The sequence below is a fragment of the Saccharopolyspora galaxeae genome (assembly GCF_016526145.1).
Classification (GTDB): domain Bacteria; phylum Actinomycetota; class Actinomycetes; order Mycobacteriales; family Pseudonocardiaceae; genus Saccharopolyspora_C; species Saccharopolyspora_C galaxeae.
On the sequence record NZ_JADDUE010000017.1, the window covers coordinates 1 to 98,761 of the forward strand.

The following is a 98,761-nucleotide window of genomic DNA, read 5'->3' on the forward strand; positions in this document are numbered from 1 at the left end:
AAACCCAACGCCGCAACGCCTTCGACCCCTGGCTACACACCTACAACCACCACCGCGCCCACACCTCCCTCAACGGCCACACACCAGCCCAACGCATTCACAACCTCACAGGGCAATACAGGTAGCGGAACCTCAGCGGCCTTCTCGCCAGGCTCTGAGGAATTCGGCGCGCGGCGATCCCTACGATTTGCGTGGACGACCGGGACGAGCGGGAGGAACTGGCCATGGCTGAGGGCGTGCTGATCGGCATCGACATCGGGACCTCGAGTTCCAAAGGGGTGCTGGTCAGCACCGACGGGCGGATCCTGGCCCGGGCGACCAGGCCGCACGAGACCTCCTACCCGCATCCCGGCTGGGTCGAGCACGACGCGGAATCGGTGTGGTGGGCCGATTTCCGGGCGATCGTTGGCGAGCTGGTGCCCGCCGCGGAAGGCCGCAGCATCGAAGGACTCGGCGTCAGCGGGATCGGGCCGGTGCTGCTGCCCGCCGACGGGGACGGGAATCCGCTGCGCCAAGCGATCCTCTACGGCGTGGACACCCGGGCGACCGCCGAGATCGCCGAACTCACCGAGGAGTTCGGGGCCGACGAGATCCTGCGCCGGGGCGGGTCCGCGCTGACCAGCCAGGCCGTGGGGCCGAAGATCCGGTGGCTGGCCAAGAACGAGCCGGAGGTCTACGCGCGCACCGAGAAGCTGCTGATGTGCAGCTCCTACCTGGTGCACCGGCTCACCGGGCGGTACGTGCTCGACCACCACTCGGCCAGCCAGTGCGACCCGCTCTACGACTTGGGCGAACGCGCCTGGTCGAAGGAGTGGGCGCAGCGCGTCGCGCCGGACCTGCCGCTGCCGGAGCTGGCCTGGCCCACCGAGGTCGTCGGGCGCGTCGGCGCGGCGGCCGCCGCCGAGACGGGGCTACCGGAAGGGCTGCCGGTCACCGCCGGAACCATCGACGCGTGGGCGGAGGCCACCAGCGCGGGCGTGCGCGAGCCCGGTGACGTGATGCTGATGTACGGGACCACGATGTTCTTCGTGCAGGTGCTCACCGACCCGCGGCCGCACCCGGCGTTGTGGGGCACCTGCGGAGTTTTCCCGGGCACCTACACGCTGGCGGCGGGCATGGCGACCTCCGGTGCGGTGACCGATTGGTTGCGGCGGTTCGTGGACGGGGACTTCGGGGAGCTGGTGCAACAGGCGTCCGGCGCGCCCGCGGGGAGCCGGGGGCTGCTGCTGTTGCCGTACTTCGCCGGTGAGCGGACGCCGATCTTCGACCCGGACGCGCGGGGCGTGCTGATGGGGCTCACCACCAGCCACGGGCGTGCCGAGGTGTACCGGGCGGCGCTGGAAGGAATCGGGTACGGCGTGCGGCACAACCTCGAGGCGATGGCCGATGCCGGTGGCCGCGCCGGGCGACTGGTCGCGGTCGGCGGCGGTACGCAGGGCGGGCTGTGGACGCAGATCGTCTCCGACATCTCCGGGCAGGAGCAGCAGATTCCGAGCGAGACCGTGGGCGCGGCGTTCGGCGATGCGCTGATGGCCGGGGTCGGCACGGGCACGGCGGTCAACGAGCGGGAGTGGAACCCAGTGGCGCGCACCGTCCTTCCCGACCCCTCCGCAACCGAGCGCTACGACGCCTTCTACCGCCACTACCTGGACCTCTACAAGTCCACTGTGGACACCCAGCACTTCCTGGCCGACCAGCAGCGCGCCGCCGACTGAGCGCGCCCGGCCCGGACCGGCGACTCGCTCCGGCGTCGAGTTCGCCGCCGGCCCGGTGAAACTCGGCGTGCACGCGGAACCGCGCCCCGGGTGCACGCCGAGGCCACGTTCGCGCGAGCGGCCTCCCCGCTGATCGTTCAGCTCGCGGCCGGCCGGAAGCCGTGATCGGCGAGGAAGCGTGCCGTGACCCGTGCCAGCTCCGCCACGTCCGGCTGGGTCAATCCGAGCGTCGACTCGACGCGGCGAGCTTCGGCGACCGGCAAGTCCTGCGCGGTGAGGAAGGTCAGCGCTTCGGCGCTGATCCCGGTCCAGCGGTCGAGACCGGCCTGCAGGCTCATCGCGGCCAGCGGGATCGGCACGCGCAGCCGCGGCGTGGCGACACCCAGCTCGTCCGCGACGATCCGCAGCAGATCGGCCAGCGGCGGGGTGTCGTGCAGCAGCCAGTACTGCCCGCCGGCCGTCTCCGCGAGTTCCGGCGCACCGGCCAGGAACTTCGCGAGGTGGTCCACCGCGACCAGCGGCAACCGGTGATCACGCACGCCCGGCACGATCGGGAGCCGTCCGCGGTGCAGCGCCTGGACGAGGTCCGGCCAGCCCCAGAACTGGGAGGTCTGCCCGGTGCGCGAATCCCCGGTCACCGAAGCCGGATGCACCCTGGTCAACGGGACGCCCGTCGCTTCGGCGATGTCGCGGACGCGCGCATCGGCCGTGAGTTTGGAGTCGTGGTACCGGCTGGTGGCGAGCTTGCTCGAGCGCCGGTGCTGAAACCCGCTGACCAGCACCAGCCGATCGAGGCTCGAGCCGGAGGCGGCCAGTTCGGCGACGCGTTCGGAGCCGCGCACGTTGACCTGCCGAGCCTGCTCGGCAGGCAGCCCGAAAGACATCGCTGCGCCCAGGTGGAAAACCTGGCTCGCAGTGCGGGCGAGCGCGAGGTCAGCGGGGTCCATCCCGAGATCATCACGGGTCAGATCTCCGGCCAGCCCGTGCAGCAGGTCGCTCCGGCCGCCCCGCGCTTCCACCCATTCCCGCAGTTCCGCCAACCTGTGGCGCCCGTCCGGGTTGTCGCGCAGCAACACCGCCACCCGTCGGCCGCCGCCGGTCAGCTCGGGCAACAGCCAGCGGCCGATGAACCCGGTGCCGCCGGTGACGAAGGCGTCGATTCGCTTCATCACCGACCCTCCGCCGCGAGCAGAGCTGCGATGCGGTCCGCGACCTGCCGTAGCGGCGCCACGTCCCGGCGAGTCCGCGCCAGCAGCAGTGCACCCTCCAAAGAGGACAGTACGAGCACCGCCAGCTCCTCGGCCGCCGCGGTGTCCTCGCCGGATCGCACGAGATGATCGCGGATCGACGCGAGCCACCGGTCGTAGCCCGCCCCGCACGCCGTGCGAACCGACTCGCTGTCCGCGTCGGCATCGAGCGCGACGGTTGCGATCGGACAGCCGTCGAGGAAGTCCGAATCGGCCAATCGCGCCGCGAGCAGAGCTGCGAACTCCCGCACGGCCTGCGCCGGATCCGGCGTGCGCGCCAGGATCTCGTCGATGACCCGGCACAGTTCGTCCGCGCCCTGCCCGACCGCCTCGGCCGCCAACTGGTTCTTGCCGCCGGGGAAGTGGAAGTAGAGCGATCCCTTCGGGGCTCCCGCCTCGGCCAGGACCTGGTTGACCCCGGTCGCGTGGAAGCCCTGCCTGCCGAACAGTTCGCGTGCCGTCACCAGCACCCGGGCTCGAGTCTCGCCGCGCGTCGCCATGGGCAAAACTATAGAGACTGGTCTAGTAATTGCCAATGGTGATCGCGACGGACCCAATCGCGACGGGCTCCGCGGGGACGCGGCATCGTGCCGCGCCGGTGAAGCGGTCGTCCAGCTCGGTGTCGGACCAGGCTCGCCGTGTTCAGTTGTCGGTTTGTTCGGTGGGTACCAGGCCGTCCTCCTCCCTGCGGATCGTGTTGAGCTCGCTGCTGCCGTTGCCCGCGTTCTCCGCGAGCGGCTGCACGGCGCCGCGGAACGACTCGAGCGCGTCGAGTTCGCGGCGGCGGGCGGAGACGAACCGCTGCAGGTGGGTGCTGGAGAGGTTCACCGCCTCGACCGCGCCGGAGGCCGCGCGCTGCGCGCGGACCGCCTGCGCGCGGACCTGATCGATGTCCTCGGCGATGGTGCGTTCGGTCGCCGCGAACAGCGCCGCCGAGGCCAGCACGGCGAAACCGGTCGGCCCGCACAGGAAGACCCGCTTGTCCAGCAGCCACGACAGCAGGCTCGGATCGTTGTCCAGCGCGGTGACCACCGCCGCGTCCGACGGTACGAACATGATCGTGCCGTAGATCGCGTCCGCCCAGCGCTGGTAGCCCTTCCCGGACAACTCGGTGGCGCGGGACCGGATGTTGCGCACGTGCACCCGCAGCGCATCGCTGCGCTCCTGCGGATCGTCGGTGTCCATCGCCTCGGCCCACACCGCGAGGCTGGCCTTCGCGTCCACCGGGACCTGCCGCCCGCCGCCGACGGTGAGCACCATGTCCGGCCGCGCGGAGCCGCCGCCGGCGAGGTCGGTCTGCACGCTGAAGTGGATCCCTTCCCGCAGTCCCAGCGACTTCGCCGTCTCGACCAGCACCTGCTCGCCCAGCTCGCCGCGGCCGGAGATGGACGCGAACGCCACCTCGTAGCGCCGCAGCGCCGCCTGCTGCTCGACCGCGCGGGCGCGTTCCGCCTCCACCATGCGCATCGCCTCGTCCGCGCGGCGCGCGGAATCGGTGTAGAGCCGCCAGATCAGCAGCAGAGCCGCCGCGCACAGCAGCATCAGCACGATGACGACGGCGATCAGCACGCCGGTGCCCATCTCGAACTCCTCTCGGCTTGCAGGTGCCACCGATCATTCCGCACCGCACCGACGATCCGGGCGAGATCGTCCGCGGCATTCCGTGATCGGCCGGTCGCACCCGGTTTCACCTGCGGCGCAACGGAATCCGACACGCCGGGGAGTGTCGGGCGCCGCTGCGGCCGACACGCCGAAGCGCCCTGGGGGGTCGACGCGGCTGTCGGTGGACGCCGCTAACTTGACCTCCATGCGGCTGCTGCACACCTCCGACTGGCACGTGGGACGCACGTTCCACGGCCGCGACCTGCTCGCCGAGCAGGAAACGGTGCTGTCCGGGCTCGCCGACCTGGTCGCGGACGAGCACGTCGACGTCGTGGTCGTGGCCGGCGACCTCTACGACCGCGCGGTGCCCTCCGGTGAAGCCGTGGAGACCTGCGTGCGGGTCCTCGGCCGGTTGCGGGCGGCGGGCGCGCAGCTGGTGGTCACCCCGGGCAACCACGACTCCGCCGCCCGCGTCGGGGCGTTCGCCGAGTTCGCGGCGGCCGGGGGGCTGCACCTGCGCACCCGCATCTCCGAACTGCACCAGCCGGTGCTGATCGACGACGAGCACGGTCCGGTCGCCTGCTACGGAATCCCTTACCTGGAACCGGATCCGGCCAAGCAGGCCCTGAACGCCACGGCCGGAGTCGCGGGCGCCTCCGAGGTCGCCGCGCGCGGGCACACCGCCGTGCTCACCGAGGCGATGAACCGCATCCGCGCCGACCTGGCCACCAGAGCGGGCGGAACGCGTTCGGTGGTGCTCGCGCACGGCTTCGTCACCGGCGGCGACGCCAGCGACTCCGAACGCACCATCGCCGTCGGGGGTGTCGAACAGGTTCCGGGCTCGGTCTTCGACGGCGTCGACTACGTCGCGCTGGGCCACCTGCACGGGCCGCAGCGACTGGCCGAGCACCTGCGGTATTCCGGCAGCCCGCTGGCCTACTCGTTCTCCGAGGCGCGGCAACGGAAATCGGTGTGGCTGGTGGACCTGGACGCACCTGGCCTGTCCAATGTGCAGCGCAGGGAGCTGCCGGTGCCGCGCGAGCTGGGCACCGCCGAAGGCACGTTGGAACAGCTGCTCACCGACCCGGAACACGCCGAGCTGGCGGACCGCTTCCTGTCCGTGACGCTGACCGACGAGGTCCGGCCGGTGGACGCGATGCGCAGGCTGCAGGAACGCTTCCCGCACGCGGTTCACCTGGAATGGAAACCCGCGGGCGGGCGCGCGACCGCCGAACTGCACTACTCCGAGGCGGTGCGCGGACGCGACGACGTGGCACTGGCGGACGGCTTCGTCGCCGACTGCCGCGGAGCCGAACCCTCCACGGGCGAACGCTCGCTGCTGGCCGAAGCGCTGCGCGCGGTGGATGTCGCGGAGGTGCGGGAATGAGGCTGCACCGGCTGGAAGTCTCCGCGTTCGGCCCGTACCGCGGCACCGAACGGGTCGACTTCGACGCGCTCGGCGCGGACGGGCTGTTCCTGCTGCACGGCGACACCGGCGCGGGCAAGACGAGCCTGCTGGACGCGGTCGCGTTCGCGCTCTACGGCTCGGTGCCCGGCGTGCGCGACGAAGCCAAGCGGCTGCGCTGCGACACCGCCCCGGACAACCTGGCGACCTCGATCGAGCTGGAGCTGACCGTGCAGGGCCACCGGCTGCGGATCCAGCGCAGCCCCCAGTACGAGCAGCGCAAACAACGCGGCGAGGGCTACACCACCCGGCAGGCCAAAGCTTCGCTGACCTGGCTCGGCGACGTTCCCGGCGGGCAGCCGGCCGAAGGGCTCACCCGCATCCCGGACGTCAACCAGACCGTGCAGCGCCTGCTCGGGATGACCGTGCACCAGTTCACGAAGGTGGTGATGCTGCCGCAGGGCGAGTTCGCGAACTTCCTGCGCGCCGAGAACGCCGAGCGGGAACAGCTGCTGGAGAAGCTGTTCGGCACCGAGCGCTTCGCCGCGGTGGAGCAGTGGTTCGTGCAACGCAGGCGCGAACGGGGCCGTGTGCTGGAGGCGCACAACCAGCAGGCGCGGGAGGTGCTGGCGCGGGTCGCCCAGGTCGTAGGACAGGACCCGGAGGACGGCGACGACCAGCGGATCTGGTTGGAGGGCTGGGAGAAGCAGCTGACCGCCGAACTCGACGAGGCCCGCCGCAACCGCACCGAGCTGGCTCGGCAGCGCGACTCCGCCGAGCAGACGCTGACCGCGCGCCGGGAACTGGCCGACAAAGTGCGCCGAGTGCGCAACGCGCGCGCGGAACTGGACGCGCTGGAGCAGCAGCGCGCTGAGCACGATCAGTGGCGCCGCGAGAAGGACGCCGCTGAGCGGGCGTTGTCGGTGCTCACCGCGCGCCGCGCCGTCGCCGGCGCGGAGACCGAGTTGCGGCAGTCCGCCGAAGAAGTGCAGGCGGCCGCGGACCGCTGCAGCGGCGTGGACACCGCCGCGGAGCTGGACCAACTGCGCTCTTCGGCGGCCGCGCAGCGGGAACGGGCCGGTGCGCTGGCAGAGCTCCTTCCCGAGGCGCAGCAACAGGAAACCGACCAGGCGAAGATCGGCGAGCTCGGCCGCGGCATCGAGTCCGACGAGCAGGCGGCCCAGGAGCTCGCCGACCAGCGCGCTGCGTTGCCGGAACGGATCACCGCGGCACGGCAGCGGCTCGACGAGGCCAAGCAGGCCGAAGCCCGCCGCGAGTCCGCGGAGGCGAAGGTCGAGGAACTGGCCGAACTTCTGAGCACGGCCCGCGAATTGCCCGCTGCGCAGCGGAATCAGGAGCAGTCGGCGCAATCCGCGCGGCGCGCCTTGGACGAGCACCAGCAGGCGCGGGACCTGCTGCTGGACCTGCGGGAACGGCGGCTGGCAGGGATGGCCGCGGAGCTCGCGGACGGCTTGGAAACCGGGCAGCCGTGCCCGGTGTGCGGTTCAGCGCAACATCCGGCGCCGCGCGAAGCCGTCGCCGACCCGGTCGGCGCCGATGACGAGGAACGGGCCCAGCACGCCGAGCAGCAGGCCCAGTCCCGCCGGGAAACCGCGGCGAAAGCCGAGGCCGACGCGCGCCAGTACTTCGACCGGCTGCGGGAACGGGTAGGCGAGCGCACCGAAGCGGAACTGGCCGCGGAGTCCGCCGCAGCGGCCGAAGACCGTGATGCGGTGCGCAAACTCGCCGATCAAGCAGCGGCACGCGCCGACGACCTCGCCGAGCTGGAGGGCTCGGCGGAACGGCTCACCGCGCGGCGCTCCGAACTCGACGCGAAGATCGCCGCGGCGCGCTCCGAACTCGCCGCTCTCCAGGACACAGTGGACAGACGTGCGGCCAGGCTGGACGAGGCACGCGGCGAGCACGCGGGCATCGCCGAGCACCGCGAGCACCTGCTCGACCACGCCGGACGCCTCGAGCGGCTGGTCACGGCCCGCATCGCCCGCGACGAAGCCGAGATCCGCCTCGAGCGGCAACGCGCAGCGCTGGCCGAAGCCGCCACCGAGGCGGGTTTCGGCGGCGTCGACGAAGCCCTCGCGGCCGAGCGCGACGAAGCGCGCCGCGGCGAGCTGGCCGAGGGACTGGCCGAAGCCGAGCGGCGCCGCGCCGCCGCCCAATCGGCGCTGAGCAGCGAAGAACTCTTCGGCGTCGACGCGGGTACCGAGGTCGGCCTGGAAGCCGCTGCCGAAGCCGCCACCACCGCCCGCGAGGCCGCCGAACGCGCCATGGCGACCGAGCAACGCCTGGACCAGCGCCACCGCGACCTCACCGACCTGGCGAAACGGTTGCGGAAGGCGTGGGACGAGCTCGGTCCCGCGAAGGCCGAGTACGACGAGCTGGACGCGCTCACCGACGTTGTCAACGGCCGCGGGCAGAACGCGCGGAAGATGTCGCTGCGCTCGTACGTGCTGGCCGCGCGGCTGGAGGAGGTCGCGATCGCGGGCACCCGCCGGCTGCAGCGGATGAGCGGTGGGCGTTACTCGTTCGTGCACTCCGACGCAGCCGGAGCGCGCGGCACGCGCGGCGGGCTCGGGCTCGACGTGCTCGACGACTACTCCGGGCGGACGCGGTCGGCGAAGACGCTCTCCGGCGGGGAGTCGTTCATGGCTTCGCTTTCGCTGGCGCTGGGCCTGGCCGACGTCGTCGCCGGTGAGTCGGGCGGGGCGCTGCTGGACACCCTGTTCATCGACGAAGGTTTCGGCACGCTCGACGCGAACACCCTTGATCTCGTGATGGACACGCTGGACGAGCTGCGCGCCGGCGGGCGGGTGATCGGCTTGGTCTCGCACGTGGACGAGATGCGGCAACGGATCGGGATGCGGCTGCGCATCCGCAAGTCGCGGGAGGGATCGACGATCGAACTCGATGCTTGACCCGCGGAGCGCTCAGGTAGGTGGCTGGTTCGCCAGCCACAGCAGCATCCCGGCGTACGAACGCCACGGGTGCCAGCGCTGCGCGCGTGTTCGCAGCGCGCCGGGCCGGTCGGGCAGGCCGAGTGCGGCGGCGCCGCGGCGCATCGCGAGATCACCGTCGAGCAGCACGTCCGCAGCCCCGAGCACGCGCAGCGCCACGTAGTTCGCCGTCCACGGGCCGATGCCCGGGAAAGTTCGCAGCTGCGTGCTGAGCTCGTCGGCGTCCCGGCCGGGATCGACCAGCAGCGAGCCGTCCGCCAACGCCTCGCAGACGAGCCGCAACGCCTCGGTGCGCCGCTTCGGCCCGGTGAGCACTCCGGTGACTCCGGACGCGATCGCGGCGGGTGTGGGAAACAGCCTCGTGATCGCGCCGTCCGCGCAGGTCAACGGCTCCCCGAGGGCTTCGGTGAGCCGTTGCGCCGCGGTACGCGCGGCGGCCACGGACACCTGCTGCCCGAGGACGGCCCGCACCACGATCTCCGCGCCGTCCACGCTTCCGGGGACCCGGACGCCGGGGTGCTTGCGCAACATCGGAGCGAGTGCCGGGTCGCCGTCGAGGACTTCGGCCACCGCGGCCGGATCGGAGTCGAGATCGAGCAGCCTGCGCGAGTGCGCGATCGCGCTGTCCCGGTCGCGCTGGTCGGCGAGCCGCAGTGTCGCGGCGACGTGGTCTCGCCGAGGCCGCAGCGTCACCGTCCCCGCACCGTGCGCAAGTCGCAGCGCACGGGAGTAGTGCTCGGCCCCGGCGTCCTCCACGCCGCCGACCGCGCGGGCGCGCAGGAACCCGAACAGGGCCGCTGCGTCGAGCGGAGGGCGGAACGGCAGGCGAACGTTCAGCTCGTCGTCGGTCGAGGTCGGGCAGGGCTCGGTCGGCACGGCGTCGATTCTGGCAAGGCCACCGACATGCCGTGGCACGCGAACGCTCGGCGCGGAGTAGGTGACACCGGCTCGATTGATCCCTAATGTCGGCTTCATGGCAAATTCCACGACCGCACGCGGTTTCAAGATCGCCGGTGGGGTGGCGGCGGCGATGCTGGCGCTGACCGTCACCGCGGGCTGCAACGACCCCGCCCCGCCGCCACAACAGCAGCAAGAGCAGCAGGACGGCGACCAGCAAGACGACCAGCAGGACGGTGACGAGCAGGAGCAGGACGACTGACTCCCCCGCGAGCCGATGCGTCGGAGTGAACGGACCGCTGGTCCGAACGAATCGGGCGAAGAGTCCGTTCACTCCGATCGCTGCGCACGTCAGGAGGGGTGGGCGGAGATCGTGCCCGTACCACCTAGACTCACGGCCCGTGAGTCTCACCCTCGGAATCGTCGGGCTGCCCAACGTCGGCAAGTCCACCCTGTTCAACGCGCTGACCAGCAACGACGCGCTCGCCGCGAACTACCCGTTCGCGACCATCGAGCCGAACGTGGGCGTGGTGCCGTTGCCCGACGGCCGCCTCGGCGAACTCGCCGGGATGTTCTCCTCCGAGAAGGTGGTGCCCGCCACCGTCTCGTTCGTGGACATCGCGGGCATCGTCAAGGGCGCGTCCGAAGGCCAGGGGCTGGGCAACAAGTTCCTCGCGAACATCCGCGAGGCGGACGCGATCTGCCAGGTCATCCGCGTCTTCGACGACAGCGACGTGGTGCACGTGGACGGCGACGTGAACCCGGCCGATGACATCGAAACGATCAACACCGAGCTGATCCTCGCCGATATCCAGACGCTGGAGAAGGCGCTGCCCCGGCTGGAGAAGGAAGCCCGCACCCGCAAGGACAAGCGCCCCGCGCTGGATGCGGTGTACGAGGCCAAGGAGATCCTCGACGGTGGCACCACCCTGTTCGCCGCGAACAAGGGCACCGAGGTGCCCGAGCTGCGCGAGCTGAACCTGCTCACCACCAAGCCCTTCCTGTACGTGTTCAACGCCGATGAGGGCGTGCTGGCCGACGAGCAGCGCAAGCAGCAGTTGCGCGACCTGGTGGCGCCCGCCGACGCGGTGTTCCTGGACGCCAAGGTCGAATCCGAACTGATCGAACTGGACGAGGAATCCGCCCGCGAGCTGCTGGAGTCCGTCGGGCAGCCGGAGCCGGGCCTGAATGCGCTGGCCCACGCCGGGTTCCACACCTTGGGCCTGCAGACTTATCTGACCGCCGGGCCGAAGGAGGCCCGCGCCTGGACGATTCCGCAGGGCGCCACCGCTCCGCAGGCGGCCGGGGTGATCCACACCGATTTCGAACGCGGTTTCATCAAGGCCGAGATCGTGTCCTACCCGGACCTGATCGAGGCCGGTTCCATGCAGGCGGCCCGCTCGGCGGGCAAGGTCCGGATGGAAGGCAAGGAGTACATCATGTCCGACGGCGACGTGGTGGAGTTCCGCTTCAACGTGTAGCGAAATATCGGCGAGCTTATACCGCTCCTGGTGAACAGAGTCAAACTCGCTGTTCAGTAAATGGGAGCCCGCTCTGACGTGCCCGGTATGTCATGGCGGGTTCCTGTTTTTGCTCGGGATGGTGCTGACTTGGTGATGAGTTCGCAAGCTAGATCAAGTCCTCAAAGGACGTTCCAGTAGCCCGGCATCCAACGCTGTGGCGGCCGGGGCGACTACGGCCTTTGGCGCTTGGAGTGCTCCCGTAGCTGCCGCTTCGAGTCCTCAAGGTCGAAGCGGCCTTGCCCGCCTGGCGTGTAGAACTCCGGCTCCAAGATTCCGGCCTGCACGTACCGCGCCACGGAGCGGCGCGAGATACCTAGCTCATCCGCGAGTTGGCTGGACGTGAGCAGCTTTGGCCTGGGCACGGCCCGAAAGTGGCACGAATGGCGCAACTTGTCTCAGTTGCTGACTCAGATGCGCTATGGTGGCCCATATCGCTCAGTTGTCCCAGTTTCCCATGGTCGTGATCGACGGCTGGGAATGGTGGGCGTGTCCCGCCAAGGGCGCGGACTGCGGACGGTCCCTCGTGGACTTCGGGTCATGGGGCCTGGATGCCCTCGAACTCCATGTGCAGCGAGAGCACCCCGAATGGTGGTGGGCACAGCAGCGTGTCTCTGTGGCTGCCCGTCCCCGTAACCAGCTTCGAGACAGTGCCCATTCCGTGGAGGCGCACAACAGCGAACGAGCAAGCTAAAGCCGCATAGCGCACCGATACACATCACTCGGCTGACCGGGTGTTGCGTAGTTCTACGCTCCCTGCCACATACCGGGTTCGATACAGTCTCCCCTGATCAACGCGCAGTGATCAGGGGAGGAAGCGCGTGAACGTCCGTGTCGATCCGGAGACGCTAGCTGCCCTGGCCGGTGAACTCGAACAGTCCAGCAGCAAGCTTGCCCACGCACAGCTCGCGCCAGAAGCCGATGCAGGTCCGTCCGGTCCGGCCGTGAACGAGACCCTGGCTGAACTCATGCGCGCCGCCGCAGGTCTTGCCGAAGAAACCGCCAAGACCGCCGATGCGCTGCACTCCGGCAAGGCGGTCTACCTCGACACTGATGCGGCCAACGCAGACCAGATCAACCAGATCCGTCCGCGCTGAGCACCGGGGAGCGCAGTACACATGCCGCTAAATATCTTCGTGTCCGGTAACCCTGGGTCGGTCCGGGCAACAGCCGAAGCAGTCCGTCAGCTCGCAACCGGGGTTGAAGACAACGCGACCGGTTGGCACCAGGCCCGCAGTCGCTCAGAAGCCGATTGGGAAGGGCAAGCGGGCGATGGCTTCCGAGCGAAAGCAGGAACCACAGCCCGAGACGCTGACGCTCTCGATCAGTTGTTCCTTGGCATCAATCGGGCGCTGACCGCGTTTGCGGACGATTTGACGACCGTCAAGGCGCGTATGGACCAAGCGCGACAGGTTGGAACCGGCGGCGGCCTGAAGATGATGGGAAGCACGCTCATCCTCGAACCTGGTCCGATGCCGTTGCCTCCAGAAGAGAACAAGCGCCAGCAAGCCGCGTTTAAAGAAGCTCGCGAAACCATCGAGCAAGCGCGGCGCATGGAGAAAACAGCCCACGAACGTCTGAATGCGGCGCTGAAAACCAACGCTGACGGACTCGGACACATCAGCAGTGCCGGGACTTGGGCACAGGCTGCCGCAGCGGCAACTAGCCCTGCCGCTACGGCGCTAGCCAAGGCGGCAACAGTGATGGACGATCGCGCGGTCAATGCGACTAAAGGGATGTTCGAGAAGGCGGCTACGACGGGTCCTGCCGCTGTTGGTGGCTTGTGGGGTTCGATGACCAGTGCCCAACGCGCCGACCTGATGGACCGATACCCGCACATGGTCGGCAACACCAACGGCATTCCCTCAGCCACGCGCGATGTTGCCAACCGCTCCATCCTCGCATCACAGCGCCAAGCGATCTCTGGAAAGATCAGCGCGCTTCGGAACGAGATGCGTGAAGATTTTGAACGTCATGGGCACAGCGACACGGCAAAGGGTAAGCAGATCAACGAGCTGAGTGACGCACTCAGCGGTATCGATTCCTTGCAGGGCAAGCTGGGCACCTCAGCCGATGCAAGCAATTACTACTTGCTCGGTATCGACTCGACAGCCGAACATCGCGGACAAGCCATCATCGCCAACGGTAACCCGGACCACGCTGACAATACGATGACCCTTGTTCCAGGTACATTCAGCGATCTCGGCGACGCCACCGACTACGTCGAACAGAACGACAAGGTGTTGGACCGAGCCAACGAGCTGTCGGGTGGCAAGAACGCTGCGATCACCTGGGCAGACTACGAGTCTCCCAACCACTTGTTGCCCAATGCAGCGTTCAGCGGCTACGCGGAGAATGCGCATGGCGATCTCTCGAATTTCCAAGAGGGCCTTCGAGTCACCCACGAAGGCGAGACACCTTCACACAACACGTTGGTTGGCCACAGCTACGGTTCAACGGTGGCCGGGGAGGCTGCGGCGAACGGCGGGTCGCACGCAGATGACGTCGTGTTCCTCGGTAGTCCCGGTGTCGGTGTCGACGACGCCAGCGAGCTAGGAGTACCCAGCGACCACGTATGGGCAGCGAAGTCGGAAAGCGACGTCATCGACTGGACTCCGTCCACGAACCCTATCGACTGGGGACCAACTGTTTTCGGTGGTACCGACCATGCACGTTACGGCGTCGACCCCACCGACCCGACTTTCGGTGGACAGGTGATGCCGACAGATCCGAACGGCGGGCATGGCGACTACTGGGACAAGGCGCCTTCGCGTGAGAGCATGGCGCGGATCATGACGGGCACGAACGGCGGAGGAGCAGCAGCACCGTGATGCCGACAGAGAACCAAGCCGATCAAGGCATCAAATACAAACCGCTACGGATCACGGGCATCGTAGTCGGTGGGCTAATCATGGCGCTCAGCTTGGTCGGCTGGTTCCCCTACCTCGGTGCGTCGCTGACCGGATTCGATCCTGGTGACTCCGGCCCCGGCGTGACAAACCAACAGCTCATCGGCATGTTTTTCGCGCTATGGATTGCGCCGTGGCTGGTCGGGTTGGTGCTTGTTCTGGTCGCCATCACTGGATGGCTCCGCCGCACGCTCTGGAGCCTACTCGGGCTGACAGGTATCATGCTCGCTGTCTCGCTAGCCACTTACATAATCGGGTCCGCCTGACATCACCCGGTTCGACCTTCTGTGGAGGTGCGATTCAGGTAGGCGGCAACTTTGTTCCTTGGAACAAGGTTTGCTGAATGGGAGCCCACATGTCGACCGTGCGGTAAAGAGGGTGGCGCATAGTGGATAAGATCAATCGCTGGACTGTGTCGCATCCTTTCATTTCCGCGGTTGCCCTTGCCTTGGTTGTCGCACTGGCAACGCTGCTGATTAGTGTCTTATTTCGTCCGGAAGGAGTTGCTTACGGAATCAGCAAGCTCTGGCTGTCCCCATTGCTCGCTTTGGTCGGTTATTTGTTCTTGTTTCTCCCCATGGCGAAAGCGCACAAAAAAGAAGTAGATCAGAGTGGGTCTTAGTGTTAGCGGGAGGCGGGTGGCTGGTTCACTCGCCTCCCCCTGACGGGTAGCGGCGGGACGCCGGGCGTGCGGCCATCGGCCGGTCCCGGCCCCCTGCGGCCACAGGTGGAAGGCGGGCGGCGGGGGACTGCGGAGGGGTCGCTACAAGCGAAAGCCGCCGTCGATGCGCCCTGACTGGATGCCGGTGCCGTTGACGAAGCCAGTGTTGACGTTGTGCACCGGGTCGCGGAGTCCTGCCCGGATGAGGTCGACCGGGACTTCGGCGATCTCGCGGCCTTCGTTGTCGGCCCGATTGGTGATCGCTTTGCGGTCGGTCCCGCTGAGATGATCGAGGTTGGTGGTCATGCGTTCGGCAGGCGGGCAGGTCTCCGGGGTGCGGGCAGCGGGCAGCCTTGTATGGAGGTCTCGGTGGACCCAAGCGCTCGTCAGTCGTACGTGAGGACGCCGAAAACGGCCGCCGAACGCTGACAAGTTGCAGACGACGTCTGACGAGGTCAGAGCCGGTACGCGGGGATCGCCGCAGGTGGCCAAGTCGGTAGCACCCGTGTCGCTTCAGCGAGTGAGGCCGCTGGAGTTTCGCGGCGGCGCGTGTCGCGGCAATTCGGTTTCGCGGCGGAGATCGGGTGCGACCGGTTCATTGTCGATCGGTTGACCCCCGATCGGGGTCGCGAACCGCGTCGAGGAGCAAATTCCCGGGGAATATCGCCGGCATTTCGGCTCGTTCGAGTGAAATGTTCGGCCCGGCCGGTCGCGCAGCGCGCGCATCGGGGGCTGCGCACCAGGAACCTAATACCCGCGTGATTCGCACCGCGTTACCGGCCGATTTATGTTGGGCGCATGCAGCTCATCACGTCCATCTGCGGAGACTGCAACGGCAAGGGTTGCGGTAACTGCGGGGGCACCGGCACGATCACCATTCTGGAAGACTAATCCGCGAATCCGCGCAGAAACCCGGCGTGGAGTTCCGGGTGAACTGCGGGAGGCGGTGATCAACCGCACCGCGCGGGGCTGTCACTCGGCATCGCGGTCGATCCGATCGACGCGCCACAGCGATCCGGCGGCGAGCGCGGGCCCGAGCCGGCGCTACCGGGGCGGCGTCCGCCCGCGCGCCCGGACTGCGGAATCATGCGGCGCATGCAGTCCCATCGAACCCTGCTCGACCTGGACCGGGAACACGTTTGGCATCCCTACGGCGCGATGCCCGCGACGACCGAGCCGCTGCTGGTGGACTCCGCGGAAGGTGTGCGGTTGCGGCTGGCCGAACCGGTCGACGGGGTCGGCGAACTCATCGACGGCATGTCGTCGTGGTGGGCCGCGATCCACGGCTACCGGCACCCGGTGCTCGACGATGCGGTGCGCGGGCAGCTCGACCGGATGAGCCACGTGATGTTCGGCGGCCTCACCCACGAACCCGCGGTCGAACTGGCCGAACGGCTGGTCCGGATCACCCCGGAACCGCTGCGGCACGTGTTCCTGGCCGACTCCGGCTCGGTGTCGGTGGAAGTCGCGATCAAGATGTGCCTGCAGTACCAGCGCTCCACGGGGCGCGCGCACAAGCGGCGGCTGCTGACCTGGCGCGGGGGGTACCACGGTGACACCTGGCACCCCATGTCGGTGTGCGACCCGGAAGGCGGGATGCACCACCTGTGGGGCTCCGCGCTGCCGCCGCAGATCTTCGCGGAAGCACCGCCCGCGGAATTCGACCAGGCCTACGCCGACCACCTCGCCGAGCAGTTCGCCCGGCACGCCGAAGACGTCGCCGCAGTGATCGTGGAACCCATGGTGCAGGGTGCAGGAGGAATGCGGTTCCACTCCCCGGAGTACCTGCGCGTGCTGCGGGAACTCGCCGACGAGCACGACGTACTGCTGATCTTCGACGAGATCGCCACCGGGTTCGGGCGCACCGGCGAGCTCTTCGCCGCCGACCACGCCGGGGTCAGCCCGGACGTGCTGTGCCTGGGCAAAGCGCTCACCGGTGGGTACCTGACGATGGCCGGAACGCTGTGCACGCCGCGCATCGCCGAAGGGATCTCCGGCGGGTCCGTTCCGGTTCTGGCGCACGGGCCGACGTTCATGGGCAACCCGCTGGCCGCCGCGGTGGCCCGGGCATCGACCGATCTGCTGCTCGGGCAGGACTGGAAGGCCCAGGTGAAACGCATCGAGCGCGGGCTCACCAGCGGACTCGCTCCCGCCTGGGACCTGCCGGGAGTGGTCGACGTCCGGGTGCTCGGAGCGATCGGAGTCGTCGAGCTCGATCACGACGTGGACATGTCCGCCGCAAGCAGCGCGGCGATTCGCAGCGGGGTGTGGCTGCGGCCGTTCCGGAAGCTGATCTACACGATGCCGCCGTACGTGACCGGGGACGACGACCTCGCCGCTATCTGCGCGGCGGTGCTCGCCGCGGTTCGGGAGGGCTGAAAATGTTCCTGGTCGTTACCGGAACCGGCACGGAGATCGGCAAGACCGCGGTCACCGCCGCGGTCGCCGCGCTCGCGCCGGGGAGCACAGCAGTGGTCAAACCCGCGCAGACCGGGGTCGAACCCGGCGAAGACGGTGATCTCGCGCAGGTGCGAGCGTTGGCGGGGCCGGTCACCACCGTCGAACTCGGCCGGTACCCGGAACCGCTGGCTCCGGCGACGGCGTCGCGGCGGGCCGGTGCGGAGCCAGTGCGGACCAGCGCCGTCGCGGATGCAGCGCGGGAACTCGCCGGCACGCACGACCTCGTGCTCATCGAAGGCGCAGGCGGACTGCTGGTCCGGTTCGACGACGAAGGCGGCACGATCGCCGACATCGCCTGCGAACTGGAAGCTCCGGTACTGATCGTGACGCACGCCGGCCTCGGGGCGTTGAACGTCGCCGCGCTCACCGCGGAGGCGTTGCGCACGCGCGGGTTGCGCTGCTCCGGTGTGGTGATCGGCGATTGGCCGCGTGAGCCGGACTTGGCCACGCGGTGCAACCTCGCCGATCTGCCGGAAGTCAGCGCGGCACCGTTGGCCGGGGCGTTGCCGCACGGCGCGACGGCTTCAGCCGCGTTCCGCGACATCGCGCGGACCTCGCTCGCTCCCGAACTCGGCGGCACGTTCGACGCCGAAGCGTTCCGGCGAGCGCACATCAGCTGAAGAACCACCGCCATCCGGCGGCGCTGCTAGCGTGCCGAGCATGCCGCTCGAGGAATCTGTACTGGTCATCGGTGCCGGCGTGGCCGGGTTGAGCACTGCGGTCACGCTCGCGGAAACCGGAACCCCGGTGCGCATTCGCACGTCGGAACACCCGCGCGCGACGACCTCCGCAGCCGCAGGTGCGATGTGGGGTCCGGCGCTGCTGCAACCTGCCGACCGGGTGCTGGGCTGGGTAACCACCTCGTACCACCGGTTCGTCGAACTCGCCGCGGACCCGGCGACCGGCGTGCACCTCGAGTACGGGCGGATGGCCGCGCGCTTCGACCTGGGAGACCAGGTGCCACCGGAGGCGGAACTGCTGCCGGATCTGCGCCGCTGCCGGCCCGACGAACTACCGGAAGGTTTCGTCAGCGGCTACCGCGGGACCGTTCCGCTGATCGACATGCCGCGCTACCTGGACCACCTCACCGAACGTTTCCGCGCGGCCGGCGGGGAATTGCTGCACAGCCCGGTGTCCTCGCTGGCGGAAGCGGCCGAGGAAGCGAGCGTCGTGGTCAACTGCACGGGAGTCGGCGCGCACGAACTCATCGGTGACCCCGGTGTCCGCCCGGTGCGCGGTCAGCAGGTCGTGGTCCGCAATCCCGGGATCGACGAGTACTTCGTGGAAATCGGACCGGGCGAGGAGCCCGTCGCTGTCATGCCGCACGGCGGCCACGTCGTGCTCGGCAGCACCGCCGTGGAACACGACTGGTCCCGGACCGCCGAGGGCGGGACGACCGACGGCATTCTTCGCCGTTGTGCGCGAGTTGACCCGCTGCTGTCCGGGGCCGTCGTGTTGGAGGAGAAGGTCGGGCTGCGTCCCGGCAGGGACGCGGTTCGGGTCGAGGTGGAGCGATTCGGTGGTGCGAAGATCGTGCACAACTACGGGCACGGCAGCTGCGGGGTGGCGCTGTCCTGGGGCTGCGCCACCGAAGCAGCCGAACTCGCGCGCGGTTGACGAAGCTCAGGTTTGGGAGAGCGCGTCGACGACGCCGTCGATCTCCTCGGCCATGGACACGTCCTTGGCGGTGATGCCGCCTTCGGAATGCGTGCTGCAGTAGAACGTCACCTTGCGCCACCGCACGTCGAAGTCGGGGTGGTGGCTCTCGTTCTCGGCGATCTCCGCGATCCGGTTCACGCCCTGGATGGCCTGCGGGAAGCTGTCGAACTCGACGGTCCGGGACAGCCGGGTGCCGTCCTGCTCCCACTCCGGCAGGCTTCGCAGCGCCTCGGAAACCTGCGTGTCGTTCAATAGTCCGGTCATGCCCACATGGTGGTACTTGATCGCGCCGGATGCGACCTTCGGGCATCCGTTGGCGTGGTCGGCACGTAGACTGCTCGCGCCACGGGAGTCCAGCGCGCTGGGCTGAGAGGAGGGGCGCTTCCCCTCGACCGTCCGCACCTGAACCGGATCATGCCGGCGCAGGGAGGTACCGCGATCCGCTCGACGTCGCGTGGCCGATATCGGCTCGCCGTTCGGGAGGATCGTTGCCCCGCTTATCACTGTCCCCTTCCTCGCAGCACCGCTCGTTGCGATGGACCGCGTTGGTCCGGTGGGTCGCGGCGGTCGCCGTGATCACGTTGACCGCCGGATGTTCGCTCCTGGTCGGCCAGGAGCCCGCGCAGCGCACGGTGACCTTGGTCGCGCACGACTCGTTCGTGGTGGATCCCCGGCTGCTGGCGGAATTCGAGCAGCGTTCCGGAATCCACGTCGAAGTCCGCACCAGCGGCGACGCAGGTGAGCTCGCCAACAAGCTGGTGCTGTCCAAGGCAGCGCCGCTCGGGGACGTCGCCTACGGCGTGGACTCGACCTTCGCGTCCCGCACGCTGCGGGAAGGCGTGTTCGCGCCGTACCGGGCCGCCGATGCCGACCAGGGACCGCATCGCTACGCCCAGGACCGGCAAAACCGCCTCACCGCGGTGGATGTGGCGGACGTGTGCGTGAACATCGACACCGAGTGGTTCGCCGCGCACCGGATGCCGGAGCCCGCGACGCTGCGAGACCTCACCGAACCGCGCTACCGCGGCCTGTTAGCCGTTCCGGATCCGACGACGTCCTCGCCCGGCTTGGCCTTCCTGCTCGGGACGGTCGCTGCGTTCGGCGACCCGGGATGGCAGCAGTACTGGCGGGAACTCGCGGCGAACGACGTCAAACTCTCCTCCGGTTGGGAGGAGGCCTACAACCAGGACTTCTCCGCTGCCGCCGAACACGGGCCGCGCCCCATCGTGCTGTCCTACGCCTCGTCGCCGGCCGCGGAGGTCGGCGACGACGGCAAGCCGCGCACCAAGGCGCTGCTGGACACCTGCTACCGGCAGGTCGAGTACGCGGGCGTGCTGGCCGGGGCGAAGGACCCGCAGGGCGCTGGTCAGTTGGTTGACTTCCTGCTGTCGCGGGAGTTCCAGCGCCAAGCGCCGGAACAGATGTACGTCTACCCGGCGGTGGACGGGGTGCCGCTGCCACCGAACTGGTCAGCCAGCGCACCGCTGCCGCCGCGACCGGCCGAGCTGCCCGCGTCCGAAGTGGAGCGGAATCGGGACCGCTGGGTCCAGCAGTGGCGAACCTTGGTTCGCGGATGAGCCCGCACAACCGGCTGGCGGTCCCGGCAGCCGCGAGCGTCGTGCTCGGATTCCTCGGGCTGTTCTTCGCATGGCCGGTGGCAGCGATCATCGGAATGGGGCTGCACGGGAACGTCGGCGAGGTGCTGGCGGAGGCGTCGACCTGGCGGTTGGTGGCGTTCACGCTCGGACAGGCAGCGGCGTCCACAGCGGTGGCGCTGATCGCGGGCCTGCCGTTGGCGTACGTGCTGGCTCGTTCGTTGATCCCGGGCCGTGCGGTGCTGCGTGCGGTCGTGACGGTGCCGTTCGTATTGCCGACGATCGTGGTCGGCATGGCCTTTCGCGCGCTGTTCGACGTCGATTCCGGTGCGGTTCTGCCGATCGTGCTCGCCAACGCCTTCTTCAACGTCGCGGTCGTGGCGCGCACGGTGAGCGGGTTGTGGACCCACCTCGACCGTCGGGCCGAAGACGCGGCCCGATCGCTGGGAGCGTCGAAGCTGCGGGCGTTCACCTCGGTCACGTTGCCCGCGCTGCTGCCTGCGCTGGGGTCCGCGGCCGCCGTGGTTTTCCTCTTCTGCGCCACGAGTTTCGGTGTGGTGCTGGTGCTGGGCGGCGGGCAGTACCGGACCTTGGAGACCGAGATATACCTGCGCACGGTGCAGTTGCTGGACCTGCCGGGTGCGGCGGCGCTGTCGCTGTTGCAGCTGGCGGCGGTCGTGACGGCGTTGCTAGCGGCCTCGTTCGCGCGGCGCCGCAGGGAAACCGCGTTGCGCCTGCGGTCCGCAGCGGGCACTGCGCGCCGTCCGCAAGGCGCGCAGTGGCTCGTGGTGGGGGCGGCGGGCCTGGTGGTTTGCGGATTGCTGGCGCCGATCGCCGGCTTGCTGGTGCGCTCGGTGTCCACAAGGGATGGTTGGGGCCTGGCGGGATATCGGGCGCTGCTGGGCACCGGGCAGCAGGGGACGTTGGAGGTCACCGGCCTCGAGGCCGGGTTGAACTCGGTGCGCACGGCCGTGGACGCGACCTGGATGGCGTTGCTGCTCGGATTGCTGGCGTCGTTCGTGCTGGTCGCCGTGCGGCGGCGCGCGCTCGCCGAGTCCCTTGACGTGGTGCTGATGGTGCCGCTCGGAGTCTCCGCGGTGACCGTCGGTTTCGGATACCTGATCACGCTGCACCTGTTGCCCGGCGACCTGCGGACTTCGCCGCTGCTGGTGCCGTTCGCGCAAGCTCTCGTGGTGACGCCGCTGGTGATCCGCATGGTGTTGCCGGTGCTGCGGTCCATCGACGACCGGCTTCGGCAGGCGGCGGCGACGCTCGGGGCCGGGCCTTGGCGGGTGCACCGGGAGGTGGACGTGCCGTTGGCGGCGCGGTCCGTGCTGGGCGCGGCCGGGTTCGGATTCGTGGTCGCACTCGGCGAGTTCGGGGCGACCAGCTTTCTCACCCGGCCGGACGCGCCGACGTTGCCGGTCGCGATCGGGCGGCTGCTGGGCAGGCCGGGCGAGCTGAACACGCAGATGGCGTACGCGGCGTGCACCTTGCTCATGATCGTCACCGTGCTGGCGGTCGTACTCGTCGAACGGTTGCGGATCCGCACCGACGCGGTGGAGGAATTCTGATGGGGCTGGAACTGCGCGGTCTCACCGTGCGTTTCGGGGCGGTAGAAGCGGTGCGCGATGTTTCCCTGGCGTTGCGCGACGGGGAAGTGCTGGCATTGCTCGGTCCGTCCGGTTGTGGCAAGTCGACGTTGTTGCGGGCCGTCGCCGGGCTGGAGGAGCCGGCTGCCGGCCAGATCCGGTGGGACGGCCGGGATCTCGCCAGGGTGCCGGTGCACCGGCGCGGGTTCGGCCTGGTCTTCCAGGACGGGCAGTTGTTCCCGCACCGCGACGTCGCCGGCAACGTGGGCTTTGCGTTGCGGATGCGCGGCGTCGCGCGGGCCGAACGCGGCGCGCGAGTGGCCGAGCTGCTGGAACTCGTCGGGCTCGCCGGTTGCGAAGGCCGCCGCGTCACCGAGCTCTCCGGTGGAGAGGCGCAGCGGGTCGCGCTGGCCCGCGCGTTGGCCGCCGACCCCGAGCTGTTGTTGCTGGACGAGCCCCTGTCGGCACTGGACCGGATGTTGCGCGAACGGCTCGCCGTCGACCTCGCCGCGCTGCTCGGCAGGGAAACCTCGACGGGACTGGTCGTCACGCACGATCACGACGAGGCGTTCACGCTCGCCGACCGGGTAGCGGTCATGATCCGCGGCACGATCACCCAGGTGGACACGCCGGACCTGCTGTGGCGGCGACCGGTCAGTATCGAAGTCGCGGAGTTCCTGGGCTGTTGCAACTTTCTTTCCGCGCGCGTCCGGGACGGTGTGGCGTCGTGCGCGTTGGGGTCGGTGGCAGTGCGGGCGGACGACGGCGAAGTGCAGTTGGGGCTGCGTGCGACCGGGGTGCGTGCGCGGCGACCGGTGGACGACCGAGACCGGGACGTCGCGGTGACCGGGACCGTGCGGGAACGGGTGTACCGGCGCGATCATTTCCGGCTCGCCGTGTCGGTCCCGGAGGTCGGTCAGGTGGAGGCAGTCGCGCAAACCGCCGAGGCACCGGCTGTGGGCGAGCGGGCCGGATTGGTGCTCGATTCCGAGGGCGTGGCCGTCGTCGGGTGATGGGTGGGTGCCCGACCGGGCTCGCTCACCGCCTGGGCCGTTCCATGAAGTCGGAGTTCGGTTCGTCGAACCCGAATCGCCGGTACAGCTCGTGCGCATCCGAGGTGTGCAGCATCCACCGGAAGTTCCCGCCCGGACCGTCTTCGACCATCGTCCGCACGAGCCCAGCACCGATGCCGTGCCCGCGCGCTTCTGCCAGTACGAACACGTCCGCCAGGTATGCGCTGAGCACTCCATCGGAGAAGGCTCGGGCGAACCCGAGCAGCCGGCCGCTCGGGCGCTCGTACGCGGCGACGACGCGCCACGCGCCGTCCAGCTGGCGATCGAACTGCTCGCGGGTGCGGTTGTTGCCCCAGTACGCCTCGGTCGTGAGGAAGTTCCACACCGCGTCCCGGTCGACCCGCCGCAGGTCATCGTCGAACTCGTAGTCCATTGCGGCAGCGTAGGTCGCGATCGGCCGTCGGCGCGTCGGCTTTTACCGTGCGTCGGTGGCGACCAGCCGTACGACCTTCGCCAGCCCTTCGGCAACAGTAGCCACACCGTCCGTGCCAGGCCGGTGTCCCGCGCGACCGGAAGAACCCGTCGCCTGGCGAACGCGACGAGCGCGGCAGCCGGCTTCCGGAGCGGGGACAGCGGTGCGGCAGGATGTCGCCACGTGTCGACGATGCGGAGCAAGGGGTCGGTCGATGCCCCGCCGAGGACAGTGGCAGCGGCCTTGCGGCACACCCGCACGGCCGAGGACGGCCTGCGTGCGCTGGGCGTCCGGGGGCGGGTGAGCACGACGGCCGCCGAGCTCCTCGTTCCCGGCGATGATCTGTCGTTCCGGCTCGCGGTCGGTTGGCCGAGCCTGCGCAGCAGGGTCGTGCGGGCGGCTGCCGACGAACTGGATTCCGTGCTCATCGCTGGTCCTCTCCGGGAGATGCGGCACGACAGCGTGCTCGCCGAGATCGGGGGGTCGGGCGGCGGTCGATCCACGTCGTTGACCGACTGCCTGCGGTGGAAGAGCCCGTTGGGGGTGTTGGGACGGACGGTCGACGTGCTGGTGGGCCGCCGGGTAGCGCAAGCAGTGCTGGCGTACCGCTTCCGCGCTGTCCGCGAGCTCGCCGAGTCGTGGGCGCAGCGGCCGATCGTGGTCGGCACCGCGCTGGTGCACGACGGGCGGCTTCTGGTGCAGCAACGGCGTTACCCGGCCCGCGACGCCGGACGTTGGGAACTGCCGGGTGGCCGGGTCGAACCGGGGGAAGGCGAACGCGACGCGGTCATCCGGGAATGCGAAGAGGAACTCGGCATCGGCGTGGTCCCGACCGGCCGGGTGGGCACCGACGTTCCGCTGCACAACGGGATGTTGCTGCGCGTGCACACTGCCGAGCCCGCGGACCCGACCGCCGAACCCCGGGCCGTGGAACACCGGGAGGTGCGTTGGGCATCCGCCGCCGAGCTTGCCGCGCTGGACTGGCTGGAAGCTGACCGCGTCTTGCTGCACTCCCTGCGGGAGCTGTTGGCCTGACAGCCGCGGCGCGTGCTGCGGTACTCGGCCGCGCAAGATCGGTTCGGGCCTGCTGCTCTGTGCGTTGCGCCCGAAGTCGGCTCTGTCTGTTGTGCCTGGAAGTCGGCTCTGTCTGTTGTGCCTGGAAATCGGCGATGGCCGTCGAAAGCCTGTTCATGAGATCCAGACTGGCGCCGCCGATCAGCGCTTCGCCACCATCCGAGCCCCATTGCACTCGAACTGGTGAACGAAGCGGGCGGACCGATGCCGATGTCGGCCCGCCCGCTTTCGCGTCATCGCAGCCCGGCGACTCGCAACGCAGCATCGAGCCTGCTGCTGGCCCGTTCCGCGGCCTGCCGCGCGCCCTTCTCGCGGACCCGCTCGAGTTCGCCGGGGTCGTCGAGCAACTCTCGCGCGCGCTCGCGCACCGGCCGCAGTTCCTCGAGCACGGCCTCCGCCGCCGCATCCTTGAGCTGCGCGTACGTCGTCGCCGTCCGAGCCGCGGCGTAAGGGCTGACGCCGGTGCAGACCGCCAAGATCTCGATCAGGTTCGCCAACCCCGGCCGCTGCTCCGGCTCGTACCGCACGTCGCGCAGGTCGTCGGTCTTCGCCCGGTTGATCTTGCGCTGCACCACGTCCGGCTCGTCCAGCACGAACACGACACCGTTCTGCTGCTGCGCCGACTTGGCCATCTTGCGGCCGGGATCCGCAAGATCCCGCACGCCGGCAGCCGCCCGGGGCACCGCGGCCGCGGGCACCGTGAACACCTCCCCGTAGGAGGCGTTGAACCGGCGGGCCAGCGTCCTCGCCAGCTCGACGTGCTGGTTCTGGTCGTTGCCCACCGGTACCTCGGAAGCGCCCTGCAGCAGGATGTCCGCGGCCATCAGCACCGGGTAGGTCAGCAGCCCGAGCCGTGCGGAGTCCTGCTCGGCCGCCTTCTCCTTGAACTGGATCATCCGTGCGGCCTCGCCGTAGCCGCAGGTGCACTCCAGCACCCAGTTCAGCGCTCCCAGCTCGCCGACCAGGTCGGACTGCACGAACACCGACCCCGGATCGATCCCGGCGGCCAGCAGCACCGCGAGGTTCTCGCGGGTGAGCGCGCGCAGCCGTTCCGGCCGGTACGGCAGCGTCATGGCGTGCAGGTCGGAGACGAAGTAGAGGTCGTCCGGCTCGCTTTCGGCGGCCCACCGGCGGATCGCGCCGAGGTGGTTGCCCAAGTGGATGTGGCCGGACGGGGTGATGCCGGACAAGCGGGTCACGATCTCTCCCGATGGTCGGGGCTGCCACCCGGGTCCGCCGCACCGCGCCGGTCGCCTGGTGGCGACCGATGCGCGTGCTGACTTCAGTGCACGACGAGCCGGGGCCGCCCTTCGGCGGCCCACCAGTTGCCCACGCGTGCGCAGGCAGCGCAAACCCGAGCGTCTGCATGGCCTGCTTCTGCATGGCGCATGCATACGCGGATGCGGCCGGTACGCGACATTTCGTGCACGTGCGGCACGTTACCAGAAAGGTATCGGCAACGGCCGTCGGGAAGGACTATCGTGGAATCATGTTCGTCGTATTGCTGAACTACACCGCTCCGCAAGCCGACATCGACGGCGCTTTGGTGGATCACTACGAGTGGGTTTCACGGCATTACGAGGCCGGAGACTTCATCGCCACCGGGCACCGGACCCCCGAACCCGGTATGCCGCTGACCGGCGGTGTGCTCATCGCACGTGCGATGTCCCGCGGCAGGCTGGAGGCCATACTCGCCACGGACCCCTTCGAGCTGCGCAAACTCGCCAGGCACGAGGTGATCGAGTTCCAGTCCTACCGGACCGTGCCGGAGATGGCGAAGTTCGCCGACCAGTTCGCTCCGGCGGCCGAATAACGGATTTCGCAGGCAGCCACCGCGGTCCGCGCCGCGGCGGCGGGTCAATCTGACTTTTTCTTATCCTTTGACTGTTTCTTTGCCTTTTTCTGGGCCTTCTTGACCTCGGCTGCCTTTGCATCCTTGAGTGCTTCTCGCAATACCACGATCGGGCACTGCTTGCACGGCGGTTGCGAATGGCAGCATTTCCGCTTGACCTTGATCGTTTTCTTGCCCACGTCTGGTCTTTCCCCTGCCTGTGACCACCCGGCAGCCGGATCGGACGGCGTCAGCGTAGGTGCCGCCGGTCGGCCGGTGCGAACTTGATGTCGGCCGGGGGACTGTTGCTCTCGACACCTGCCGCCCGTTCGCGTCGGCAGGTGCCCTACGCTGGGTGTGGCCGCTAGTCGACAGCGCGCCGGGCCTTGCACCAGCGCCGAGCGCCTTCGGCCGCGTTCCGCCGAGCGGAGCCGGCCGCCCCGGCCCGAGCCCGGTGACGTGCGCGTGCGCAGCGGCGGCACAGCAGCCGCGGCAACGAGGTCGACGCGGCTGCGACTGCCCGACCCAGATCCTTGCCGAATCAGGAGAGCTCGCGTGCCCGCCACCAGCGTCGCCGAACCGAACCAGCAGGTCCGCACCGATCTGCGCAACATCGCGATCGTCGCGCACGTCGACCACGGCAAGACCACCTTGGTGGACGCCATGCTGCGCCAGTCCGGTGCGTTCACCGAGCGCGCCGAGCTGGTCGACCGGGTGATGGACTCCAACGACCTGGAACGCGAGAAGGGCATCACCATTCTCGCGAAGAACACGTCCCTGCGGCGCACGACCGAGGACGGCCCGGTCACGATCAACGTGGTCGACACCCCGGGGCACGCCGACTTCGGCGGTGAGGTCGAACGCGGGCTGTCCATGGTCGACGGCGTGGTCCTGCTCGTCGACGCGAGCGAAGGCCCGCTGCCGCAGACCCGCTTCGTGCTGCGCAAGACGCTGGCGGCGAAGCTGCCGGTGATCCTGGTGGTGAACAAGGTCGACCGCCCGGACGCGCGCTGCTCCGAGGTCGTCGAGGAAGTCCACGACCTGCTGCTGGAACTGGCCTCCGAGCTCGACGACGGCGAGGGCGCCGTCGACATGGACGCGATCCTCGACCTGCCGGTGATCTACGCGTCGGCGCGCGCAGGCCGGGCGAGCCGCACCGCGCCGGTGGATGGTGAGCTGCCCGCCGACGAGAACCTCGACTCGCTGTTCGACACGCTGATGTCGCACGTGCCCGCGCCGATCGGCGACGTCGAAGCTCCGCTGCGGGCGCTGGTGACCAACCTCGACGCCTCCTCCTTCCTGGGGCGCATCGCGCTGTGCCGCATCCACGCGGGCACCTTGCGCAAGGGCGAAACGGTCGGCTGGTGCCGCGAGGACGGCACGGTGCAGAAGGTCCGGATCACCGAACTGCTGGTCACCCAGAACCTGGACCGGGTCCCGGCGACCGAGGCGTACGCGGGCGACCTGGTGGCGATCGCAGGCATCCCGGACATCACCATCGGCGACACCCTCGCCGCTCCCGACGACCCGCAGCCGCTGCCGCGGATCACCGTGGACGACCCGGCCATCTCGATGACCTTCGGCGTGAACACGTCCCCGCTGACCGGCCGCAACGGCGGAACCAAGGTCACTGCGCGGCAGGTCAAGAGCCGGCTGGACGCGGAGCTGATCGGCAACGTCAGCATGAACGTGGTGCCGACCGAGCGCCCGGACACCTGGGAGGTGCAGGGCCGCGGCGAGCTCGCGCTGGCGGTGCTGGTGGAGAACATGCGCCGGGAGGGCTTCGAGCTCACCGTCGGCAAACCGCAGGTGGTCACCAAGACCATCGACGGCCAGCTGTGCGAGCCGTTCGAGCGGCTGACCATCGACGCTCCCGAGGAGTACATGGGCGCGCTCACCCAGCTGCTGGCCGCGCGCAAGGGCCGGATGGAGACCGTGGACGGCCACGGCACCGGCCGGATCAAGCTGGACTACGTGATCCCGGCCCGCGGGCTGATCGGTTTCCGCACCGACTTCCTCACCGAGACCCGCGGCACCGGCATCGCGAACCACGTCTTCGAGGGCTACTTCCCGTGGGTGGGCGAGTTGCGCACGCGCAACAGCGGCTCGCTGGTCGCGGACCGCTCCGGGCCGGTGACCACCTACGCGATGCTGCAGCTCGCGGACCGCGGCACGTTCTTCGTGGAGCCGGGTGCCGAGGTGTACGAGGGCATGGTCGTGGGGGAGAACCCGCGCGCCGAGGACCTCGACATCAACGTCACCAAGGAGAAGAAGCTCACGAACATGCGCTCGGCCGCGGGTGAGGAGCTGGAGCGGCTGGCCCGCCCGCGCACGCTGGGCCTGGAAGAGGCGCTGGAGTTCTGCTCCGCCGACGAGTGCGTCGAGGTCGGTCCGTCGGCGGTCCGGGTCCGCAAGGTGGTGCTGGACGCCACCACCCGCGGCCGCGAGCGTTCGCGCGCGAAGGCGCGGGACCAGGGCTGAGCCGCGGGGAATCCCGGCTGCGAGGCTGAACGGACGCCCAGCGGTCCCACCCCGGTGTCGAATGAGGTGCGGACGCGCGGAACCATGAGTCTTTCCGCGCGTCCCCCGATGGGGCGCATCGCGCCGCCCGCGAGACGGCCTGGGGAACGAGGGGAGGTTCGGCAGCGTGCACCAGGGTCGACGGCCGCGCACCGTGATCTGTCTGCTGGTTGCGATCGGGAGCATGGTGGCGGCTTGCACCAACGCACCACCGCCGCCGCTGGTCGAACCGCCCGCGCCGGGTCCGCCGCCTGCGCGGCAGCCGATGCCGACGGAGGTGGTCGTCGGGGTGGATTCGCTCGAGGGCGGCTTCAACCCGCACGCGCTGGCCGACCTGTCGCCGACCAGTTCGGCGTTGTCCAGCCTGATGCTGCCGTCGGTGTTCCGGCCGGCCGCGGACGGCAGCAGGCGGCTCGACAGCACGCTGATGGAGTCGGCCGAGGTCGTTCCGGGCGCGGACAAGTTCACGGTGCGCTACCGCATCCGCAAGGAAGCCGCCTGGTCCGACGGTGCGCCGATCGCGGCTGAGGACTTCTTGTACCTGTGGGAGCAGTTGCGCTCCCAGCCCGGGGTGTCCGACCCGGCCGGTTACCAGTTGATCGACGATGTCGCCTCGCGCGACGGCGGCAAGACCGTGGACGTGAGCTTCGAGCGCCCGTACCCGGGCTGGCAGAGCCTGTTCACGAACCTGCTGCCCGCGCATCTGCTGCGGGACGCGCCGCGCGGCTGGGCGACCGCGCTGGACAGCGGTTACCCCGCCTCCGGTGGTCCGTTCGCGATCAAGCAGGTGGACAAGCAGCGCGGTGAGATCATCCTGGAGCGCAACGACCGCTTCTGGGGCCCGCCCGCGGTTTCCGACCGGATCGTGCTGCGCGCCAGCGATCAGGCCGCTCAGGTCGCCGCGCTGCGCAGCGGGGACAGCCACTTGGCGGTGTTCGGCGCGGATGCGGCGACGATGGCCTCGCTGCGTGAAATGGGTTCGTCGGTGCAGGTCAGCACGGTTCCCCGGCCGGCGACTATGCAGGTGCTGCTGCGGCCGACGAGCGCGCAGCTGGCGGATGAGCGCGTGCGGAACGGGGTGCTCGCGGGCCTGGACCGGCAGGCGCTGATCGATGTGGGAACCGGCGGCGGTCCTGGTGACCAGTTGCCGGCGCACGCGCAGGTGCTGGCCCCGTCGGAACCGGGCTACAAGCCGACCGAGCCGCCGGGCGCGTTCGCCGACCGCCCGGATCCGGAGCGGCTGCAGCAGTCGTTGACCGATGCCGGGTACGAGCACGTCGCGGGCGCGTGGATGAAGGACGGCCGGCCGCTGAACCTGGTGATCGCCGCGCCGTTCGAGCACGAGCAGTACATCAAGATCGCCGAGGCGGCGGCCGCGCAGCTGCGTGCGCAGGACGTGCAGGCGACCGTGGTCACCCCGACCGGCGACCAGCTGTTCGGCGAGATGCTGCCGAAGAACCCGCTGTCCGCGGAGCCGGGGGCGAGCCAGGTGGACATGGCGGTTGCTCCGCGTCCGGCCGATGGTGATCCGGCGGCGATGATGGCCGCCTCCTACGGCTGCCCGGGCGTCGACTCGGACGAGCAGCCGTTCCCGTTCAACCCGACCGGGTTCTGCGATCCGTTGCTGCAGCCGACGATCGAGGCGGCGCTCAGCGGTGCGATGCCGTTCCCGGAGGCTTCGGCGAAGGTCGAGTCGGTGCTGTGGTCGCGGGCGGTGGCGTTGCCGCTGTACCAGCAGGCGCAGGTCCTGGTGTCCGGCCGGGAAGTGCGCGGGGTGCAGCAGGGCAACGGGCTGGCCGGGCCGTTCTCCACCGCCGCGCAGTGGCGGGGAACGCCCAGCGAGAACGACGGCTATTAATATCAAGTGATCTCGCCGCCTGATCGAATGAAGTTGATCGAAGGTGATTGACAATCGCCGGGCGGCGTTCGACCAGCGCGCCGGGCCGTTTAGGCTGGCGCCGTGACGCTGACGGCTCCACCCGGGTTGTTGCTGGTACACGCGCATCCGGACGACGAGACCCTCTGGACCGGCGGGACGATCGCTCGCTACGCGGCGCGCGGGGTGCAGGTCACCGTGGTGACTTGCACGCTCGGGGAAGAGGGCGAGGTCATTCCGGAGAGCTTGCGCGGGCTGGCCTCCGATCGGGCGGACCAGCTCGGCGGCTACCGCGTCGGCGAGCTGCGGGCGGCCTGCGCGGCGCTGCGGGTGGCCGACCACCGGTTCCTCGGCGGGATAGGGCGTTGGCGGGACTCCGGGATGCTGTGGGAGGAACCGGGCCGGGCCGGCGCGCTGCCCGCTGCGCATCCGCGGGCGTTCGCGGCCGGTGATCGCGATGCGCAGGCCGGCTCGCTGGCCGAGATCCTCCGCGAAGTCCGGCCCCAAGTCGTGGCCACCTACGCCGCAGACGGCGGCTACGGGCACCCCGATCACGTCCGCGCGCACGAGATCACCATGGCCGCTGCCGAGCAGGTACCGGACGTGCTGCGGGTGTTCCACGCGGTGCCATCGCGCGGCTGCCTCGAGGCCGGGTTGAAGGCGTTGGCCGATGTCGAGGCGTTGCCGTTCGAGCGCCCGTCGGTCGACGAACTTCCCAGCGTTGTGGACGAGTCGATCAGCACCGTGATCGACATCGAGGACCAGCTCGCTGCCAAGATCCGCGCGTTGCGCGCGCACCGCACGCAGGTCGAGCTGTGGCTGGACGAGTGGGACAGCGGCGCGGGCGTGGGCGCCTACGCGCTGTCGAACGGGGTCGCGCAGCCGCTTTCCAGCACCGAGCACTACGTGCTGGCCACCGGTGATCCGCAGGGCAGCGAGCGGGACCTGTTCGGCGGGCTCGGCGTCAGCGGAGCGGAACCGGTGGAGTCGCGGTGACGCTCTTCGACCGGGTGCTGTTCGGGTTCCTGCTGCTGGACACGGTGCTGTTGGCGCTGGTGGAGCTGTTCTACCTGCCGTCCTGGATCGGCGAGGTGCAGTTCCCGATCACCACGGCGGTGGCCGCGGTGACGACTCCGCTGCTGGTCGCGGCTTGCGGCCGGCTCGCACCGCGCCGGAGCGTCGCGGGCGCGCCGCTGGTGCTGTGGTTCGCCACGATCTTCGTGTTCGGGCTGTTCGGGCCGGGCGGTGACGTGATGCTGCTCGGCGATGACTGGCGGACGTTGCTGCTGGTCTTCTCGGGCACGCTGCCCTCGGCGCTGATGCTCGGCATCGTGCTCGGCAAGCAGGCCGCCGGGCGATGAAGGTGGCCAGGTGGTGAAGGCCGCTGCGCGGGTGTGTCGAACAGCACTCGCGGGCATGCCACTGCGGTGAATCCGCGCGCTCGCGACGCGTCCGCGCGGTGCGGAGCCCCTGTTTTCACCAGCGACGACGGCCTGCCGCGAGGCGTGTGACGGGCCGCCGCACCCGCCTGCGGACGCGCGATCTTGCGACGTTTACCGCCTAGTACTCCCCGTCGTATGGTCGAAAACGGTGCCCGCGCTGTGGGACCGCTTAGTCTCCCGAACCGGGCACGGGGGATACTGTCAGCAGCCGGGTGGGAACGTCTGGCCCGGATCGGAACAAGCAGGAGAGCAACCGTGACCTACGTGATCGCCGAGCCCTGCGTCGACGTGCTCGACAAGGGCTGCATCGAAGAATGCCCGGTCGACTGCATCTACGAGGGCGGACGGATGCTCTACATCCACCCCGATGAGTGCGTCGACTGCGGTGCTTGCGAACCGGTTTGCCCGGTGGAGGCCATCTACTACGAGGACGACGTGCCGGACGAGTGGGGTGCTTACACCAAGGCCAACGTCGACTTCTTCGACGAGCTCGGTTCGCCCGGCGGTGCCGCCAAGGTCGGCAAGATCAACAAGGACGTCGAGCCGGTCACCAGCCTGCCCCCGCAGGGAGAATGACCGCCGAGCCGACTCCGGCGGGCGGGCCGCCGCACCAGCGCGGCCCGGAGCTGCCGGACTTCCCATGGGATTCGCTCGCCGCGGCCACCGCGCGCGCCAAGGCGCACGCCGGTGGCCTGGTGGACCTGTCGGTGGGCACGCCGGTCGATCCGGTGCCGGAGCCGCTGCGCGCGGCGCTGGCCTCGGTTTCCGATGTCCCCGGCTACCCGGCCACGCACGGGACGCCGGAGCTGCGCCGCGCGGCCGCGGCGGCGCTGTCCCGGCGGCACGGCGTGACCGTTCCCGAGGAAGCGGTGCTGCCGACGATCGGCTCGAAGGAGCTGGTCGCCTGGTTGCCCACGCTGCTGGGCGTGCGGCCGGGCGAGATCGTGGCGATCCCGGACCTGGCCTACCCGACCTACGAGGTCGGGGCCAGGATCGCCGGTGCCGAAGTGGTCCGGCTGGCTCCGGGACAGGCGCCGCCCGAGGGCACTTCGCTGCTGTGGCTGAACTCCCCGTCGAACCCGACCGGCCGGGTGCTCGACGCCGCCGCGCTGGCGGAGTCGGTGCGCGCGGCCCGCGCGGTCGGCGCCGTGGTGGCTTCCGACGAGTGCTACCTGGCGCTGGGCTGGGAGGCCGAGCCGGTTTCGGTGCTGCACCCGTCGGTGTGCGCGGAGTTCACCGGCGTGCTCGCGGTGCACTCGCTGTCGAAGTCGTCGAACCTGGCCGGTTACCGCGCCGGGTTCATCACCGGTGACCCGGGGTTGGTCGGCCGGCTACTGGAGCTGCGCAAGCACGCAGGCATGATCATGCCGCGCCCGGTGCAGCAGGCGGTGACCGCGGCGCTCGACGACGACGAACACGTGCGTGCGCAGCGGGAGCGCTACGCGCACCGCCGCGCGGTGCTGCGCCCGGCGTTGGAGAAGGCCGGATTCGAGATCGAACTTTCCCAGGCCGGTCTGTACCTGTGGGCGAGCCGCGGCGCGGACGCTTGGGAAACGGTGGACTGGCTCGCCGAGCGCGGGATCCTGGTCGCTCCCGGTACCTTCTACGGCCCTGGTGGGCAGCGGCACGTGCGGATCGGCCTGACGGCCACGGACGAGCGCGTGCAGGCCGCGGCGGATCGCCTCGCCGCGGGCTGAGACGCGCTCACACCTTCGCGGCCGCGGCGCGCAGGTCGCGCCACGCCGCCCACCACTTTTCGCGTTGGGCGAAGCGTCGGGCGTTCTCCCGCTCCACGAGCCGTCCGGCCACGAACGTCACCGCCGGGTCGACCTGCTCGCCGAGTCCCGCGAGCAGGTCGCGCACCCGCTGCTGGGCCACGCAGGCGTCCTGGTGCGCACCGAGCACGTCCTGGAAGTCCTTCGCCGCGCTGAGCAGCTTCTTCATCTGCTTGCCCAGCACCGGCTCGGCCAGCTCGGCGGTGTAGCGCAGGCGCTTGCCGAGGATCCGCAGCTCGTGCAGCCGTTCGTCGCTCGGTTCCCGCCCGGCCGCATCGACGGCACGCCGCAGCTTGCGGTACTGCTCGGCGACCAGGGCGCGGAGTTCGCGCCGTCCGTGCGCGCCGGTTCCCGCGGTCGGCAGCGGCGCTCGCACGGCCTCGCGCAGCGCGTTGACCAGTGCTTCGTAGCGGTCGCCATCGAGCACCGCGAGCATCTCGAACCGCGCCCCGCCGTGCTCGACCTCCAGCCCGGAGATGAGCCGGGCCGCGGCGGACAGCTCGGCGGTGTCCAGTTCGGCGGCGTCCTGACGCAGCCGCTCCAGCAGCACGTCCAGATCGCGGACCGGACCCAGCGCCCGGCCGAGCGCGCCGAGTTCCGCGCGCAACGGCTCCGACCAGCTCGTGTCCAGGAACGGTCGGGCCGACCGCAGCACCGCGCGCATCCGCCGCACCGACACCCGCATCTGGTGCAGTTCTTCGGGATCTTCGCCGAGCCGGGTGCCGGGGTCGTGCGCCAGCAACCCGCGCAGCCGCGTGTGGAGCGCGGCGCGAACGTGCTCGGCGACGGGTGCGTCCCGCCCTGCCACCGCGGGTTCGGGCGGCAGGGCCGGGGAGGTGCGGTTCATACCACCAGTGTCGGCCATTCCGACGCGGTGTTCGCCGTGATTTCGGCGAGCGGGCGGGCTCAGTCGTTCGCGTGCAGCGCCGCGTTCAGCTCGACCTTGCCGCCGGAACGCGGCCGCACCTCGACCGCACCGGTGGTGGAGTTGCGCAGGAACAGCAGGCCGTCGGAGCCGGACAGCTCGGTGGCCTTGGTCAGCGTCCCGTCCGGCAGGCTGATCTTGGTGGCGGCGGTGACGTAGAGGCCGGCCTCGACGACGCAGTCGTCCCCGAGCGAGATCCCCACCCCGCCGTTGGCGCCGATCAGGCAGCGCTCGCCGACCGAGATGACCTCCTTGCCACCGCCGGAGAGGGTGCCCATCACCGAGGCGCCGCCACCGAGGTCGGAGCCGTCGCCGACGACCACGCCGGCCGAGACCCGGCCTTCGATCATCGAGGCGCCGAGGGTGCCCGCGTTGTAGTTGACGAAGCCCTCGTGCATCACGGTCGTGCCGCTGGCCAGGTGCGCGCCGAGCCGGACCCGGTCGGCATCGCCGATGCGCACCCCGGACGGGGCCACGTAGTCGATCATGCGCGGGAACTTGTCGACGCTGTGCACGGTGACCTGGCCGCGCGAGCGCAGCCGCAGCCGGGTCTGCTCGAAGCCTTCGACGGGGCAGGGGCCGTGGTTGGTCCACACCACGTTGGACAGCAACCCGAAGATGCCGTCCATGCTCTGCCCGTGCGGCCGGACCAGGCGGTGCGACAGCAGGTGCAGCCGCAGGTAGATGTCGTGCGCGTCGATCGGGGCGTCGGCGAGCCGGGAGATCTCGGTGCGAACCGCGACGACCTCGACTTGGCGGGCGTCGTCCCGGCCGGTCAGCGCAGCGCCGGCTGCTCCGAGCGCCTCGGCCGTCTCCGCCGGATCCAGCTCGGTGCTGCCTGCCTCGCCGGTCGAGCCGAGCTTGACGATGGGGAACCAGGTGTCGAGCACGGTTCCGTCGTCGGTCACGGTGGCCAGGCCGACGCCGTGCGCGCCGGTGTTCTGCGGGTCGGGGGTCTCGGTGCCGCTCATGCCGGAAACGGTAATCGGCGGCGGCCCCAGGTGCCGCCCAGGGGTGAGGTCTTCCGCGCTCATCGATACCGAGAGTGATCGAGTGATTTCCCGGCGCAGCAACGGAAAACCGATGCGCCGCACGTCCTCTATGGACTCCGCGGAGTGGTCGGTGTCACGCGTTCCCTGCCGGTAACCTGCCAGCGTGACCGACTCCCTGGATCTGAGCGCCGAACCGGTCGAGCTGACCGCCGCGCTGGTCGACATCCCCAGCGTCTCCGGCGAGGAGCGCGCCATCGCCGATGCCGTGCAGCGCGCGCTGCAAGCGCAGGCCCCGCACCTGGAAGTGGTGCGCAGCGGAGAGGCCGTGCTCGCGCGCACCGACCTCGGCAGGGCGTCGCGGATCGTGCTGGCCGGGCACCTGGACACCGTGCCGATCAACGACAACCTGCCGCTGCACCGCACCGGTTCGGGCGCGGACGAGGTGCTGCACGGCTGCGGCGCGGTGGACATGAAGGGCGGCGACGCGGTGCTGCTGCACCTGGCCGCGCAGCTGACCGCGCCGCGGTACGACCTGACCTTCGTGTTCTACGACTGCGAAGAGGTCGCCGCCGAGCGCAACGGGCTCAACCGCATCGAACGCGACCTGCCGGAGTGGCTGGCCGGGGACCTCGCCATCGTCGGCGAGCCGTCGAACGCCGGCATCGAAGCCGGTTGCCAGGGAACGCTGCGCGTGGAGGTCCGCACCAGCGGCACTCGCGCGCACGCCGCGCGCGCCTGGATGGGAGACAACGCCATCCACGCGGCGGAGCCGATCCTGCGGCGGTTGCTGGACTACACGCCGCGGGAGCCGGTCATCGACGGGCTGCAGTACCACGAGGGCCTGCAGGCCGTGCGCATCGAAGGCGGCGTCGCGGGCAACGTCGTGCCGGACTCCTGCGTGGTCGCGGTGAACCACCGCTTCGCCCCGGACAAGTCGCTGGCCGAAGCCGAAGCGCACGTCCGCGAGGTCTTCGCCGGGTTCGACGTGACCGTGGTCGACGCCTCCGGCGGGGCGCTGCCCGGGCTGAACTCCCCGGCCGCGGCCGAGCTGGTCGAAGCCGCGGGCGGGCAGCCGATCGCCAAGCTGGGCTGGACCGACGTGGCCCGCTTCGCCGCGCGCGGACTCCCCGCGGTGAACTTCGGGCCGGGGTCGCCGACGCTGGCGCACACCCAGCAGGAGCACGTCCCGGCTGCCGACGTCCGGCATTGCGCGGACGTGCTCACCCGGTTCTTGAGCTGAGCAGTGTCAGGAGTCGCCGACGCGGCCGTCGTGCACGTGCGGCAAGCCCTCCACGTCAGGTGCCGCGAGCGGTTCGGAGACCTGCGGAATGCCGTCCAACTCGGCCGGTTCTTCCACCGGGGCGCGCGGTTCCGGCGTCCGCGCCTGCTGCGGCGCCTCCGACGGCGGCTGTTCAGCGGATTTCTCGGCGGGTTTGCCGGTCGCGCCGCCCTGCACGTTCTCCACGAACCGCAGCAGCTCCACGGGGAACGGCAGGACCAGCGTCGAGTTCTTCTCCGCGGCGACCTCCACCACCGTCTCCAGCAGCCGCAGCTGCAACGCCTCGGGACTGCCGGACATGACGTTCGCGGCGTCGGAGAGCTTGCGCGAAGCCTGGTACTCGCCGTCGGCGGAGATGATCCGGGAACGCCGCTCGCGTTCCGCCTCGGCCTGCCGCGCGATGGAGCGCTTCATCGTCTCCGGCAGCGAGACGTCCTTGATCTCCACCCGGTCGATGTGCACGCCCCAGCCCAGCGCCGGGCTGTCGATCATGACTTCGAGGCCCTGGTTGAGCTTCTCCCGGTTGGCCAGCAGCTCGTCCAGGTCGCTCTTGCCGATGATCGAGCGCAGCGAGGTCTGCGCGACCTGGCCCATGGCGAACAGGTAGTCCTCGACGTTGACCACCGCACGGGTCGGGTCGGTGACGTTGAAGTAGACCACCGCGTCCACCCGCACCGTCACGTTGTCCCTGGTGATGCCTTCCTGCGCGGGCACCGGCATGGTCACGATCTGCAGGTTCACCTTCTGCAGCCGGTCGACGCCCGGCACGATCGCGGTCAGCCCCGGCTCGCGCGGCGCCGACAGCACCCGCCCGAAGCGGAACACCACTCCGCGCTCGTACTGCTTGATGATCCGGACGCTGGAGGCGGTGCACAGCGCCACGAGCAGCGCGATCCCGATGATGAGTTCGACGAGCATGGCGGGCTCCCAACCTCGATCGGCGAGGACGCGAAAGCCCCGGCTCCACCGGAGCCGTCGCACTGCTCACGGTACTCCGGGCGCAGGTTCCGTTCAGCCCGTATGCACTGGTCAACAAGGCTCTCGGGCCGCAGGGCGCGCGGCGCCACGCCGTGGTCACTGCCGTGGAACCCGGCGTTCGCCGCCGCTGCATACCCTCAATGCCATGACCATCCAGGGCTCACCCAACGGCGCGGAGCGCCCGCCGGAGAAGCGACGCGGGCCGGTGGTGCTGCGCCGCTCCCGATTGCAGGATCCCGGCACCACCGATCAGCGCCTGCTCGACTCCCGCGGCCCGACCGACTGGGTGCACACCGATCCGTGGCGGGTGCTGCGGATCCAGTCCGAGTTCGTCGAAGGTTTCGGCGCGCTGGCCGAGGTGCCGCGCGCGGTGACGGTGTTCGGCTCCGCGCGCACGCCCCGCGAGCACCCCGAGTACGAGGTGGGCGAGCAGCTGGGCAAGGCACTGGCCGAGATCGGCTGCGCGGTGATCACCGGCGGCGGCCCCGGTACCATGGAAGCGGCGAACCGGGGCGCGTCCGAAGCGGGCGGGCTGTCCATCGGGCTGGGCATCGAGCTGCCCTTCGAGCAGGGCCTCAACCCGTGGGTGGACCTGGGCGTGAACTTCCGCTACTTCTTCGCGCGCAAGACCATGTTCATCAAGTACGCCCAAGGATTCATCTGCCTGCCCGGCGGTTTCGGCACGATGGACGAGCTGTTCGAGTCGCTGACCCTGGTGCAGACCAAGAAGGTCACCAAGTTCCCCGTCGTGCTGTTCGGCAAGTCGTACTGGCAGGGCCTCTACGACTGGGTGCGGGACACCATGCACGCCTCCGGCAAGATCGGGGACAAGGACCTCGCCCTGCTGCACCTGACCGACGACGTCGACGACGCCGTGGAGATCGTGCAGGAGGCATACCGAGCGTGGGAGGAGACGCATTGAGCGAGCAGGACGCCGCCGGGGACGCCATCGGGGAGGACGTCGCGGTCTGCGTGTACTGCGCGTCCGGGCCGGTGGACCAGCGGCACTTGGACCTCGCAGCCGAGGTGGGCAGCGGGGTCGCCAAGCGGAACTGGACGCTGGTCTCCGGCGGCGGCCGGGTGTCGATGATGGGCGAGGTCGCCCGGGCGGCCCGCGCGGGCGGCGCCCGCTCGGTCGGGGTCATCCCGCGCGCACTGGTGGATCAGGAGGTCGCCGACGACGACGCGGACGAGCTGCTGGTCGTGGACACCATGCGGGAGCGCAAGGGGCTGATGGACGCGCATGCCTCGGCGTTCCTGACGCTGCCCGGCGGCATCGGCACCTGCGAGGAGCTGTTCGAGGTGTGGACCTCGCGCTACATCGGGATGCACGCGAAGCCGGTCGTGCTGCTGGACCCGGACGGCCACTACCGCGGGATGCTCGACTGGGTCCGCGGCCTGGTCGCCGACGGGTTCGCTTCGCAGCGCGCGCTGGACTCGCTCACCGTCGTCACCGACGTCGACGCGGCGCTGGACGCCTGCGCCGGTTGACCGCGGCCGCTCCGGCCGTCCGCCGAGCGTGCCAGTATCGGTGACATGAAGGCACTTCCCGCGCTGCGCTTCGGGGACAAGGACGTGACCGGGGATCGGCCGCTGGTCATGGCCATCGTCAACCGCACCCGCGACTCGTTCTTCGACGGTGGCAGCACCTTCGACGCGCAGTCCGCGCTGGACGCCGTGGACACCGCGGTCGCCGACGGCGCCGACATCGTCGACATCGGCGGCGTCCGGGCCGGTGCGCAGGGCGAACCGGTGGACGCCGCGGAGGAGTCGCGCCGGGTGGTGCCGTTCGTGGCCGCGGTCCGCGAGCGCCACCCGGACCTGGTGATCAGCGTCGACACCTGGCGCGGCGAGGTCGCCCGCCAGGTGTGCGAGGCGGGCGCGGACCTGCTCAACGACACCTGGGCCGGTGCGGATCCGCAGCTGGTGCGGGTCGCCGCGGAGTTCGGCGTCGGCATGGTGTGCTCGCACACCGGCGGCCTGCCGCCGCGCACCGATCCCTACCGGGTGCGCTACACCGACGTCGTCGCCGAGGTGGTCGGCGAACTCGTCGAGCGCGCCGAGCACGCGGTGGCGGCGGGCGTGCCGCCCGCCGGAGTGCTGGTCGACCCGACACACGACTTCGGCAAGAACACCTGGCACGGGCTGGAGCTGGTGCGCCGGGTGGACGAGCTGACCGCCACCGGCTGGCCGGTGCTGATGGCGATGTCGAACAAGGACTTCGTCGGCGAGACGCTCGGTGCCGAGGTGTCCGAGCGGCTGGAGGGCACCTTGGCGGCCACCGCGGTCGCCGCGTGGGGCGGCGCGCGGGTGTTCCGCGCGCACCAGGTCGCCGAGACGAGGCGGGTGCTGGAGATGGTGGCTTCGATCGCCGGGACGCGGCCACCCGCCGAGGTGCTGCGGGCGCTGGCGTGACCAGCGGTCGGGCGCCCGCGTGGCCGTAGGGTAGCGGTCCGCCGGAGGCGCTCGGCCGCGAGTGCGACCGGCCTCAGAAAGCGTCTTCGACGAGCTTGCCGGTGTGCGCGATGGGCAGCTCCGGGTCCAGTTCGCGCAGCAGCGGCGCCAGCCGCAGCCAGCGCGATCGCATCTGCGGTGCGCTCGGGTGCCTGCGCGCGACCTCCCTGGCGAGCTCGTCGATGCGCCACCACGCCTCGTCGAGTTCCAGGCCGGTTTCCGGCATCCGATGCACGGCTTCGACCAGCTCCGCTATCCGGGCGCGCAGTTCGGCGAGGTCCGGGCGGGCACCGTTGCGGTCCGCGTCCGATTCCGCGGCGTCCGGCCGGGGACGCGGTGCGGGCAGGACGACCTCGCGGCCGTCGGCCGGACCGGGGGCGTTTCGTTCGCTGTCGTCGCGCACACCGAGCTCCTTGCCTCCTCGCGGGCACGCTGTCCGCTGGGCGTGCCTGGTGATCCGAAGTGTGGGGCGCTTTCCCCGGTGATCGAGCAGGGTCGTGAATCGATCCACTCGTTCGGCGCAGTGATCACCCACGAACGGGCTGCCGGTGCGGTCCACCGGCCACGATGGGCGATCGATACCCGCGCACCTACCCCTGATTAGTGAGCCAATTCACCTTGAATCGAATCGGGAAAGGACCAACAGCCCCTTGTGCCCGGCCGATGACAGTGATTGCGAATCACCGTAGAGTGACTACTCGTGAAGGCTGATGCGCTCCGCGGCCACCTGGATGCCTTGCTGCTGGCCACGCTCGACGGCAGGCAGTTGCACGGCTACGCGATCATCGAGGCGTTGCAGCACCGCAGCGGCGGTGCGCTGGACCTGCCCACGGGAACCGTCTACCCGGCGTTGCGCAGGCTGGAACGCACCGGATACGTGCACAGCGTTTGGAGCACGGTCGGCGGCAGGCAGCGCCGCACCTACCGGCTCACCCACTCCGGGACGGAGGCGTTGCACGACGAGCGGCGCGCCTGGCGCGAGTTCACCTCCGCCATCGAAGGCGTGCTGGAGAACAGGTCCGTCCCGGTGCAGCCGACCGCGCAGGCATGAGCGGCGTGCGAGCTGGCTGCTCGGCCGTCGGGCGTCCGTGCCACGATCGGTGCCGTGGCTAGTGCGCTGATCTACCTCCTCGTCGTGCTCGTGGTCGCCGCGGTGATCTACCTGCTGGCGACCCTGGTCTTCGGCCGCGGTGAGCAGTTGGAGGCGTTGCCCCCCGGCTCCACGCCGACCCGGCTGCCCGCCACCGACGTGGAAGGTGCCGATGTGCGGGCGCTGCGGTTCCAGCAGGTCGCCCGCGGGTACAAGGCAGCCGAGGTGGATTGGGCGATGGACCGCCTGGCGGGCGAGATCGACGACCTGCGCGGCCGGATCGCGGTCCTGCAGCGGCAGCTCGACGTGGCCGGCGAGGAGCTGCGCGATGCCCGGTCGGCGGATCGGGAGGAGTGAGTCCGGTGGGCAGAGCGCAGCTGCGGCTGGAAGTGCCGGTCCCGGCGCCGCCGGAGGCGGTGTGGGCGGCCGCGACGGACTGGCCGCGCCAAGGCGAATGGATGCTGGGGACCTCGGTGCACGTCGTCCGCGGTGACGGCGGTCCCGGTTCGCAGCTGGCCGCGTTCACCGGCTTCTACGGGCTCGGTTTCCTGGACACGATGGAGATCGTCGAGATGCGCGAGCCGTTGTGCTGCCGCGTCCGGCACACCGGGCGGCTGATCTCCGGCGAGGGCGGTTTCCGGGTGATCTCCCGCGGTGACGACGACCGCTCGACGTTCGTGTGGTGGGAGGACTTGTCGCTGCCGGCCGGGACCGGACCGGCGTGGCCGGTGGTCCGGCCCGCGTTCGCATGGGGGCTGCGCAAGTCGCTGGACCGGTTCGCGGTGTTCTGCGTGGAGCATCGGCGCGATGGCTGAGCCGGACGCGGTCGTGATCGGTTCGGACGGCCGGGCGCGCTGCCCGTGGGGAGCGAACCAGCCGGACTACGCCGAGTACCACGACTCCGAATGGGGCGTCCCGCTGCGCGGCGAGGCGGCGCTGTTCGAGCGGATCACGCTGGAAGCCTTCCAGTCCGGGCTGGCCTGGCTGACGATCCTGCGCAAGCGCGAGGCGTTCCGCCGCGCGTTCGCCGAGTTCGACCCGCGGCGGGTCGCCGAGTTCGGTCCGGACGACCGGCAGCGGTTGCTGGCCGACGCGGGCATCGTGCGCAACCGGGCCAAGATCGACGCGGCGATCCGGAACGCGGGCGCGGTGCTGGAGCTGGACCGCCCGCTGGACGAGCTGCTGTGGTCGTTCGCGCCGCAGGATTCCCGGGCGCGGCCGAAGAAGTCGGACGACGTCCCGGCGATCACGCCGGAGTCGAAGGCGATGGCCAAGGAGCTCAAGCGCCGCGGTTTCGTGTTCGTCGGCCCCACGACCTGCTACGCGCTGATGCAGGCGACCGGGATGGTCGACGACCACCTCGCCGGCTGCTGGCGCGCGACCGCCCCGGAGTGAGCTGTTCGTCGTGAGTGAACGGACCGCCCGCCCAATCTAGCCAGGCGAGCAGGCCGTTCACTCGGCGCCGGGTGGGATCAGTGGCCGGTGAAGTCGGGGTTGCGCTTGGCCACGAACGCCGAGACGGCCTCGCGGTGATCGGCGGTCCGGCCGGCTTCGATCTGGGCGCCCGCCTCGACGTCGAGGGCTTCGTCGAGTCCTTCCGCGGCCGCGGCGCGCATCGTCTCCTTGATCCGGGCGTACGCGCTGGTCGGTCCGGTAGCCATCCGCGCGGCGAGCTCGCCTGCCGCTTCGGTGGCCTGCCCGGCGTCGACGACCCGGTTGACCATGCCGATCCGCAACGCCTCGTCGGCGCCCACCGGTTCGGCCAGCAGCAGCAGCTCCATCGCCCGCCCGTAGCCGATCAGCCGCGGCAGCGTCCACGACGCCCCGGTGTCGGTGGACAGCCCCACGTTGGCGAAGGCCATCAGGAACTTCGCGTCGGCCGATGCGATCCGCAGGTCGCAGGCGAACGCCAGCGAAGCCCCCGCGCCCGCCGCGCTGCCGCCGACCGCCGCGATGATCGGTTTCGGCATCGTCGCCACCGCCCGGATCAGCGGGTTGTAGTGCTCCTCGACCGTCCGCAGTGGACTCGGGTCGTCGGCTTCCAGCAGCGCGATGTGCTCCTTGAGGTCCTGCCCTGCGCAGAACGACCGGCCGGAGCCCGCGAGCACCACCGCGCGGATCGAGTCGTCCGCGGCGGCTTCCCGCAACGCGGCGGTCAGCGCGACCTTGAGCTCCACGTTGAGCGCGTTGAACGACTCCGGCCGGTTCATCGTCAGCGACCGCACGCCGTCGTTGTCCTGGGTCAGCAGTACATCGGACACTTCTCGCCCTTTCGTCGCGATGAGCTGTGCCGCGCCGGATCGGCGGCAGCCTCCTCCACAGTGGACTCATGCACTGGTGGTGCCGGTCCGGCGACGGCGCGTGGCGCGAGCGGTCCCGAAGGGACGATCCGCCGAATTCGCCGCCATGGCCGCACGACGCTAGCCGAAGGCGCATCGCGCGGTAAGCCGGGGAGTGCTGAACATGCCTGCACGGAGGCTGAGTCTGCCACCCGGCGCAGGCATTCGACCAGCGCAACAGCGACACGAGTTGATCGGCTCGGTTTCGCGGCTGGTTCCGGATGGGGGAGAATGGACCAGGACCCGGCTGATTGTGGCGATCAGCGGGTGGGAAGAGTTCACGGAGGGAGCACGCTATGGCGGCCATGAAGCCCCGGACCGGTGACGGTCCCCTCGAAGTGACGAAGGAGGGACGCGGGATCGTGATGCGCGTCCCCCTTGAGGGCGGTGGGCGGCTCGTCGTCGAGATGTCGCTGGAGGAGGCCAAGAACCTGGGCGACGCCCTGGAATCGGCCACCGGCTGAGGCCGCCGCGAAACCTCCGGCGTGCCCCCGATCGTCGTGGTCCGGCCCCGGCATTCCAGCGATGCCGGGGCCGTCGTCCGTGGGGCGGGCCGCACCGGCCGCCCCGTTGCAAGGAAGGAATGCCATCCGTGCCCGATTCCTCGGTGTTCGATTCTTCGCGGTCGCGGGAGCACGCGGTGCTCCCGGTGATCCCGACGGCACTGGTCGAAGTGGACGTCGTGACCCGCTGGCGGGACGGCGTGCCCGCGGCGGTGCCGGTCTTCGACGGTGCTGTTGGCCCGGATTTGGCTGGCCCGGACCTGGCTGCGGCCGCCGAACCGTGGGGAGTGGACACCGCGACGCTCGAAGCGTTGGGAGTGACGGCTTCCGCGGGCGACGTGCGCACGATTCCGCTGCCGGACGGGCGGTTCGGCTGGACCGTCGGCGCCGGTTCCGGTGATCAGTGGCGCACCATCGGTGCGGCGCTGGCGCGCGCGGCGCGCGAACGGCTCGGTGAAGGCTCCGGCGAGGACGATCCCGAAGACCTCGGCGACGCGACCGAGGCCGAATACCTCCAAGTGCGGTTGCCCGCGGACGCCGACGCGGAACTCGTCGCCGCGTTGACGCTCGGGTTGTCGCTGGGCGACTACCGGTTCCGGGTCACCGGCAAGCCCACCGCGCCCCGGCTGCGCAAAGCTCTGCTGGTGGTCCCCGAAGGCACGGATCCGGCGGGATTGCGCGAGGCCGTCGCGCAGGCGCACGAGTGGGCCGCCGCCACCGCATTGGCGCGGGACCTGGCCAACACGCCCTCCAACGTGAAGAACCCCGCGTGGTTGACCGGTGCGGCCGCCGAGCTCGCCGGGTCGCTGCCCGGCCTGACGGCCGCCGTCCGCGACGAGAAGTGGTTGGCGGACAAGGGTTTCGGCGGCGTGCTGGCGGTCGGCGGCGGATCCGTGAGCCCGCCCCGGCTGCTGGAGCTGACCTGGCGGCCCGAGGGGATCAAGTCCGGTCCGCACCTGGTGCTGGTCGGCAAGGGCATCACCTTCGACACCGGCGGTCTGTCGCTCAAGCCCGCGGACGGGATGCACATGATGCGCACCGACATGGCCGGTGGCGGCGCGGTGATCGGCGCGCTGCTGTCGATCGCGCGGTTGAACATCCCGGTGCGGGTGACGGCGTTGGTGCCGTCCGCGGAGAACCACGTCTCCGGCAGCAGCTACCGGCCGGGCGACGTGGTGCGGCACTACGGCGGCAAGACCACCGAGGTCTCCAACACCGACGCCGAGGGCCGCATGGTCCTCGCGGACGCGCTGGCCTACGCGGTGCACAAGCACGAACCGGACCTGATCGTCGACGTGGCGACGCTGACCGGCGCGATGAAGGTCGCGCTCGGACTGCGCACCGGCGGACTGTTCGCCACCGAGCCGGAACTGCAGCAGCGGGTGCGGGACGCGGGCGAGCGGGTCGGCGAGGCGTGGTGGCCGATGCCGCTGCTGGAGGACCACGCCGCGGACGTGCAAGGAGAACTCGGCGACGTGCGGCAAGCCCCGCAAGGGCCGGGTGGCGTCACTGCGGCGCTGTTCCTGCGCGAGTTCACCGGTGGCGTGCCGTGGGCGCACCTGGACATCGCCGGTCCGGGCCGGGCGGACAAGCCCTACGCCGAGGTGGTGCCCGGCGCGACCGGTTTCGCCGCGCGCAGCCTCGTGGAGCTAGCTGCTTCCCTGGCTTCCTGAGCACCGTCGGGGCCGGGCGGTGCGCTACCGCCCGGCCACGTGATCGCGGAACGCCCGGACCGCTGGCGGTAGCGGGCGCCGCGCCGGCCAGACCACGCCGATGGTGCGGTGCGCCGCCGGGTGCAGCGAGATCTCGGAGGTGCCCGGCGCGGCGCCGGAGAGCGCCTTCGGCAGCAGCGTCACACCGAGCCCGGCCGCGACCAGGCCGCGTGCGGTGTCGACCTCCTCGCCCTCCCACGCGAACCGCGGCGTGAAACCGGCCGCTTCGGCGAGGTCGGTGACGATGCGGCGCAGCCCGTATCCCGGGCGCAGCCCGACGAAGTCGTCGTCGGCCAGCTCGGCCAGGCGGATGTCGTCCCGCCCGGCCAGCCGGTGCCCGGCGAAGACCACGGCGACCAGTTCCTCCCTGGTGACCTCGGCGGCCTCGAACTCGGCACCGGACGGGACCGGGGAGACCAGGCAGAGGTCGACCCGGCCGGTGCGCATCCGCGCCAGCATGTCGTCCCGCGAGCCCTGCGCCAGGCCGAACCGGACGCTCGGGTGGTGCTCGCGGAACTCGCTGAGCAGCTGCGGGATCAGCGCGCGGCCCATGGTGTGCTGGAAACCGAGCACGACCTGCCCGCGCTGCGGGTCGAGTTCTTCGACCACCGCCCGGCAGCGGTTCTCCAGCTCGTGCATCGCCTCCTCGGCCGCTTCGGTCAGCAGCGCTCCGGCGCGGGTGAGGACCACGCCGCGTCCCTGCTTGGCCACGACCGGTGTGCCGAGGTGCTCGGCGAGCCGGGCCAGTGCGCGGCTGACCGTGGGCTGCGGCTGGCCGAGCCGCTCGGCCGCGCGTGTGAGTTGCCCCTCCGCGGCGACGGTGCGCAGCAGGTCCAGCGTCGGCGCCAGATGCGCGGCGAGCTGGGCGGCTTCCCGGGGAACGCTCGATTCATGCGGCACAGCATGGATTGTCGGGCACTCGTGCATTGGACGCATTGATTAGCCCTGCTTACGGTCGCTGTCGTGAGTGGAACCGACGTGAGCCGCATCCGGCGCATCCGACTGGCGCTGCTGGTCGGCGCGCTCGCCCTGTTCGCCCTGCTGTACGCGCCGCAACCGGTGCTGCCGCAGTTCTCCGAGGCGTTCTCGCTCGCGCCGGGAACGGTCGCGCTGCTGGTCTCGGCGGGCACGCTGGGGCTGGCGGTGGCCGCGGTACCGCTCGGCACGCTGTCCGAGGTCTTCGGGCGCCGCCGCGTCATGGTCACCTCACTGCTGGTGGCCGAGGTGATCGGGTTGGCGCTGCCGTGGCTGGCGAACTTCCCGCTGCTGGTCGTGCTGCGCTTCGTGCAAGGCGCCGCGGTGGCGGGCATCGCCGCTGTCGCCACCGCGTACCTGGCCGACGAGACCGGTGGCCGTGATCTCGGCACCACGATGGGCCTCTACGTCGCGGGCACCACCATCGGCGGCATGTCCGGACGGCTGCTCGGCGGCGTCGCGGGCGACTTCGGCGGCTGGACCGGCGGGCTGATCGCGGTGGCGCTGCTCGCCGGGGTGTGCACCGTGGCGTTCGTGCTGCTGCTGCCGACCGAGCGGCACCAGCGCAGGCAGGAGTTCCGCTGGCGCCCGCTGCTGACCGGCGTGCGCGCCGCGGCGACCGATCCCGCGCTGCGCGCGCCGTTCGCGGTGGCCGCGCTGGGCATGGGTTCGTTCGTGGCGGTCTACAACGTGCTCGGCTTCCGCTTGATCGCGCCGCCGCTGTCGGTGCCGCCCGCGCTGGCCGCGCTGGCGTTCCTGGCTTACGCGGCGGGCACGGTGACCTCCGCGATAGCGGGACGGCTCGCCGACCGGTGGGGGCGCAAGCCGGTGCTGCTGACCGGGCTCGGCACCGCGCTGGCCGGGCTGGCGCTGCTGCTCGCCGGGAACATCGTCGTGATCCTGATCGGGCTCGTGGTGTTCACCGGCGGGTTCTTCGCCGCGCACTCGGTGGCCAGCGGCTGGGTCGGGTTCCTGGCGTCGCCGTCGGCGCGGGGGCAGGCATCCGCGATGTACCAGTTCGCCTACTACGGCGGCAGCAGCGTCGGCGGAGTGCTCGGCGGAATGGCCTATGCGCAGTGGGGATGGCCTGGGATGACGCTGGTGCTCGCGTGCTGGCTGGTGCTGGCCGGGGTCGCCGTTCTGCGGGCGCGCAAACCGCAACCGGCCGAGCCGTCCCAACCCGAACTGCAGTCGGTTTCGTAGGAATCCCGTTGCGGTGCTGGTTGCGTGCTCCGGATCAGCAGCCAGCGCAGTCGATCAGGTGGCGTCCGGGTCGTAAGGCGGCCGTTCGCCCGGGTCCAGCGGGCGCTGCGGTTGCGGCTTGGCCGTGCTGGAACCGGAACTGGAGCCGTTGCCGTTGCCGTTGAGCGGCGGATCCAGCGGATTCTCCCCGTCGAACAGGTGCTTGCTCACCGCCGTGCGCGGATTGAAGTCGCGGATGCCGCGCAGATCCTCCAGCGGCTTGCGCAACTCGTCGAACTCCGGACCGAGTTCGGAGCGCAGCTGATCGCGGGCGCCCGTCGCGTACTCCTTGACCTGGCGGATGGTGCGCCCCAGCCAGGCCGCGCCCTGCGGCAACCGTTCCGGGCCGAGGATGAACAGGCCGGCAACGATGAGGACCAGGATCTCACCCCAGCCGATGCTCTCGAACACCTCGGATCACCCTTCGCCTCAAGAGTGCTTCAACAACGAACGCGCAACCGGGTTGCGCAGCGGACCCGGCGAGTGACCCGGCCGCGAGCGGCTCCGCCGCGCACGGGCCACCTCGCGACGGTGCGCCGCCGCCAGCCTACCCACCCGGGGGACGGCGGTGGAAACGCCACTTTTCCCAGCTTCGCGGCCGTTCAGCGCAGCACCACGTTCAGCACCAGCTCACGCCCCTGCCGGACCACCGTCACCGGGACCGTCTCGCCGACCCGGTGCCGGTCGACGGCCACGATCAGCTCGTCGGCCGTGCTGACCTTGCGGTCGCCGACCTTGATGATCACATCACCCTCGCCGATGCCCGCGCCCGCGGCGGCGCTGCCGTCCCGCACGTTCTGCACCTGGGCACCGTCGGTGACGCCGTCGCTGACCGACTTCGGGTTCACCCCGAGATCGGCGTGGCTGGCCTTGCCGGTGCGGATCAGCTCCTGCGCGATCCGGCGCACGTCGTCGATCGGGATCGCGAAGCCGAGGCCGATCGAACCGCCCTCACCGCCACTCTCGCCGAGCGTGCGGATCCCGCTGTTGATGCCGACCACCGCGCCGTTGCCGTCCACCAGCGCGCCACCGGAGTTGCCGGGGTTGATCGCCGCGTCGGTCTGGATCGCATCGACGACCGCGTTGGTGTCGCTGCCCTCCCCGGCCAGCCGCACCGGGCGGTGCACCGAACTGACGATGCCGGTGGTGACGGTGCTGGCCAGCCCGAGCGGCGAGCCCACGGCGATGACCTGATCGCCCACCGCGAGGCTTCCCGAGTTGCCCAGCTGCGCCACCGTCGGGTTGGCCACGTCGACCTTGATCACCGCCAGGTCGGTCTTGACGTCGCGCCCGACGATCCGCGCGGGCACCCGGGTGCCGTCGCTGAAGACCGTGGAGACGGTCGCGTTCGGGGTGTCCGCGGCCATCGACACGACGTGGTTGTTGGTGACGACGTAGCCGTCGCCGTCGATCACCACACCGGAACCGGAGCCGCCCTGCGCGCCGACGTGCACCTCGACCGACACCACGGCGGGCACGATCCGCTTCGCCACCCCGGACACGGCGCCTGCCGGGCGGTCCGCGCCCGGCTGCACCTCGGACAACGTCACGTCCGGATTGGTCAGCGGATTGCCCTCCTCGGCGGTGATCCGGCCGACGAAGCCGCCGACGACGGCCAGCAGCACCGCGACACCGCCCAGCGCGGCCAGCGCGCGCGGGCGCACCCGGCGGCCGAACAGGATCTCCCGCGCGCTCAGCAGCGGACCGGGAGCCGGGTCCGAGTCGGAATCAGCGGAGCCCTCGGCGACCGCGGGCGGCCCCATCACCGCACCTGCCGAGGGGTTGCGCCAGGGATCGTGCTCGCCGCGTTCGCTCCAGAACGTGGGCGGCTGCTCGGCGGACGGGGAAGGCGCCGACTCGCCCGGTTCCCGCTGCAGCGAACTCGCGGTGCCCCGGGGTCGGCCGAACGCCTGCGACAAAGCCGGGGAGGGGCCAGGGGGAACGGCACCGGTCGCCGGTAGCTGATCGGTGCGCTCCGGGTCGAAGCCGCCGGTGACGCCCGCCGGCCTGCCGAACGCGGCGGCCTGCGCCGAGTCGACCTCCGGGTGCTGGACCGGCCGGACGCCGAGCCGCTGCGGTTGCGACTCGGCCGAAGCCGGATCGATCGCCGGGGGCTGCTGCGCGGTCGCGTCCGGGTTGCCTGCGTGCTCAGCCGCGGCGGAGTTCTGCGCGGTCTCGGCCGGCCACTGCCCGTGCCCGGAGTTCTCGGCGGGGCGGCCGTCGGCCCGCCCGTCCGCTCGCTGGAACGTCCCGCCGTCCTGGTCGTGCGGCCGAGCCTGGTCGGGCCGCGCCGGATCGGATCCCTGCGCGGGTTTCCTCGGCTGCTCGCTCATCGCTCCCCGGGCCTGCGAAGTCGTCGACAGATCGGCACCCGTGCGAGTGGATCACACCGGCACGGCGCTGCGCGCAGCGGCACAGGTGCCCGACTCGATCGTGCCTCGGAGGCGGTGAAATCCGCGTAGGAGCGCGGTGCTCGGCACCGCGGGCGGGGTCAAGGCTGGACGGAAGCCGACATCGCCGGTCGGCCGGCCGGAATGCTGGAGGTACCGGGCCCGGGAACCGCGGCCAAGCTGGGCGCCGGCGGAGGGGGCGGGGTGCGCAGCCCGGTCGAAGCCGGGATCAGCGCGGAGTCGTAGGCGCCGCCGGGGTGCGGCAGCGGCCCGACCGCGGGCGGTGGCCCCTGCTCGTCCGGCATGCTGACCAGTGCCAGCGCTCCGAGCACGAGGCTGGAGAACACCACGCCCGCCCCGGTTCGCCTGCCGCGCCCGGGCCGTGCCTGCCCGCGGGAGTCGAGACCGGTTTCGCCGAGCGGCGTGCTCGAACCCAGCGGTTGCTGACCGCCGCCCAGCGGCGTGCTCGAACCCAGCGCCGCGCCGGATCCGAAGCGTCCGCGCCGGGCACTGGGGTCGACGGTGACCAGCTGGCCGTCCTCGGTCAGCGCCAGGCCGTCCGGTTGCGCGGGCAGTTCCGCGTTCGAGGGGATGGATTGCAGGGCCTGCAGCAAGCCGGGGGAAACCGACGGCGCGCCCGCGGACTGCACCGCGGCCCGCGCTTGCCGTTGTGCGGTGGCATCGGCCGCGCAAGCCGGGCACCTGGCGAGGTGGGCGGCCGCGCGGTCGTGGGCGTTGGCGCTGAGTTCGCCGTCCACGAACGCCACGAGCGCGTCCAGCGCGAGGTGCTGCTCGGGCAGACCCCACCCTCGCCGTCCTGTCATGCCGAGTCCTCCCGAGCGTGCGCGCGACGCGCTTCCAGGGTCGCTTTCAACATCTGCCGTCCGCGGTGGATCCTGCTGCGCACCGTACCCAGCTTCACCCCGAGGGTGGTGCCGATCTCCTCGTAGGAGAGCCCTTCCACGTCGCAGAGCACCACGGCGGCGCGGAACTCCGGCGGCAGCTCGTCCAGCGCGGCCTGCAGGTCCGGGTCGAGGTGGGTGTCGTGGAAGACCTGCTCCGGGCTGGGCCCGCTGCTGGGCAGCCGGTCGGTGTCCTCCGGCAGACCTTCCATCCGCAGCCGGGACCGGCGCCGCGCCATGTCCAGGAACAGGTTCGTGGTGATCCGGTGCAACCAGCCCTCGAAGGTGCCCGGCTTGTAGGAGGCCAGCGACCGGAAGACGCGGATGAAGGTTTCCTGGGTGATGTCCTCGGCGTCGTGCTGGTTGCCGGTGAGCCGGTATGCCAGCCGGTAGATCCGGTCGGCGTGCTCCCGGACCACCTCGTCCCAGGACGGCGGCGTCCAGGTCGTCTCGGTGGCTGGTGCCGTCTCGGTGACGGGCCCCGTCTCGGTCACGGGCGCGGTGCCGGCGTGTTGTTCGGCGTGCTGAGCCGGACTCATCGACTGTGTTGGCATCGGACGAGAAGCCACCTCCTGCGGCGGTTGCATCCGGAGAACGAGCGGAGCATCGACGTTGTTCCCGAGCTGCAGCGTTGTTGGCGGGGTACCGGCGGGATCGCCGGCGTGTGCACGGGACATCGGCCCGTCATGCACCACTGTTTCGCGCGCGGGTGAGGCAGGTATGAAAGCGCCCTGAGAGCATCCTGAGAAACCGGTTTTCACTCGATCGGCCCAGCGAGTGGCGGGTGCGGGGAAGAAACGGGCGGCTAACGATGTGCTCGTTCCGCACAACTGAATGCCCTTCAGAGATAATCTTGTTACCCGTGATACCCGAGACGTCGATCGATCCCGGTCCGCTGGACCGGCCGGGCAGGCTGCTCGGCGACGCCGCCGGGCGGCAGGCCGTCGCCGAGGAATCCGAGGCCGCGGCCGTGGCCGCCGACGGCGCGCTCATCGACTCATCGACCGGCGCCGCGCTGCGCTTCCTGGCCGCGGTGCTGCGCGCGAAGGCGGTCGTCGAAGTGGGCACCGGCACCGGCGACTCGGCTCGCTGGTTGCTCGCGGGCATGGCCCCGAGCGGACTGCTGACCTCGATCGATCTCGACCCGACCGCGCAGCGCATCGCGCGCGAAGCGCTCGCGGCCGACGGGGTGCCGCGGTCGCGCACCCGGTTCATCACGGGCCTCGCCGATCAGGTGCTGCCGCGGCTCGCGGAGGGCGCCTACGACCTGATGTTCGTCGACGCGGCGCCGAGCGGATATCCGATGTACCTGGAGGTCGGGTCGCGGCTGCTGCGGCCCGGCGGGGCGATCGTGTTCGCAGGCACCAACCCGCCCGAGACCGCGGACCGGCACGATTCGCGGGCGGCGGCGCTGCGCGAACTCACCCAGGCCATCCGCGCCGACGAGGGCCTCGTTCCAGTGGCGCTGCCGGTCGGCGACGGCCTGCTCGCCGTCGCCCGCTCGATCTGATCCGCGCCCGGAGTGAACGGACCGCTGGCCCGGCTGGTTCGGACGAATGGTCCGCCCACTCGCGGAACCCGGAGTTGCTGATCGAGTGAACGGACTGTTGGTCCGGCTGGATTGGCCGAACGGTCCGCCCACTCGCGGCGATCAAGCGGGGGAGACGGACAGCAGCTGGCCCGCCAGGCCGCGGGCGCGGGTGGACAGCCGCTTGGCGACGTCGGCGAGCACCTTCGACGACGGCGCGTCCGGCGCCTCGATGACCAGCGGAGTCCCGCTGTCCCCGGACTCCCGCAGCCGGGTGTCCAGCGGGACCTGGCCCAGCAGCGGGACATCGTGGCCGATCGAGCGGGTCAGCGAGTCCGCCACGATCTGCCCGCCGCCGCTGCCGAAGACCTCCATGCGCTGCCCGTCGGGCAGCTCCATCCAGGACATGTTCTCCACGACCCCGGCGAGCCGCTGCCGCGTCTGCATCGCGATCGCCCCGGCGCGCTCGGCGACCTCGGCGGCTGCCTGCTGCGGCGTGGTCACCACCAGGATCTCGGCGTTCGGGATCAGCTGGGCGGTGGACAGCGCGACGTCGCCGGTGCCGGGCGGCAGGTCCAGCAGCAGCACGTCCAGGTCGCCCCAGAACACGTCCGAGAGGAACTGCTGCAGCGCGCGGTGCAGCATCGGCCCGCGCCACACGACCGGCGTGTTGCCCGGGGTGAACATCCCGATGGAGATCACCTTCACGCCGTGCGCCTGCGGCGGCATGATCATCTTGTCCACCTGGGTGGGCTTGCCGTCCGAACCCAGCATCCGGGGCACCGAGTGCCCGTAGATGTCGGCGTCGACCACGCCGACCGACAGCCCGCGCGCGGCCATCGAGGCGGCCAGGTTGACCGTCACGCTGGACTTGCCGACGCCGCCCTTGCCGGAGGCCACGCAGTACACCCGGGTCATCGAGCCGGGCTCGGCGAACGGGATGCGCGGTTCCTCGGAGTCGCCGCGCAGCTGCTTGCGCAGTTCGGAGCGCTGCTCGTCGCTCATCACGTCGAGTTCGACGGTCACCTCGCGCACCCCGTCGACCTCGCGCACGGCCTGGTCGACGCGCTGCGTGATGGTTTCCCGCATCGGGCAGCCCTGGACGGTCAAGTAGACCTCGACGTCCACCTTGCCGTCCTCGCCGACGGTGACCGACTTGACCATGCCGAGTTCGGTGATCGGCTTGTGGATCTCGGGGTCATCGACCTTGCCGAGGGCCTGGCGGACGGCCTCTTCCGTGGGAGCGGAGTACGTGCTGGTCACGGTTGCGGTGACACCGACCCTTCCTGCGGGGACTGGTTGCCCCTCATGCTACTGACCGGAAAGTGATGTTACGGACCGGTAGCCCCATGGGGGCGGGCGAGGGGTGCGCGGGGCGTGACCGCCCGGCGGCCGGCCCGGCGATCGTCGCGCCCGGGTTCGACGTGCTTGCGCTCGCCGCAGCGGTCCCGTGCGCTGGATTATTCCAGGCACCGGCTCCGACGTGCTGACATGAACAAACACGGGGGCGCTTCGCATTCATCTGACTGCCCTCCGTAGTATTACGCATCGTGACCGAGATAGGTCTTGACCGATTACCCACTAGTGGCGAGATGACGGCCTACCGCGCCTTCCTGCGCGCCCACGCCCGCGTCACGCGGTGCCTGGAAGGGGACCTGATCGCCCAGCAGCGGCTCACGCTCGCGGCCTACGACGTGCTGCGCGCACTGGCCGAGGCGCCGGAGCGGCGATTGCGAATGACCGAGCTGGCGGACGCGGTTCTGCTGTCCCGGTCCGGGGTGACCAGGCTGGTGGACCGGCTGGAGCGGATCGGGCTGGTGCACCGGGTCCGGGTGGATTCGGACGGCAGGGGAGTGCTCGCGGTGATCAGTGAAGCCGGTGAACACCGATTACGGTCTGCAGCCGGCACGCAGCTCGCCGGGGTGATGCAGTACTTCCTCTCGGTGACCGAGCCGCAGGAGCTGGAACAGTTCGCCCGGATCTGCGAGAAGCTCGCCGCCGGTGGCGTTCCGGCCCCGCCCGGGCAGCGCGCCCAGGCATGATCGACCGCCGATCGTCGCAGGCGCCCGCGCGCCGCTGAGTTCGTGCGAGCGGTGCTGGACCTGGCGGTGCCGGCCGAGCGCGCTGCGAGGAGCCCCATCAGGGCACGTCGTCGCGCTCGCCCGCGCTCTCCGCGGATTCCCGGCGGCGGCGCGCGCCCGCGCTCTCCGTGCCGGGCAGTTCGTCGCGCAGCCGGTCCAGCTCGCCGCGCAGGTAGTCCCGGGTGGCCACCTCGCCGACGGCCAGGCGCAGCGCGGCGAGTTCGCGGGCCAGGTACTCGGTGTCGGCCTTGGTCTGCTCGGCCCGCGCCCGGTCCTCCTCCAGCGAGACCCGGTCCCGGTCGTCCTGCCGGTTCTGCGCCAGCAGGATCAGCGGCGCCGCGTACGACGCCTGCGTGGAGAACGCCAGGTTGAGCAGGATGAACGGGTACGGGTCCCACGCCAGCCCGACCGCGAACAGGTTCATCGCGATCCAGGTGGTCACGAACACGGTCATCCAGAACAGGAACTTCCCGGTGCCCAGGAACCGGGCGATGCGCTCGGAGACCTGCCCGAAGACTTCCGGGTCGAACCGCACGGCGAACCGGCGCGGCATCCGCGGCTGGTCCAGCCGGCGGCGGGGCAGCAGTTCAGGCATCGTCGCTCGCTCTCCGCGCCGCCGCGGCGCCGGTTCGCGGATCACCCGGCGCGGCGGGATCGTCGCGGTCCGGCAGCCCGCTCTCCCGCCAGTTCTCCGGCAGCAGGTGGTCGAGCACGTCGTCCACGGTGACCGCGCCGATCAGGTGCTCCTGGTCGTCCAGCACCGGGCCGCAAACCAGGTTGTAGGCGGCGAAGTAGCGAGTGACCTCGGCCAGCGAGGCCGTCGGCGGCAGGCTCGCCAGCCCGGTGTCCAGCGCCCCGGCGACCAAAGTGGACGGTGGTTCGCGGAGCAGCCGCTGGATGTGCACGCAGCCCAGGTAGCGCCCGGTCGGCGTGGCCGACGGCGGGCGGCAGACGAAGACCATGCTGGCCAGCGCCACCGGCAGCTCGGCGTTGCGCACCATCGCCAGCGCCTCGGCGATCGTGGCGTCCGGCCCGACCACGACCGCTTCCGGGGTCATCAGCCCGCCCGCGGTGTCCGAGGAGTACGCCAGGAGCCGTTTGACCGGCGCGGACTCGGCGGGCTCCATCAGCTCCAGCAGCCGGTTCTTGTCCCCTTCGGACAGTTCGGCGAGCAGGTCGGCGGCGTCGTCCGGGCTCATCGCCTCGAGCACGTCCGCGGCCCGGTCTTCGCCGAGGTGGGTCAGCAGGTCCTTCTGGTCGTCCTCGGGCATCTCCTCCACGACGTCGGCGAGCCGTTCGTCGTCGAGCGCCTCGGCGACCTCGTAGCGCCGTTTGGCGGGCAGTTCGTGCAGCGTGCTGGCGACGTCCACGGCGCGCATCGTGTCCAGCATCGTCAGCAGCTGCTCGACGCCCTGCGGACGGCCGCTGAGCTCGGCCACGGCGAGGCCGCTGACCTGGTCCCACTCCAGCACCTGCACCGCTCCGCGCCGTCCCAGCCGCCCGGAGCGTTCCCGCACCGCGAGCCTGCTGATCCGCCAGTCCCGCGTGCGGGTCTGCTCCAGCGCGGCGTCCACCAGCACGGCCGCTGCGCCGGAGGCGGCCACCGTGACCTTCGCGTCGAGCAGCTGGCCGAGCACCAGGACTTCGTTGGGGCGCTGGTGGAAGTGGCGCATGTTGACCGAGCCGGTGGCGAGGGTGACCGCGTTCGGCTCGATCCGGGTCACCCGCAGCATCGGCACGAAGATCCGCCTGCGCGGGGCCATCTCCATGACCAGGCCGAGCACTCGCGGCGGCTGGCTGCCGATCCGCAGCCCGGCCACCACGTCGCGCACCCGCCCGATCGACTCGCCGTCCGGCCCGAACACGGCGAGTCCGGCGACTCGCGCCGCGTACACCCTGTCGGTGGCTGCCACGCTGATCAGGCTAGTCGGCCCGGCGGGCACGGGCAGTCGCAGCGAGATCCGAGCGCATGTCGTGGCGGTCCGGGACGGGCACCAAGACGTTCGTCACACCTCCGGCGGCCGCCGCGCGTGATAGATACCGGATGCCGTGCTCGACGAGGAGGTTTTCGTGGATCAGCGTTCCCGCCGCAGTTGCCTGGCCGTTCCCGGTTCGAGCGCGAAGATGATCGACAAGGCGCGCGGTCTGGCGGTGGACTCGTTCTTCCTGGACCTGGAGGACGCGGTCGCGCCGCTGGCGAAGGCCGAAGCCCGCGGCCGGGTGGTGGACGCGCTCAACGAGGGCGGCTGGGACGGCAAGATCCGGTCGGTGCGGGTCAACGACCTCAGCACGGAATGGACCTACCGGGACGTGATCGAGGTCGTGGAGGGCGCCGGGGCGAACCTGGACACGATCATGCTGCCGAAGGTGCAGGGCGCCGAGCAGGTGCGCTGGCTGGACCTGACGCTGTCCCAGATCGAGCGGGCGAACGGGCTGGAGCCAGGCCGGATCGGCGTCGAGGCGCAGATCGAGGACGCCCGCGGGCTGGTCGAGGTGGACGCCATCGCGGGCGCGACGCCGCGGATGGAGGCGTTGATCTTCGGACCCGCGGACTTCATGGCCTCGATCAACATGCGCTCGCTGGTCGTGGGTGAGCAGCCGCCCGGCTACGACGTCGGCGACGCCTACCACTACACCCTGATGCGGCTGCTGATGGCCGCGCGGGCGCACGACATCCAGGCGATCGACGGTCCGTACCTGGCGATCAAGGACCTGGAGGGGCTGCGGCGGGTCGGCGGCCGGTCGGCGGCGCTGGGCTTCGACGGCAAGTGGGTGCTGCACCCGGCGCAGGTGGACGCGGTGAACGAGCTGTTCTCGCCGCGGCAGGAGGACTACGACCACGCCGAGAACATCCTGGACGCCTACGAGTGGCACACCTCGGAAGCCGGTGGCAAGCGCGGTGCGGCGATGCTCGGCGACGAGATGATCGACGAGGCGTCCCGCAAGATGGCGCTGGTGATCGCGGGCAAGGGCCGCGCCGCCGGGATGTCCCGGCAGGATCCCTGGACGCCGCCGGAGAGCTGATTCCGCGCGTGCGGGCTGCGCGGGATCTCGCGAGTTCCGCCCGTGCGGACGTACCTCGTCGTCGCCGAAGCGCGGTAGGTTGTGATCAACGGGTCGTCGGGGGTGGTCGCGGGTCCGCCGCTGCCGGCTCGGATCGGATCGACCGAGGGGCGGCGGCATGGACGGCGGCGGCGCGCATCCGGCGGCTGGGCGCGAGCGGCACACCGAGAACGAGCGCGAACTCCGGCTCGCGCTGGCGATGCGCGGCGGGGCGAGCCTGGCGGTGTGGATCGGCGGCGCCGTCGCGGAGATCGACGAGCTGCGCCGCGCCACCGCCGAGCCCCGCGAGCACCCGTGGGCGAAGCTGGCCGGTCTGGCCGGCTACGACCAGGTCTCGGTGGACGTGCTCGCGGGCGCCTCCGCGGGCGGATTGAACGCCACGCTGCTGTCCGCATCGATCGTCTACGGGATGCCGTTCGCGGACATGCGCGGGCTGTGGGTGCGGTTGGCCGACCTGGAGGCGATGTCCCGGGCGGTGCCGCGCTTCTGGCAGCCGCGGCCGGACTCGCTGCTGGCGGGCGACGCCTACTTCCGCGCCGAACTGGCCCGCCTGATCACCGAGCGGGTCCCGCCCGCGGAGCAGGCCCGCGACCTCGGCGACCGGCTGGACCTGCTGCTGACGGCGACGCTGCTGGACCCGGTGCTGGAGCGGCACTTCGACGCCCGGTCCGGGTCGCTGCTCGAGCAGCGCCGCACCGCCTCGTTCCACTTCCGGCACCGGGGCAGGTCCGGGCAGCCGCTGTCGGACTTCGGCACCGGCAAGGACTTCCCGGCCACCGCGCTGCAGCTGGCCGAGGCCGCGCGCGCCACCTCGTCGTTCCCGTTCGCGTTCGAGCCTGCGCAGGTGCATTCCGGAACCGGTGCCGCGCCGCCGGGCGAGCCGGACATGTTCGGCGTGTTCTCCGAAACCGCCACCGATTCCCGCGCGTTCCGGGTGATCGACGGCGGGGTGCTGGACAACATCCCGGTGACCGCCGCGATCCGCGAGATGGCCGCGGTGCCCACCGAGCGGCCCAGCACGCGCTGGCTGCTGTACCTGAACCCGGAGCCGGAAGTGGCTCCGGAAGGGCGGGGCAGTCAGCTCGCGCTGCCGGTGGCTTCCACGGCGCTGCGCGCGCGGATGTCGCAGGAGTCGCTGCTGGCGGATCTGGACGCGCTGGAGTGGCACAACCGGGCGGTGCAGCGCACCGAGCTGCGGCGGCGGTCCGTTTTCGCGCCGCTGCTGGCCGCGGAACCCGTTGCGCGGCAAGGCGTGCTGCTGGCGCAGGCGGCGGAGGTGCAAGCGCAGAACGCGGTCGTGCGCGCGGAGCTGGATGCCCAGGCGGTGCTGCGGCTGCTCACCGAACCGGCCGGCACCGAGGACGGCAGGCTGCTGCCGCCGGTGGTCGGGGATCCGCTGGCCGGCTGGTCCCCGCAGGCGGGCACGCGACTGGACCGCGAGCTCTCCGGCGGGCTGGCGCGCCGCGCCGCCGCCGCGCCGGGCGAGGTCTTCGACGACGTGCGCGGCCTGCTCTCGGGTGTGCAGGAATGCCTGGATTGGGCGCGGGATGCCGAACGCTGGGCCGACCGGGAGCAGCTGCCGGTGCTCAGCGCGTGCAAGACGGAGCTGTACCGGCTGCGCACGTTCGGCGAGGTGCTGGAAGGCCACGCGGACCGGTACTGGATCAACGGTGCGCGGATGGAACCGATCGTGGCCGCCGACGAGCTGGCGGACTGGGTCCAGCGGGTGGCCGAGCGCCGCGACCGGCTGCAGCACCACCTGCCGTCGCCGGTGCGGCCGCTGCTGGGCGCGGTGCTGGCGGAGGTGCGCCACGGCAAGCGGTTCCAGCGGGCGCTGGAGGACTTCGCGGGCGAACTGATGTCCATAGTGGACTCATCGGGTGCCGATGCGGTGCCGCACGACCCGGACGGCGTCGACGCGGTCGCCGAGGCGAACGCCGTGCTGCACGGCATCGCCGACCGGATCGGCACCGCTGTGCCGCCGCGCGCGCACGTCGAAGCGCCCGCGCAGTGCGGCTACGACCTGCTCGAACGCACCGACCGGCGGCCCGAGACGCTGCGCGCGCTGGTCGTGCTGACCGCTCCGCTGGACGTGGGCCGGGTGCCCGGCGACCACATCAACTTCTTGCGCGTGGTCAGCGATGCACCGTCCGCGTTGCCGTTCGAGGCGCTCGCGCGCGGCGGCGCGAGCGAGTTGCGCGTGGCGGACAAGGTGCGCGGCGGGGACCTCGGCAACTTCGGCGCGTTCCTGTCCGCGCGCTGGCGGGCCAACGACTGGATGTGGGGCCGACTGGACGCCGCATCCGCGCTGACCGAGCTGCTGGTGGCACCGCAACGGCTGGTGCGGCACAACGCCGACCTCGGCGCCAGCGGCCTGGCCGAGCGGTTCCGCGCGATCGTCACCACGCCGACCCGCCAGGAGCTCGGCGAGGCTGCGGAATCCGAGGGCTGGCGGGACTTCCTCGGCGAGTTGTGGAGCAAGCACGCCGATCAGGTCCGCGCCGAGCTGACCGCGCTGTTCGACGCCCCGGACCAGGAGCACGCCCTGACCTCCACCAAGGCGCTGGTCAACGAACGGCTGCACTGGACCATCGCCGCGCGCGAGCTGCCGTTCGTCGGCACCGTCGCAACCGGCGCCGATCCGGGTGAGCGTCAGGAACCGGACGTGCCGGAGCCGCAGCGGCTCGGCAACGACGTGCGGCGGTACGCCGTGGGCCGCCAACGGGTCGGCGATCTGGGCGAGCGCCGGACGGCCTCGATCGCGATCCGTTCCGGCCTGATCGCCTACCGCGCCGTGCGCCCGGGTAGCACCGGAGTGCTGCGGTTCCTCGGCCGGTGGGCGATGACGCTGGTCAAACCGCTCCTGATGGCCGTGGTGCTGGCGATCGCCGCACCCCGCAGGGCCGCGCTGGTGGCGTTCCTGGGCGCGGGCGCGGTGGGCTTGACCGGGATCGGCGGAGCGGTTCCGGGCGTTGCCGGACACTGCTCGCCCCTACCGCTGCGATCCTCGCCAGGTTGCGCGATCCTCCCGGGCCGGGGCTACGTCCACGCACCGTTCGGCTTCGCCCCGTTCCAGCTCACCGCGGTTTCCGCGGTGGCGTTCCTGCTAGCGGCGGTCTTCGCGCTGTGGCTCGGCTACCGGCTGATGAGCCACGGGCACGGCCTCGGCCGCTGGGTTCCCGCCTGCTTCGTCGCAGCGGCGTTGGTGGCGGTGTTGCTGTGGGCGGCGAACGCCGGTTTCCGGCTCGGGCCGACCGGTGTGGCCGGGGTTGCCGTAGTGCTGACCTGGCTTGCCGCGTTGGGGTACCGCGCCTCCGGCCGGTTGCTGGCTGCGGTGTTGTCGGCGGCTGTTTTCGCGGTGGCGGTGCTGGTGGTGATCCCGAGGTTCGGTGATACCGGCTGGCTGCTGCCGACCACGCTCGTCGCGGCCTACGCGCAGATGGTGCTGCTGTCCAGTGCCGACCTGCTGCGTCCCCGCCCACGGCCGGAACGCTCCGAAGGCGAAAGCGCGCCGCCCGCCGACGTCCGGGCGAGCGCGCCGACCCCGGCGGCGGAGTCCTGACCATTACGATCATCGGCGTGAGCGCTTTCTCGCAGCAGCAGACCGTGCGGCCCTCGGCCGCCCCCGGCACCCCGTACCACCTGCTCGCGCGCAACACCGCGCACACCTGGTGGCGGCCGTTGGTCGCGCTGCTCGTGGCGGTGCTGTTCGCCTTCGTCGCGCTGATCGCGGCGATGACCTTGCTCGTGCTGTTCACGCTGTTCCCGCTCGGCTTCGAGCAGACGCACGCGGCGATCCTGCTGGCCGACCCCGCGGTCATCGACAAGGTCCTGCAGGACGATTTCGTGCTGCTGGTGGTGTCGTTCGGCGCGTTGGTCGCACTGCTTCCGCCGGTGCTGCTGACCACGAAGTGGGTGCAGCAGCGGCCGATGGGCGAACTCGCCGGGGTGGAAGGCCGGTTGCGGTGGCCGTGGCTGGGCGAGTGCCTGCTGCGCGCCGCGCTCGTGCTCGCGGTGGCGTTCGGCGTTGCCGGGCTGATCAGCTGGATCACCGGCACGCCCACCGGACCTGGCTTCCCCGGCTGGTGGGCCTACGCGCGGGTGGCGATCCTGGCGCTGCTACTGGTCCCGTTCCAAAGCGCCGCCGAGGAGTTCGTCTTCCGCGGTTTCCTGCTGCAGACCTTCACCGCCTGGTTCCGCACGCCGTGGCCGGCGATCGTGCTCACCTCCGTGCTGTTCCTCGGCGGGCACGGCTACACCGACCCGCTGGTGTGGTGCGAGTTGCTGGTGATGGCGGGCGCGATGTGCTGGCTGACCGTGCGCACCGGCGGACTGGAGGCCGCGATCGGCCTGCACGTGGCGAACAACTCGCTGAGCCTGCTGGTCGGCGGCCTCTCCGGGGTGCCCGGCATCGAGCAGGCGGGCGACTTCGCCGTCGGCGACGTGGTTCCGTTCATCCTCGCCGTGCTCGGCTACTCCTGGTGGACCGACCGGAAGGCGGCCGGCCGCGCACTGCGCACGGTCACCGGCGGGCGCGCGCCGATCGCACCGTGGTCGTTGCGGGCACCACGCCCCGAGTCGATCTCCACCCCGGGGTGACCGGGTAGCCTGGGGTCAAGGGACAACGGGGCACGAAACGGTCGGTGGCAGAACCCCTGCGGACGACCGGCGTCTCCGCGTCCCGGCAGGTTGTGCGCTCCACGGAGGTGTCAGCGGTGTCCTACCCGTTTTCCGGCCCGGCCCGGTCGGCGCCGGGTTCACCGAACATGCCGACCCCGCCCACGGGGTGGCCGATCGGTTCCTACGGCACCTACGAAGAAGCGCAGCGCGCGGTCGACCACCTGGTGCAGAGCGATTTCCCGGTGCAGGACGTCACGATCGTCGGCGTGGACCTGATGCTGGTCGAACGGATCACCGGGCGGCTGAACTGGACGCGGGTGCTCAGCAGCGGCGCGGCCTCCGGCGCGTGGATCGGGTTGTTCTTCGGGCTGCTGGTGGCCTGGTCGGCCACCTCCGGCGGCAACCTGCTCGGCTCCGTGCTGGTGGGGCTGGGCGGCGGTGTGCTGGTGGGGCTGGTGTTCGCCGCCGCCGGTTACGCCTCGATGCGCGGCCGCCGCGACTTCTCCTCCGCCAGCCAGCTCGTCGCGGGCCGCTACGACGTGCTCGCCCAACCCCGGCACGCCGAACAGGGCCGCAACCTGCTGGCCCGGCTGGCGATGCGCCCGCAACCTTCGCAGTAGCGCGGCGGGGTCAGGGGCCTGCGAACTGCTGGACCCAGTAGTGGCCGTAGCGGCTGTGCGGCGAGTAGCCGTGGCCGACGCCGATGCTGGTGTAGGCGCAGTCCTCGATGTTCGCGCGATGGCCGGGGCTGTTCATCCACTGCTGGAACGTGCCGTCCGCGGCCCCGCGGCCCGCGGCGATGTTCTCGCCGACCCGCCCGGCGCCGGGCAGCAGGTGCAGCAGCCGGCTCAACGGCCGGGAATGCGCGAAGTAGTCGTGCCCGGCCATGTCACCGGCGTGATCGCCTGCCGTGCCCATCAGCCGCGGATCGGGGACGAGCGGGCCGCAGCCCGCCGCCGCCCTGGCCTGGTTGGTGAGCTCGACGATCCGGGCATCCGCAGGAATCCGCGGGTGCGCCTGCGCGGGCACGGCCGTGCACAGGACGATCAGCACGGGCGCGAGCAGGGCGCCGCCGGGACGCTTGGGGACGAACATCCGCACCACTCCTTGCGCAGCGAGTTTCGGTGCGGGGTTTCTAACCCGGAATCAGCGCGCCGACCGGCGGCGTCCGCGCAACGGGTGAGCCGGGCAGGCGGGACGGCTCACCCGGACGGACTCCGGCCGCGTCGTGGGCCCTCAGAGCTGCTGCGAGATGATCACGAACAGGGTAAAGATCCAGCCCATGATCAGCGCGAACAGCAGGGTCAGCTTGTTGGTGGCGAGACGAGTCATGACGGTGCCTCCCGGCAGCGTGAGCGAGACGATCGAATCGAACTTGCGGCTCACGATGTGGGGCGCTGCCGCCGCGGGATCAGCGCGATCCCGGCGTGCGCGGCTCAGGCGCGCGCAGCTCGGGCGTGCGCGGCGAAAACGGGCGTCGCGTCCCACATCGCGCCGGGTTTTCGGACCCGGCGCGGCACGGGACTTCGACCGGGGCGCGCCTTGCCGGAGCCGCCCAGCGGCAGCCGGCGGCGGGCGAACGCACGCGATCCCATCGCGTCCCGGCGCGGCCCATTGACGCGCGAAGTGATCGACACGGCTACCTCCCAACGGCACGGCGGGGGAATCTCGGCAGGGCGCCCAGCGGCGGTTGATCGATGAAGATCGGGACCGTGCGCACCCGGGGACTGCGTCCGTCTCATGACCGGGTGCCCCTCATGGCGCACCCGACGGCTGTGCATTTCCGATGACCGTGCGCACCTGAGGTGGTGCGGCACCGTCCAGTACATCGCACGGACGGCTCAACACGTTACAACACACGGTCACAACCACCTGTTCCTGCGGAAGATCTTGAACAGCACCACGCAGGCGATCATCATGACCAGCAGCGTCACCGGATAGCCGAAAGCCCACTGCAGCTCGGGCATGGTTTCGAAGTTCATCCCGTAGATCCCGGCGATCATCGTCGGCGTGGAGATGATCGCGACCCACGCGGAGATCTTGCGCATGTCGGTGTTCTGCTGCAGCGTGATCTTGGCCAGCGTGGCGTCGACCAGCGTGGTCAGCAGCTCGTCGAAGGACGCGACCCGCTCGGAGACCGTGGTCAGGTGGTCCTCGACGTTGCGGAAGTACGAGCGCACCTGCTCCGGCACCGCCGGGGTGTAGCCCTCGGCCAGCCGCTGCAGCGGTTTCGCCAGCGGCATCACCGCCCGCCGCAGCTCCATGACCTCGCGCTTCATCAGGTAGATCTGCTCGGCCTCGATCTTGGTGCGGGGCGCGAACACCGCGGCTTCCATCTCGTCGATGTCGTCCTGGATGGCCTCGGTGACCTCCAGGTAGCTGTCCACCACGTAGTCCGAGATGCCGTGCAGCACCGCTGCCGGACCCAGCGCGAGCTGCTCCGGATCGGCCTCCAGCTGCTTGCGGACGGCCGCGAGCCCGGCGTGCTTGCCGTGCCGCACGGTGATCACGAAGTCGCGGCCGACGAAGGCCATCAGCTCGCCGCTCTCGACGATCTCGCTGTTCGCGGTCAGCTTCTCGTTCGCGATGTAGCGGACGGTCTTGAGCACCATGAACAGCGTGCTGTCGTAGCGCTCCAGCTTCGGGCGCTGATGCGCGTGCACCGCGTCCTCGACCGCGAGCTCGTGCAGGCCGAAGGTCTCGGCGAGCACGCCCAGCTGGGTTTCGTCCGGTTCGTGCAGCCCGATCCAGACGAAACCGGAGTCGCGCCTGCGGACTTCCTCGATCGCCGCGGCGTGCGTCCAGTTCCCGGGCAACCGGGCGCCGTCGACGTAGACGCCGCAGTCGACCATGTAGGCCGACTCGGCGACCGGAGCCGCAGGGGTGCGGCGGTGGTTGCGCGCACCGCGATTGCGCCGGACGAGCGAAGGCAGGCTGGGCACGGCGGGACCTCCAACGGCGGGGGTTCGGGCCTGGGCGAGATCACATCCCGGATCGCGCATCCCCGCCGGCGCCTGCGACCCCTGGGTCCGGCGCCTGGAACCGGCCTAGTCTCGGATGGCCTCCCAGGCGGGGATGCGGTTGGTACTACTCGGAAGCGCGCTATCGGCACTGCCGCTCACGATCCCTCACCTCCTCCTGGCCGTGGACTCCTGCCGGGGATCGGCCGGTCGCCGCTTGCTCGCACCGGCCAGCGACTCACCATACCCGGTGTCGATCGAGCGGTCGGGGGTGGTAAGCGGTGCGATACGACACGCCCCCGGCACGGCGAAACGGGTGAAAATCGCAGATCACGATCACGGTTCGACGAAATGCCGGAAATGCCGAGATCACTCGGGAGGGATCTCCCGCGGAAGGCTGCTCCAAGACCGCAACGAGTCCGCCAGACCTTCGGTCAGCAGCCCGTCGGCGCGCATTGTGGCGAACGTCGCACCATCCGCCCACATCGCGTCGGCGGCGTCGTCACCAGGGAAAAGAGCGGTCTCGCCGGTTCGGCAGGCGTAGTCGAAGATCTCGTAGCCGGCACCGCGGCCGGGCCGGACCACGCGCCCGAGCAGCGCACCGACGATCACGGAGAGTCCGGTTTCCTCGGCGACCTCGCGCCGTACCGCCGAATGATCGGTTTCTCCGCTCTCCACGCGCCCACCCGGCAGCGACCACTTCCCCCGCGCGGGCTCGTTCGCCCGCTGTACCAGCAACAATCGTCCGTCCGCGGCGTGCACCACGGCTCCCACGCAACGGATGTAGGGCTCTTTCGCTACGATCACCGACACGGACGGTAGCTGATCCGCGCCGAGCGGTCTTCCGCTGCCCCAAGCGCGGTACATGGCTGCCCTAGCGGCGCCGAGTGCGGTACAACAGATCGGCAGGCGCCACTTTGATCACAGGCAGTTTCGGACGGGGTGCATCGCAGTGAACGTCAAAAAGATCCTGACATGGGCCGGGGTCGCCTTCCTCCTCTATTTCCTGTTCGCCGCCCCAACGCAGGCCGGTGGCGTGGTGAAGGGGGTCGGCGGCAGCCTCCAGGGAGCCGCGGAGTCGGTCATCCTGTTCATGCAGAACGTCTTCGTGTAGCGCTGAGAGGCGGTTGACGTGTTCGCGCCGAGAGATCCCGACGAGTACCTGCTCGAAACCGAGCGACGGGTCATCCGGCTCCGCAGGCACTGGGCCAGCTTGGTCTGGGAACTGTTCGAGGCGGTCGGGCTGCTCATCGGTCTGGTGCTGGTCTCCGGGCTGTTCCCGCAGGACGGCTCGCCGGAGATGCGCATCCCGATCAACGTCCTCTGGTACCTGGGCCTGGTCGTGCTGCTGCGGTTCACCTACCAGGTCCTGGACTGGTACGTGGAGCGGATCGTCGTCACCGACAAGCGCTTCCTGATCGCCGAGGGGATCTTCACCACCAACGTGGCGATGATGCCGATCGGCAAGGTCACCGACCTGACGTTCCAGCGCTCGCTGGCCGGGCGCATGTTCGGCTACGGCACGCTGGTGGTCGAGTCGGCCGGTCAGATCCAGGCGCTCAACCGGATCAGCTACGTGCCGAACCCGGACGAGGTGGAGGACGCGATCTCCTACCTGGTGTTCGGGGAGAAGAAGGCGCAGCAGGAGCGGTTCTCGATGCTCAAAGCCCGCCGCGCCGCGGTCGGCAAGCGCAAGGCCAAACTCCCCAGCTGAGTCGTGCCCCACCGGGGCCGCGGGTTTCCCGCGGCCCCGGTTTCGCGTGCGCGGACCCCCGCGGGCGAGGGCTGCGGCCCGGTGCGGTGGAGCCATCGGCGAGACTGGGACGGGAAGTGTTCCCACGATTCCCGTAGCCGGGCTCCCGAGCGGAAAGGCCAAGCGTGCGCATCGACCTGCACACCCACTCCACCGAGTCCGACGGCACCGACACGCCGGCGGAGCTGGTCGCGTGCGCGCTCGCCGCCGGACTGGACGTCATCGCGCTCACCGATCACGACACGACCGCCGGGTGGGACGAAGCGGCGGACGCGGTGGCGGGCACGCGGCTGCGGGTGGTACCGGGTGCCGAGCTGTCCTGCGCCTGCCCGGACGGCAACGGCCGGGCGGTGACGGTGCACCTGCTGGCCTACCTGTTCGACCCGGCCTCGCACGCGCTCGTCGTCGAACAGGCCCGGCTGCGCGCCCAGCGGCGCGACCGGCTGCGGCAGATGGCGGTGCGGATGGCCGACGACGGCTTCCCGGTGGACCCCGACGAGCTGATGGCCGGGTTGCCGCCGGACTCCCCGGGCGGGCGGCCGCACCTGGCTCGGGCGCTGGTGCGCGCGGACATGGCGGGCAGCGTGGACGAGGCGTTCGCGCGGTACCTCGGCAGCGGCGGCCGGTACTACCTGCCGCGCACCGATACGCCGGTGCTGCGTGCGATCGAGATGATCCGCGAAGCGGGCGGAGCCACCGTGCTGGCGCACCCGTTCGCGCGGGCGCGCGGGCCGGTGATCAACGCCGAGATGGTCGGCGAGCTGGCCGCGCACGGGTTGACCGGCGTGGAAGTCGATCATCCGGATCAGGACGAGCCGACGCGGGCGCAGCTGCGCGGTCTCGCGGCGGAGCTGGACCTGGTGCCGACCGGGAGCAGCGACTACCACGGCACGAACAAGACGATCCGGATCGGGCAGGAGACGACCGCGCCGGAATCGCTGGAGCGCCTGGCCGCCAAGTGCACCGGAAGCCGAATCTTCGGCCACTCGTTCTGAGGGCTGGTCTCGGAGCTCGTTCCGCGCTCCGAGACGCTTGCCCCGGGTTTCGTCGGCTCCTGCAGAAACGGTAGTCGGACGGTTGCGCCGAATGGCGCAGTGCGAACGGCGCCAGAAAGGCGTGTTCGGCCGTACCGGTACCGCCGAACGGGCCGACCGAGTGAGTTTTTCGCGCGTCACGGGGGGAATCCCGGCATCGCGGCAATGCTGCGTAATGTGGGGCACGTGCAGGACCAGCTCGGCCTCGAAGGCATTCCCAGCAAGCTAGTCCGGGTCACCCCGGCGAAGCTGGCGACCTGGGCGAGTTGCCCCCGCAAGTTCCGGATGGCTTATCTGGACCGGCCCGCGCCGCCACGCGCGGGTGCCAAGGCCGCCAGCACGCTCGGCGCTGCCGTGCACAACGCGTTGCGGATCTTCTTCGACCTGCCCGCGCAGCAGCGCAGCCCGGAACGGGCGGCGGCGCTGGTGCGCAAGTGCTGGAAGAACGACGGCTTCGCCGATGCCGCGCAGGCCGCCGACTACCGCGAGCGGGCGCAGCACTGGGTCTCCGGCTACGCCGAGCGAACCGACGCCGCGCCGGTGGCGGTGGAGCGATGGGTCTCCGCCGCCACCGGCACGATCATCGCCGAGGGCCGGGTGGACCGGATCGACCGCAGGGACGGCGAGCTCGTCATCGTCGACTACAAGACCGGCCGCAGGCAGCTCACCGAGGCCGACGCGCGCGATTCGCCCGCGCTGGCCCTGTACGCGACCGCAGCGCGCAAGACGCTGCGCGCGCCCACCGGGCGAGTGGAGTTGCACCACCTGCCGACCGGGTCGGTGGCGGCTTGGCAGCACAGCGAGGAGTCTCTCGGGCGGCACGTGGAATGGGCTCAGCAGCGGGCCGGGGAACTCGACGCGGCCTCCGGCGCGTTCGAGGCCGGGCACCGCGGAGCGGACACCTTCCCGCCGAGACCCGGTAGGCAGTGCTCCTGGTGCGACTTCCGGGCGCACTGCCCGGAAGGGCAGCAGGCGGCATCCGCGGCGACACCGTGGGCCGGGTTGGCCGAGTGACGGACCAGGGGAACCAGATGGAACCGAGCGGACGGCCGGGGAACCCGGCGACCGGCGACTTCGGTGGTAAGCACCGCCGGGCGCCGCAGGCGCTGCACCAGGCCCGCCGGCCCGAGGGCGGCAAGGTGGGCACCTGGCCGGAACGCGCCGTGAGTCCGCGCCCCAGGCGCGTGGGACCCGCGTCGCAGCAGCCCGCTCAGCCATCCGCACCGGAAACGCCACTGGAACAGCCGCGGCTCGCGGCGACTCGCCGGGAAACCGCCCCCGCGGAGCCGCAGAGCCCGCCTCCGCCGCAACCGCCGGACGACGAGCCCAAGCACGCCCGCCGCGCTCCGGTCGCCCGGCCGACCCGGTTCGGGACGTTCCTGCGCGGCATCAGCGGATCGCTGGCCTACGGCTTCGTGGTGCTGGCGCTGAGCCTGATCGGAATGCAGATCTGGGCGGGTCAGCACGGCTGGACCGGCCCGGGCATCGGGACGATCAGCGGCCACGTGATCGGCGGCGTGGTCGCGGTGTTCTTGCAGGCCGTGGGTGACCACAGGCGCGATCGGACCGGTGCCGCGGCGATCTCCGGCGTGCTGGTTGTGGTGCTCGGGTCCCTGTGGTTCTGGTGGTGGCTGTAGGGCTGCGCGAGTTGGCGCGCGGCCGCTGGAGCTGCGTGCCGGGTGCCGCTCGGCCCGGATGCCGCTCACCCCGGACGCTGCTCAGCCCGGATGCCGCTCAGCCCGGGGACTGCTCGGCCCGCGGACTGCTCAGCGCAGTGCGACGAGTGCCGGACCCCGCTGTTCGAGCAGCGTGGAACCCACCGAGTCGACGCGCACCGGGCCTTGCCAGCCCTGCCGGTCGATCGGGATCGTCCGCTCGCGGGCCCCGGTGTTGCGATCCACCACGGCGAGCCCGTCGCGGACGGGCACGAGCAGCTTGCCGCCGAACAGCGCACCCGGCCCGAGCGTGTCCGGGACCGTCCACAGCGGTTCGAGCGTGGCCGAGTCCAACGCGACCGTGCCGGTCCCGGTGTGCCAGTACCGCATCCCGCTGACCGAAGCCCCGCCGATGCCGCGCACCTTGTCCTCGACCTGCTCGTACTGCTCGTCGTTCAGCGTGCTCACCCGGTACGGCTGTTCCGGAGTGGCGGCGGTCAGCCCGGCGAGCACGGACTGCTCGGTGATCCGCGGGTCGAAGCGGCTCAACGCGGCCGCGAGCGCACGCGCGGTCCGCTCCCGCTGCGGCACGTCCGGGCGCACGGCGACCGTCCACACCTTGTCCGGCGACACCGGCTCCACCCCGTCCGCGGGGACGGGAGCGCCCGCAGGCATCGGGAACTGGGACTGCACGCTGCCGGTGGCGTTGTTGTAGACCACGAGCTGCCCGGTGTCGCGCAGGAACACCGCGGTCCGGTTCCCGGTGACCGACACCGCCGTGGCCTCGGAGCCGCCGAGGACGGTGCTGAAGACCTCCTCCGGCTGCTCGTTGTCCTGCGGGTGCGCCTTGAGCACGGTCAGCCGCTTGTGCACGTCGGTCGGGCAGTCCTCGATCACCGCGATGCGGCCGTTGCCGACGGCGGTGGAGGGGTAGCTGCAGTCCGGGCGGCGGATGTTGTTGTTGGCGTTCTTCAGCGCGGGCATGATCCCGTACTGCTGAGTCCGCACCAGGTCGGAACGCCAGGTGCCCAGCACCCGCTGCCCGGTGGCGGTGACGTAGGTGCCGTCGCTGAGCAGCCGGGTGCCGAACTCGGCATCGGAGTTGCGGGCGGGTCCGCGCACCCCGGTGCTGCCCTGCAACGTGCTGACCTCGCTGCAGTTGGCTTCCTTGCGGTACACCGCGATCGCCCGGTTCCACTCGGACCCGACCGTGCACAGCGGCAGGTCCCGCGCGTAGCGCCAGCGGACCGCACCGGTGGCGGGGTCGTGGCCGAGCACCTCGCCGCCTTCGGCGCTGACCGCTGCGGGACCGGCGACCACCGGTTGCGGGGTTGCCGGGCTCGGGGCGCGCCAGGCTTCGCGCAGCGCGGCGGGAACCTCCGCGGGCTCGGCGGCGCGCTGGATGGAGCGCTGGGCGGGTTCGGAGTCGGTGGCGCGGGCGTCGCTGCGCAGCCACACGACCAGGCCTGCGACGACCACCGCCACCAGGATCAGCGCCACCGCGACGAGGTCGGACCGCGTCCGCCGTTCCGGCCGTACCACTGCACTCCCTGTAGTTCCGGTGACTGGGCTGTAGTCCGGTGACTGGGCCGCATCCCGGTGACCGGGCCGCATTCCGGCGATCGGGCCCGCATCTCGGTGCTCGCCCGCCGAGCCTAGCCACCCGGTCGGTCCGCTCGGCCAAGCGCCCGCCGCAGGACCGGCCGTTCGCGGCCGGCCGGGATGGGCGGGCGATGACACCTCGCGGCGCCGTGTCGTCAGCGCCTACCGGCGGACCGGTCTCAGCGAGACGACGCGGCGCACCGTCGGGTCATTCCGCGGCGGAGTCGGTGTTGCCCGCCGAACCGCCGCCACCGCCGCGGCGCCTGCGCCGCCGCTTGCGCGGGCCAGCGGTCTTCTCGGCGTCACCGCCGGATTCGGCGGGCTGGCTGCCGGTTTCGACGCTCACGCCGCCGCGGGTGCGCCTGCGCTGCCTGCTGCGGCCCGCGGGGCGGTTCTCCGAGCCGGACTCGCCCTGCTCACCGCCGGAGCCGCCGCGGGTGCGCCTGCGCGGTTTGCGCTTGCGCTTGGCGTCCTCGTCCGGCTCGGCCGCCAGGCCGTCGCGGGTGCGCTTGGACAGCGGCAGCCGCCCGCTCGCGTCCGTGGGGATGCCCAGGTCGGCGTAGAGGTGCGCCGAGGTCGAGTAGGTCTCCACCGGCTCCGGCTTGTCCAGGCCGAGCGTGTCGCTGATCAGCTTCCAGCGGGATTCCTCGTCCCAGTCGACCAGCGTGATCGCCACGCCCTCGCGCCCGGCGCGGCCGGTGCGGCCGATGCGGTGCACGTAGGTCTTCTCGTCGTCCGGGCACTGCAGGTTGACCACGTGCGTCACCGCGGCCACGTCGATGCCGCGGGCGGCGACGTCGGTGGCGACCAGCGTGTCGACCTTGCCGGAGCGGAACGCCCGCAGCGCCTGCTCGCGGGCGCCCTGCCCGAGGTCGCCGTGCACCGACGCGGCCGCGAACCCGCGCTCGACCAGCTCGTCGGAGAGCTTCTGCGCGGTCCGCTTGGTCCGCGTGAAGATCATCGTGAGCCCGCGGTCCTCGGCTTGCAGCGCCCGGGCGAGCAACTCGGTCTTGTCCATCGCGTGCGCGCGGTAGACGAACTGCTTGGTGCGCTCGTGGATGGCGCCCGCGTCGGCCTGCTCGGCGCGGATGTGCGTCGGCTTGTTCAGGAACGTGCGGGCGAGCGTGAGGATCGGGCCCGGCATGGTCGCCGAGAACAGCATCGTCTGGCGCTGCTCCGGCACCATGTGCAGGATCCGCTCGATGTCCGGCAGGAAGCCGAGGTCGAGCATCTCGTCGGCCTCGTCCAGCACCAGCCCGTTGACCTTGCCCAGCACCAGCTGCTGCTGCTCGGCGAGGTCCAGCAACCGGCCGGGAGTGCCGATGACCAGGTCGACGCCCGCCTTGAGGCCCTCGATCTGCTGCTCGTACGGCCGCCCGCCGTAGACCGCGAGGGTGCGGATGCCCAGGTGCTTGCCCGCGTCGGTGAGGTCCCGCGCCACCTGCACGCACAGCTCGCGCGTCGGCACCACGACCAGCGCCTGCGGAGTCCCGTCGCCGGGCACCTGCAGCCGCTGCAGCAGCGGGACGCCGAAGCCGAGCGTCTTGCCGGTGCCGGTGCGGGCCTGCCCGATCAGGTCTTCGCCGCGCAGTGCCAGCGGCAGCGTCAGTTCCTGGATCGCGAAGGTGTGCTCGATGTTCGCCTCGCCCAGCGCGCGCACGATCTCCGGGTGCACGTCCAGCTCGGCGAAGGTCGGGGTGTCGGGGGCGCTGCTCTCCGCGTGCAGCGGCGCGGCCTCCTCGTCGGGGGCGCCGGTCTCGCTGTGCTCGAAAGCGTGCGCGTCCTCGGTGCCGTGCTGGGTCGACGGTTCGTCGGTGGCCTGTTCGGCCAGTTCGTTGTTGAGGGTCAGAGTGATCGCCTCTCTCAAATACCGGCGCGCTCTCGCCCGGCCGGTTCGGCCGGCATGGCGGCGACGCCCTCCGGCACGGTGGCCGCGTCCACTGCGCGGCCGGTCGCGACTATCGCGTTCCTCGTGCTCGTGGTCACCGATGTGATGGTGCGCGCCCCTGTTCGATCAGCGGTGGTCCCGCTGCTGGTTTCGGTCGGCATCACGGCGCGGAACTCGCTCCGCGCCCCCTGCCGCCGGTCTATCCGGCACAGGTAACGCCCGGGGACTCCCGCACTTGTCCGTCTCCGGGCGACCGGCCGCTGCACGGGGTGGGACCGTGGCCCGCTTGGCGAAAGCCTGCGACTCCGTGCGAGGAGAGGGGTCCGCTGCCGGTTGCCTGATGCCTATTGGCTTCTGCGACCGCCAGGATACCTGGTACCACCGCGTTCCCGGTCGGCAACGTGCCGGTGGCCACCACGTCCGGCGGGCCGACGCGCGCGGTCGGGCCCGCTCGGCGCCGCGCCACCGATCCACATCCGGTGGCGACGAGCGCTTAGGCTTCGGGGTATGACTGATCCCCGCTCGGCCGACGCCTCCACCGCGAATGCGGCCGACGTGTCCGCCGCGGACGCGGCCGACGCCTCCGCCGCGGAGACCGATTCCGACGCCGACCCGGCCGAACCCAAGTACTCCGAGGGGGTCGTCGACCTGCTGGCCGCCCTCGCCTACGGCGAGCTGTCCGCGTTCGACCGGCTGGCCGAAGACGCCCGCACGGCGCCCACGCTGTCCGGGCGGGCGGCGCTGGCCAGCATGGCCGCGGCCGAGATCGGGCACTACCGGATGCTGGACGAGACGCTGGCGCGCCGCGGTGTGGTGACCGCCGAGGTGATGCGCCCGTTCGTCGAACCGTTCGACGAGTTCAACGCCTCCACCGCCCCGCACTCCTGGCTGGAGTCGCTGGTGAAGGCGTACGTCGGCGACGGGCTCGCTGCGGACTTCTACCGCGAGGTCGCGGAGTGGCTGGACCCGTCCACCCGCGAGCTGGTGCTGACCGTGCTCGCCGACACCGGGCATTCCGCGTTCGCCGAGCGGGAGGTGCTGGCCGCCTGCGAGCACGACCGCTCGCTGCGGGACAAGCTGACCTTGTGGGGCAGGAGGCTGCTGGGCGAGGCGGTCACGCAGGCGCAGCGGGTGGTCGCCGAGCGGGACGCGCTGGCCGAGTTGATCATCACCGGCTCCGGCGACCTCACCGGTATCGCCACGCTGTTCCGCCGGTTGCAGAACAACCACACCAAACGAATGTCCCGCCTCGGCCTGGGCTGAAGTGCCTGTCTTCGAGCTGGTTCTGCCGTACGCGGTCGGTGTAGAGCGCTCGCTCGCCGGGCGTAACGCCTGTTCGCCCCGGGTGCAGGCCCGGTCGGGCAGGCCTGGGATAGCCTTTCGTGGCGTAACCATCAGCAGCGAGCTACGGAGGTCAAGCGTGGAGGTCAAGATCGGCGTCGTGGACAGCCCGCGCGAGCTCACCGTCGCCAGCGGTCAGTCCCAGGCCGAGGTCGAGTCGCTGGTCGCCGACGCGCTGAAGACGTCCGACGGGGTGCTGGCGCTGGCCGATCAGAAGGGGCGCCGCTACCTGGTGCCGTCGGCCAAGCTGGCCTACGTCGAGATCGGTCCCGCCGAGTCGCAGCGGGTCGGTTTCGGCGTCCAGTGAGCAAGACCGTGCCCCCACTCGCGAGTGGGGGCACGGTGCTTTTCGGGCTCGTTGCGCCCAGGCGGTTCAGTCGGCCGAATCCGGGATCTCGAACGGGGGCTTGCCGAGCCCCGAGATCCGGAACCGGTTCCACGGGTCCGGGTCGGACAGCGTGCCCACCGCCTGGCCTTGCCTGGTCCGCAGCACCACGTCCGTCTTGCGCCCGCCCGCGAGTTCGGTGACGCCCTCGTCCGCGGACAGTCGGCCGTACCAGTGGAAGCGGCCGTCGATGGGCTGGAAGTGCCCGCGCAGCACCACTTCCACCGCCACCTCGCGCTCCGCGGTGAAGATCACCGCAGCGCCCCGGTAGTCCTCGTCGTCGTGGTCGGCCTGCTGCTGGTCGGTTCGCTGCTGGGCGGGCTCGGTAAGCTCGGTCACGGCTGCTCCTGATCTCAACTTCCGGTGTTGCGGTCGTCGTCCTCGTCCTCGACCAGGTGCAGCTGGGTGTCCAGCTCCACCAGCTCCAGCGGCTCGTCCGGGTCGATCACGATCCCGCCGGAGCGCAGCACGCCGTCGATGGCGTGCCAGATGATCCGCGACAGGTAGCCGGTGAGGTCCTCCCGGCTCATCGACTGCCGTTCGAGCCACCAGTCACCGCTGGCCTGCACCATGCCGACCAGCCCGTGGCTCCACGCCTCCACGCCGCCGGAGTCCAGCCCGAGCGCGCGCATGTACTGCCCGAGCAGCCGCGAGAGCGAATTGGCGATCTCGGTCTTCTCCGCGAGGACCGGGTCGTCGCGCACCGGCTTGTCGGCGAAGGTGCGCCGCACGACGAACCGGTACAGGTCCGGGTACTGCTCGATCACGCCGAGGTAGGTGCTGATCAGCCGCCGGATCCGCTGGTTCGGGCTGCCGTCCCTGGCGAGTTCGGGCGTGAGGCGGCGCATCAGCAGCTCGGTGCCCCACTGCCCGACGGCCAGGTACAGGTCGCTCTTGTCGTGGAAGTGCCGGTACAGCACGGGTTTGCTGACCCCGGCCGTGGCGGCGATGTCGTCCATGCCGACTTCGGCGCCGTGCTCGGCGATGGCGCGGACGGTGGCCTCGACGAACTCGGCGCGCCGGGCCTGGCGGTGTTCGCGCCAGCGCTCGCGGCGGGCGTCGCCGCGGTCGGGCTCTTCGGAGGCGGCCTTGACAGGCCGGGTGCGTTGGCTCACGCTACCCAAGTTAGCTGTTACTCGAAGTAACATGCAACGCCGCGGGGCGGCGACCGACCGCGACCGGCAGACCCCGCGACCGGAACAGGAGCACTTCCATGACCAGGACCTTGCAGGTCAACGACCGGGAGAAGACCGCTGCCCGGCTGCTGAAGTCGTCGGCGAAGAACAGCTACGACCCCGACGTGGACATCGACTGGGACGCGCCCCTGGCCGAGGACGCGCCGTACATCCCGTTCAAGCGCTGCAGCCTCTACGGCACGCACCTGTGGGATCGGCTCGACGAGCAGCAGCGCGTCGAACTGACCAAGCACGAGTTCGCCAGCATCGCCTCGAACGGCCTCTGGTTCGAGGTGCTGCTGATGCAGATGCTGCTCAAGGAGTTCTACAACTCCGATCCGCGCACCAGCCACGCCCAGTACGCGCTGACCGAAGTCGCCGACGAGTGCAGGCACTCCACGATGTTCGCCAAGGCGGTGGACCGCATCGGCGCGCCCGCCTACGGGCCGGTGCCGCTGCTGCGCCAGGGCGGCCGCATCCTGCCCGCCCTGCTGAAGGGGCCGTCCGCGTTCGCTTCGATCCTGGTCGCCGAGGAGGTCCTGGACCGCTTCCAGCGCGACCAGATGTACGACGAGCAGGTGCAACCGCTGGTGCGCATGGTCAACCGGATCCACGTGCTGGAGGAGGCCCGGCACGTCACCTTCGCCCGCGAAGAGGTCACCAGGCGGATGGCCGAGTGCAACGCCGCCGAGCGGGCCTACCACCAGTACATGACGGCGTTCGTCTCCTACGCGGTCTGCTTCAGCCTGATCAACCCGCGGGTCTACAAGTCCGTCGGGATCCGCCCGCGCGACGGGCACGCCGCCGCGTGGGCGAACCCGCACTTCCAGGAGACGCTGCACTGGGGCGGGGAGAAGATCATGAGCTTCCTGGGCGAGGCCGGGCTGGTCGGAAAGCCCGGAATGAGCTGGTGGAAGCGGGCGCACCTGATCCGCTGATCCCGGCGGCCGCGCCATCGACCCGCGGCCGTGCAGCCCCGATCCGGCCGCCGCGCCCGGCGGCGGCCGGAACCGCCCTAGCCGAACAGGAACGCGATGACCACCACCATCGGCCCCGCCGTCGAGAAGTACTTCACCGCGGGTGACGGGACGAAGCTGCGCCTGTGCGAAGAAGGCGCGCCCGACGCCCCGATCACCCTCGTGCTGGTGCACGGCTGGACGCTCAGCTCGGAGATCTGGGACCGGGTCGTGCCCGCGGTCACCACGGCCTCGGAAGTCCGCGTGCTGCGGTACGACCTGCGCGGGCACGGCGACTCCGACGCGGCGCCCGCCGGGGCGGCCTCCGTCGCGCGGTGCGCCGACGACCTCGCAGAACTCATCGCCGAGCGGGTGCCGACCGGCCCGGTCGTGCTGGCCGGGCACTCCATGGGCGGCATGACGATCATGGCGCTGGCCGAGCGCCACCCCGAGCTGTTCGCCGAGCGGGTGGCCGCGGCGGCGTTGGTCGCCACCTCCAGCGGCGACCTGGTCGCGCCGCCGCTCGGGCTGCCCCGCCCGGTGGCCCGGACCGTGCACCGCGGCGAGCTGCTGGTGCGGGCGCAATTGGCCGAAGCGCGCGGAAAGCGGGTGAGCAAGTACCCGGCGCCGCTGCGGCCGGGGATGCGGTGGCTGCTGTTCGGCTCGCGGCCGCAGCGGCGCGACATCGCCGCCACCGCACGCTGGGTGGCCGACTGCAATCCCGCGAACATGGCCGCGTTCCGCGCCTCGCTCGCCGAGCACGAGCGCACGCACGCGCTCGCGGCGCTGCGCAACATCCCGGTGGTAGTGCTGGCGGGCCTGGCCGACCGGCTCTGCCCGCTGCCGCACGCCCGGCGGATCGCCGACGCGTTGCCGGACGCGGAGCTGCTGCTCTACGCCGGTGCGGGCCACATGCTGCCGCTGGAGCGCACCGACGAGGTCGCCGACCGGATCACCGAGCTCCTCGACACCGCCACCCGCTCCTGAGCAGAGGACGCACCGCGAAGCCGCGATCGAACTGTCAGCCCGTCGTACCGCCCCAGCGGTCCGTTCGCCGCCGCAGTTTCCGAGTGAACGGACTCTCGGCCCAATCCATTGGGACCGGCGGTCCGTTCACTCGGAGCTTTTCGTGCGCACGACGCACCTGAGAGAGTTGCTGCTCTGTTCGGCGTAGTGCCGCAGGGCTGAACGGCGGCTCGCGCCGGTGCTGCCGTCGCAACAAGAATCCCCGCACCACCGTCGGCAGGGGAGCGGATTTGAGCAGCAACGAGGACCAGTCGTTCACCCGCGTGCTGGGAAGGGCCGACGTGCTCGCCGTCGCGTTCGGCGCCATGATCGGCTTCGGGTGGGTCGTCAAAACCGGGGATTTCGTCGCCACCGCCGGGCCGCTCGGCGCCGCGGTGGCGTTCCTCGCCGGCGGCGCGGTGATCGGGCTGGTCGGCCTCACCTACGCCGAACTGGTCTCCGCCATGCCTGCCGCCGGCGGTGCGCACAACTACGTGCTGCGCGGGCTCGGCGGCCGCGCCGGGTTCGTGACGTCGTGGACCTTGGTGCTCGGTTACGTCTCGGTCGTCGCCTTCGAGGCCGTGGCGTTGCCGCAGAGCGTGCAGTACATCTTCCCCGGCGTGCTGACCGGGAAGCTGTGGTCGGTGGCCGGGGACGACGTGTTCGCCGTCTGGGTCGCCGTCGGCATCGGCGGTGCGGTGATCATGACGTTGCTCAACTACGTCGGGGTGCGGCCCGCGGCGGTGTTCCAGAGCATCACCGTGCTGTTCCTGCTCGCGGTCGGGGCGACGCTGCTGCTCGGCGCGGCCGTCGGCGGGGAGACCGGGAACCTGCGGCCGCTGGTCTCGGGAGGGCTCGGCGGGGTCTTCAGCGTGCTGGTGGCGGTGCCGTTCCTGATGGTCGGGTTCGACGTCATCCCGCAGTCCGCCGCGGAGATCAAGCTGCCGGTGCAGCAGATCGGCAAGCTGCTGGTGATCTCGGTCGGACTGGCGACCGCCTGGTACGTGCTGGTCGTGCTCACCGCGGGTACCGCGCTGCCCGCTTCCGCGCTGGGGAACTCCGAACTGGCCGTGGGCGACGCGATGACGCAGTTGTGGCACAGCCGCACGATGGGCAACGTCCTGGTGCTCGGCGGCATCGCGGGAATCCTCAGCAGCTGGAACGGTTTCCTGATCGGAGCGAGCAGGCTGCTCTACGCGATGGCGAACTCCGGGATGCTGCCGCAGTGGTTCGGCAGGCTGCACCCCCGGTTCCGCACCCCGGGCAACGCCGTGCTGTTCATCGGCGCCCTGTCGCTGTTCGCGCCGCTGTTCGGGGAGCAGGCGCTGACCTGGCTGCTGAACTCGGGCAGCTTCGCGATCATCCTCGCCTACCTGGCCGTCGCGGCCGGTTTCCTGGCGCTGCGCCACCGGGAACCGGACATGCCGCGGCCGTTCCGGGTGCGCGGCGGGCGGACCGTCGGCGGGCTGGCCGCCGCGCTCAGCTTCGGGCTGGCCGTGCTGTTCCTGCCGGGGATGCCCAGCGGGCTGGTGTGGCCCTACGAATGGATCGTCCTGGTGTTCTGGGCGCTGCTCGGACTCGTGTTCTTCGTGCGGATGCCGCGGATCGCCGCGGGACCGGAAGCGGAGCACCAGCTGCGCGCCGCCACCGGCCGCACCTGATCAGGGGTTCTGCAGCGGGAAGCCCGCCAGGCCCTTCCACGCCAGCGTGGAGATCAGCCCGATCGCCTCGTCGCGCTGCACCGAGCTCGTCTCGTCCAGCCAGTAGCGGGCCGTGACCTGGCTGAGCCCCACCAGGCCGAACGCCAGCAGCCGCGCCCGTTCCGGTTCCAGCCCCGCGTCCGCGGTGACGGCCTCGGCCACCGCGTCCACGCACGCCGAAAGCGCGCCGTCCACGGCGCGGTCAACTGCCGGTTCGCCGCGCAGGTCGGACTCGAAGACCAGCCGGAACGCCTGCCCCTCGGCGTCGACGAACTCGAACAGCGCGCCAACCGCGGCCCGCACCCGGTGCTTGTTGTCCGGATTGGACTCGATCGATTCCCGCACCCGGCGCACCAGTTCGCCGCCGTGCGTCTCGACCAGCGCCAGGTACAGCTCCAGCTTGCCGGGGAAGTGCTGGTAGAGGACCGGCTTGCTGACACCCGCGTGCTCGGCGATGTCGTCCATCGCCGCCGCGTGATAGCCGTTGGTGACGAACACGTGCTGAGCAGCCGTGAGCAGTTGCGCCCGGCGTGCGTCCCGGGGCAGCCGGACTCCTCGACTCGGCTGCGCGGTCTCCGTCATGCCTGCCTCCACCCCTTCTGCGGCCTGATCGGGGTCTCCGATTCGCGAAGCACAACTTTACTCGCCGGTAAAGGATGCCTTCGACCTCATCCGGCGGCCAATCCCCGCACCGGGCCATGCTGGGTTCATGCGTGCCGGAACACAGCGCGATCGGGCGGCGACCCCGCGACCGGAGCTGACCAGGGTGCCGATGCGGCCCGGGACGGACGGCGAGCTGTCCGGAGCGCTCGCGCCCGGCCGCCGGGTGCGACTGTCCACCCGGCACGGACCGGTCACGGTTCATCTGCGCGAAACCGCCGGGTCGCCTTCCCGCGCCGAGACCGCGGTGTACCTGCACGGGCTGGCCGGGTCGGCGACGAACTGGACGGACCTGGCCGAGCTGCTGTCGGTGCGGTTGCGCGGCATCGCGGTCGACCTGCCCGGCTTCGGCCGCTCCGAACCGCCCGGCTGGTTCGACTACACCGGTGAGCAGCACGCGCACGTCGTGATCCGGCTGCTGGAAGAGCTCGGCGCCGGTGCGGTGCACCTGCTGGGCAACTCCTTCGGCGGTGCGGTCGCGGTGCTGGTCGCGGTCCGCAGGCCGGACCTGGTCGCGTCGCTGACCTTGGTGTCCCCGGCCGTGCCGGACCTGCGGCCGGACCCGCGGCGGATGTCCGACCCGCGGCTGCCGCTGACCCGGTTGCCGCTGCTCGGCCCGGTGGTGCGCCGCAAGCTGGCCGCCATGCCCGCGCACGAGCGGACGCGGCAGTTGCTGCGGCTGTGCTTCGCCGAGCCGGAGGCCGTGCCGCCGAGCCACATCGAGGTCGCGGTCGAGGAGTTCCGGGAGCGCGCCGGGCTCGCGTGGGCGGAGGTCGCGCTCGGGCGCACCACGACCGAGCTGATGCGCACCTGGCTGCTGCCGCCGTGGCGTTCCCCGTGGCTGCTGCTGCCGCAGGTTTCGGCGCCGAGCCTGGTGGTGTGGGGCCGCGAGGACCGGGTGCTCGGCATCCGCAAGGCGCCGCGGACCGCGCGGGACCTGCCGCGCGGGCGGCTGCTGGTGCTGCCGCGAACCGGCCATGTGGCGCAGATGGAGCGTCCGCGGGTGCTCGCCAAGGCGGTGCTCGGGATGCTCGACGAGATCGATGCGCACCGTTGGTGACCGCCGATCCCGAATCGGGTGATCTTTGCGGGCGTACCGGACACCGCAGGCCATGGTCTCGATCGGGGATCGCGTCCTTGTGGGACGCTGGAGCCGTGCCGCGCCCGAGACGACCACGAAACAGTGCCGCAGGACGCTCGGGAGCGTCGCGGGACGCCGAGAGTCCGCAGCGCGCACCGGGAACGGGCGCACCGGGAACGGGCGCACCCGGAAGGGACGAGCCGCTCGCCGCGTCGTGGCGGCCGTTGCCGGAATCCGACGACTTCGACGGCCTCGAGGACGAAGCCGACGACGCGCCCGCGCGCCGCACGCGGAACCGGCGGTGGTCGTTCCAGGGCTGGCGCATTTACGCGGTACCGCTGCTGATCGTGATCACCGCCCTCGCGGTGTTCCAGGTCGCCGACCCGGGCGCCGGGCCCGCCGACGGTTCCCGAGCGCAGGCGCCGAACGTTGCGGAGGCGCCGGTGGTCACCGAAGCGCCGCCCGGGCAGACCTACGACCCGAACATGTTCTCCGCGGAGCTGCCGCCCGGTGCGCCGGTACCGGAGATCGGCGGCCGCACCTACGAGGTGCTGCCCGGAACCGCGCCGCGCGTCGGCTCCGGCGAGCTCTACCGCTACACCGTCGAAGCGGAGGTCGGCGTCCGGCTGGCCGAGGGCAACGACACCTTCGCCCAGCTCACCCAGCAGACCTTGGCCGACCCGCGGAGCTGGACCCACCCGGAGGCCGGGAGCTCGGAAAGCGGCGGCCAGAACGGGGGAGTCGCGCTGGAGCGGGTGGACGGCGCGAGCTCGCCGGACTTCCGGGTCACGCTGGTGAGCCAGAACACCGCGCGGGAGATCTGCGGCTACGGCAACGGCCTGCCGTTCGACACTTCCTGCCGCATCGGCGACCGCGTCTACATCAACGCCGCGCGGTGGGTCCGGGGAGCGGTGGCGTTCGAGGGCGACATCGGCACGTACCGCCGCTATGCGATCAACCACGAGGTCGGCCACGTCTTCGGCAACGGGCACGTGCCGTGCGGGCAGCAGGGCGGGCTGGCGCCGGTGATGATGCAGCAGACCTTCAGCACCTCGAACAACGAGCTGCGCGAGCTGAACAAAGCGGTGCCGCAGGGCACCGAGATCCCCGCGAACGGCTTCGTCTGCAAGCCCAACGCCTGGCCGTTCCCGGTGGGCGGGCCGCCCGGACCGTGATTTCGGCCGCTCCGGCGGTCTGCGCCCTCTCGGATTCTGGGAGTGTTCCAGGAGCCGGGAAGAGCACCGGCCGGACTCGCGTTGCACCTTTCGCGACGGATCGGCCCGGCCCGCTCGACGACCTGGCCGAGCAATGAACTCGCCGACCGAAAACGAGCCGGCCGAGCGGGTCGGCGTGCCCGACCGCGGCGCGAACGCTCGCCCGGCGCGCGCGAAAGCGGCGCCGCGGCGAGGTGAGAACACTGAGGAGGAGCTGGGAATGTCCGGCGATGCAGCCCAGGCAACGCTACCGCCGCTGGTGGAACCGGCCGCGGAGCTGACCAAGGAAGAGGTCGCCCGCTACAGCCGCCACCTGATCATCCCGGACGTCGGGATGGCCGGGCAGAAGCGGCTGAAGAACGCGCGGGTCCTGATCATCGGAGCAGGCGGGCTCGGCAGCCCGGCGATGCTGTACCTGGCCGCGGCCGGGGTCGGCACCATCGGAATCGTGGAGTTCGACCACGTCGACGAGTCGAACCTGCACCGCCAGGTGATCCACGGCCAGTCCGACCTGGGGCGGCCGAAGGCGGAGTCGGCGCGCGACTCGATCGCCGAGATCAACCCGTTCGTCCAGGTGAACCTGCACCAGGTGCACCTGTCCTCGGACAACGCGCTGGACATCTTCGCCGACTACGACCTGATCCTGGACGGCACCGACAACTTCGCCACCCGGTACCTGGTCAACGACGCGGCGGTGCTGTCCGGCAAGCCCTACGTGTGGGGTTCGATCTTCCGGTTCGAGGGCCAGGTCAGCGTGTTCTGGGACAAGTACGGCCCGAACTACCGCGACCTGTACCCGGAGCCGCCGCCGCCCGGGATGGTGCCGTCCTGCGCCGAAGGCGGCGTGCTCGGCGTGCTGTGCGCGTCCATCGGCTCGGTCATGAGCACCGAGGCGATCAAGCTCATCACCGGCATCGGCGAGAGCCTGCTGGGCCGCCTGATGATCTACGACGGGCTGGAGATGAGCTACCGCACCGTCAAGATCCGCAAGGACCCGAACGCGGAGCCGATCAACGAGCTGATCGACTACGAGGCGTTCTGCGGCGTGGTCTCGGACGACGCGCAGCAGGCGGCGGTGAACAGCACGATCACCCCGCGCGAGCTCAAGGACAAGTTCGACCGCGGTGACGAGTTCCAGTTGGTCGACGTCCGGGAGCCGCACGAGTACGAGATCGTCAAGATCGACGGCTCGACGCTGATCCCGAAGGACCGCATCCTCTCCGGCGAGGCGCTGTCCGAACTGCCGCAGGACAAGCAGATCGTGTTGCACTGCAAGTCCGGCGGGCGTTCCGCGGAGGCGCTCTCGGCGCTGCACAAGGCAGGTTTCTCGGACGCGGTGCACGTCGGCGGCGGCGTGCTCGGCTGGGCCAACGAGGTGGACCAGAGCCTGCCGACCTACTGATCGAGGGTTTTCGGAAGCGGTGCCGGTTGCCCGGTGCCGCCGAAGGGTCGGAGCGAGCAGCGGTGCTGCCGCTCGGCCGAACGGAATCCCGCCCGCGACGGCCCGGCGCCCAACGTGGTGCCGGGCCGTTCGCGTGCCGGGCCGTTGGTCATCGACCTGATCACGCTCCCGGAGCGTCGCCCGCCGATCGGGGGACGCGGGAGGTAGCGTCTGCGCCGTGACTGCAACACCGGAGCCGCCCCCGACGCACGTGCGCGCGGCGTTCGGTGCCCGCGGCGAGGACGCCGAACTCGTCGACGGCGCCGTCGCCTGGCGTTGCGGCGAGGTCGTGCTCAAACCCGCGGCGAACACCGCCGAGGCGGCGTGGACGGCGCAGACCCTGGACCTGCTGGAACCGGAAGAGGTGCGGGTCGGTCGCCCGGTGCGATCCACCGACGGCCGCTGGGTGGTGTCCGGCTGGTCGGCCAGCCGGGACATCGCCGGGCGCCCGGAGCCGCGGCACGACGAGGTCGTGGCCGCGTCGCTGCGGCTGCACACCGCCAGCAACGTGCTGACCCGGCCGAGGTTCCTGGACGCGCGGCAGGACATCTACTCGCTGGCGGACCGGATGTCGTGGGGCGAGGAGGACTACCCGCTGCCGCTGGACAAGGGCGGCCGGCTCTACGACGTGCTCGCGGCGTCGAGGCGGAAGACGCAGCTGCGACCGCAGGTGGTGCACGGCGACCTGTTCGGCAACGTGCTGTTCGCGGGCAACGCTCCGCCCGGCGTCATCGACTTCACGCCGTTCTGGCGACCCGCCGAGTGGGCCGCCGCGGTCGCGGTGATCGATGCGTTGTCCTGGGGCGGATCGGATGCGGCGATCGTGGAGCGCTGGTCGCACCTGACGGATTGGCCGCAGGCGCTGCTGCGCGCGCTGCTGTTCCGGCTCGCGGTGCACGCGCTGCACCCGCGTTCCACGACGCAGTCGCTGGCGGGGCTGGAACACGCGTCCCAGATGGTCCTCGAAGTCCTCTGACACCCGGATTCCCGGTAGGTGCGGGTGGGCTGATCGGTCCAGCGGGGTGTGAGGATGGGGCGATGGAAGCGAGCTCCGAGGAACGTCCGCTGCACGGGTTCACCGTGGGGATCACCGCCGAGCGCAAGGCCGCCGAACTGGGTTCGTTGCTGCAGCGGCGCGGCGCGGCGGTGCGCTACGGGGCCGCGATGCACACGGTTCCCGCACCGGACGACGGCGAGCTGATCGCGGCCACCGATGCCGTGCTGGCCGAGCCCGTGCACTACGTGGTCGCGGTGACCGGCTCGGGATTCCGCGGCTGGCTGGAGGCCGCCGAGCGGCGCGGTATCGGCGAACGCCTCAAGCAGCACTTGGGCGAGGCGGAACTGCTCGCCCGCGGCGCCAAGGCCAGCGGCGCGATCCGCGGTGCCGGGCTGCGGGAATCGTGGACCGCGCCGTCCGAGGAGATGCCGGAGACGCTGGAGCACCTGCTGCTCCGCGGTGTCGAGGGCAAGCGCGTGGTCGTGCAGCTGCACGGCGATCCGATGAGCGAATTCCGGGAGAAGCTGCGCGCTGCGGGCGCCGAAGTGCTGCCGATCGTGGTGTACCGCTGGGAGGACCCGGCCGACCTGCCCGCGCTGGACGCGCTGATCGACGCGGTGATCGCCGGAGAGATCGACGCGCTGCCGTTCACCAGCGCGCCCGCAGCGACGAACTTCCTGATGCGGGCGGAGCGGACCGGACGCGGTGAACGGTTGTTGACCGCCTTGCGGGAGAAGGTGTTCATCGCCTGCGTGGGGCAGGTGACCGCGGCACCGATCACCCGCGCCGGACTGCCCTGCTCGACGCCGGAGCGGGCGCGCACGGCCGCGCTGGTGCGGCTGATCGCCGACGAACTTCCGGATCGCCGCCGCTGAGCGATCCGGCCGGGCAGGCGGACCGGACCAGGCGGAGTCGCAACCTGCGCGAGCCGGTTCCAGCCGGGCAGGTCAGTCGGCTCCCCAGCGGTACCGGCGCATGTCGATCCGCGCTCCATCGGCCAGCACGCCCTCGGCCCGCAACCTGGTCAGCTGCTCCTGACGCAGGTGATCGGCCGGGGTCCCGTTCGAGCGCAGCACCCGGTGCCAAGGCAGGTCGGCGCCGTCCTCGGCGAGTATCCGGCCCACCAGGCGGGCCGAGCGCAGCCCGGCGAGCTCGGCGACGTCGCCGTAGGCCAGCACCGAGCCGGGCGGGATCGAAGCGACCACGGCGCGCACCGTTTCGAGCGTTTCCTCGTTCACGCGGGCAGTTTCCCAGCCCGCGGACCGGCCATGTCGTGGAACCCGCGGTTGCCGAGGCGGTGGTTCTCCGACGCCAGCAGGCCGCTTCGCGCGGCTGCCCGCGGAGCACCGTGATCAACCGTTCAAAGCCGCCGGATGCCGTCCAGGACGGCTTGCAGCAGCGCCTGGTCCGGCTCGCGCGTCGGCGCGAGCGGAACCGCGAGTTCGCCGCTGTGCAGCAGATCCGCCACCAGCACCGTCGCGACCATCACCGGCACCTCCAGCGCGGCCGCGAGATCGCCGATCGAAGCTGGCTTGCGGCACAGCCGCAGGATCCGCTCGTGATCCGCGCTCCACTCTGCCGAGTCGGCCGCGTGCGGCGGGGCCGAATCGGCCGCGTGCGGCGGGGCCGAATCCGCCGCGTCCGGGGTCTGATCAGCCGTGTCCGGGGTCGGATCGGCCGCGTCCGACGGGACCGGCTCAGCCGCGTGCCGCGGCGTCGGACCGGCCGCGCGCGGCGGGTCGCCGGTCGCCACGACCAGCGTCGTCCGGTGCAGCTCGATCTCGTCCGCACGAGTGCGGCCCCGCGTCATCGCGTACGGCCGCACCAGCGGTCCGGCGGCGCTGTCCCGCCAGCCGCCCGTCGTGCACTGCCGCGTGATCATGACGCCGCCGCCGGGTCGAGGCGGGAGCGGGGCGCGGACGCGATGGCCGCGCCCGCCCGCTGCACGAACAGGTTGATCTCGTAGGCGATCCGGCCGACGTCGGCGTGCTCGTCGCCGAGCACCGCCACGCAGGTACCGGCGTTCGCGGCGGTGACGAACAGGAAGGCGTGGTCCATCTCGACCACGGTCTGCCGGATCGAGCCGCCGCTGAACCGAGTGCCGGTACCGCGGGCCAGGCCGTGCAGCGCGGAAGCCGTCGCGGACAGCGCTTCGGCGTCCACATCGGATAGTTCCGGGGAGGCTTCCACGACCAGGCCGTCCGTGGACAGCACGACCGCGTGCCGCGTGCCCGCGACACTTCCGACGAGGTCGTCGAGCAGCCGGCCCAGCTCGGTCGGCGCGCTCGTGTTCTGCACAGGCTCTCCCTCAATCGTCGTTGCTGCCGGGGTCGTTGCTACCCGGATCGTTGCTGCCGGGATCGTTGCGGTGGCTCTCGGCGTCGGCGTCCGGACCGCGCGGATCGGCTCGGCGGCCGCGGTCGGTGCCGCGCTGGATGGCCGACATCAACGTCCACACCTCCTCCGCGGAACGGTCCGGGGCGTCGCTGCGTTCCCGGTCGTCCTCGGTGGGATGGTCGCGGACCAGTTCGGGGGCGATGTTGGCCTGCTTGCGGCGTCGGGGCAGGGGGACCGGCCGGTCCTGCTCCTCGGGCCGCGCGGTGTCGTCGGTTCGGTCGGTGCTGCTCGGCTCGTCCCGGCCGACCGGGGCGTGGCCGGTCGGGTCGGTGATCGCCTCGCCGGTGCCGCTCGCGTCCTCCTCCAGCGGCCAGGCGAACGATTCGTCGGTGGTCTCCTCCGGGGACTCCGGCGGAACGCGCGGCGCATCATCCGCGGCGGCGTCCCCGGTGGCGTCCCCGGTGGCGGTGCCTTCGGTGGGGTCCTCGGTCGGCCATGCCGCTTCGAGCCCGGTGTCCTCGGTGATCCCGGGATCCTCGTTGATCCCGGCGTCCTTGTTGATCCCGGAGTCCTCGTCGCCGCCGGAAGCCGGTTCCGCGTGCCCCGGCGCTCCGGAACCGCTCGGTTCCTCACCGTCCGCACGGTAGCTCTGCGTTGCCGGGTAGTCGTCCTCCGAAGGCGTGACGTCGGATGAACTGCTGATGTCCGAGCCCGTGCGGAACCGGTTTTCGACACTGTCGGTGGCTGGTGAAAAAGGTTGTGCTTCTTCGACCGGTTTTTCCGGCGATTCGGCCGGAGTCTCGGCGGCCTGGAGCTGCGTCGAACCCGGTTCGGCGGGCCAGGCGAATTCGTCGCCGGAAGCGGTGCCGTCGTCGGCGGCAGGGGTGCCGGGCGCGACCGGACCCTCCGGTGGCTCCAGCGCGGCAGGACCGGCCTCGACGGGTTCCAGCGGCGCGTTCTCCGCGCGCACCCGCGGAAGCTGCGCCGTGCGAACCTCGCCGGGTTCCTGCTCCACCGGCTCCACGATCAGCTTCGACGGCAGCAGCACGACCGCTCGCACACCGCCGTACGCGGAAGTCCGCAGCTCCACCGCGATGCCGTGCCGGGCGGCGAGCCGGGCGACGACGAACAGCCCGAGCCTGCTGTCCGAGCGCAGCGCCATCGCGTCGAACTCCGGCGGGTCGGCGAGCATCGCGTTCGCCGCGTCCCGGTCCTCGTCGGACATGCCGAGCCCGCGGTCCTCGACCTCGGCGACCACACCGTGCGCCGAGGTGTGCGTGCGCACGCCGACCCGCGAATCCGGCGGGGAGAACGCGGTCGCGTTGTCCAGCAGCTCGGCCAGCAGGTGCACGGTGTCGGCGACCGAATCGCCGTGCAGCGCCAGCTCCGGCGGTTTCTGCACGTGCACCCGCGCGTAGTGCTTGGTCTCGGCGACCGCGCTGCGCAGCACGTCGGCCAGCTCGATCGGCCGGGACCAGCGGCGGCCGGGCTGCCCGCCGCCGAGGATGATCAGATTCTCCGCGTTGCGCCGGGCGCGGGTGGCCAGGTGGTCCAGGCCGAACAGCAGCGTCATCCGGTCCGGATCGGTCTCCTCCCGCTCCAGCCGGTCGATCATGGTCAGCATCCGGTGCACGAGCGCTTGGCTGCGCCCGGCGATGCCGAGGAACACGGTGTGCACGCCTTCGCGCGCCTGCGATTCCCGCACCGCCGCGCCGACCGCGGTGCGCTGAGCGGTGTTGAACGCCTCGGCGACCTGCCCGATCTCGTCGCGGCCGTAATCCAGCCGCGCGACCTCGTGGGCGATGTCCACCCGCTCGCCGCGGCGCAGCCGGGCCACGATCTCCGGCAGCTGCCCGTCGGCGAGCACCAGCGCGTCGTCCCGCAGGCCGTTCAACCGCCGGGAAAGGCTGCGCGAGACCCGCAGCGCCACCAAGGTCGCCAGCAGCATGACGACCAGCGCGACCACGCTGCCCACCGCCACCTGGCCGAGCCTGCGGTCGCCCGCGGCCAACCCGTCCGCGGCGGTGCGCTGGGCCTGCGCGGAAGCCAGCGAGCTGAGGTCGTCGGCGACCAGATCGCTGGTGGTCAGCCAGTCCGCCACGTCGATCTCGGGCGGGGTGGCGTCCTCGCCGCTGCCCGCGGGCGTCCACGCGCCGCGCGCGACGATCCGGTTCTCCAGATCCACCAGGTGCCGGAAGTGCGGCGTCGCGAGGATGTCGGCGTAGTGGCCGGCCTGCGCCGGTGCCAAGTTCCGGGCCGCGCTCTCCAACTCCAGGTGGTAGGACCCGGTGAACTGCGCGAACGCCAGGTGGTCGGGCTCGGTGAACAGGTCCGCGCGGAGACCGTCGGAGGCCAGCGACGCAGCTCGCGCCATCCGGTCCGCGGCGGTGAACAGCTCGCTGGCCCGCATTCCGCTGCGGGAGACCGCCGCGTCCGGGAACAACCGCGCCTGCGCTTCGAACAGGGCGGAGCCGGTGTCGAGGAACCCGTCGTAGTAGGCGTGGACCCGTGCCCGGTCGGTCTGCCCGCCGTCGACCTGCGCGCGCACCGCGGGCAGCTCGCGGATCACGCCGTCGAGCGCGCGCATCCGCTCGCGTACGCCCGCGGGGGCCGCCGCCGGATCCGCGGTGGCCCGCATCTTCGCCAGCGCGCGATCGGTCGTTTCCCGTTGCCGCGCAAGGCGTTCACCGGTGGAGCCGCGGGCGGTGAGCTCCAGCGAGCTGAGGGTGCGTTCCTTCTGCGCGGAAGCCAGCACCCGCATCGCGGGCAGCGACACGTCCCGCACACCGGAGGCGATGCCGCGCAGGTGGAAACCGTCGTAGAGGGTCAGGCCGCTGACGATCGACCACAGCACCAGCAGCGCGATGCCGGGGATCAGCACCACGCCGTAGAGCCGGTCGCGGAGGCTGCGGCGGCCTTTGCGCCAGTCGTCCAACTTCTGCACTACGTCCCACCCGTGTTCGCGGTGCCGGTGCCCGCGGCGACGTGCGACGCGGGGTCTCGGCGGCGCGGAACGCGGGCGCGGGCCGCGACACGGGTTCGCGGGGTGCGGCGAACGGAACTGGTGCTGCCGGGTGATCGAACGCCGGTTGCTCGAACGCCGGGTTTTCCGCCATGCCCCCATCCGCCGTTGTCCGCACGAAACCTTCGCGAGGTTAGCACACGAAGATCAACTGCTTGTCCGCGGGAACGCGTGCTGCTCCGGTCGGCGCAACGGCTCCGGGATCGCGCTGTCGTCGACCGGTGATCGGCACGTGGAATCGACGAATGCGGGGCCGGGACCTGGAAATACCGCTGGAAGTTCGGGGATGCGCCGGGGCTTCGTGCTGAGCGCGGGAACGGCAGTGGGTTCCGGACGGACCGCGGCGCGCGGCTCGCGGTCCGTCCGGCGTCGTTCAGCCGGCGAAACCGGCCACGATTCCGGAGAACTCCCACGGCTGCTGCTCGGCGCCGCCGCAGCTGTCGGCTCCGCCGCCGGTGCACGGCCGGTCCCGGTTGACCGACCAGAAGGTGAACCGGCCGAGCCCGTTCTGCTTGGCGTAGTCGGCCATCTTCTGGAACGCCGCCACGTCCACGTGCTCGCCCTGCTGGTCGGTGTTGCCGTTCATCGACGAGATGCCCGCGTGCGCGTAGGCGGCGGCGCCGTCGTAGCCGAACGACTGCTTGAGCAGGTCCTTGAGCGCGTCGGTGGTGGTGATCGTGTCCTGGGCCATGTCGCTGCCGTTGAAGTCGAACGGCATCTGCGTCCACACGTCGATCTCCGCACCGATCTCCGCGGCCTTGGCGATCATCGCCTTGCCGTTCTCGTTCGGGCCGGTCGTGGTGGTGCCGAAGGTGACGACGGTCTTGAGCCCGGGGTTGGCCTCCTTGGTGATCTTCAGCGCCTCGATCACGCGGTTTCGCGACTCGGGGTTTTCCACCTCGGTGGATTCGATGTCGATGTCGATGGCCTTGAGGCCGTAGGCGTCGATCACCTTCTGGTAGGCCCCGGCCAGCGACTGCGCGTCGGTGCACGCCTCGCCGAGCTTGTTGCCGCTCCAGCCGCCGATCGACGGGATGACGTCACCGCCGCCCGCGCGGATCTCCTCGACGGTGGCCTTGTCCTGGCCGTCCAGCGGCCTGGTGCCGTCCCATGCCGGGTTGCAGCCGCCGTCGGAAAGGATGAACCCGAGCGTGAAGTCCTTGATGCCGCTGGCCGTTTGCACCTCGGACGGTGACGGCGGGGAGCCCCAGCCGTTGTAGAGGTACGGCGAGGCGGCGACCGGGCTTTCCGCCGCCGGTGCCGGGGCCTGCTGCGCGCTCAGCGCGGGGCCCGCGCTCAGCGCCGCGGCGCAGGTGACGGCGACACCGGTGCCTGCCAGGGTGAGCAGGTGCTTGCCGAGCTTGCCCACTGGTCCTCCTTCGGGGAGAGATCGTCGGCCACGGCGGGGTCCGTGGCACCGCGCACCTTCGCAGAATCCGAAATTGGTTCGTACCACCAAAAGTAAGAGGGATCTGCTCCCATCGGCCGGTCGATGCACCACCTCTTTCCCGGCCTGTATCGGACCTGGCCAGCGAATTGTTCGGTCCACATCGGAAAACGCGGAAGTGATCCGCGGCACAATGGGAAATTGCCCTTTTTCCCGGGCGGCGCCGCGGGTCGGGTGATCGATGTCGGTGGCTCGTGGTTCCATCGGGCCGTGACCGCCCCGAAATCGTCTCCTGCGAAGCCCCCGGACAGCGCCCCGATGCTGGTCCGGCGCTCCGGTGGTGCTCGCGCGCCGCAGTGGGACGAGCCCGCGCGCCGGGTGCTGGACAACGACGGCGGATTCCTGCGCGTTCTCGGCGGACCGGGGACCGGGAAGAGCACGTTGCTGGCCGAGGCCGCGGCCGAGCGGATCCGCAGCCGCGCGGTGCCGCCGGAGAACGTGCTGGTGCTGACCTCGGGCCGGGCGGCGGCTTCGCGGATGCGCGCGGCGATCACCGAACGGCTCACCGATGGCGCCGGGCTGCGCACCGCGCAGGAACCGCTGGTGCGCACGGTGCACTCCTACGCCTACGCGGTGCTGCGCGCGCAAGCGCTGCGGGCGGAGGAGCCGCCGCCGCGGATGCTCAGCGGCCCGCAGTACGACGCCTGGGTGCGCGACCTGCTGGACGGCGACATCGAGGACGGCGCCGGGAACTGGCCGGAGCCGTTGCGCGGCGCGCTGCCGCTGGAGGGCTTCGCCGGGGAACTGCGCGACCTGCTCACCCGCGCTTCCGAACGCGACATCCCTCCGGAGCGCCTGATCGCGCTCGGCTCGCAGCACGACCGCCCTGAGTGGGTCGCCGCCGGACGCTTCGGCGTGCAGTACGAGCGGACGGTGTCCCTCGGCGATGGCGCGCTGGAGGCCGCGGCGCTGGTCAACAGCGCGCTCGGCGCGTTCGGCGGGGATTCCGGCCTGCTCGCCGATGAGCAGTCCCGGGTGCGCCACCTGCTGGTGGACGACGGGCAGCACCTCGACCCGCAGCAGTACCGGCTGATCAGCAGGCTCGCCGGGGGTGCGCGGGAGTTCGTGCTCGCGGGCGATCCCGATCAGGCCATCTTCTCCTTCCGCGGCGCGGATTCCCGCTGCCTGACCGAGTCCGAGCCGGACCGCACCGAAGTGCTCACCGCGGGCAGGCGGATGTCCGCGGCCGTGCACACCGCGGTCGGCAGGCTGGCCGCGGGGCTGCCCGGCGCGGGTCCGCAGCGCGAGCTGAACCCCGCGGGTTCGAGCGGTTCGGTGCAGGTGCGGCTGCTGGGCTCGCAGGCGCAGGAAGCTGCGTGGGTGGCCGACCAGTTGCGCCGGGCGCACCTGCTGGACGGGGTGCCGTGGTCGGACATGGCGGTGATCGTGCGCTCCACCGGGCAGTCGCTGCCGGTGCTGCGGCGGGCGCTGCTGGCGGCCGGGGTTCCGCTGGTGCTGCCGGTGGACGACGTGCCGCTCGGCCAGCGCACCGCCGTCCGTCCACTGTTGACGCTGCTGCGGTGCGCGGCGCGGCCGGAGTCGCTGGATCCGGACACCGCGGAGGCGCTGCTGTCGTCCTCGCTCGGCGGGGTGGACCCGTTGGCGCTGCGGAAGTTGCGGCGCGGGCTGCGCAGGCTGGAGACCGCGGCGAGCGGTCAGCGCTCCAGCGGTGAGCTGCTGGTGGAGGTGCTGCACGACGGCGACCGCCTCGCCGGGCTGGAAGAGGAGGCCGCGCGCCCGGCCCGGCGGCTGGCCGCGCTGCTCGCGACCGCGCGCGAGGTGGCCCACCAAGGCGTCGAAGAGGCGCTGTGGCGCGTGTGGAAGGCCAGCGGCCTGGAGCAGCGCTGGCTGACGCTGTCCGAGCGCGGCGGTATCGCGGGCGCGCAGGCGGATCGGGACCTGGACGCGGTGGTGGCGCTGTTCGAGGCGGCCGCGGAGTACGCGGACCGGCTGCCCGGCTCGGACATCACCGGCTTCGTGGACGAGTTGCGGCGGCAGCAGATCGCGGGCAGCTCGCTGGCGCCCTCGGCCCCGGCCGGGGACGCGGTCGCGGTGCTGACCGCGCACGCCTCCGGCGGGCGTGAGTGGGAAGTCGTGGCGATTCCCGGGGTGCAGGAAGGGGTTTGGCCGGACCTGCGGCTGCGCGGTTCACTGCTGGGCACCGAGCGGCTGGTGGACGTTGCCTCCGGGGTGGACGGCGGGGTGTCGGCGACCGCGCCGCTGCTGGCCGAGGAGCGCCGCCTGCTGCTGGTGGCCGCAGGCCGCGCGCGGAGTTCGCTGCTGGTCAGCGCGGTGCGCGGGGAGGACGAGCAGCCCTCCCGCTTCCTCGACGAGCTCGAGGGCGTCGCGACCGGGGAACAGGAGCAGCGTCCGATGCTGCGCCCGCAGCGGGGATTGGTGCTGGCCGAACTCGTCGCGGAGCTGCGCCGCGTGGTCTGCGACGGCGAGGCCAAGCCCGGCCGCCGGGAGCGGGCCGCCGCGCAGCTGGCCCGGCTGGCCGCGACGGGCGTGCCCGGCGCGCACCCGGACGCCTGGTACGGCCTGCCGGAGACGTCCACGGCCGAGCCGCTGATCACCGAGGACGAAGCGGTCCGCGTCTCACCATCCACAGTGGACGTGCTGGCGAAGTGCCCGCTGCGCTGGATGGTGCAGCGCCACGGCGGTGAGGACGCCGCCGAACTCGCCTCGATCACCGGCTCGCTGGTGCACGCCCTGGTGCAGACCGCCGCCGAAGGCGCCGATCGCGAGCAGCTGCGCCGCGCGCTGGACGAGGCGTGGAAGCACGTGGACGCCGGTGCGCCGTGGTTCTCCCGGCACGAACGCCGGCGGGTGGAAGGCATGGTCGAAGCGTTCCTGGGCTGGCTGGCGACCTCCCGGGACGAGCTGACCCAGGTGGGCGTGGAACGCGACCTGGACCTGACCGTCCCCGGGCGGGAAGGCGGCCCGAAGCTGCGGCTGCGCGGCCGCGTCGACCGGCTGGAGGCGGACCCGGGCGGCCGGCCCGTCGTGGTGGACATCAAGACGAGCAAGTCGCCGGTCAGCGGCAACGAGGCGCAGGAGCACCCGCAGCTGGCGGTCTACCAGCTCGCGGCGGCGCTGGGGGCGTTCTCGGACGCTGGCGCGTTCACGGACGACGGTGGCCGGCCCGATGCCGGTGGCGGGCCGCAGCCGGGCGGTGCCCGCCTGCTCTACGTCGCCAAGTCCTCCCGGGACGGGCAGTGGACCGAACGAGAGCAGCCGGGCCTGGACGAGGACCGCTTGCGAGTGTGGCTGGACGTGGTGCACGATGCCGCGGCCTCCAGCGTCGGCCCGGCGTTCCTCGCCACCGAGAACTCCGACTGCCCACGCTGCCCGGCCCGGCCGAGCTGCCCGGTACATCCCGAGGGGCGCCAGGTCGGGCAGTGAGCTCCGGGCCGCGCGATCGCGCGTTCCTTTCCGCGGGTGAGCCCTGCGTGTAAGTTTACTTACTGAGTTTTCAGTAAGTAGGGAGTGCTGATCATGCTGAGCCGTCGCTGCGCACTGGGCTGGCTCGGGACCGCCTGCGCTTCGTTCGCAGGTCCCGGAACCGGTGCTGCGAGCACCGGAACGTCCGCGACCACCCGGGTGCCTGCCGAAGAAAGCCGGGTGCCTGCCGGGGAAACCCGGATGCCTGCCGAGGAAACACCGCACGAGCGGACCTTCATGGGCTGGCCGTCGCGGTACGCGCCGTGGGGACGTGACCTGCCGAGCGTGCGCGGCGACATCGCCGGATTGGCACGCGCCATCGCCCGCTTCGAGCCCGTCGTGCTGCTCGCGCGTCCGGACGAAGCCGACGACGCGCGTCGTGCCTGCGGCGGCGCCGTCGAAGTGCTGCCCGTTCCGGTCGACGACCTGTGGCTGCGCGACACCGGTCCGACGTTCGTGCGCACCGAGTCGGGATTGGCCGGTGTGGACACGCGCTTCAACGGCTGGGGCGGCAAGCAGCGCCACCCCGCGGACGGGAAGGTGGCGCGGCGGCTGCTCGAGCACTTCGGAATCCCGCGCATCCCGGCTCCGCTGGTCACCGAGGGCGGCGCACTGGAAGTCGACGGCGATGGCACGTTGCTGGCGACCGAGAGCTCCATCGTCAACGACAACCGGAATCCGGGACGGTCCCGCGCAGAACTGGAAGCCGGCCTCAAGGCCGCGTTCGGCGCGCGGAAGGTCATCTGGTTCCCCGGCGTGCGCGGCGCGGACATCACCGATTCCCATGTGGACGGTCTGGTTCGCTGCACCTCGCCGGGAACGATGCTGCTCGACCGGCCCGGGCCAGCGGACTCGGAGCAGTACCACCAGGCTCGCGCCGTGCTGACGAGCACCACGGACGCGGCGGGCCGGGAACCGGAGATCGTCGACCTGCCGCGGCCCGATCCGGGCGCGATCGGCAGGCACGGCGAGGACTTCTTCGGCTCCTACATCAACTACTACGTGGCCGGCGGCGCCGTGATCGCGCCGGCCTTCGGCGACCGGGCCGCGGACGACCGGGCCGCCGGTATCCTCCGGGAGCTGTACCCGGGACGCGAGGTCGTAGGAGTCCGCATCGATCACATCGCCGAAGGTGGCGGCGGTATCCACTGCGCCACCCAGCAGCAGCCACGGCGATGAGCCGCAGAACCAGGCTCAGCACCGCCGATCGGCAGGCACTGCTGCTCGAAGCCACCTGCCGGGTGATCGCGAGCAGCGGCATCCGCGGGCTGCGCGTCGACGCCGTCGCGGCCGAAGCGGAAGTGTCGACGACGCTGCTGTACTACCACTTCACCAGCCGGGCGGGCCTGCTCGCCGCGACCATGGAGTTCGTCGACGAGCGCGCGGGCGGCTACACCCGGGCACCGGACGGCCTGCCCGGCCGCGCCCGGCTCGAGCACCAGCTCACCAGCGAGTTCCAGGACACCGCCCAGGTGCGGACGAACTCGGCGGTGTGGAACGAATTCCGCGCCGCCGCCGTGTTCGACCCGAGCCTGCGCGCGGCCGTCGACGCGGCGAGCCGGACGTGGCGGAGCACGGTCGTTAGCCTCGTCGCGGAAGGTCAGCAGGACGGCAGCGTCGATCCCGGAGTGGACCCGGAGCCCGCGGCCGAGCGGCTGACGGTTCTGGTCGAAGGGCTCTCCAGCCGCTGGCTCGCCGAGCTGCTCACCACCGCCCGGGCGCACCAGCACATCAGCGCCGCGCTCGAACTGGAATGCCCCGGTCCGTAGCCGGGATGGCCCGGGTGCTCGATCGCGGGCGCGGCGTGCGGCTACGTTGGGGAGGGTTCGGCCAAGAAAGGGGAGACATGCCGCAGCACGCGAACGGCCTGCACCACCACGGATACGTGGAGCGATCCACGCTCTCGAACGCGCTGACCGCGCCGGAGCGGCGGATGCTCGATCCGGACGAGGTGATGCACTCCCCCGAAGAAGTCGCCGCGTGGCTGGCGGGCACGCTGCGCGCGGCCATGGGGCTCACCGAGGACGAGGTCGCGTTCACCGACGAGAACCAGATCTGGCTCACCGAGTCGCGCCGCGGCGAGACCATCGTGACCGGGCTCAACGACGGCCCGACGATCACCGCGGAAGCGATCTACGACAGCAATTGCGAGTGCGAGCGGCAACTGAAGCCAGTCCCCGCCAAGAAGCGCCGTTGAGATCTTCGATCTCGGTCTGCATAGGTGGTCGGGTAGCTGTATTGCCCTGTGAGGTTGTGAATGCGTTGGGCTGGTGTGTGGCCGTTGAGGGAGGTGTGGGCGCGGTGGTGGTTGTAGGTGTGTAGCCAGGGGTCGAAGGCGTTGCGGCGTTGGGTTT

Annotated in this window: 97 protein-coding genes, 2 pseudogenes and 1 riboswitch; of the genes and pseudogenes, 60 read left to right on the forward strand and 39 right to left on the reverse strand. The window is 71.1% G+C overall.

Annotated features, from left to right (window positions below):
* Positions 1-125: pseudogene (locus tag INP57_RS27335) on the forward strand (IS481 family transposase); the annotation flags it as partial.
* Positions 126-224: 99 nt separating this feature from the next.
* Positions 225-1,715 carry an FGGY-family carbohydrate kinase gene (locus INP57_RS27340; RefSeq protein ID WP_200073335.1) on the forward strand — a complete coding sequence of 497 codons (1,491 nt, stop codon included), beginning with the start codon at positions 225-227 and terminating at the stop codon, positions 1,713-1,715.
* A gap of 137 nt (positions 1,716-1,852) precedes the next feature.
* On the opposite strand, the gene INP57_RS27345 is transcribed toward INP57_RS27340, so the two are convergent.
* The 3 genes from INP57_RS27345 to INP57_RS27355 form a co-directional block, all read right to left on the reverse strand.
* A complete protein-coding gene (locus INP57_RS27345) occupies positions 1,853-2,884 on the reverse strand; it encodes an SDR family oxidoreductase (protein WP_200073249.1) in 1,032 nt (343 codons plus the stop codon).
* Complete coding sequence (locus INP57_RS27350; protein WP_200073250.1) at positions 2,884-3,462, reverse strand: TetR/AcrR family transcriptional regulator; 579 nt, start codon at positions 3,460-3,462, stop codon at positions 2,884-2,886. The genes INP57_RS27345 and INP57_RS27350 overlap by 1 nt, the downstream gene beginning before the upstream one ends.
* Before the next feature lie 142 nt (positions 3,463-3,604).
* Positions 3,605-4,543, reverse strand: a complete 939-nt coding sequence (locus tag INP57_RS27355) for a DNA recombination protein RmuC (protein ID WP_200073251.1) — start codon at positions 4,541-4,543, stop codon at positions 3,605-3,607.
* Between the two features lie 226 nt (positions 4,544-4,769).
* Between INP57_RS27355 and INP57_RS27360 the strand changes: the two genes are divergently transcribed.
* Together INP57_RS27360 and INP57_RS27365 are read left to right on the forward strand one after the other, a co-directional pair.
* Entirely contained in the window at positions 4,770-5,951 is a 1,182-nt protein-coding gene (locus INP57_RS27360) for an exonuclease SbcCD subunit D (RefSeq protein ID WP_200073252.1), read from the forward strand.
* A complete protein-coding gene (locus INP57_RS27365; protein WP_200073253.1) occupies positions 5,948-8,902 on the forward strand; it encodes an AAA family ATPase in 2,955 nt (984 codons plus the stop codon). The genes INP57_RS27360 and INP57_RS27365 overlap by 4 nt, the downstream gene beginning before the upstream one ends.
* A 12-nt stretch (positions 8,903-8,914) precedes the next feature.
* Here INP57_RS27365 and INP57_RS27370 read toward each other — a convergent pair whose 3' ends face one another.
* Positions 8,915-9,817 carry a DNA-3-methyladenine glycosylase family protein gene (locus INP57_RS27370; RefSeq protein WP_307850314.1) on the reverse strand — a complete coding sequence of 301 codons (903 nt, stop codon included), beginning with the start codon at positions 9,815-9,817 and terminating at the stop codon, positions 8,915-8,917.
* Positions 9,818-9,914: 97 nt separating this feature from the next.
* Here INP57_RS27370 and INP57_RS27375 point away from each other — a divergent pair, with 97 nt between their 5' ends.
* A complete protein-coding gene (locus INP57_RS27375) occupies positions 9,915-10,100 on the forward strand; it encodes a hypothetical protein (protein ID WP_200073255.1) in 186 nt (61 codons plus the stop codon).
* Between the two features lie 139 nt (positions 10,101-10,239).
* Positions 10,240-11,319, forward strand: a complete 1,080-nt coding sequence (ychF, locus tag INP57_RS27380; RefSeq protein WP_200073256.1) for a redox-regulated ATPase YchF — start codon at positions 10,240-10,242, stop codon at positions 11,317-11,319.
* Positions 11,320-11,531: 212 nt separating this feature from the next.
* On the opposite strand, the gene INP57_RS27385 is transcribed toward ychF, so the two are convergent.
* Positions 11,532-11,723 carry a MerR family transcriptional regulator gene (locus tag INP57_RS27385; protein ID WP_200073257.1) on the reverse strand — a complete coding sequence of 64 codons (192 nt, stop codon included), beginning with the start codon at positions 11,721-11,723 and terminating at the stop codon, positions 11,532-11,534.
* A 456-nt stretch (positions 11,724-12,179) separates the two neighbouring features.
* Between INP57_RS27385 and INP57_RS27390 the strand changes: the two genes are divergently transcribed.
* The 4 genes from INP57_RS27390 to INP57_RS27405 all read left to right on the forward strand — a co-directional run bounded on the left by INP57_RS27390 (position 12,180) and on the right by INP57_RS27405 (position 14,889).
* Positions 12,180-12,455 (forward strand): hypothetical protein, encoded by a 276-nt coding sequence (locus INP57_RS27390; RefSeq protein WP_307850315.1) that lies wholly within the window; start codon positions 12,180-12,182, stop codon positions 12,453-12,455.
* A gap of 231 nt (positions 12,456-12,686) precedes the next feature.
* Positions 12,687-14,189 carry an alpha/beta hydrolase gene (locus INP57_RS29885; RefSeq protein ID WP_233628401.1) on the forward strand — a complete coding sequence of 501 codons (1,503 nt, stop codon included), beginning with the start codon at positions 12,687-12,689 and terminating at the stop codon, positions 14,187-14,189.
* Positions 14,189-14,533: a hypothetical protein gene (locus INP57_RS27400; protein ID WP_200073258.1), complete on the forward strand. Its 345-nt coding sequence runs from the start codon at positions 14,189-14,191 to the stop codon at positions 14,531-14,533. The genes INP57_RS29885 and INP57_RS27400 overlap by 1 nt, the downstream gene beginning before the upstream one ends.
* Before the next feature lie 122 nt (positions 14,534-14,655).
* On the forward strand, positions 14,656-14,889 hold the full coding sequence (locus INP57_RS27405) for a hypothetical protein (protein WP_200073259.1): 234 nt from the start codon (positions 14,656-14,658) through the stop codon (positions 14,887-14,889).
* A 141-nt stretch (positions 14,890-15,030) separates the two neighbouring features.
* On the opposite strand, the gene INP57_RS27410 is transcribed toward INP57_RS27405, so the two are convergent.
* Positions 15,031-15,234: a hypothetical protein gene (locus tag INP57_RS27410; RefSeq protein ID WP_200073260.1), complete on the reverse strand. Its 204-nt coding sequence runs from the start codon at positions 15,232-15,234 to the stop codon at positions 15,031-15,033.
* A 789-nt stretch (positions 15,235-16,023) separates the two neighbouring features.
* On the opposite strand from INP57_RS27410, the gene INP57_RS27415 reads away from it, so the two are divergent.
* From INP57_RS27415 to INP57_RS27425, 3 genes are read left to right on the forward strand one after another with little or no spacing between them, the layout of a single operon-like run.
* Complete coding sequence (locus INP57_RS27415) at positions 16,024-17,307, forward strand: adenosylmethionine--8-amino-7-oxononanoate transaminase (protein WP_233628402.1); 1,284 nt, start codon at positions 16,024-16,026, stop codon at positions 17,305-17,307.
* Between the two features lie 2 nt (positions 17,308-17,309).
* Positions 17,310-18,008, forward strand: a complete 699-nt coding sequence (gene bioD / locus INP57_RS27420) for a dethiobiotin synthase (protein ID WP_200073262.1) — start codon at positions 17,310-17,312, stop codon at positions 18,006-18,008.
* Between the two features lie 40 nt (positions 18,009-18,048).
* Complete coding sequence (locus tag INP57_RS27425) at positions 18,049-19,005, forward strand: FAD-dependent oxidoreductase (protein ID WP_200073263.1); 957 nt, start codon at positions 18,049-18,051, stop codon at positions 19,003-19,005.
* 6 nt (positions 19,006-19,011) lie between these two features.
* Here INP57_RS27425 and INP57_RS27430 read toward each other — a convergent pair whose 3' ends face one another.
* Positions 19,012-19,311, reverse strand: coding sequence for a 4a-hydroxytetrahydrobiopterin dehydratase (locus INP57_RS27430; protein WP_200073264.1), 300 nt, complete (start codon positions 19,309-19,311; stop codon positions 19,012-19,014).
* A 71-nt stretch (positions 19,312-19,382) separates the two neighbouring features.
* Positions 19,383-19,493, forward strand: a riboswitch (TPP riboswitch).
* Positions 19,494-19,592: 99 nt separating this feature from the next.
* Between INP57_RS27430 and INP57_RS27435 the strand changes: the two genes are divergently transcribed.
* From INP57_RS27435 to INP57_RS27445, 3 genes are read left to right on the forward strand one after another with little or no spacing between them, the layout of a single operon-like run.
* On the forward strand, positions 19,593-20,624 hold the full coding sequence (locus INP57_RS27435) for a thiamine ABC transporter substrate-binding protein (RefSeq protein WP_200073338.1): 1,032 nt from the start codon (positions 19,593-19,595) through the stop codon (positions 20,622-20,624).
* Positions 20,621-22,216 carry an ABC transporter permease gene (locus INP57_RS27440; RefSeq protein ID WP_200073265.1) on the forward strand — a complete coding sequence of 532 codons (1,596 nt, stop codon included), beginning with the start codon at positions 20,621-20,623 and terminating at the stop codon, positions 22,214-22,216. The genes INP57_RS27435 and INP57_RS27440 overlap by 4 nt, the downstream gene beginning before the upstream one ends.
* The gene (locus tag INP57_RS27445; RefSeq protein ID WP_200073266.1) at positions 22,216-23,247 is read left to right on the forward strand and encodes an ABC transporter ATP-binding protein; all 1,032 of its coding nucleotides are present in this window, start codon (positions 22,216-22,218) and stop codon (positions 23,245-23,247) included. The genes INP57_RS27440 and INP57_RS27445 overlap by 1 nt, the downstream gene beginning before the upstream one ends.
* Before the next feature lie 25 nt (positions 23,248-23,272).
* Here the strand turns inward: INP57_RS27445 and INP57_RS27450 are convergent, their stop codons facing one another.
* Positions 23,273-23,680 carry a GNAT family N-acetyltransferase gene (locus INP57_RS27450; RefSeq protein ID WP_200073267.1) on the reverse strand — a complete coding sequence of 136 codons (408 nt, stop codon included), beginning with the start codon at positions 23,678-23,680 and terminating at the stop codon, positions 23,273-23,275.
* 231 nt (positions 23,681-23,911) lie between these two features.
* Here INP57_RS27450 and INP57_RS27455 point away from each other — a divergent pair, with 231 nt between their 5' ends.
* Positions 23,912-24,754: an NUDIX domain-containing protein gene (locus INP57_RS27455; RefSeq protein ID WP_200073339.1), complete on the forward strand. Its 843-nt coding sequence runs from the start codon at positions 23,912-23,914 to the stop codon at positions 24,752-24,754.
* 272 nt (positions 24,755-25,026) lie between these two features.
* Here INP57_RS27455 and trpS read toward each other — a convergent pair whose 3' ends face one another.
* On the reverse strand, positions 25,027-25,992 hold the full coding sequence (gene trpS, locus INP57_RS27460) for a tryptophan--tRNA ligase (protein ID WP_200073268.1): 966 nt from the start codon (positions 25,990-25,992) through the stop codon (positions 25,027-25,029).
* 290 nt (positions 25,993-26,282) lie between these two features.
* Here trpS and INP57_RS27465 point away from each other — a divergent pair, with 290 nt between their 5' ends.
* Entirely contained in the window at positions 26,283-26,606 is a 324-nt protein-coding gene (locus INP57_RS27465; protein ID WP_200073269.1) for a YciI family protein, read from the forward strand.
* 44 nt (positions 26,607-26,650) lie between these two features.
* On the opposite strand, the gene INP57_RS27470 is transcribed toward INP57_RS27465, so the two are convergent.
* Positions 26,651-26,824, reverse strand: coding sequence for a hypothetical protein (locus INP57_RS27470; protein ID WP_200073270.1), 174 nt, complete (start codon positions 26,822-26,824; stop codon positions 26,651-26,653).
* Positions 26,825-27,179: 355 nt separating this feature from the next.
* On the opposite strand from INP57_RS27470, the gene typA reads away from it, so the two are divergent.
* The 6 genes from typA (at position 27,180) to dapC (ending at position 34,159) form a co-directional block, all read left to right on the forward strand.
* A complete protein-coding gene (gene typA / locus INP57_RS27475) occupies positions 27,180-29,105 on the forward strand; it encodes a translational GTPase TypA (protein WP_200073271.1) in 1,926 nt (641 codons plus the stop codon).
* 223 nt (positions 29,106-29,328) lie between these two features.
* Positions 29,329-31,002, forward strand: a complete 1,674-nt coding sequence (locus tag INP57_RS27480; protein WP_200073272.1) for an ABC transporter family substrate-binding protein — start codon at positions 29,329-29,331, stop codon at positions 31,000-31,002.
* A gap of 102 nt (positions 31,003-31,104) precedes the next feature.
* Entirely contained in the window at positions 31,105-32,016 is a 912-nt protein-coding gene (gene mshB, locus INP57_RS27485) for an N-acetyl-1-D-myo-inositol-2-amino-2-deoxy-alpha-D-glucopyranoside deacetylase (protein ID WP_200073273.1), read from the forward strand.
* Complete coding sequence (locus INP57_RS27490) at positions 32,013-32,381, forward strand: hypothetical protein (RefSeq protein ID WP_200073274.1); 369 nt, start codon at positions 32,013-32,015, stop codon at positions 32,379-32,381. Before mshB ends, INP57_RS27490 begins: the two co-directional genes overlap by 4 nt.
* A gap of 336 nt (positions 32,382-32,717) precedes the next feature.
* The gene (gene fdxA, locus INP57_RS27495; protein WP_200073275.1) at positions 32,718-33,038 is read left to right on the forward strand and encodes a ferredoxin; all 321 of its coding nucleotides are present in this window, start codon (positions 32,718-32,720) and stop codon (positions 33,036-33,038) included.
* Entirely contained in the window at positions 33,035-34,159 is a 1,125-nt protein-coding gene (gene dapC, locus INP57_RS27500; protein WP_200073276.1) for a succinyldiaminopimelate transaminase, read from the forward strand. The genes fdxA and dapC overlap by 4 nt, the downstream gene beginning before the upstream one ends.
* Before the next feature lie 7 nt (positions 34,160-34,166).
* Here dapC and INP57_RS27505 read toward each other — a convergent pair whose 3' ends face one another.
* Both INP57_RS27505 and dapD read right to left on the reverse strand, forming a co-directional pair.
* Positions 34,167-35,084 carry a CHAD domain-containing protein gene (locus tag INP57_RS27505; RefSeq protein WP_233628403.1) on the reverse strand — a complete coding sequence of 306 codons (918 nt, stop codon included), beginning with the start codon at positions 35,082-35,084 and terminating at the stop codon, positions 34,167-34,169.
* 59 nt (positions 35,085-35,143) lie between these two features.
* Positions 35,144-36,133 carry a 2,3,4,5-tetrahydropyridine-2,6-dicarboxylate N-succinyltransferase gene (gene dapD / locus INP57_RS27510; protein WP_200073278.1) on the reverse strand — a complete coding sequence of 330 codons (990 nt, stop codon included), beginning with the start codon at positions 36,131-36,133 and terminating at the stop codon, positions 35,144-35,146.
* A 184-nt stretch (positions 36,134-36,317) separates the two neighbouring features.
* Here dapD and dapE point away from each other — a divergent pair, with 184 nt between their 5' ends.
* A complete protein-coding gene (gene dapE, locus INP57_RS27515) occupies positions 36,318-37,394 on the forward strand; it encodes a succinyl-diaminopimelate desuccinylase (RefSeq protein WP_200073279.1) in 1,077 nt (358 codons plus the stop codon).
* A 6-nt stretch (positions 37,395-37,400) separates the two neighbouring features.
* Here the strand turns inward: dapE and INP57_RS27520 are convergent, their stop codons facing one another.
* Positions 37,401-38,351 (reverse strand): slipin family protein, encoded by a 951-nt coding sequence (locus INP57_RS27520; RefSeq protein ID WP_200073280.1) that lies wholly within the window; start codon positions 38,349-38,351, stop codon positions 37,401-37,403.
* A gap of 205 nt (positions 38,352-38,556) precedes the next feature.
* Here INP57_RS27520 and INP57_RS27525 point away from each other — a divergent pair, with 205 nt between their 5' ends.
* Genes INP57_RS27525 through folP form a run of 3 tightly spaced genes read left to right on the forward strand, consistent with a single transcriptional unit; the run spans position 38,557 to position 40,826 of the window.
* The gene (locus INP57_RS27525; protein WP_200073281.1) at positions 38,557-39,333 is read left to right on the forward strand and encodes an LOG family protein; all 777 of its coding nucleotides are present in this window, start codon (positions 38,557-38,559) and stop codon (positions 39,331-39,333) included.
* Positions 39,330-39,902 carry an LOG family protein gene (locus INP57_RS27530; protein ID WP_233628404.1) on the forward strand — a complete coding sequence of 191 codons (573 nt, stop codon included), beginning with the start codon at positions 39,330-39,332 and terminating at the stop codon, positions 39,900-39,902. The genes INP57_RS27525 and INP57_RS27530 overlap by 4 nt, the downstream gene beginning before the upstream one ends.
* Positions 39,903-39,947: 45 nt before the next feature.
* On the forward strand, positions 39,948-40,826 hold the full coding sequence (gene folP, locus INP57_RS27535; RefSeq protein WP_200073282.1) for a dihydropteroate synthase: 879 nt from the start codon (positions 39,948-39,950) through the stop codon (positions 40,824-40,826).
* Between the two features lie 73 nt (positions 40,827-40,899).
* On the opposite strand, the gene INP57_RS27540 is transcribed toward folP, so the two are convergent.
* Positions 40,900-41,268 carry a hypothetical protein gene (locus INP57_RS27540; RefSeq protein WP_200073283.1) on the reverse strand — a complete coding sequence of 123 codons (369 nt, stop codon included), beginning with the start codon at positions 41,266-41,268 and terminating at the stop codon, positions 40,900-40,902.
* A gap of 297 nt (positions 41,269-41,565) precedes the next feature.
* Between INP57_RS27540 and INP57_RS27545 the strand changes: the two genes are divergently transcribed.
* From INP57_RS27545 to INP57_RS27560, 4 genes are read left to right on the forward strand one after another with little or no spacing between them, the layout of a single operon-like run.
* A complete protein-coding gene (locus INP57_RS27545) occupies positions 41,566-41,916 on the forward strand; it encodes a PadR family transcriptional regulator (protein WP_200073284.1) in 351 nt (116 codons plus the stop codon).
* 54 nt (positions 41,917-41,970) lie between these two features.
* Entirely contained in the window at positions 41,971-42,312 is a 342-nt protein-coding gene (locus INP57_RS27550; RefSeq protein WP_200073285.1) for a DivIVA domain-containing protein, read from the forward strand.
* Positions 42,313-42,317: 5 nt separating this feature from the next.
* Positions 42,318-42,770, forward strand: coding sequence for an SRPBCC family protein (locus INP57_RS27555; protein ID WP_295148235.1), 453 nt, complete (start codon positions 42,318-42,320; stop codon positions 42,768-42,770).
* Entirely contained in the window at positions 42,763-43,350 is a 588-nt protein-coding gene (locus INP57_RS27560; protein ID WP_200073286.1) for a DNA-3-methyladenine glycosylase I, read from the forward strand. Before INP57_RS27555 ends, INP57_RS27560 begins: the two co-directional genes overlap by 8 nt.
* 77 nt (positions 43,351-43,427) lie before the next feature.
* Here INP57_RS27560 and INP57_RS27565 read toward each other — a convergent pair whose 3' ends face one another.
* Positions 43,428-44,216, reverse strand: coding sequence for an enoyl-CoA hydratase-related protein (locus INP57_RS27565; RefSeq protein ID WP_200073287.1), 789 nt, complete (start codon positions 44,214-44,216; stop codon positions 43,428-43,430).
* 374 nt (positions 44,217-44,590) lie between these two features.
* Between INP57_RS27565 and INP57_RS27570 the strand changes: the two genes are divergently transcribed.
* Together INP57_RS27570 and INP57_RS27575 are read left to right on the forward strand one after the other, a co-directional pair.
* Positions 44,591-44,758, forward strand: coding sequence for a DUF3117 domain-containing protein (locus tag INP57_RS27570; protein WP_200073288.1), 168 nt, complete (start codon positions 44,591-44,593; stop codon positions 44,756-44,758).
* Between the two features lie 239 nt (positions 44,759-44,997).
* The gene (locus INP57_RS27575) at positions 44,998-46,470 is read left to right on the forward strand and encodes a leucyl aminopeptidase family protein (RefSeq protein ID WP_374220982.1); all 1,473 of its coding nucleotides are present in this window, start codon (positions 44,998-45,000) and stop codon (positions 46,468-46,470) included.
* 24 nt (positions 46,471-46,494) lie between these two features.
* Here the strand turns inward: INP57_RS27575 and INP57_RS27580 are convergent, their stop codons facing one another.
* Positions 46,495-47,409, reverse strand: coding sequence for a LysR family transcriptional regulator (locus INP57_RS27580; protein ID WP_307850317.1), 915 nt, complete (start codon positions 47,407-47,409; stop codon positions 46,495-46,497).
* A 63-nt stretch (positions 47,410-47,472) separates the two neighbouring features.
* Between INP57_RS27580 and INP57_RS27585 the strand changes: the two genes are divergently transcribed.
* Complete coding sequence (locus tag INP57_RS27585; RefSeq protein ID WP_200073291.1) at positions 47,473-48,687, forward strand: MFS transporter; 1,215 nt, start codon at positions 47,473-47,475, stop codon at positions 48,685-48,687.
* Between the two features lie 54 nt (positions 48,688-48,741).
* Here the strand turns inward: INP57_RS27585 and tatB are convergent, their stop codons facing one another.
* The 4 genes from tatB to sigE all read right to left on the reverse strand — a co-directional run bounded on the left by tatB (position 48,742) and on the right by sigE (position 52,572).
* Positions 48,742-49,137, reverse strand: a complete 396-nt coding sequence (tatB, locus tag INP57_RS27590; RefSeq protein ID WP_200073292.1) for a Sec-independent protein translocase protein TatB — start codon at positions 49,135-49,137, stop codon at positions 48,742-48,744.
* 191 nt (positions 49,138-49,328) lie between these two features.
* Complete coding sequence (locus INP57_RS27595; protein WP_200073293.1) at positions 49,329-51,059, reverse strand: S1C family serine protease; 1,731 nt, start codon at positions 51,057-51,059, stop codon at positions 49,329-49,331.
* 158 nt (positions 51,060-51,217) lie between these two features.
* On the reverse strand, positions 51,218-51,940 hold the full coding sequence (locus tag INP57_RS27600) for a zf-HC2 domain-containing protein (protein WP_200073294.1): 723 nt from the start codon (positions 51,938-51,940) through the stop codon (positions 51,218-51,220).
* On the reverse strand, positions 51,937-52,572 hold the full coding sequence (sigE, locus tag INP57_RS27605; protein ID WP_233628405.1) for an RNA polymerase sigma factor SigE: 636 nt from the start codon (positions 52,570-52,572) through the stop codon (positions 51,937-51,939). The genes INP57_RS27600 and sigE overlap by 4 nt, the downstream gene beginning before the upstream one ends.
* A 308-nt stretch (positions 52,573-52,880) precedes the next feature.
* On the opposite strand from sigE, the gene INP57_RS27610 reads away from it, so the two are divergent.
* Complete coding sequence (locus INP57_RS27610) at positions 52,881-53,528, forward strand: O-methyltransferase (RefSeq protein WP_307850318.1); 648 nt, start codon at positions 52,881-52,883, stop codon at positions 53,526-53,528.
* 141 nt (positions 53,529-53,669) lie between these two features.
* On the opposite strand, the gene INP57_RS27615 is transcribed toward INP57_RS27610, so the two are convergent.
* Positions 53,670-54,809 carry an Mrp/NBP35 family ATP-binding protein gene (locus INP57_RS27615; RefSeq protein WP_200073296.1) on the reverse strand — a complete coding sequence of 380 codons (1,140 nt, stop codon included), beginning with the start codon at positions 54,807-54,809 and terminating at the stop codon, positions 53,670-53,672.
* Positions 54,810-55,138: 329 nt separating this feature from the next.
* On the opposite strand from INP57_RS27615, the gene INP57_RS27620 reads away from it, so the two are divergent.
* Entirely contained in the window at positions 55,139-55,588 is a 450-nt protein-coding gene (locus INP57_RS27620; RefSeq protein WP_200073297.1) for a MarR family winged helix-turn-helix transcriptional regulator, read from the forward strand.
* A gap of 97 nt (positions 55,589-55,685) precedes the next feature.
* On the opposite strand, the gene INP57_RS27625 is transcribed toward INP57_RS27620, so the two are convergent.
* Together INP57_RS27625 and INP57_RS27630 are read right to left on the reverse strand one after the other, a co-directional pair.
* Positions 55,686-56,222: a DUF1003 domain-containing protein gene (locus INP57_RS27625; RefSeq protein ID WP_200073298.1), complete on the reverse strand. Its 537-nt coding sequence runs from the start codon at positions 56,220-56,222 to the stop codon at positions 55,686-55,688.
* Complete coding sequence (locus tag INP57_RS27630) at positions 56,215-57,540, reverse strand: magnesium transporter MgtE N-terminal domain-containing protein (RefSeq protein ID WP_200073299.1); 1,326 nt, start codon at positions 57,538-57,540, stop codon at positions 56,215-56,217. Before INP57_RS27630 ends, INP57_RS27625 begins: the two co-directional genes overlap by 8 nt.
* A gap of 157 nt (positions 57,541-57,697) precedes the next feature.
* Between INP57_RS27630 and INP57_RS27635 the strand changes: the two genes are divergently transcribed.
* The 4 genes from INP57_RS27635 to INP57_RS27650 all read left to right on the forward strand — a co-directional run bounded on the left by INP57_RS27635 (position 57,698) and on the right by INP57_RS27650 (position 63,930).
* Entirely contained in the window at positions 57,698-58,651 is a 954-nt protein-coding gene (locus INP57_RS27635) for an HpcH/HpaI aldolase/citrate lyase family protein (RefSeq protein ID WP_295147539.1), read from the forward strand.
* A 157-nt stretch (positions 58,652-58,808) separates the two neighbouring features.
* A complete protein-coding gene (locus INP57_RS27640; RefSeq protein ID WP_200073300.1) occupies positions 58,809-62,252 on the forward strand; it encodes a patatin-like protein in 3,444 nt (1,147 codons plus the stop codon).
* Between the two features lie 17 nt (positions 62,253-62,269).
* Positions 62,270-63,289, forward strand: coding sequence for a CPBP family glutamic-type intramembrane protease (locus INP57_RS27645; RefSeq protein ID WP_200073301.1), 1,020 nt, complete (start codon positions 62,270-62,272; stop codon positions 63,287-63,289).
* A 116-nt stretch (positions 63,290-63,405) separates the two neighbouring features.
* Positions 63,406-63,930 carry a YflT domain-containing protein gene (locus INP57_RS27650; protein WP_200073302.1) on the forward strand — a complete coding sequence of 175 codons (525 nt, stop codon included), beginning with the start codon at positions 63,406-63,408 and terminating at the stop codon, positions 63,928-63,930.
* Between the two features lie 10 nt (positions 63,931-63,940).
* Here the strand turns inward: INP57_RS27650 and INP57_RS27655 are convergent, their stop codons facing one another.
* The 4 genes from INP57_RS27655 to INP57_RS27670 form a co-directional block, all read right to left on the reverse strand.
* Entirely contained in the window at positions 63,941-64,405 is a 465-nt protein-coding gene (locus INP57_RS27655) for a CAP domain-containing protein (RefSeq protein ID WP_200073303.1), read from the reverse strand.
* A 141-nt stretch (positions 64,406-64,546) separates the two neighbouring features.
* Positions 64,547-64,798, reverse strand: coding sequence for a hypothetical protein (locus tag INP57_RS27660; protein ID WP_200073304.1), 252 nt, complete (start codon positions 64,796-64,798; stop codon positions 64,547-64,549).
* A gap of 374 nt (positions 64,799-65,172) precedes the next feature.
* Complete coding sequence (corA, locus tag INP57_RS27665; protein ID WP_200073305.1) at positions 65,173-66,312, reverse strand: magnesium/cobalt transporter CorA; 1,140 nt, start codon at positions 66,310-66,312, stop codon at positions 65,173-65,175.
* A gap of 327 nt (positions 66,313-66,639) precedes the next feature.
* Positions 66,640-67,077, reverse strand: a complete 438-nt coding sequence (locus INP57_RS27670) for an NUDIX domain-containing protein (protein WP_307850319.1) — start codon at positions 67,075-67,077, stop codon at positions 66,640-66,642.
* 145 nt (positions 67,078-67,222) lie between these two features.
* Here INP57_RS27670 and INP57_RS27675 point away from each other — a divergent pair, with 145 nt between their 5' ends.
* The 5 genes from INP57_RS27675 (at position 67,223) to INP57_RS27695 (ending at position 70,694) form a co-directional block, all read left to right on the forward strand.
* Positions 67,223-67,384, forward strand: a complete 162-nt coding sequence (locus INP57_RS27675) for a hypothetical protein (protein WP_200073307.1) — start codon at positions 67,223-67,225, stop codon at positions 67,382-67,384.
* A gap of 18 nt (positions 67,385-67,402) precedes the next feature.
* Positions 67,403-67,984, forward strand: a complete 582-nt coding sequence (locus INP57_RS27680; protein ID WP_200073308.1) for a PH domain-containing protein — start codon at positions 67,403-67,405, stop codon at positions 67,982-67,984.
* Positions 67,985-68,148: 164 nt separating this feature from the next.
* Positions 68,149-69,018 (forward strand): PHP domain-containing protein, encoded by an 870-nt coding sequence (locus tag INP57_RS27685; protein ID WP_200073309.1) that lies wholly within the window; start codon positions 68,149-68,151, stop codon positions 69,016-69,018.
* A 204-nt stretch (positions 69,019-69,222) separates the two neighbouring features.
* A complete protein-coding gene (locus INP57_RS27690) occupies positions 69,223-70,071 on the forward strand; it encodes a RecB family exonuclease (RefSeq protein ID WP_200073310.1) in 849 nt (282 codons plus the stop codon).
* Positions 70,072-70,088: 17 nt separating this feature from the next.
* Positions 70,089-70,694, forward strand: a complete 606-nt coding sequence (locus INP57_RS27695) for a hypothetical protein (protein ID WP_200073311.1) — start codon at positions 70,089-70,091, stop codon at positions 70,692-70,694.
* A 129-nt stretch (positions 70,695-70,823) separates the two neighbouring features.
* On the opposite strand, the gene INP57_RS27700 is transcribed toward INP57_RS27695, so the two are convergent.
* The 3 genes from INP57_RS27700 to INP57_RS30165 form a co-directional block, all read right to left on the reverse strand.
* Positions 70,824-72,254 (reverse strand): Rv3212 family protein, encoded by a 1,431-nt coding sequence (locus INP57_RS27700; RefSeq protein WP_200073312.1) that lies wholly within the window; start codon positions 72,252-72,254, stop codon positions 70,824-70,826.
* A 268-nt stretch (positions 72,255-72,522) separates the two neighbouring features.
* Positions 72,523-74,181: a DEAD/DEAH box helicase gene (locus INP57_RS27705; RefSeq protein ID WP_200073313.1), complete on the reverse strand. Its 1,659-nt coding sequence runs from the start codon at positions 74,179-74,181 to the stop codon at positions 72,523-72,525.
* The gene (locus tag INP57_RS30165) at positions 74,178-74,300 is read right to left on the reverse strand and encodes a hypothetical protein (protein WP_255520978.1); all 123 of its coding nucleotides are present in this window, start codon (positions 74,298-74,300) and stop codon (positions 74,178-74,180) included. The genes INP57_RS27705 and INP57_RS30165 overlap by 4 nt, the downstream gene beginning before the upstream one ends.
* Before the next feature lie 409 nt (positions 74,301-74,709).
* Here INP57_RS30165 and INP57_RS27710 point away from each other — a divergent pair, with 409 nt between their 5' ends.
* Positions 74,710-75,465 (forward strand): ferritin-like fold-containing protein, encoded by a 756-nt coding sequence (locus INP57_RS27710; RefSeq protein WP_200073314.1) that lies wholly within the window; start codon positions 74,710-74,712, stop codon positions 75,463-75,465.
* A gap of 157 nt (positions 75,466-75,622) precedes the next feature.
* On the forward strand, positions 75,623-75,850 hold the full coding sequence (locus INP57_RS27715; RefSeq protein WP_200073315.1) for a DUF3107 domain-containing protein: 228 nt from the start codon (positions 75,623-75,625) through the stop codon (positions 75,848-75,850).
* A gap of 66 nt (positions 75,851-75,916) precedes the next feature.
* On the opposite strand, the gene INP57_RS27720 is transcribed toward INP57_RS27715, so the two are convergent.
* Positions 75,917-76,267 (reverse strand): DUF4873 domain-containing protein, encoded by a 351-nt coding sequence (locus tag INP57_RS27720; RefSeq protein ID WP_200073316.1) that lies wholly within the window; start codon positions 76,265-76,267, stop codon positions 75,917-75,919.
* 14 nt (positions 76,268-76,281) lie between these two features.
* Complete coding sequence (locus tag INP57_RS27725) at positions 76,282-77,043, reverse strand: TetR/AcrR family transcriptional regulator (protein ID WP_200073317.1); 762 nt, start codon at positions 77,041-77,043, stop codon at positions 76,282-76,284.
* A 98-nt stretch (positions 77,044-77,141) separates the two neighbouring features.
* On the opposite strand from INP57_RS27725, the gene INP57_RS27730 reads away from it, so the two are divergent.
* The 3 genes from INP57_RS27730 to INP57_RS27740 all read left to right on the forward strand — a co-directional run bounded on the left by INP57_RS27730 (position 77,142) and on the right by INP57_RS27740 (position 80,725).
* The gene (locus tag INP57_RS27730) at positions 77,142-78,041 is read left to right on the forward strand and encodes an AurF N-oxygenase family protein (protein ID WP_200073318.1); all 900 of its coding nucleotides are present in this window, start codon (positions 77,142-77,144) and stop codon (positions 78,039-78,041) included.
* A gap of 96 nt (positions 78,042-78,137) precedes the next feature.
* Entirely contained in the window at positions 78,138-79,046 is a 909-nt protein-coding gene (locus INP57_RS27735) for an alpha/beta fold hydrolase (RefSeq protein WP_200073319.1), read from the forward strand.
* A gap of 269 nt (positions 79,047-79,315) precedes the next feature.
* Positions 79,316-80,725, forward strand: a complete 1,410-nt coding sequence (locus INP57_RS27740; RefSeq protein ID WP_200073320.1) for an APC family permease — start codon at positions 79,316-79,318, stop codon at positions 80,723-80,725.
* Here INP57_RS27740 and INP57_RS27745 read toward each other — a convergent pair whose 3' ends face one another.
* The gene (locus INP57_RS27745) at positions 80,726-81,346 is read right to left on the reverse strand and encodes a TetR/AcrR family transcriptional regulator (protein ID WP_200073321.1); all 621 of its coding nucleotides are present in this window, start codon (positions 81,344-81,346) and stop codon (positions 80,726-80,728) included. It abuts the gene before it with no gap.
* 127 nt (positions 81,347-81,473) lie between these two features.
* Here INP57_RS27745 and INP57_RS27750 point away from each other — a divergent pair, with 127 nt between their 5' ends.
* The 5 genes from INP57_RS27750 (at position 81,474) to INP57_RS27770 (ending at position 87,032) form a co-directional block, all read left to right on the forward strand.
* Positions 81,474-82,484 carry an alpha/beta fold hydrolase gene (locus INP57_RS27750; RefSeq protein WP_200073322.1) on the forward strand — a complete coding sequence of 337 codons (1,011 nt, stop codon included), beginning with the start codon at positions 81,474-81,476 and terminating at the stop codon, positions 82,482-82,484.
* Positions 82,485-82,729: 245 nt separating this feature from the next.
* Positions 82,730-83,680, forward strand: a complete 951-nt coding sequence (locus INP57_RS27755) for a DUF3152 domain-containing protein (RefSeq protein ID WP_233628406.1) — start codon at positions 82,730-82,732, stop codon at positions 83,678-83,680.
* Positions 83,681-83,939: 259 nt separating this feature from the next.
* Positions 83,940-85,121 (forward strand): adenylyltransferase/sulfurtransferase MoeZ, encoded by a 1,182-nt coding sequence (moeZ, locus tag INP57_RS27760; protein WP_200073324.1) that lies wholly within the window; start codon positions 83,940-83,942, stop codon positions 85,119-85,121.
* Positions 85,122-85,338: 217 nt separating this feature from the next.
* Positions 85,339-86,136, forward strand: a complete 798-nt coding sequence (locus tag INP57_RS27765) for a TIGR02569 family protein (protein WP_200073325.1) — start codon at positions 85,339-85,341, stop codon at positions 86,134-86,136.
* A 62-nt stretch (positions 86,137-86,198) separates the two neighbouring features.
* Positions 86,199-87,032 carry a uroporphyrinogen-III synthase gene (locus tag INP57_RS27770; RefSeq protein WP_200073326.1) on the forward strand — a complete coding sequence of 278 codons (834 nt, stop codon included), beginning with the start codon at positions 86,199-86,201 and terminating at the stop codon, positions 87,030-87,032.
* A gap of 72 nt (positions 87,033-87,104) precedes the next feature.
* Here the strand turns inward: INP57_RS27770 and INP57_RS27775 are convergent, their stop codons facing one another.
* The 5 genes from INP57_RS27775 to INP57_RS27795 form a co-directional block, all read right to left on the reverse strand.
* Positions 87,105-87,395, reverse strand: a complete 291-nt coding sequence (locus tag INP57_RS27775) for an MGMT family protein (protein WP_200073327.1) — start codon at positions 87,393-87,395, stop codon at positions 87,105-87,107.
* A 122-nt stretch (positions 87,396-87,517) separates the two neighbouring features.
* Positions 87,518-88,039 carry a DUF742 domain-containing protein gene (locus tag INP57_RS27780; RefSeq protein WP_200073328.1) on the reverse strand — a complete coding sequence of 174 codons (522 nt, stop codon included), beginning with the start codon at positions 88,037-88,039 and terminating at the stop codon, positions 87,518-87,520.
* Positions 88,036-88,455, reverse strand: coding sequence for a roadblock/LC7 domain-containing protein (locus INP57_RS27785; protein ID WP_200073329.1), 420 nt, complete (start codon positions 88,453-88,455; stop codon positions 88,036-88,038). Before INP57_RS27785 ends, INP57_RS27780 begins: the two co-directional genes overlap by 4 nt.
* Positions 88,456-88,465: 10 nt before the next feature.
* On the reverse strand, positions 88,466-91,438 hold the full coding sequence (locus INP57_RS30235) for a nitrate- and nitrite sensing domain-containing protein (protein WP_200073330.1): 2,973 nt from the start codon (positions 91,436-91,438) through the stop codon (positions 88,466-88,468).
* Between the two features lie 451 nt (positions 91,439-91,889).
* Complete coding sequence (locus INP57_RS27795) at positions 91,890-92,885, reverse strand: chitinase (protein ID WP_200073331.1); 996 nt, start codon at positions 92,883-92,885, stop codon at positions 91,890-91,892.
* A gap of 336 nt (positions 92,886-93,221) precedes the next feature.
* Here INP57_RS27795 and INP57_RS27800 point away from each other — a divergent pair, with 336 nt between their 5' ends.
* From INP57_RS27800 to INP57_RS27815, 4 genes are all read left to right on the forward strand, one after another.
* A complete protein-coding gene (locus INP57_RS27800; RefSeq protein ID WP_200073344.1) occupies positions 93,222-96,368 on the forward strand; it encodes an ATP-dependent helicase in 3,147 nt (1,048 codons plus the stop codon).
* Between the two features lie 240 nt (positions 96,369-96,608).
* The gene (locus INP57_RS27805) at positions 96,609-97,586 is read left to right on the forward strand and encodes an agmatine deiminase family protein (protein WP_200073332.1); all 978 of its coding nucleotides are present in this window, start codon (positions 96,609-96,611) and stop codon (positions 97,584-97,586) included.
* Positions 97,583-98,176: a TetR/AcrR family transcriptional regulator gene (locus INP57_RS27810; protein ID WP_200073333.1), complete on the forward strand. Its 594-nt coding sequence runs from the start codon at positions 97,583-97,585 to the stop codon at positions 98,174-98,176. Before INP57_RS27805 ends, INP57_RS27810 begins: the two co-directional genes overlap by 4 nt.
* A 77-nt stretch (positions 98,177-98,253) precedes the next feature.
* On the forward strand, positions 98,254-98,604 hold the full coding sequence (locus INP57_RS27815; protein ID WP_200073334.1) for a hypothetical protein: 351 nt from the start codon (positions 98,254-98,256) through the stop codon (positions 98,602-98,604).
* A gap of 35 nt (positions 98,605-98,639) precedes the next feature.
* Here the strand turns inward: INP57_RS27815 and INP57_RS27820 are convergent.
* Positions 98,640-98,761, reverse strand: a pseudogene (locus tag INP57_RS27820) (IS481 family transposase); the annotation flags it as partial.

What these genes read in the sequence shown, in the direction of transcription:
- INP57_RS27745 (WP_200073321.1), bottom strand. Translation starts at nt 81,346, where the DNA reads ATGACGGAGACCGCGCAGCCGAGTCGAGGAGTCCGGCTGCCCCGGGAC.
- INP57_RS27780 (WP_200073328.1), bottom strand. Translation starts at nt 88,039, where the DNA reads ATGATCACGCGGCAGTGCACGACGGGCGGCTGGCGGGACAGCGCCGCC.
- dapC (WP_200073276.1), top strand. Translation starts at nt 33,035, where the DNA reads ATGACCGCCGAGCCGACTCCGGCGGGCGGGCCGCCGCACCAGCGCGGC.
- INP57_RS27415 (WP_233628402.1), top strand. Translation starts at nt 16,024, where the DNA reads ATGCAGTCCCATCGAACCCTGCTCGACCTGGACCGGGAACACGTTTGG.
- INP57_RS27595 (WP_200073293.1), bottom strand. Translation starts at nt 51,059, where the DNA reads ATGAGCGAGCAGCCGAGGAAACCCGCGCAGGGATCCGATCCGGCGCGG.
- INP57_RS27735 (WP_200073319.1), top strand. Translation starts at nt 78,138, where the DNA reads ATGACCACCACCATCGGCCCCGCCGTCGAGAAGTACTTCACCGCGGGT.
- INP57_RS27365 (WP_200073253.1), top strand. Translation starts at nt 5,948, where the DNA reads ATGAGGCTGCACCGGCTGGAAGTCTCCGCGTTCGGCCCGTACCGCGGC.
- INP57_RS27425 (WP_200073263.1), top strand. Translation starts at nt 18,049, where the DNA reads ATGCCGCTCGAGGAATCTGTACTGGTCATCGGTGCCGGCGTGGCCGGG.
- dapD (WP_200073278.1), bottom strand. Translation starts at nt 36,133, where the DNA reads ATGAGCGGCACCGAGACCCCCGACCCGCAGAACACCGGCGCGCACGGC.
- INP57_RS27345 (WP_200073249.1), bottom strand. Translation starts at nt 2,884, where the DNA reads ATGAAGCGAATCGACGCCTTCGTCACCGGCGGCACCGGGTTCATCGGC.
- INP57_RS27430 (WP_200073264.1), bottom strand. Translation starts at nt 19,311, where the DNA reads ATGACCGGACTATTGAACGACACGCAGGTTTCCGAGGCGCTGCGAAGC.
- moeZ (WP_200073324.1), top strand. Translation starts at nt 83,940, where the DNA reads ATGTCCGGCGATGCAGCCCAGGCAACGCTACCGCCGCTGGTGGAACCG.
- INP57_RS27815 (WP_200073334.1), top strand. Translation starts at nt 98,254, where the DNA reads ATGCCGCAGCACGCGAACGGCCTGCACCACCACGGATACGTGGAGCGA.
- INP57_RS27800 (WP_200073344.1), top strand. Translation starts at nt 93,222, where the DNA reads ATGCTGGTCCGGCGCTCCGGTGGTGCTCGCGCGCCGCAGTGGGACGAG.
- INP57_RS27505 (WP_233628403.1), bottom strand. Translation starts at nt 35,084, where the DNA reads ATGAACCGCACCTCCCCGGCCCTGCCGCCCGAACCCGCGGTGGCAGGG.
- INP57_RS27750 (WP_200073322.1), top strand. Translation starts at nt 81,474, where the DNA reads ATGCGTGCCGGAACACAGCGCGATCGGGCGGCGACCCCGCGACCGGAG.
- INP57_RS27520 (WP_200073280.1), bottom strand. Translation starts at nt 38,351, where the DNA reads ATGCTCGTCGAACTCATCATCGGGATCGCGCTGCTCGTGGCGCTGTGC.
- INP57_RS27730 (WP_200073318.1), top strand. Translation starts at nt 77,142, where the DNA reads ATGACCAGGACCTTGCAGGTCAACGACCGGGAGAAGACCGCTGCCCGG.
- INP57_RS27710 (WP_200073314.1), top strand. Translation starts at nt 74,710, where the DNA reads ATGACTGATCCCCGCTCGGCCGACGCCTCCACCGCGAATGCGGCCGAC.
- INP57_RS27340 (WP_200073335.1), top strand. Translation starts at nt 225, where the DNA reads ATGGCTGAGGGCGTGCTGATCGGCATCGACATCGGGACCTCGAGTTCC.
- INP57_RS27805 (WP_200073332.1), top strand. Translation starts at nt 96,609, where the DNA reads ATGCCTGCCGAGGAAACACCGCACGAGCGGACCTTCATGGGCTGGCCG.
- INP57_RS27690 (WP_200073310.1), top strand. Translation starts at nt 69,223, where the DNA reads ATGCTGCGTAATGTGGGGCACGTGCAGGACCAGCTCGGCCTCGAAGGC.
- bioD (WP_200073262.1), top strand. Translation starts at nt 17,310, where the DNA reads ATGTTCCTGGTCGTTACCGGAACCGGCACGGAGATCGGCAAGACCGCG.
- INP57_RS27375 (WP_200073255.1), top strand. Translation starts at nt 9,915, where the DNA reads ATGGCAAATTCCACGACCGCACGCGGTTTCAAGATCGCCGGTGGGGTG.
- INP57_RS27355 (WP_200073251.1), bottom strand. Translation starts at nt 4,543, where the DNA reads ATGGGCACCGGCGTGCTGATCGCCGTCGTCATCGTGCTGATGCTGCTG.
- INP57_RS27410 (WP_200073260.1), bottom strand. Translation starts at nt 15,234, where the DNA reads ATGACCACCAACCTCGATCATCTCAGCGGGACCGACCGCAAAGCGATC.
- INP57_RS27450 (WP_200073267.1), bottom strand. Translation starts at nt 23,680, where the DNA reads ATGGACTACGAGTTCGACGATGACCTGCGGCGGGTCGACCGGGACGCG.
- INP57_RS27455 (WP_200073339.1), top strand. Translation starts at nt 23,912, where the DNA reads ATGCGGAGCAAGGGGTCGGTCGATGCCCCGCCGAGGACAGTGGCAGCG.
- INP57_RS27400 (WP_200073258.1), top strand. Translation starts at nt 14,189, where the DNA reads ATGCCGACAGAGAACCAAGCCGATCAAGGCATCAAATACAAACCGCTA.
- INP57_RS27560 (WP_200073286.1), top strand. Translation starts at nt 42,763, where the DNA reads ATGGCTGAGCCGGACGCGGTCGTGATCGGTTCGGACGGCCGGGCGCGC.
- INP57_RS27770 (WP_200073326.1), top strand. Translation starts at nt 86,199, where the DNA reads ATGGAAGCGAGCTCCGAGGAACGTCCGCTGCACGGGTTCACCGTGGGG.
- INP57_RS27600 (WP_200073294.1), bottom strand. Translation starts at nt 51,940, where the DNA reads ATGACAGGACGGCGAGGGTGGGGTCTGCCCGAGCAGCACCTCGCGCTG.
- INP57_RS27695 (WP_200073311.1), top strand. Translation starts at nt 70,089, where the DNA reads ATGGAACCGAGCGGACGGCCGGGGAACCCGGCGACCGGCGACTTCGGT.
- INP57_RS27655 (WP_200073303.1), bottom strand. Translation starts at nt 64,405, where the DNA reads ATGTTCGTCCCCAAGCGTCCCGGCGGCGCCCTGCTCGCGCCCGTGCTG.
- INP57_RS27480 (WP_200073272.1), top strand. Translation starts at nt 29,329, where the DNA reads ATGGTGGCGGCTTGCACCAACGCACCACCGCCGCCGCTGGTCGAACCG.
- INP57_RS27625 (WP_200073298.1), bottom strand. Translation starts at nt 56,222, where the DNA reads ATGCCTGAACTGCTGCCCCGCCGCCGGCTGGACCAGCCGCGGATGCCG.
- INP57_RS27640 (WP_200073300.1), top strand. Translation starts at nt 58,809, where the DNA reads ATGGACGGCGGCGGCGCGCATCCGGCGGCTGGGCGCGAGCGGCACACC.
- sigE (WP_233628405.1), bottom strand. Translation starts at nt 52,572, where the DNA reads ATGCCAACACAGTCGATGAGTCCGGCTCAGCACGCCGAACAACACGCC.
- INP57_RS27810 (WP_200073333.1), top strand. Translation starts at nt 97,583, where the DNA reads ATGAGCCGCAGAACCAGGCTCAGCACCGCCGATCGGCAGGCACTGCTG.
- INP57_RS27350 (WP_200073250.1), bottom strand. Translation starts at nt 3,462, where the DNA reads ATGGCGACGCGCGGCGAGACTCGAGCCCGGGTGCTGGTGACGGCACGC.
- INP57_RS27525 (WP_200073281.1), top strand. Translation starts at nt 38,557, where the DNA reads ATGACCATCCAGGGCTCACCCAACGGCGCGGAGCGCCCGCCGGAGAAG.
- INP57_RS27570 (WP_200073288.1), top strand. Translation starts at nt 44,591, where the DNA reads ATGGCGGCCATGAAGCCCCGGACCGGTGACGGTCCCCTCGAAGTGACG.
- corA (WP_200073305.1), bottom strand. Translation starts at nt 66,312, where the DNA reads ATGCGCGATCCGGGATGTGATCTCGCCCAGGCCCGAACCCCCGCCGTT.
- INP57_RS27620 (WP_200073297.1), top strand. Translation starts at nt 55,139, where the DNA reads ATGACGGCCTACCGCGCCTTCCTGCGCGCCCACGCCCGCGTCACGCGG.
- INP57_RS27360 (WP_200073252.1), top strand. Translation starts at nt 4,770, where the DNA reads ATGCGGCTGCTGCACACCTCCGACTGGCACGTGGGACGCACGTTCCAC.
- INP57_RS27445 (WP_200073266.1), top strand. Translation starts at nt 22,216, where the DNA reads ATGGGGCTGGAACTGCGCGGTCTCACCGTGCGTTTCGGGGCGGTAGAA.
- INP57_RS27465 (WP_200073269.1), top strand. Translation starts at nt 26,283, where the DNA reads ATGTTCGTCGTATTGCTGAACTACACCGCTCCGCAAGCCGACATCGAC.
- INP57_RS27440 (WP_200073265.1), top strand. Translation starts at nt 20,621, where the DNA reads ATGAGCCCGCACAACCGGCTGGCGGTCCCGGCAGCCGCGAGCGTCGTG.
- folP (WP_200073282.1), top strand. Translation starts at nt 39,948, where the DNA reads ATGAAGGCACTTCCCGCGCTGCGCTTCGGGGACAAGGACGTGACCGGG.